This is a genomic window from Streptomyces sp. NPDC006925, assembly GCF_042869575.1.
Taxonomy (GTDB): Bacteria; Actinomycetota; Actinomycetes; order Streptomycetales; family Streptomycetaceae; genus Streptomyces.
Genome location: NZ_JBIAGB010000001.1, coordinates 223,584 through 335,977 on the forward strand (window position 1 = coordinate 223,584; position 112,394 = coordinate 335,977).

At 72.8% G+C, this 112,394-nt stretch carries 100 protein-coding genes and 2 pseudogenes (1 of these 102 only partly in view); 44 read left to right on the forward strand and 58 right to left on the reverse strand.

All coding sequences use genetic code 11. The features are described from left to right. On the reverse strand, positions 1-49 hold the start of the coding sequence (locus ACFYNS_RS01040) for a TetR/AcrR family transcriptional regulator (protein WP_360303022.1). The gene continues 569 nt to the left of window position 1, outside the view; 49 of the gene's 618 nt are visible here — the first part of the coding sequence; its start codon is at positions 47-49; its stop codon lies beyond the left edge, outside the window. A 75-nt stretch (positions 50-124) separates the two neighbouring features. On the opposite strand from ACFYNS_RS01040, the gene ACFYNS_RS01045 reads away from it, so the two are divergent. Next, a complete protein-coding gene (locus ACFYNS_RS01045) occupies positions 125-1,606 on the forward strand; it encodes an MFS transporter (protein ID WP_360303020.1) in 1,482 nt (493 codons plus the stop codon). Positions 1,607-1,677: 71 nt separating this feature from the next. On the opposite strand, the gene ACFYNS_RS01050 is transcribed toward ACFYNS_RS01045, so the two are convergent. After that, positions 1,678-2,160: a hypothetical protein gene (locus ACFYNS_RS01050; RefSeq protein ID WP_388599907.1), complete on the reverse strand. Its 483-nt coding sequence runs from the start codon at positions 2,158-2,160 to the stop codon at positions 1,678-1,680. A 709-nt stretch (positions 2,161-2,869) separates the two neighbouring features. Between ACFYNS_RS01050 and ACFYNS_RS01055 the strand changes: the two genes are divergently transcribed. After that, positions 2,870-3,592, forward strand: a complete 723-nt coding sequence (locus tag ACFYNS_RS01055) for a hypothetical protein (protein WP_388599909.1) — start codon at positions 2,870-2,872, stop codon at positions 3,590-3,592. A 102-nt stretch (positions 3,593-3,694) separates the two neighbouring features. Here the strand turns inward: ACFYNS_RS01055 and ACFYNS_RS01060 are convergent, their stop codons facing one another. The 7 genes from ACFYNS_RS01060 to ACFYNS_RS01090 form a co-directional block, all read right to left on the reverse strand. Then, complete coding sequence (locus ACFYNS_RS01060; protein WP_360298752.1) at positions 3,695-4,117, reverse strand: OsmC family protein; 423 nt, start codon at positions 4,115-4,117, stop codon at positions 3,695-3,697. Between the two features lie 351 nt (positions 4,118-4,468). Continuing rightward, the gene (locus ACFYNS_RS01065) at positions 4,469-6,847 is read right to left on the reverse strand and encodes a chitinase C-terminal domain-containing protein (RefSeq protein WP_388599911.1); all 2,379 of its coding nucleotides are present in this window, start codon (positions 6,845-6,847) and stop codon (positions 4,469-4,471) included. Between the two features lie 171 nt (positions 6,848-7,018). Beyond that, entirely contained in the window at positions 7,019-8,284 is a 1,266-nt protein-coding gene (locus ACFYNS_RS01070) for a cytochrome P450 (RefSeq protein ID WP_388599913.1), read from the reverse strand. Then, positions 8,281-8,901 carry an ATP/GTP-binding protein gene (locus ACFYNS_RS01075; protein WP_360298760.1) on the reverse strand — a complete coding sequence of 207 codons (621 nt, stop codon included), beginning with the start codon at positions 8,899-8,901 and terminating at the stop codon, positions 8,281-8,283. Before ACFYNS_RS01075 ends, ACFYNS_RS01070 begins: the two co-directional genes overlap by 4 nt. Next, positions 8,882-9,247, reverse strand: a complete 366-nt coding sequence (locus ACFYNS_RS01080; RefSeq protein ID WP_360298763.1) for a DUF742 domain-containing protein — start codon at positions 9,245-9,247, stop codon at positions 8,882-8,884. Before ACFYNS_RS01080 ends, ACFYNS_RS01075 begins: the two co-directional genes overlap by 20 nt. Continuing rightward, positions 9,244-9,648 carry a roadblock/LC7 domain-containing protein gene (locus tag ACFYNS_RS01085; RefSeq protein WP_074999516.1) on the reverse strand — a complete coding sequence of 135 codons (405 nt, stop codon included), beginning with the start codon at positions 9,646-9,648 and terminating at the stop codon, positions 9,244-9,246. Before ACFYNS_RS01085 ends, ACFYNS_RS01080 begins: the two co-directional genes overlap by 4 nt. A 4-nt stretch (positions 9,649-9,652) precedes the next feature. After that, the gene (locus tag ACFYNS_RS01090) at positions 9,653-11,203 is read right to left on the reverse strand and encodes an ATP-binding protein (RefSeq protein ID WP_360298766.1); all 1,551 of its coding nucleotides are present in this window, start codon (positions 11,201-11,203) and stop codon (positions 9,653-9,655) included. A 967-nt stretch (positions 11,204-12,170) separates the two neighbouring features. On the opposite strand from ACFYNS_RS01090, the gene ACFYNS_RS01095 reads away from it, so the two are divergent. Beyond that, complete coding sequence (locus ACFYNS_RS01095) at positions 12,171-13,670, forward strand: hypothetical protein (RefSeq protein ID WP_360298769.1); 1,500 nt, start codon at positions 12,171-12,173, stop codon at positions 13,668-13,670. Between the two features lie 100 nt (positions 13,671-13,770). Here the strand turns inward: ACFYNS_RS01095 and ACFYNS_RS01100 are convergent, their stop codons facing one another. After that, positions 13,771-14,004, reverse strand: coding sequence for a hypothetical protein (locus ACFYNS_RS01100; protein ID WP_360298772.1), 234 nt, complete (start codon positions 14,002-14,004; stop codon positions 13,771-13,773). A 486-nt stretch (positions 14,005-14,490) separates the two neighbouring features. On the opposite strand from ACFYNS_RS01100, the gene ACFYNS_RS01105 reads away from it, so the two are divergent. Further along, positions 14,491-15,801, forward strand: coding sequence for an MFS transporter (locus tag ACFYNS_RS01105; RefSeq protein ID WP_360298775.1), 1,311 nt, complete (start codon positions 14,491-14,493; stop codon positions 15,799-15,801). An 86-nt stretch (positions 15,802-15,887) separates the two neighbouring features. On the opposite strand, the pseudogene ACFYNS_RS01110 reads toward ACFYNS_RS01105, so the two are convergent. Both ACFYNS_RS01110 and ACFYNS_RS01115 read right to left on the reverse strand, forming a co-directional pair. Next, positions 15,888-16,607: pseudogene (locus ACFYNS_RS01110) on the reverse strand (SDR family NAD(P)-dependent oxidoreductase); the annotation flags it as partial. A gap of 186 nt (positions 16,608-16,793) precedes the next feature. Continuing rightward, positions 16,794-17,354, reverse strand: a complete 561-nt coding sequence (locus ACFYNS_RS01115) for a carboxymuconolactone decarboxylase family protein (protein WP_360298778.1) — start codon at positions 17,352-17,354, stop codon at positions 16,794-16,796. Between the two features lie 142 nt (positions 17,355-17,496). Between ACFYNS_RS01115 and ACFYNS_RS01120 the strand changes: the two genes are divergently transcribed. The 3 genes from ACFYNS_RS01120 (at position 17,497) to ACFYNS_RS01130 (ending at position 19,755) form a co-directional block, all read left to right on the forward strand. Then, a complete protein-coding gene (locus tag ACFYNS_RS01120) occupies positions 17,497-17,769 on the forward strand; it encodes a winged helix-turn-helix transcriptional regulator (RefSeq protein ID WP_388600277.1) in 273 nt (90 codons plus the stop codon). A 223-nt stretch (positions 17,770-17,992) separates the two neighbouring features. Further along, a complete protein-coding gene (locus ACFYNS_RS01125; protein ID WP_388599916.1) occupies positions 17,993-18,907 on the forward strand; it encodes a RimK family alpha-L-glutamate ligase in 915 nt (304 codons plus the stop codon). Continuing rightward, the gene (locus ACFYNS_RS01130; RefSeq protein WP_388599918.1) at positions 18,904-19,755 is read left to right on the forward strand and encodes a RimK family alpha-L-glutamate ligase; all 852 of its coding nucleotides are present in this window, start codon (positions 18,904-18,906) and stop codon (positions 19,753-19,755) included. The genes ACFYNS_RS01125 and ACFYNS_RS01130 overlap by 4 nt, the downstream gene beginning before the upstream one ends. 64 nt (positions 19,756-19,819) lie before the next feature. Here ACFYNS_RS01130 and ACFYNS_RS01135 read toward each other — a convergent pair whose 3' ends face one another. From ACFYNS_RS01135 to ACFYNS_RS01150, 4 genes are all read right to left on the reverse strand, one after another. Then, positions 19,820-20,428 (reverse strand): TIGR03086 family metal-binding protein, encoded by a 609-nt coding sequence (locus ACFYNS_RS01135; protein ID WP_360302713.1) that lies wholly within the window; start codon positions 20,426-20,428, stop codon positions 19,820-19,822. 60 nt (positions 20,429-20,488) lie between these two features. Then, positions 20,489-21,586, reverse strand: a complete 1,098-nt coding sequence (locus ACFYNS_RS01140) for an alpha/beta fold hydrolase (RefSeq protein ID WP_388599921.1) — start codon at positions 21,584-21,586, stop codon at positions 20,489-20,491. Positions 21,587-21,661: 75 nt separating this feature from the next. Further along, the gene (locus tag ACFYNS_RS01145; RefSeq protein ID WP_388599923.1) at positions 21,662-22,609 is read right to left on the reverse strand and encodes a LysR family transcriptional regulator; all 948 of its coding nucleotides are present in this window, start codon (positions 22,607-22,609) and stop codon (positions 21,662-21,664) included. A gap of 217 nt (positions 22,610-22,826) precedes the next feature. Continuing rightward, positions 22,827-23,324 (reverse strand): nucleoside deaminase, encoded by a 498-nt coding sequence (locus ACFYNS_RS01150; protein WP_360302705.1) that lies wholly within the window; start codon positions 23,322-23,324, stop codon positions 22,827-22,829. Between the two features lie 226 nt (positions 23,325-23,550). On the opposite strand from ACFYNS_RS01150, the gene ACFYNS_RS01155 reads away from it, so the two are divergent. Both ACFYNS_RS01155 and ACFYNS_RS01160 read left to right on the forward strand, forming a co-directional pair. Further along, on the forward strand, positions 23,551-24,993 hold the full coding sequence (locus tag ACFYNS_RS01155) for a cytosine permease (RefSeq protein ID WP_360302703.1): 1,443 nt from the start codon (positions 23,551-23,553) through the stop codon (positions 24,991-24,993). A gap of 254 nt (positions 24,994-25,247) precedes the next feature. After that, on the forward strand, positions 25,248-26,075 hold the full coding sequence (locus ACFYNS_RS01160; protein ID WP_360302700.1) for an alpha/beta hydrolase: 828 nt from the start codon (positions 25,248-25,250) through the stop codon (positions 26,073-26,075). A gap of 93 nt (positions 26,076-26,168) precedes the next feature. Here ACFYNS_RS01160 and ACFYNS_RS01165 read toward each other — a convergent pair whose 3' ends face one another. Beyond that, positions 26,169-26,903 (reverse strand): hypothetical protein, encoded by a 735-nt coding sequence (locus tag ACFYNS_RS01165; protein WP_388599928.1) that lies wholly within the window; start codon positions 26,901-26,903, stop codon positions 26,169-26,171. Positions 26,904-27,060: 157 nt separating this feature from the next. On the opposite strand from ACFYNS_RS01165, the gene ACFYNS_RS01170 reads away from it, so the two are divergent. Further along, positions 27,061-27,516 carry a BlaI/MecI/CopY family transcriptional regulator gene (locus tag ACFYNS_RS01170; RefSeq protein WP_360297664.1) on the forward strand — a complete coding sequence of 152 codons (456 nt, stop codon included), beginning with the start codon at positions 27,061-27,063 and terminating at the stop codon, positions 27,514-27,516. A gap of 3 nt (positions 27,517-27,519) precedes the next feature. Further along, positions 27,520-28,470 (forward strand): M56 family metallopeptidase, encoded by a 951-nt coding sequence (locus ACFYNS_RS01175; protein WP_360297666.1) that lies wholly within the window; start codon positions 27,520-27,522, stop codon positions 28,468-28,470. Positions 28,471-28,522: 52 nt separating this feature from the next. On the opposite strand, the gene ACFYNS_RS01180 is transcribed toward ACFYNS_RS01175, so the two are convergent. After that, positions 28,523-29,161 carry a TetR/AcrR family transcriptional regulator gene (locus ACFYNS_RS01180; protein ID WP_360297669.1) on the reverse strand — a complete coding sequence of 213 codons (639 nt, stop codon included), beginning with the start codon at positions 29,159-29,161 and terminating at the stop codon, positions 28,523-28,525. Positions 29,162-29,654: 493 nt separating this feature from the next. Here ACFYNS_RS01180 and ACFYNS_RS01185 point away from each other — a divergent pair, with 493 nt between their 5' ends. After that, positions 29,655-32,552, forward strand: coding sequence for a penicillin acylase family protein (locus tag ACFYNS_RS01185; RefSeq protein WP_388599933.1), 2,898 nt, complete (start codon positions 29,655-29,657; stop codon positions 32,550-32,552). Between the two features lie 78 nt (positions 32,553-32,630). On the opposite strand, the gene ACFYNS_RS01190 is transcribed toward ACFYNS_RS01185, so the two are convergent. Then, positions 32,631-33,044: an organic hydroperoxide resistance protein gene (locus ACFYNS_RS01190; protein ID WP_074999530.1), complete on the reverse strand. Its 414-nt coding sequence runs from the start codon at positions 33,042-33,044 to the stop codon at positions 32,631-32,633. Positions 33,045-33,165: 121 nt separating this feature from the next. On the opposite strand from ACFYNS_RS01190, the gene ACFYNS_RS01195 reads away from it, so the two are divergent. Both ACFYNS_RS01195 and ACFYNS_RS01200 read left to right on the forward strand, forming a co-directional pair. Continuing rightward, entirely contained in the window at positions 33,166-33,687 is a 522-nt protein-coding gene (locus ACFYNS_RS01195; protein WP_360297676.1) for a MarR family transcriptional regulator, read from the forward strand. A 49-nt stretch (positions 33,688-33,736) separates the two neighbouring features. After that, entirely contained in the window at positions 33,737-34,066 is a 330-nt protein-coding gene (locus ACFYNS_RS01200) for a putative quinol monooxygenase (protein WP_360297678.1), read from the forward strand. A 99-nt stretch (positions 34,067-34,165) separates the two neighbouring features. Here ACFYNS_RS01200 and ACFYNS_RS01205 read toward each other — a convergent pair whose 3' ends face one another. The 5 genes from ACFYNS_RS01205 to ACFYNS_RS01225 form a co-directional block, all read right to left on the reverse strand. Further along, on the reverse strand, positions 34,166-35,584 hold the full coding sequence (locus ACFYNS_RS01205) for a glutamate decarboxylase (protein ID WP_360297681.1): 1,419 nt from the start codon (positions 35,582-35,584) through the stop codon (positions 34,166-34,168). Between the two features lie 217 nt (positions 35,585-35,801). Continuing rightward, complete coding sequence (locus tag ACFYNS_RS01210; protein ID WP_360297684.1) at positions 35,802-37,316, reverse strand: cryptochrome/photolyase family protein; 1,515 nt, start codon at positions 37,314-37,316, stop codon at positions 35,802-35,804. 18 nt (positions 37,317-37,334) lie between these two features. Next, on the reverse strand, positions 37,335-38,705 hold the full coding sequence (locus ACFYNS_RS01215) for a cryptochrome/photolyase family protein (protein WP_388599940.1): 1,371 nt from the start codon (positions 38,703-38,705) through the stop codon (positions 37,335-37,337). A 236-nt stretch (positions 38,706-38,941) separates the two neighbouring features. After that, positions 38,942-41,311, reverse strand: a complete 2,370-nt coding sequence (gene secD, locus ACFYNS_RS01220) for a protein translocase subunit SecD (RefSeq protein ID WP_360297689.1) — start codon at positions 41,309-41,311, stop codon at positions 38,942-38,944. Positions 41,312-41,628: 317 nt separating this feature from the next. Then, positions 41,629-42,051 (reverse strand): hypothetical protein, encoded by a 423-nt coding sequence (locus tag ACFYNS_RS01225; RefSeq protein ID WP_360297692.1) that lies wholly within the window; start codon positions 42,049-42,051, stop codon positions 41,629-41,631. A 231-nt stretch (positions 42,052-42,282) separates the two neighbouring features. Here ACFYNS_RS01225 and ACFYNS_RS01230 point away from each other — a divergent pair, with 231 nt between their 5' ends. Then, the gene (locus ACFYNS_RS01230) at positions 42,283-42,933 is read left to right on the forward strand and encodes a DUF4232 domain-containing protein (RefSeq protein WP_388599943.1); all 651 of its coding nucleotides are present in this window, start codon (positions 42,283-42,285) and stop codon (positions 42,931-42,933) included. A 197-nt stretch (positions 42,934-43,130) separates the two neighbouring features. Continuing rightward, positions 43,131-44,042: a glutaminase gene (locus ACFYNS_RS01235; RefSeq protein WP_360297698.1), complete on the forward strand. Its 912-nt coding sequence runs from the start codon at positions 43,131-43,133 to the stop codon at positions 44,040-44,042. A 93-nt stretch (positions 44,043-44,135) separates the two neighbouring features. On the opposite strand, the gene ACFYNS_RS01240 is transcribed toward ACFYNS_RS01235, so the two are convergent. Then, a complete protein-coding gene (locus tag ACFYNS_RS01240) occupies positions 44,136-46,952 on the reverse strand; it encodes a SpoIIE family protein phosphatase (protein ID WP_360297701.1) in 2,817 nt (938 codons plus the stop codon). A gap of 575 nt (positions 46,953-47,527) precedes the next feature. Here ACFYNS_RS01240 and ACFYNS_RS01245 point away from each other — a divergent pair. Next, on the forward strand, positions 47,528-48,739 hold the full coding sequence (locus ACFYNS_RS01245) for a PP2C family protein-serine/threonine phosphatase (RefSeq protein WP_388600279.1): 1,212 nt from the start codon (positions 47,528-47,530) through the stop codon (positions 48,737-48,739). 229 nt (positions 48,740-48,968) lie between these two features. Further along, complete coding sequence (locus ACFYNS_RS01250) at positions 48,969-49,814, forward strand: alpha/beta hydrolase (RefSeq protein WP_360300250.1); 846 nt, start codon at positions 48,969-48,971, stop codon at positions 49,812-49,814. Positions 49,815-49,899: 85 nt separating this feature from the next. On the opposite strand, the gene ACFYNS_RS01255 is transcribed toward ACFYNS_RS01250, so the two are convergent. Further along, positions 49,900-50,328, reverse strand: coding sequence for a CBS domain-containing protein (locus ACFYNS_RS01255; protein ID WP_360300247.1), 429 nt, complete (start codon positions 50,326-50,328; stop codon positions 49,900-49,902). Between the two features lie 128 nt (positions 50,329-50,456). Next, positions 50,457-51,053, reverse strand: coding sequence for a TetR/AcrR family transcriptional regulator (locus ACFYNS_RS01260; RefSeq protein WP_360300244.1), 597 nt, complete (start codon positions 51,051-51,053; stop codon positions 50,457-50,459). 230 nt (positions 51,054-51,283) lie between these two features. Here ACFYNS_RS01260 and ACFYNS_RS01265 point away from each other — a divergent pair, with 230 nt between their 5' ends. The 3 genes from ACFYNS_RS01265 to ACFYNS_RS01275 are packed head-to-tail and all read left to right on the forward strand — an operon-like array spanning position 51,284 to position 54,962. Next, positions 51,284-51,856 (forward strand): 2Fe-2S iron-sulfur cluster-binding protein, encoded by a 573-nt coding sequence (locus ACFYNS_RS01265; protein WP_360300241.1) that lies wholly within the window; start codon positions 51,284-51,286, stop codon positions 51,854-51,856. Next, positions 51,853-52,845, forward strand: a complete 993-nt coding sequence (locus ACFYNS_RS01270) for a xanthine dehydrogenase family protein subunit M (protein WP_360300238.1) — start codon at positions 51,853-51,855, stop codon at positions 52,843-52,845. The genes ACFYNS_RS01265 and ACFYNS_RS01270 overlap by 4 nt, the downstream gene beginning before the upstream one ends. Further along, complete coding sequence (locus ACFYNS_RS01275; protein ID WP_388599948.1) at positions 52,842-54,962, forward strand: xanthine dehydrogenase family protein molybdopterin-binding subunit; 2,121 nt, start codon at positions 52,842-52,844, stop codon at positions 54,960-54,962. The genes ACFYNS_RS01270 and ACFYNS_RS01275 overlap by 4 nt, the downstream gene beginning before the upstream one ends. Before the next feature lie 276 nt (positions 54,963-55,238). On the opposite strand, the gene ACFYNS_RS01280 is transcribed toward ACFYNS_RS01275, so the two are convergent. Then, complete coding sequence (locus tag ACFYNS_RS01280) at positions 55,239-56,189, reverse strand: LysR family transcriptional regulator (protein ID WP_360300233.1); 951 nt, start codon at positions 56,187-56,189, stop codon at positions 55,239-55,241. A 170-nt stretch (positions 56,190-56,359) separates the two neighbouring features. Between ACFYNS_RS01280 and ACFYNS_RS01285 the strand changes: the two genes are divergently transcribed. The 4 genes from ACFYNS_RS01285 (at position 56,360) to ACFYNS_RS01300 (ending at position 61,594) form a co-directional block, all read left to right on the forward strand. Next, positions 56,360-57,532, forward strand: a complete 1,173-nt coding sequence (locus tag ACFYNS_RS01285) for an FAD-binding oxidoreductase (RefSeq protein ID WP_360300230.1) — start codon at positions 56,360-56,362, stop codon at positions 57,530-57,532. Then, positions 57,522-58,988 (forward strand): 2-oxoadipate dioxygenase/decarboxylase family protein, encoded by a 1,467-nt coding sequence (locus tag ACFYNS_RS01290; protein ID WP_388599952.1) that lies wholly within the window; start codon positions 57,522-57,524, stop codon positions 58,986-58,988. The genes ACFYNS_RS01285 and ACFYNS_RS01290 overlap by 11 nt, the downstream gene beginning before the upstream one ends. An 8-nt stretch (positions 58,989-58,996) precedes the next feature. Continuing rightward, positions 58,997-60,526 carry an aldehyde dehydrogenase family protein gene (locus ACFYNS_RS01295; protein WP_388599955.1) on the forward strand — a complete coding sequence of 510 codons (1,530 nt, stop codon included), beginning with the start codon at positions 58,997-58,999 and terminating at the stop codon, positions 60,524-60,526. A gap of 294 nt (positions 60,527-60,820) precedes the next feature. Then, positions 60,821-61,594 carry an SDR family NAD(P)-dependent oxidoreductase gene (locus tag ACFYNS_RS01300; protein WP_388599957.1) on the forward strand — a complete coding sequence of 258 codons (774 nt, stop codon included), beginning with the start codon at positions 60,821-60,823 and terminating at the stop codon, positions 61,592-61,594. Positions 61,595-61,687: 93 nt separating this feature from the next. On the opposite strand, the gene ACFYNS_RS01305 is transcribed toward ACFYNS_RS01300, so the two are convergent. Together ACFYNS_RS01305 and ACFYNS_RS01310 are read right to left on the reverse strand one after the other, a co-directional pair. Further along, on the reverse strand, positions 61,688-62,008 hold the full coding sequence (locus ACFYNS_RS01305; protein WP_360299942.1) for a hypothetical protein: 321 nt from the start codon (positions 62,006-62,008) through the stop codon (positions 61,688-61,690). Positions 62,009-62,179: 171 nt separating this feature from the next. Then, positions 62,180-62,980 (reverse strand): DUF1990 family protein, encoded by an 801-nt coding sequence (locus ACFYNS_RS01310; RefSeq protein ID WP_360299940.1) that lies wholly within the window; start codon positions 62,978-62,980, stop codon positions 62,180-62,182. Positions 62,981-63,059: 79 nt separating this feature from the next. On the opposite strand from ACFYNS_RS01310, the gene ACFYNS_RS01315 reads away from it, so the two are divergent. Both ACFYNS_RS01315 and ACFYNS_RS01320 read left to right on the forward strand, forming a co-directional pair. Then, the gene (locus ACFYNS_RS01315) at positions 63,060-63,311 is read left to right on the forward strand and encodes a hypothetical protein (protein WP_360299937.1); all 252 of its coding nucleotides are present in this window, start codon (positions 63,060-63,062) and stop codon (positions 63,309-63,311) included. Beyond that, positions 63,301-64,008: a DUF1990 family protein gene (locus ACFYNS_RS01320; RefSeq protein WP_360299935.1), complete on the forward strand. Its 708-nt coding sequence runs from the start codon at positions 63,301-63,303 to the stop codon at positions 64,006-64,008. The genes ACFYNS_RS01315 and ACFYNS_RS01320 overlap by 11 nt, the downstream gene beginning before the upstream one ends. Before the next feature lie 42 nt (positions 64,009-64,050). Here the strand turns inward: ACFYNS_RS01320 and ACFYNS_RS01325 are convergent, their stop codons facing one another. From ACFYNS_RS01325 to ACFYNS_RS01355, 7 genes and pseudogenes are all read right to left on the reverse strand, one after another. Beyond that, the gene (locus ACFYNS_RS01325) at positions 64,051-66,138 is read right to left on the reverse strand and encodes an MMPL family transporter (RefSeq protein ID WP_360299932.1); all 2,088 of its coding nucleotides are present in this window, start codon (positions 66,136-66,138) and stop codon (positions 64,051-64,053) included. A 120-nt stretch (positions 66,139-66,258) separates the two neighbouring features. Beyond that, complete coding sequence (locus ACFYNS_RS01330; protein WP_360299929.1) at positions 66,259-66,756, reverse strand: MarR family transcriptional regulator; 498 nt, start codon at positions 66,754-66,756, stop codon at positions 66,259-66,261. Positions 66,757-66,846: 90 nt separating this feature from the next. Beyond that, a complete protein-coding gene (locus ACFYNS_RS01335; RefSeq protein ID WP_360299948.1) occupies positions 66,847-67,983 on the reverse strand; it encodes a phospholipase D-like domain-containing protein in 1,137 nt (378 codons plus the stop codon). A 491-nt stretch (positions 67,984-68,474) separates the two neighbouring features. Then, positions 68,475-68,804: a DUF5133 domain-containing protein gene (locus ACFYNS_RS01340; RefSeq protein ID WP_388599964.1), complete on the reverse strand. Its 330-nt coding sequence runs from the start codon at positions 68,802-68,804 to the stop codon at positions 68,475-68,477. A gap of 912 nt (positions 68,805-69,716) precedes the next feature. Beyond that, positions 69,717-70,556, reverse strand: a pseudogene (locus ACFYNS_RS01345) (SigB/SigF/SigG family RNA polymerase sigma factor); the annotation flags it as partial. 220 nt (positions 70,557-70,776) lie between these two features. Beyond that, on the reverse strand, positions 70,777-71,151 hold the full coding sequence (locus ACFYNS_RS01350; protein ID WP_388599967.1) for an ATP-binding protein: 375 nt from the start codon (positions 71,149-71,151) through the stop codon (positions 70,777-70,779). A 177-nt stretch (positions 71,152-71,328) separates the two neighbouring features. Next, the gene (locus ACFYNS_RS01355; RefSeq protein ID WP_360299922.1) at positions 71,329-71,571 is read right to left on the reverse strand and encodes a DUF6411 family protein; all 243 of its coding nucleotides are present in this window, start codon (positions 71,569-71,571) and stop codon (positions 71,329-71,331) included. A 398-nt stretch (positions 71,572-71,969) separates the two neighbouring features. Between ACFYNS_RS01355 and ACFYNS_RS01360 the strand changes: the two genes are divergently transcribed. Next, entirely contained in the window at positions 71,970-72,884 is a 915-nt protein-coding gene (locus tag ACFYNS_RS01360; RefSeq protein WP_360299919.1) for a diiron oxygenase, read from the forward strand. 60 nt (positions 72,885-72,944) lie between these two features. After that, entirely contained in the window at positions 72,945-74,618 is a 1,674-nt protein-coding gene (locus ACFYNS_RS01365; protein ID WP_388599971.1) for an FAD-dependent oxidoreductase, read from the forward strand. Between the two features lie 158 nt (positions 74,619-74,776). Here ACFYNS_RS01365 and ACFYNS_RS01370 read toward each other — a convergent pair whose 3' ends face one another. Next, positions 74,777-75,232 carry a nuclear transport factor 2 family protein gene (locus tag ACFYNS_RS01370; RefSeq protein ID WP_388599974.1) on the reverse strand — a complete coding sequence of 152 codons (456 nt, stop codon included), beginning with the start codon at positions 75,230-75,232 and terminating at the stop codon, positions 74,777-74,779. A 101-nt stretch (positions 75,233-75,333) separates the two neighbouring features. Between ACFYNS_RS01370 and ACFYNS_RS01375 the strand changes: the two genes are divergently transcribed. Then, the gene (locus ACFYNS_RS01375; protein ID WP_388599977.1) at positions 75,334-75,903 is read left to right on the forward strand and encodes a PadR family transcriptional regulator; all 570 of its coding nucleotides are present in this window, start codon (positions 75,334-75,336) and stop codon (positions 75,901-75,903) included. 127 nt (positions 75,904-76,030) lie between these two features. On the opposite strand, the gene ACFYNS_RS01380 is transcribed toward ACFYNS_RS01375, so the two are convergent. Next, entirely contained in the window at positions 76,031-76,651 is a 621-nt protein-coding gene (locus tag ACFYNS_RS01380; RefSeq protein WP_360299777.1) for an L-threonylcarbamoyladenylate synthase, read from the reverse strand. Between the two features lie 130 nt (positions 76,652-76,781). Beyond that, positions 76,782-77,369 (reverse strand): TetR/AcrR family transcriptional regulator, encoded by a 588-nt coding sequence (locus ACFYNS_RS01385; protein WP_360299779.1) that lies wholly within the window; start codon positions 77,367-77,369, stop codon positions 76,782-76,784. Positions 77,370-77,602: 233 nt separating this feature from the next. On the opposite strand from ACFYNS_RS01385, the gene ACFYNS_RS01390 reads away from it, so the two are divergent. Further along, positions 77,603-77,824, forward strand: coding sequence for a hypothetical protein (locus tag ACFYNS_RS01390; RefSeq protein ID WP_360299782.1), 222 nt, complete (start codon positions 77,603-77,605; stop codon positions 77,822-77,824). Positions 77,825-77,939: 115 nt separating this feature from the next. Here ACFYNS_RS01390 and ACFYNS_RS01395 read toward each other — a convergent pair whose 3' ends face one another. The 3 genes from ACFYNS_RS01395 to ACFYNS_RS01405 all read right to left on the reverse strand — a co-directional run bounded on the left by ACFYNS_RS01395 (position 77,940) and on the right by ACFYNS_RS01405 (position 81,081). After that, positions 77,940-79,013: a hypothetical protein gene (locus ACFYNS_RS01395; protein WP_388599982.1), complete on the reverse strand. Its 1,074-nt coding sequence runs from the start codon at positions 79,011-79,013 to the stop codon at positions 77,940-77,942. A 242-nt stretch (positions 79,014-79,255) separates the two neighbouring features. Next, entirely contained in the window at positions 79,256-80,158 is a 903-nt protein-coding gene (locus ACFYNS_RS01400) for a serine hydrolase (protein WP_360299785.1), read from the reverse strand. Beyond that, complete coding sequence (locus ACFYNS_RS01405; RefSeq protein WP_360299787.1) at positions 80,155-81,081, reverse strand: LysR family transcriptional regulator; 927 nt, start codon at positions 81,079-81,081, stop codon at positions 80,155-80,157. The genes ACFYNS_RS01400 and ACFYNS_RS01405 overlap by 4 nt, the downstream gene beginning before the upstream one ends. Before the next feature lie 186 nt (positions 81,082-81,267). Here ACFYNS_RS01405 and bla point away from each other — a divergent pair, with 186 nt between their 5' ends. Continuing rightward, positions 81,268-82,185 carry a class A beta-lactamase gene (gene bla / locus ACFYNS_RS01410; RefSeq protein WP_360299790.1) on the forward strand — a complete coding sequence of 306 codons (918 nt, stop codon included), beginning with the start codon at positions 81,268-81,270 and terminating at the stop codon, positions 82,183-82,185. An 82-nt stretch (positions 82,186-82,267) separates the two neighbouring features. Here bla and ACFYNS_RS01415 read toward each other — a convergent pair whose 3' ends face one another. Then, positions 82,268-83,749, reverse strand: coding sequence for an alanine/glycine:cation symporter family protein (locus ACFYNS_RS01415; protein ID WP_360299793.1), 1,482 nt, complete (start codon positions 83,747-83,749; stop codon positions 82,268-82,270). A 512-nt stretch (positions 83,750-84,261) separates the two neighbouring features. On the opposite strand from ACFYNS_RS01415, the gene ACFYNS_RS01420 reads away from it, so the two are divergent. Beyond that, entirely contained in the window at positions 84,262-84,963 is a 702-nt protein-coding gene (locus ACFYNS_RS01420) for a 2-phosphosulfolactate phosphatase (protein ID WP_360299796.1), read from the forward strand. 154 nt (positions 84,964-85,117) lie between these two features. Here the strand turns inward: ACFYNS_RS01420 and ACFYNS_RS01425 are convergent, their stop codons facing one another. From ACFYNS_RS01425 to ACFYNS_RS01435, 3 genes are read right to left on the reverse strand one after another with little or no spacing between them, the layout of a single operon-like run. Beyond that, positions 85,118-85,912 (reverse strand): MerR family transcriptional regulator, encoded by a 795-nt coding sequence (locus ACFYNS_RS01425; protein WP_360299799.1) that lies wholly within the window; start codon positions 85,910-85,912, stop codon positions 85,118-85,120. Positions 85,913-85,927: 15 nt separating this feature from the next. Further along, positions 85,928-86,689: an ABC transporter permease gene (locus tag ACFYNS_RS01430; RefSeq protein ID WP_360299802.1), complete on the reverse strand. Its 762-nt coding sequence runs from the start codon at positions 86,687-86,689 to the stop codon at positions 85,928-85,930. Then, positions 86,686-87,495 carry an ATP-binding cassette domain-containing protein gene (locus ACFYNS_RS01435; protein WP_360299805.1) on the reverse strand — a complete coding sequence of 270 codons (810 nt, stop codon included), beginning with the start codon at positions 87,493-87,495 and terminating at the stop codon, positions 86,686-86,688. The genes ACFYNS_RS01430 and ACFYNS_RS01435 overlap by 4 nt, the downstream gene beginning before the upstream one ends. A 186-nt stretch (positions 87,496-87,681) precedes the next feature. On the opposite strand from ACFYNS_RS01435, the gene ACFYNS_RS01440 reads away from it, so the two are divergent. After that, positions 87,682-87,900 (forward strand): helix-turn-helix domain-containing protein, encoded by a 219-nt coding sequence (locus tag ACFYNS_RS01440; protein WP_360299808.1) that lies wholly within the window; start codon positions 87,682-87,684, stop codon positions 87,898-87,900. A gap of 85 nt (positions 87,901-87,985) precedes the next feature. On the opposite strand, the gene ACFYNS_RS01445 is transcribed toward ACFYNS_RS01440, so the two are convergent. Further along, positions 87,986-88,279 carry a YciI family protein gene (locus ACFYNS_RS01445; protein ID WP_360299810.1) on the reverse strand — a complete coding sequence of 98 codons (294 nt, stop codon included), beginning with the start codon at positions 88,277-88,279 and terminating at the stop codon, positions 87,986-87,988. A gap of 24 nt (positions 88,280-88,303) precedes the next feature. Here ACFYNS_RS01445 and ACFYNS_RS01450 point away from each other — a divergent pair, with 24 nt between their 5' ends. Then, positions 88,304-88,999 (forward strand): Crp/Fnr family transcriptional regulator, encoded by a 696-nt coding sequence (locus ACFYNS_RS01450; RefSeq protein ID WP_388599991.1) that lies wholly within the window; start codon positions 88,304-88,306, stop codon positions 88,997-88,999. 31 nt (positions 89,000-89,030) lie between these two features. Here ACFYNS_RS01450 and ACFYNS_RS01455 read toward each other — a convergent pair whose 3' ends face one another. Further along, positions 89,031-91,307 carry a HelD family protein gene (locus ACFYNS_RS01455; protein ID WP_388599994.1) on the reverse strand — a complete coding sequence of 759 codons (2,277 nt, stop codon included), beginning with the start codon at positions 91,305-91,307 and terminating at the stop codon, positions 89,031-89,033. Positions 91,308-91,741: 434 nt separating this feature from the next. On the opposite strand from ACFYNS_RS01455, the gene ACFYNS_RS01460 reads away from it, so the two are divergent. Further along, a complete protein-coding gene (locus tag ACFYNS_RS01460) occupies positions 91,742-93,094 on the forward strand; it encodes an MFS transporter (protein ID WP_388599997.1) in 1,353 nt (450 codons plus the stop codon). A gap of 59 nt (positions 93,095-93,153) precedes the next feature. Here ACFYNS_RS01460 and ACFYNS_RS01465 read toward each other — a convergent pair whose 3' ends face one another. From ACFYNS_RS01465 to ACFYNS_RS01485, 5 genes are all read right to left on the reverse strand, one after another. After that, the gene (locus tag ACFYNS_RS01465; RefSeq protein ID WP_360300864.1) at positions 93,154-93,636 is read right to left on the reverse strand and encodes a GNAT family N-acetyltransferase; all 483 of its coding nucleotides are present in this window, start codon (positions 93,634-93,636) and stop codon (positions 93,154-93,156) included. An 88-nt stretch (positions 93,637-93,724) separates the two neighbouring features. After that, positions 93,725-94,891: a cation diffusion facilitator family transporter gene (locus ACFYNS_RS01470; protein WP_360300855.1), complete on the reverse strand. Its 1,167-nt coding sequence runs from the start codon at positions 94,889-94,891 to the stop codon at positions 93,725-93,727. Between the two features lie 315 nt (positions 94,892-95,206). After that, positions 95,207-96,124 (reverse strand): NADP-dependent oxidoreductase, encoded by a 918-nt coding sequence (locus tag ACFYNS_RS01475; RefSeq protein WP_360300861.1) that lies wholly within the window; start codon positions 96,122-96,124, stop codon positions 95,207-95,209. 169 nt (positions 96,125-96,293) lie between these two features. Next, positions 96,294-97,100, reverse strand: a complete 807-nt coding sequence (locus tag ACFYNS_RS01480; RefSeq protein WP_388600001.1) for an SGNH/GDSL hydrolase family protein — start codon at positions 97,098-97,100, stop codon at positions 96,294-96,296. Positions 97,101-97,189: 89 nt separating this feature from the next. Continuing rightward, positions 97,190-98,689 (reverse strand): SulP family inorganic anion transporter, encoded by a 1,500-nt coding sequence (locus ACFYNS_RS01485; protein WP_388600282.1) that lies wholly within the window; start codon positions 98,687-98,689, stop codon positions 97,190-97,192. 453 nt (positions 98,690-99,142) lie between these two features. Here ACFYNS_RS01485 and ACFYNS_RS01490 point away from each other — a divergent pair, with 453 nt between their 5' ends. From ACFYNS_RS01490 to ACFYNS_RS01500, 3 genes are all read left to right on the forward strand, one after another. After that, positions 99,143-99,865: a spermidine synthase gene (locus ACFYNS_RS01490; RefSeq protein ID WP_388600004.1), complete on the forward strand. Its 723-nt coding sequence runs from the start codon at positions 99,143-99,145 to the stop codon at positions 99,863-99,865. 145 nt (positions 99,866-100,010) lie between these two features. Further along, positions 100,011-100,205, forward strand: a complete 195-nt coding sequence (locus ACFYNS_RS01495; protein WP_360300843.1) for a DUF1059 domain-containing protein — start codon at positions 100,011-100,013, stop codon at positions 100,203-100,205. A 273-nt stretch (positions 100,206-100,478) separates the two neighbouring features. Beyond that, positions 100,479-100,784: a hypothetical protein gene (locus ACFYNS_RS01500; RefSeq protein ID WP_388600006.1), complete on the forward strand. Its 306-nt coding sequence runs from the start codon at positions 100,479-100,481 to the stop codon at positions 100,782-100,784. Positions 100,785-101,098: 314 nt separating this feature from the next. Here ACFYNS_RS01500 and ACFYNS_RS01505 read toward each other — a convergent pair whose 3' ends face one another. The 3 genes from ACFYNS_RS01505 to ACFYNS_RS01515 all read right to left on the reverse strand — a co-directional run bounded on the left by ACFYNS_RS01505 (position 101,099) and on the right by ACFYNS_RS01515 (position 104,129). Then, a complete protein-coding gene (locus tag ACFYNS_RS01505; RefSeq protein ID WP_388600009.1) occupies positions 101,099-102,076 on the reverse strand; it encodes a DUF5996 family protein in 978 nt (325 codons plus the stop codon). 207 nt (positions 102,077-102,283) lie between these two features. Then, the gene (locus ACFYNS_RS01510; protein ID WP_388600012.1) at positions 102,284-102,898 is read right to left on the reverse strand and encodes a suppressor of fused domain protein; all 615 of its coding nucleotides are present in this window, start codon (positions 102,896-102,898) and stop codon (positions 102,284-102,286) included. A 115-nt stretch (positions 102,899-103,013) separates the two neighbouring features. Then, the gene (locus tag ACFYNS_RS01515) at positions 103,014-104,129 is read right to left on the reverse strand and encodes a LacI family DNA-binding transcriptional regulator (RefSeq protein ID WP_360298070.1); all 1,116 of its coding nucleotides are present in this window, start codon (positions 104,127-104,129) and stop codon (positions 103,014-103,016) included. 273 nt (positions 104,130-104,402) lie between these two features. Between ACFYNS_RS01515 and ACFYNS_RS01520 the strand changes: the two genes are divergently transcribed. From ACFYNS_RS01520 to ACFYNS_RS01535, 4 genes are all read left to right on the forward strand, one after another. After that, a complete protein-coding gene (locus tag ACFYNS_RS01520; protein ID WP_360298072.1) occupies positions 104,403-105,731 on the forward strand; it encodes an extracellular solute-binding protein in 1,329 nt (442 codons plus the stop codon). Further along, a complete protein-coding gene (locus ACFYNS_RS01525) occupies positions 105,712-106,707 on the forward strand; it encodes a sugar ABC transporter permease (RefSeq protein ID WP_360298075.1) in 996 nt (331 codons plus the stop codon). Before ACFYNS_RS01520 ends, ACFYNS_RS01525 begins: the two co-directional genes overlap by 20 nt. Positions 106,708-106,717: 10 nt before the next feature. After that, a complete protein-coding gene (locus ACFYNS_RS01530) occupies positions 106,718-107,614 on the forward strand; it encodes a carbohydrate ABC transporter permease (protein ID WP_388600015.1) in 897 nt (298 codons plus the stop codon). A gap of 201 nt (positions 107,615-107,815) precedes the next feature. Then, positions 107,816-109,258 carry a GH1 family beta-glucosidase gene (locus ACFYNS_RS01535; protein WP_388600017.1) on the forward strand — a complete coding sequence of 481 codons (1,443 nt, stop codon included), beginning with the start codon at positions 107,816-107,818 and terminating at the stop codon, positions 109,256-109,258. 72 nt (positions 109,259-109,330) lie between these two features. Here ACFYNS_RS01535 and ACFYNS_RS01540 read toward each other — a convergent pair whose 3' ends face one another. Beyond that, positions 109,331-110,236: a phosphatidylinositol-specific phospholipase C gene (locus ACFYNS_RS01540; protein ID WP_360298084.1), complete on the reverse strand. Its 906-nt coding sequence runs from the start codon at positions 110,234-110,236 to the stop codon at positions 109,331-109,333. A gap of 273 nt (positions 110,237-110,509) precedes the next feature. Between ACFYNS_RS01540 and ACFYNS_RS01545 the strand changes: the two genes are divergently transcribed. After that, positions 110,510-112,120 (forward strand): DHA2 family efflux MFS transporter permease subunit, encoded by a 1,611-nt coding sequence (locus tag ACFYNS_RS01545; protein WP_388600020.1) that lies wholly within the window; start codon positions 110,510-110,512, stop codon positions 112,118-112,120. Positions 112,121-112,394: the final 274 nt, after the last annotated feature.

Sequence of the window (112,394 nt, forward strand, 5' to 3'; positions counted from 1 at the left end):
CGTCGGCGATGTGCGCCCGGCGCTGGGTGTGGTCGACGCGTTTCGGCACGGTGACCCCTTTCCGATCGGCGCGTTTTCATAGTACCGCTGTACTATAAAGTCCGGGCGACGATGGGGAAAAGACATGGGACAACGCGAAGGCCGGGCCGCCGGCGGCCCGGTGGAGGACGCGGAGCGGACCGGAGTCCTGACGAGCCGCCAGACGGCGCTGCTGTGGCTGGCCTGCGCGGCGCAGTTCATGGTGGTTTTGGACGTATCGGTGGTCAACGTCGCACTGCCGTCCATCCGGGCCGCCCTCGGCTTCGACGCCGCGGGACTGCAGTGGGTCGTGGGGAGCTACGCGCTGGTCTTCGCCGGCTTCCTGCTCCTGGGCGGCCGCCTCGCCGACCTCTTCGGCCGTCGGCGGGTGTTCCTGTGGGGGCTCGTCCTGTTCTCCGCCGCCAGCCTGGTGGGCGGCCTCGCCGTGGCGCCGGGCCTGCTCATCGCGATGCGGGCCGTCCAGGGGCTGGGCGCCGCGGTGCTGGCCCCGGCCACGCTGACGGTGCTGACCACCACGTTCGCCGAAGGCGCACGCCGCACCAAGGCGTTGGCGATCTGGACGGCCGTCAGCTCAGCCGGTGGCGCGGCGGGCAACCTGATCGGCGGCGTGCTGACCGACACGCTGTCCTGGCGCTGGATCCTGCTCATCAACGTGCCCATCGGGGCCGCGGCCGTGCTGGTGGCCGTGCGCCTGCTGCCCGCCGACACCCAACGCAGCGACTCCGGACGGCTCGACATCCCGGGCGCGGTGCTGGCCACCCTGGGGGTCACCGCTCTCGTCTACGGCGTCAACCAGGCGGGGAAGCACAGTTGGGGAGACCCGACCACGCTGGTGGGACTGGTGCTGGGGGCCGCGGCACTGACCGCCTTCGTGTACGCGGAGGCCCGGTTCGCGGCGGCGCCGCTGATGCCGCCGCGACTGGTGCGGCTGCGGCCGATCTGGGCGGGCAACGTCACCATGCTGCTGGCCGGGGCCTGCTTCATCCCCATGTGGTACTTCCTCTCGCTCTACATGCAGGACGTCCTCGGCTACGGAGCCCTCGCCACCGGGGTCGGCTTCCTGCCGCACACCCTCGTCGGCATCGCGGCAGCCCGGCTGGCTCCCGTCGCCATGCGCCGTACCGGCGCCCGCGCGCTGATCGTGCTCAGCGCCCTGCTCGCCGCGGTCGGCTTCCTGTGGCAGAGCCGCATCGGCGAACACAGCGGCTACTGGGGCGGCCTGCTGGGACCCGCGATCGTGATGTCCGCCGGGATGGGCCTGCTGATCACCCCGATCACCACCACCGTCACTTCCGGGGTCGACGAGCAGGACGCGGGTGCGGCCTCCGGGCTGATGAACACCACCCGCCAGCTCGGCGGGGTCGTGGGACTCGCCGCCCTCGTCACCCTCGCCACCGCACACACCGGTGCGGACCTGGCGTATCGCTCGGTGTTCGCAGCGAGCGCGGCGGTGTGCGCGGCCGTGGCGCTGATGGCCTGCGCCCTGCCGGCGGCGCACGCGCCGGAGTCGGCACCGGTCGGACCGTCGGCCGCACCCGACGAGCCGGCGGACGAACCTGCCAGGTGAGGCGGGCGCCGGGCGTGCTCCGGGCCCCCGGCCGTTCCCCGCGCACTGCGGGGAACGGCCGGGCGAAGGCGTCAGTCGCCGGTGTTGGTCGCCCAGACCGGCCGCCGGGCGCTGTTGTAGATGACGACGTTGCCGTCGTCCTGGATGGCGAGGTAGGCGCCCTTGTGCCAGGTGCCGGCCGCCCAGACCGGCTTTCCGGCGCTGTCGTAGACGACGAAGTTGCCGTCCTCCTGGAAGACGGCGCAGTTGCCGCGGCTCCAGGTGTGCGGCGCCTGCCAGACGGCGCGTCCGTCCTTGTACAGGACGAAGTTGCCGTCCTGCTGCATCCGCAGAACGGCCCGGCCGTTCCCCGAGGTCCAGGCCTGGTTCTTGCAGATGGTCGCCCGCGGCCGGATGATGTGGTCGCTCATGACCCGCCCGACCGCGGCCCGTTCGGCCGCCCGGACCGGCGCGGCCGAGACTCCCGGACTCGACGGGGTGGCCGCGTGCGCGCTCCCCACGCCCACGAAGGCCAACGCCGCCACCACCGCGCACACCGCTCCGCGCATGTTCATCGCACACTGCTCCTTCACCGAATTGCGCCGGAATGCCGACGCAGGTGCAACTGGTGCGCAAATCATTGCTTTTGCGCGACAACGGCGTCGAGAGCCTGCCCCCGGGTGCCATCCCAATGAGCTACCGCGCCGTTCCGAAACCGGAAACCCCCAGCGCATCGCGGCACGCACCGGCCCGGCACCGCTCCCCTTCCGCACTGCCGCGGAGGACGACCCGCCCGCACGCGGCGTGCCGGATCGCGGATGCCGACTGTGCCCTCGCAGACCGCGCCGCACGGGCGCGCCGGCCGGGAAGGCGCATGCGCCACGCTCCGTGCGGGTCCCGGTGCACAGCGGAGCGAAGGCCGTGAGGTGTGACGCAGGGCGCACGGTGCGGGCCGGCTGTCATGGCATACTCCACCAAAAGTGCTCTTACCGCTCCGGCAGCCACCCGTGGCGGACCCGGAATCCGGCACATGGTGGAAGTCCGGTCCGGAGGGCCCGGCGCTCCGGCGCCCGGCCGGGCCGTGCCACAGGCGCCCCGGCGGGACCTCGGTCCGGAAGCCCGACGCCGACACCGACGACGCGGTCGGCCACCACCGCCATCCCCCACACGTAACCGCCGGGCACCCGCCCGGTGCGCACCGGTCGAGGTCCCGTCCCCGGGCCCGGGCGGTGCCCCGGCGCCACCGTCCCGGCGCCGTGTCCCAGACAGGGAGTACCACCCTCGATGAAGACCCGCCGTATCGTTCTCGTCACCGTCTCCGCGCTCGCTGCCGTCGTCGCCGCGGGCGGGGGTGCCAACGCGTTCGTCGAACACGAGGCGCAGCAGCGCGCCACCGAGGCCGTCCGGTCTGAGCTCGGCGACTCCGCCAGCGGCGTGCACGCCGAGCTCACGGACCCGCTGGCCGGGTTGAAGACCCTGACCGGCCGGGTGGGGACCGTGCACATCAGCGCGGACGAGGTCCGGCGCGAGGGCACGTCCTTCGCCGTGGACGCGGCCCTGCACGGCGTGTCCACCGACGGCAGTGCGCACTCGGGGTCGGCCACCGTCACGGTGGGTTATGACGAACTGGCCGAGCAGCTGCCCGAGCCGGTGCGGGACATGAAGCCCGGCACGGACGGCAGCCACCTCACGCTCTCGGGCCCCGTGGGCGGTCTCGGGATCCCGGTCACCGTGCTGAACACGGTCTCCGCCTCCCCGGACGGGGGCCTGACCATCACCCCGAAGAGCGTGCGCGTCATGGGTCAGCAGCTGCGGATCGACACCCTGACCTCGCTGCCCGGCATGGACGGGTTCGCCGACCAGCTCGGTCCGCGCACCGTCAGCCTGAAGGACGAGCTGCCCGAGGGCGTCCGGCTCACCGGCGCCGAGGCTGCCGAGAAGGGCCTCGCGCTCAGCTTCGACCTCTCCCCCGGCATGCTGCGGTCCTCCGGCGGCGCGAAGGCGTAGCCGAGCGGACACGTGACCGGGCCCGGGCGACGGAGCGCGCCGGAGCGGCCGGGTACGGCGGCCGAGACCGCGGGCCGTCGGCGCCCCGGCCGGGCGCGGATGTCAGGGGTCGACGAGTTCGACCTCCGCCGACACCGGGCAGGAACGCATCGCCTCCCGCACGATGCCGTTCCGTGCGCGCGGATCGACGTTCGGGAGCGCGACCGCGGCGCGGGTGGTGAAGGAGTAGCGCAGCGCACCCTCGTGGCTGAGGGCCACCTCGGCGCGCACCCGGCTGCCGCTCAGGTCGGCGCCCGTCTCGCTGCCGACCACACCCAGTGTCTGATGGAGGCACGACGCCACCGCGGCGGCGTAGAGCTGCTCCGGGCTCCATTCCGTCCCGTCGTGGGCCGCCTGCGGGCCGGGAGGGGCGGCCACCGGCAGTTCCCTTCCGCCCTCTTCCACGCCCACCCGGTCGCCGTCCGGCGAGGAAGAATCACCCTTCACCGAGTAGGCCGCGGTGGTGTGGAGCGTGTGGTGCGACATCGGGATCTCCTTCCGCGGCGGATCGGGCCTCCTCCGCGTCCGGCGGGCCGTTCCGGCGGCGGGCGGACGGCCCGCAGCCGGCGGCGGAGAGCGGGGTGCGGTCGTGCTGCTTCCCGCGGTCCTCCCGTGGCCGCCGGGCGAAAGTCACACGCCCGGTGTCCGGGCCGTGTGTCCGCCGCCTTCCGGGGTCACCAGGACGTGGCACGCGAAACCTCGGCGTGCCCGGCCCGGGCCCCCGCCACGCGGCGTCCGTACCGCCGGGCGGCGCCCCGGCACAGCGGCGGGCGCCGGGGCGCCGTCGGCGGCGGACGGAGGCCGTCCGCCGCCGACGGCCGGGGAGCGGCGTTCGGCTCAGCAGGAGCCGAGGTCCTCCCAGACGCCTCCTCCCCCGCCCGTGCCGGGCTCGTCGCCCTGCGTCCACCACTTGGCCTTCCAGGTGTGGCCGTCGTGCGCCACCACGTCACCGCCGTGGTAGACGGTGGAGGCCGCCCACGCGTCGCCGGAGCACTCGCCGGGCTCCCCGGGATCGCCCGGATCGCCGGAGCCGGGCTCCACCACGGTCGTACCGCGCCTCAGGTCCCCGGCGAGCCCGTACGTCGTGCCGTCGATGGTCACCGTCCAGTTGGACGGGGTCGAGACGGGCAGGTAGTAGACGAAGTCGAGCGAGATCGAGCCGCCGGGCGGCACGGACTGCCAGCCCGGCACCTTCAGTGAGACGCGCTGGAAGTCACCGTCGAGTCCGCCCTTGTTGGGCCCGCTGTGGCCGCTCCTGATCACCTTCGCGCCGAAGCCGGACTGGTCCTTCGCGTTGTCCGGGGCGGAGGTTCCGTAGTCGAACTGGAACTCGGTACCGCCCGGCAGCGTGGTCCCGGTGTTGTTGGTGATCTTCAGCTTCGGGCTGATGGGGTAGTTGGAGTCGCCCAGCGGGAAGTCCCCGAAGGAGACGTCGATGTCGACGGCGTCGGTGGGCAGGTCGGTGCCCGCCCGGCGTGCGCCGTACGGGGAGGCGGACTTGAAGGCGTCGTACATGACGGTCGTGAGCGTGTCGCCGCTCTCGTACTGGCCCTTGTCACCGTTCCAGCCGTAGTCGCCCGCCAGTTCCCAGACCATCGTGCCGCCCAGGCCGCGGTCCACCACGTAGTCGGCCTTCGCCGCGACCGACTGTTCGTCCTCGGTGGACAGGAAGACCTTCTTCTTCTCGTTCCACAGCCAGGGCGCCACGAGCGTCGAGTCGTAGTGCCGGGTGTAGGTGCCCTCCAGGGAGGTGTCGTTCGGGAAGCCGTAGTCGGTCATGTAGTCACCGACGACACCTTTCTCCAGGTTCTTGGCGTGCCACATCGGGTTCGACCCCGCGGGGGACTCCTCCCCGTTCGCGTCCTTGTCGTGCCACAGGTTGTCGATGCCGACGGCGCCGTCGCCGCACGTGCTGAGCCCGGACCCGGCGGGGCAGTCGGACGAGGGCGCGGTGCCCCAGAGTCCGGCGGTGCCGCCCTGCACGTTCTTGTGTCCGCGGGTGTAGTAGGGCAGTCCGATGTTGATGCGGCCGGCGGGCATCGATCCGCGGAAGTAGTGGTACGCCCAGTCGGTGTTCAGATAGCCGATGCCGCCGTACTGCGACGTGTCGTAGACCCCGGCGGCGGCCAGTTCGCCGTCCTTCCCGTCGTCGAAGAGCGAGGCGTTCGGACCGACGTACTTGTTCCAGGCGCCGTGCAGGTCGTAGGACATGATGTTGACGTAGTCCAGGTACTTCTGCATCTGGTACGTCTCCATGCCGCGCAGCAGCCATCCGGAGGCCGGTGCGGCGGCCGTGAGCAGGTAGTGCCGCCCGTCCTCGGCCCCGGCCCGGTCGAGCTTCTGGCGCAGCGCCTTCATCAGCGCGTCGTAGCCCTTCACCAGGCCCGCGCGCCGCGGGTTGGCCAGCGACCAGTCCAGCGGGTTGCCCGCGTCCTTCATGCTGGTGGCGTACTCGTAGTCGATGTCGACCCCGTTGAAGCCGTAGGTGCGCACGAAGTCCACCGCGGAGTCGGCGAACGTCTCGATGCCGGTGCGGTTCACGGACCCGTCGGAATTCGTGGCCATCGAGTAGAACCCGCCGGAGGCCACCCGCTCCCCGTCGTCGCCGAGGTAGCCGCCGCTCTCCGCCCAACCGCCGACGGAGATCATCGTCTTCACGTTCGGGTGCTGCTTCTTGAACTTGTTGAGCAGATTGAAGTGGCCCTTGTAGGCGTACGCGGGGTCCATTTCCGCGCCCTGGACACCGGGCCAGGTCATCCCGGTGGCCGGGTTGTCCGCGCTGTCGGCGCCGACCGAGATCCGGTCGTCGTCGCCGACGTGCGCGAAGGCGTAATTGAGGTGGGTGACCTTGTCCCAGGGGATGTCGTCGACGAGATACGCCGGGTTGCCGTCCTTGCCCGTGCGCCAGCTGCTGAAGTAGCCGATGACGCGGCGCTGATGGTCGCTGCCCATCTTCTCGCGCCCGTTGTCGTCGTAGACCGAGCAGTACGGGACGTCGACGCCCGGTGTGGAGTAGAGGCCGTCGGGACGGCAGGACTCGTCCGCGCCGGCCGGCGCGGACGCGGAGTCGGTACCGGAGGGGGGTGCGGCGTGCGGTGCGGCTGCCGCGGGGGCGGTGAGACCGCCGAGCAGCAGCGCCGCGGTCGCGGCCGCGACCGCGGAGAGCGCGGCTCTCCCGCGTCTGAGCGGGTTTCTCCCGCGTCTGGGGGACACCATCTGATTCCTCCTGGGGGGTCGGTGTCGCACCGGGCGGCGGCCCCGCGACGTGCCGCCTCCGCGAGGCCGCCACAGATGAAGGTGACGCAGACCTTAAATGGACTAGACCAGTAGGTCAATAGGTCTGTACCAAAGAACCGACCCGCCGAACCGGCACCCCCGGCTCCGGCGCTACACAGGAAAGGTGACCGGAAGGCGGTCCAGTCGGGTCTCCCAGGTGGAGGCCGTGTCGGTGAGCTCGGCGGGATCGACGGCGGGCCGCAGTCCGGGCAGCCGGTGCACCAGTACCTCCACCGCCGTCTCGATGATGGCCTGCCCGATGGCCTGCCCCGGGCACTCGTGCGGGCCGCTGCTGAACGCCAGGTGGGCCTGGTTTCCGCGGACGGCCGTGCCGGTGCGGGGCCGGATCTCCGGGTCCAGGTTCCCCGGACCCAGCCCGAGGATCAGCAGATCGCCCGCCTTGACCTGCTGGCCGCCCAGTTCGCAGTCGGCGGTGGCGAACCGGCCCGGCAGCACGGCCAACGGCGGGGCGTTCCACATCATCTCCTCGACGATGGCCGTGACGGTCAGCTGCCCGCTCACCAGGTCGGCGAGATGGGAACTGCTGCTGAGCACCGCCTGCAGCACTCGGGCCAGCAGATTGCTGGTGGTGGTGTGAGCCGCGATGAGGACGAGGCGGAGGTGATTCTGTACCTCCTCGTCGTCCAGGCAGGCGGGGTGCTCGATCAGCCCCGTGGCGAAGTCGGGACCGGGTTCGGCCCGCTTGTGCGCCGTCAGATCGGCCAGGACCCGCATGATCCGCTCGTTGTGCTCGACGGCACCCTCACCGCCCCGCATCATCTGAGCGCAGGACGCCACCAGTTGCTCCCCGTCCGACTCGGGCAGTCCGAAGAGCCGGGTGAGTACCAGCATGGGCAGGTACTCGGAGTACTGCGGGACCAGGTCGGCGCGCCCGGTGTGCGCGAAGGCGTCGATCTGCTTGTGTGCGAAGTGCACGACATGGCGGCGTATCCCGCGATTGGCGACCGTCGCCATGCTGTCGGTGACCGCACCGCGCAGCCGCAGGTGGGGCTCCCCGTCCTGGGAGAGGCAGTCGGGGCGCCAGCCCAGCATCGGGATGAGCGGGGACATCTCCTCGATCCGCCCCTCCTGCCAGTCCCGCCATCGTCGCGAGTCCCGGCTGAACTGGCCCGGGTTGTCCAGCGCCCGCCGGTTCTCCCGGTAGCCGAGCACCAGCCAGGCACGCACGTCCCCCTCCAGCAGGACCGGCGCCACCGCCCCGTACTGCTTGCGCAGCCGCGAGTAGGTCGCATACGGATCGGCTGTGGACTCCGCCGCGTACAGCCGGGTCGCCGCACCGGTGTGCCCCACCGGGCAGCCGGCGGGCGGGAGCGGCACCTCCAGGCGCGTACCGTCGTCGGAGGGCTGGGCGTTCATCGGGACTCCAATACGGCGGCGGAGCGTTCCTTGACGTGGCGGATGAGCGTGATCAGCACATCGCGGCTCGACACCCGGTCGCGTGCGTCGCAGTCGACGATCGGGGTGGCGGGCGAGACGGCCAGGGCCTCCCGCACCTCCTCGGCCGGGTGGCGGCGGGCGTCCGGGAAGACGTTGACGGCGATGACGAACGGGACCTCCAGGCGCTCCATCTCCTCGATGGCCCGGAAGCTGGACTGCAGTCGCCGGGTGTCCACCAGGACGACCGCGCCGAGCGCGCCCTTGAACAGTCCGTTCCACAGGAACCAGAACCGCTCCTGGCCCGGTGTGCCGAACAGGTACAGCACGAGCTGCTCGTTCAGGCTGATCCGGCCGAAGTCCAGGCTGACCGTGGTGCTCTTCTTGTCCGCCACGCCGACCAGGTCGTCGACTCCGGCGCTGGCCTGCGTGAGGGTCTCCTCCGTGGTGAGCGGCACGATGTCGCTCACCGATCCGACCATGGTCGTCTTCCCCGTGCCGAAGCCGCCGGCGACCATCACCTTGACCGACCGGCTCCCCTGGTGCAGCGCGTCCGCCCGCTGCGGGAACGCCGGCTGGTCAAAGCCGTTGAAGTCCACTGAGTACCTCCTCGAGAAGCGCGAGGTCGGGACCGGGGTCGCCCGTACCTGCGATCGGATCACGGGCTTCCACCCGGCCTGCCCCCAGCAGATCGGCCACCAGCACCGCGAGGATGTTGAAGGGCAGCCGCAGATGCGCGCCCAGTTCGGCCACCGACAGCGGGTCGCGGCACCAGCGGAGGATGGCGTCGTGCTCGGGCTGGACCCCGGGCTCCGGCGCGGAGCGGGTGACGAGCAGGGTGGCCACGTCGAGAGTCGCCGCTCCCCCGGGGGCACTGCGCCCACCGGTGAGTACGTAGTAGCGCTCCAGCCCGCCCGGGCCCGAGCCCTGCCGCGGCTGGGTCATCCAGGCTGCCCCTGCCGCGGCACCGTCCCGAGGAGGTCTCCCATCCTGCGGGCGCAGTCCCTCATCTGGTGACCGAGCAGACCCTGGTCGAGCCCGGACCTGGCGAGCACGCCCAGGTACGTCTCGGTTCCCGCGCGGACGACGAACAGGTGCCCGCCGTCCACCTCGATCCCGGCGAGCCGGAGCTGGCCGTTCTCCTTGGGGAACTGCTCGGCGACCGGCTGGGCCAGCGACTGCAGGCCCGCGACGATGGCGGCGAACCGGTCTGCGTCGTCCGGGTCCGCGCCGTAGGAGGTGATGGCCTTCCCGTCGGAGGAGGCCACCAGTGCGAAGCGGATCTCCTGGATGCTCTCCGCCAGCTCGCGGAGCGCCCAGCTGAGATCGGTCTGGTGCTGCGTCATGTGGCTAGTCACCCTCTTGTTGGTCATCGAGGCGGTCGTGCCTGTCGGTTGCGGAGCCCGGGCCGCTGCCGGAGACGAAGGCGGCCAGTCCGGCGAACGACTCCTCGGGCGGTACGCCCGGGTCCTCGCCGGCCGGAGCGCGCATGCCATGGCGGACGCCGGGCCCGTCAGCGGACTGCTTGCTCCGCTTGGGCAGACCGCCCGGCGTGGTGCCGCCCGGCAGCGGCTCCTCCTCCGGCGCCTCGTCCGCCGGCGGGCTCACCGGGACCGGATCGGGGCGACGCCGGGGGATGGCGGCCCGCACCGAGGACGGGTCGGGATAGCGGGGCTGGTCGAGGGGCTTGAAGTACTTGTGCGGCACCACCACGACGACGGCGGTGCCGAGCCAAGGCGAGTGGTCGAAGGTGACCGTGATGCCGTACTTGCGCGCGAGGTTGCCCACGACCCGCAGGCCGAGCTGGGCATCCTCGGCCAGTCCGCCCGGACCCGAGCCGACGGCCACCCCGTCCAGCAGCCGCAGCGCCTGGCGCCGCTTCTCCTCCTTGAGCCCGGTCCCGGCGTCCTGGATCTCGATGCCCAGCCCGTTGGGGACCTCCCGGCCGGACACGATCACCGTCTCGGCCGGCGGCGAGTACCGCGTCGCATTGTCCATCAGGTGGGCGAGGATCAGCGTGAGATGGTCGACCAGGCTGCCGTCCACGCCCAGCTCGGGGAGACTGCGCAGCTGCACGCGCTTGTACTCCTTGATGCGCGCCATGCCGCCGCGGGCCACGCTGATCAGCGGCTGGTGGGTCTGCCACTGCCTGCCCGGCCGGTCGGCTCCCCCCAGCACGACGATGCTGGCGGCCAGGCAGTCGGCCGGGCCGATCTCCTGGTCGAGCTGCATCAGGTCGCGCGCCACTGTCGGCAGGTTGCCGTGCACGCCCTGCATCTCGTGCAGCTGGGCCCGGATCTTGCTGGTGTAGACCTGCATCCGACTGCCGATGCTGACCACCGACTGGCGGGCCGAGGTGCTGCGGTCGAACTCCTCCTCGATGGCGATCATGGCGGACCGGAGGATCTTCCGGAAGGTGCCGCGGAACTCCTCGGGCACCTCGGGGTCCTCGGCCAGTGGCCGCAGCAGGTCGTCCATCGCCTCGCCCTGGCGCAGCGCGTCGATGGCGGCCGGCAGGAACTCCTGTGGCAGCCGCAGCAGTTGCACCCGGTGCCGCTCGGTGACGTCGGTCAGGCGCACCTGCAGGGCCGACAGCTCGGTGGTGTACTTCTCCTCCACCGAGGCCAGCCACCGCTCCCACTGCTCCTTGTCCCGCATCGCCTGGTCCCGGTGGCTGCCGACCGCGTGGCGGAACCGGCGTTCGCAGTTCAGCAGGCGCTCGACGCACACGGCCGTGGCCGCGGTGGCCACCGCTCCGGCGATGAGGACCGCCGGCTGCGCCCCGGCCGATCCCGCGACCATCGCGACGGCCGTGGCCACGCATATCGCTACGGGAAGTGCCCACCACACGTACCAGGCAGCGGGCAGCCGGGCTGCGGGTGGGGTCGTGGCAAGTTCCATCTGGGTCCTCAACCAATTGCTCGGACGGGGCGGGTCGGAATCGCTGTTCGGGCGGCCGGATCCGTGACCGGAGGCGGCTGTCGCCGAGTGGTCAGCCGACACTTCCGCCCCCTTTCGGTAAGTGCTCCTGAAGCGATGTGACGGCAGGCCACAGCTCCCGGGAGCGCGCCAACCCGCCGGGAGTCGGGGAGTTTAGCCAGGCATGGGGCCGCCTCGCAGGAGATGCCATGTTCCGCCATAGATCTCGGATTTCCGTTCGAACAGGGCTGCGTGAAATCCGGCTTCCTTCGGCCGCGGCAGCCCCGGCCCCGGAATGCCGCGGCAGCCGACGGGCGATCCGCTCCGACCTGCGGGCGGGCACAGGCGGGGCTCTTCACCCCGCGCGCTGCGGGTGTCATATGCCACCCGCAGTCACCAGCGGAACGGCCGGGATTGTTCGAACAGTTCTCCGCGGCAACGTGTTGATGATTCTTGAACATCTACTCACGTAGGAGTTCTTTTTCTGGTCTACTTTGACTGTCCTGGATCAGTCACATGAGCCAGGCACATACCGCGTACACACCCCGGATGCATCCGACGATTATGGGGAGACTCTCCTGGTACCGGCAGGACGTCCCGCCGGCTGCGCGGCCCACCCCACGAAGCCCGCGACCGGAGGGGCTCTTCTGCCTGCGGACCTGCTTCGGACAGGTCATCGGCGAACATCCGGATCGGCATCCCCACCCGAGGAGTGCGCTGAGCCACCGCAACCGCGCGCGCTTGTCATGCGCGCAGCACCACCGTGGGCGACCCCACGAGCAGGAGGGACTCACCGATGGAACGAAGCGCGACCAGTAGCGAACTGGCAAAAATGATCAAGAGTATGATCAAGAGTTCTACGAGCGACTTCAAACAACGCGAGAAAACCGGCATCACGCGTCGTGACACGGCAGTCCGCCGGGAAGAGCGTCCTCGCCGCACATTCTCCGTGGAAGGCGCGCTGAACCAACCGCCCCGGGAATTCACCGCACTCGACGAGCACGGGGCGGAACGCCTGCGACGACTGGAGGCGAACCTTGCCGTCGTCCAGGAGGACTTTCCCGGGATGGAGACCGGCGTCGACCTGTGCCGGCTCTCGTGCGCGTTACTGGAGGGCGCCTGGCACGAACGCGCCACGGGCCCGGACGCACCGGCGGACGACGGCGCGTGCACCTGTGCCCTCTGCGCCCACTTGCCCGAGCCGCTCCCCCGCGGGCTGGAGGACTACGACTGGCGCAGGAGCGACGGACGGCCACTGAGGGTCAAGACCTGGCCCGAGCGGAAGGAACTCGACAGCGTGCTGACGGGCGGCTGGGTATGGACCCGGAAGATGAACGACTCGGAACGGGACCTCGGCCTCCGCTTCCGGCACCAGGACGACATCCTGGTGCTCCACGAGTACAAGCGCGTCGAGGCGGCGATCGAGGTCTCCGAGAGCGTCCGGCGCGTGCGGCGGGGGCTCGCGCGGGACCGCACGAGCAACGGGGCACGCGCCCTGCTGTGCGGGCTCTACGCCGCCCACAAGCGGTCGGTCGACGAGTACTGGCTCGCACAGCATGTGGCGGGCACGGTCACACTCCCCCAGCGCACGCCGCTCGACAAGCCCTCCTACTCGCTGCTTCAGCTCATGGACTGCCTGTTCTGGCACGTCTCGCCGGACGAGGAACTGTGGCAGGAGGAGCACCTGGCGGCGCTGGTCCTGTGCCGCGTGCTCAACGACATGACCGACGTACGCGCCGACGCGGTCACCGGTGAGGCCAGCAACTTCTGGCTGAGCTCCATGTCCACCCACGACAAGGCGCTCTACGGCGCCTGCGTCGTCGCACTCCTCAAGTACGGGTGCCTGCCGGAGTCCCACGACCTGCGATGGAACTCCTGGCTGATGAACACCACCGTCGTCTGGGAAGGGCTGACAGGCCGGCACGCCCTGTGGTTCGACGGGATCACCGACGGTGTCCCCGCACACGAGGACTGCCTCCTGTGCGGCATCGAACCCAACGCCTGCACCGGTCTGCTGACCGAGGGGGTGGGGCTGGAGGTCGGCGACACCCCGCTGGTGGAGCACCTCGGCGCCGCCGCGGCTGCGCTCTCGGCGCGCTGCCGCCGGGAGCAGCCCGCGGTCTGGCGGCTCTTCGACCGTGAACTGGCCGCCTTCGAGGCGCTGCACGGGGAGTGGCGCGGCAACGTGGGTTCGGTATGGGAGATCCTGCGCCGCACCTACGTCGCCGGCGTCCGGGCCTGCCTGACGGGCGGCCGGGGCGCCCGCGCGGTCCAGACGGACTCCGGGGAGGTGGGTGCGGACCTGTTCCACACGCTGCACCGGCCGCCCGCCTGCAAGGAGGACACGGCTCTGCTCTCCTACATGTTCGGCTGCGCCCATCCGCACTTCCTGTGGAACGCCCAGGGCTACGCGCCGTCCGCGGTCGCCGGCGACTGGCTGGACGGCTGAGCGGCCGGCCTCCGGGCCTCGGAGAACGCGCAGACCGCGGTGCCGGTGGAGGCGGGTGCCGCACACGCCGCCGCCGGTCCGGCGCCGCGCCCGGCAGCCGCTACCCCGTGCCAGGCGCCGCTCCGCACGGTGCCGCGTCCTCCGCCTCCGGAGGGCGGGCGGGTCCGCACAGCACGGCGGGGAACGGAGCCGTGAGCCGGGAGTGGACGGTGCCGATGCTGCCGCCTCCCGTGCCTGGCCCGGCACCGGCGGAGACCAGCCGGGCGTAGCTGATCTCCTCGGTCTCGTCGCGGAGCGCGACGGCGTCCGGAGACCTGCCGGCAGCATCGAGCACCACGCTCCATGCGTTGCCGGGCGGTTGGCCCTGCGCGGGAACCGTTCCACACCTCCACGGCCGCGGGATGCGCGGGCTCGCTCCTTGTGGGATGTCCGCTCCGCCTCCGGGAAAAGCAGAGCGGAGAGGCGAGCGGAAAGGCGTGAAAACGGAGCAGGTTCGGAATCCCGAACCGCCCGGCGCTGATCCTCGGGAACACTCCGGATCGGAAGTGCATCGGGGAACCGCAGCCGCACGGGTCCGTCAACCGTCTGGGCCACTGACATGTGCGGCACGGGCCCGGTCGGAATCCGTGACCGGCCACCGCACCGGTCGGACAGGGAACGCGCTCCTCCGTTTCCGGGTGGAGCGCGTCCGCTCCAAGAAACCTCCGATGTTCACCGGGCGGGGGCAGCCGGGCGACCCAGTCGACCATCGCGGCGGCACCGAGCAGCGTGGTATAGGAATTTTCGATCCGGACCCAGCACCGAAGGAGCGACCAGACACATGGCGAGCCGCCCGCGGCACTCCCTGCGCCAGGCATTACGGCATCTGGCTGTCCTGCGGGAGCGGAATTTCCGCATCTTCTTCATTGGTTACACCACTTCGATGCTCGGCACCGCCATGGCGACGGTCGCGCTCGCGTTCGCCGTCCTGGAGGCCACCGGCTCGCTCTCCGACCTCAGCTTCGTGATGGCTGCGCGCATCGTGCCGCTCGTCGCCCTCCTGCTGGGCGGAGGAGTCCTCGGCGACCGGCTGCCCCGCCGCCTGATCATGCTGTGCTCCGACTGGCTGCGCGCATTGACCCAGGGTGCGTTGGCAGTCCTGCTCCTGACCGGATCGGTCCGGCTGTGGCAACTCCTCCTGCTGGCCGCGCTCGGCGGCGTCGGCGAAGCCTTCTTCAAGCCCTCCTTCGACGGACTGGTGCCGCACGTGGTCTCCCCCGCGCGGCTGCCGGACGCCAACACCATGATCGGCCTGGGCAACTCGGTGGCCGGCGTGGCGGGCCCCGCACTCGCGGGGGTACTGGTGACGCTGGCCTCCCCCGCCACGGTGCTGATGGTGGACGCCGGAACCTACGCCTTGTGCGCCCTGTTCCTGATGCGGCTGCACGTCCCTCCGTCGCGGGCGGCGGTCGTCGGCACCGGCGTGCTGCGCGAACTGCGCGACGGCTGGGGGGTGTTCACCGCGCACCGGTGGCTGTGGACGGTGACGCTGCAGTTCACCATGTTCAACTTCGTGGTCTGGGCGCCGTATCTGGTGCTCGGACCGGCCGCCGCGGACGAGAGTTACTCCGGAGCCGGCTCGTGGGGCGCGATCGTGGCGGTCTACGGCCTCGGCTCCGTCCTCGGCGGGCTGCTCCTGCTCGGCCGGCGGCCCTCGCGACCACTACTGGTCACCACCCTGGTCACAGTGCTGTGGGCGGCCCCCTCCGCCGCGCTGGCCGCCGGGGCGCCGCTCGGCGTGGTGTGCGCCGGTGCGCTTTGCGCGGGGGTGGCCAACTCGGTCTTCAACGCCTTGTGGATGACGACCATTCAGCAGTACGTGCCGCGTGAGGCGCTCTCCCGGGTGATGTCGTACGTGTCGTTCGGTGCCTACTCCATCGGCCCGCTCGGCCTTGCACTGGCCGGACCACTGGCGGAGCGTACGAGCATCTCGACAGTGCTGGCCGTCGGGGTCTGCTGGCAGGTGGCCGCCAATGCCTTCGTCCTCTCCCTGCCGTCCGTGCGCGGAGTGCGGCTGATCAGCGCGAAAGGTAGCGCACCGCCCGCAAAGCCCGCCCGGGAGCCCACACCCCAGGGCGGACCCCCGGCCTGACCGTGCGCTTCCGGGCGGCCGGACGAAGTCCGCCTCCCCTCCCGCGGGGGCCCGGTCGGAGGCCAGAGCAACTCCGTGCCGCCGTCGACGGCGAGCACCTGCCCGGTGATGTACGGCGCGTCGGCGAAGTGCAGGCAGACACCGGCGACATTCTCCGGGGTGCCGACGCGCCCCAGCGGGATGGCCCCGGACGCCTTCTCGAACCGCTCCTGCTTGTCGTCGAAGACGTCGAACCACGGGGTGTCCGTCATCCCCGGGGCCACAGCGTTGACCCGGATGTCGGGAGCCAGCGCTTTGGCGAGGATGCGGGTCAGGTGATTGACCGCCGCCTTGCTCACCGCATACGGGACGGAACTGCCGCCGGGGCGCAGTCCGGCGACCGACGACACGTTGACGACGCAGCCCCCGCCTCGCGTCCGTCGGAGGCTTTTCTCGGCGGCTGTGACCACGTTCCAGACGCCGAGCACGTTCACGTCGAGGATCCAGCGCCACACGGCACTGTCGGCGGCAGCCAGATCGTCCAGCGGAATATGGGCGGTGACTCCCGCGCAGTTCACCAGGACATCCAGTCCGCCGCATTCCTGCTCGGTGCGGGCCACCAGTCTCCGCGCCTCGTTCTCGTCGGCGACATCCGCGCCTATGTAGCGGGCGCCGGGAAGTTCTTCGGCCAGTTTCTCACCGGCCCCGGTCGAGCTGCTCGAATTGACGACGACACGCATCCCGCTTTCCGTCAGACGGCGGGCCACGGCAGCGCCGATCCCGGAGGAAGAGCCGGTGATCAATGCGATTCGACGTTCCTTCTCCATCTGCTGCCAGTCTCCTCCGCCGCGCGCCGCATGGAATGTGCGCAGGACCCTAACGGGGCTCCGGGGAAAGGAAGGGTGGAATTCCGGCCCCCCTCGGGAACGCGACCGGGGGCCGCTGCGGGCGCGGGAGCCGTCTCAGGAGGTGCGGCCAATGGTGCCCGGCCGCAGCCCCCGAGGTGCGGGGGCTCACCGGGAAGGGAACGGCTGCGCCCAGGGCTCGTCCTCCAGCAGCAGTCCGTTGGCCAGGCAGCTGATGGTCCGGTACCAGCCGATCAGCACGAGGAGCTCCAACAGTTGCACGTCCTCGAAGTGGGCCCGCAGCGCGGTCCAGGCGGGCTCGGTCAGCCGTGCCGTCTCGTGCAGTTCGTCGACGGCGTCCAACAGCGCCGCCTGCCGGGGTGTGAAGACCGGATCGGCCGCCGCGCCGGGGTCGACGGTGGCACGCAACTGCTCGGGGCCGAGTCCGGCCTGCCGGGCGAGGGTTGCGGCGTGCACACCCCACTCGTAGGCGCAGTCCGCACGTGCCGTCACCCGCGCGATGACGAGCTCCCGGTCGACGGCGGGCAGCGAGCCGTGGCCGAGCAGACCGGCGCCCAGCGCGAACATCCGGGAGGCGAGCGCGGGGTTGCGGTGCAGCACCCGGAAGAGCGCGAGGGGCTCGTGCGGCACTCCCGGGGGCATCCAGCGATCCAGTGCCCCGGCGATGTCGGCGGGGTACGGAGGAGTGAGCGGTTCGATGCGCGGCACAGCGCCTCCCTGCTTCGATTTTCGAACCACTATGCTGCTTCGACAGCCGAAGCACAAGAGAAGGGAGCCAGGAGTGGACACGGGAGCCGCAACCCCCCGGCCCGGCGCACCGGTCCGCGGATCCGCGTCGGGCCGCCCGATCATGGCCGCCCTCGATCTGCTCGGACGCCGCTGGACCATGCGCATCGTCTGGGAACTCAGCCAGGCCCCGGCCGGCTTCCGGGAGCTCCAGCGCCGGTGCGAGCGGATGTCCTCCAGCGTGCTGAGCACCCGGCTGGAGGAGCTGGCCCAAGCCCGGCTGCTCACCCTGCGGGACGACGGCTACCACCTGACGCCGCTCGGCGAGGAACTCGTCGACGCCCTCCGCCCGCTGGGCGACTGGAGCCGGCGGTGGGCGGACGCAGCGGACGCCTGAGGCCGTGCACACGACAGGCGGGCCCCGCACGACCGGGGAGGCCACGGCCGGTCACCCCGGTGTTCCCCGGCAGCCGTCACCGCCCCGGGAGCCGCCCGCGGCGCAGCTCCCGGGGCGGTGACGGGCCGCCAGAAGGCGGGGCGGATCATGCAGTTGGATGGTCAGCAGGATGCCGGACGGTTCTTCCGGCGTCCGGAGTTGCGCAGAGGGGCGGCGAAAGCTCATGAGGCTCTGTTTCCTGGTGGAGGAGCGGTACCGGGAGGACGGCATGCCGATGGCGGTCATCCGCCGGCTCAGGGCCTGGGGGCACTGTGTGGACGTGCTGCGGCCGGGCGTCTCACTGATCCGGGTCTCGGAGGACATCCGGGCCGGCAGCCACGACGCCTGGATCCTCAAGACCGTGCCGCACGGCCCCGGCCTGACGCTGCTGGAAGCCGCCGCCGCGGTGGGGCTCACCACGGTCAACGACGCGCGTTCGGTCCGCGGTGTGCGGGACAAGGCCCTCGCCGCGGCGGTGGGCCGCAGCCGCGGACTGCCGGTGCCGGTCACCTACACGGTGGCCCGGCCGGAGTCCCTGGGAGAGATCCCCTCTTCCGAGTTCCCCCTGGTGGTCAAACCCGCCGACGGAAGCGCGGGCCGGGCCGTCCGGCTGGTGGCCTCGCCCGAACTGCTGCCGCGGCTGTGCGGCGAGCTGGCCGGTGAAGGGCTGCTGATCGCCCAGCCGTACGTGCCCAACTCCGGTACGGACCTGAAGGTGTACTGCGTCGGCGGAGAGATGTTCGCCACCCAACGGTGTTCGCCGCTGCACCCCGAGCTGTCGGTGCCCGAGCAGCAAGTGCCGCTGAGCGCGGAGGTGGCCGCTCTCGCCGCCGAGACAGGAAGCGTGTACGGACTCGACCTGTACGGCGTGGACGTGCTGCTCGGCCCCGAGGGCCCGGTCGTCGTCGATGTGAACGACTTCCCGAGTTTCCGCCAGGTACCCGAGGCGACGGCACGGGTGGCGCACGCGATCCTCGCCCTGGCGCACGCGGGGAGCGCCAGGCGTCCCCAGGCAGTGCTGCCGACGCCACCCGGCGGGGCGTCGGGACCGACCCCGGCCGCGTCACAGGTCGCCGCCGGGGTCGGGGAACCCCGGTGAGGGTCGTTCTGATCACCCCGCGGCCCGATCATCCGCTGCTCGCCTCCGCGACGGCCCTGCTGCGTCCCGACCACCAGGTGGAGGTGATCGACCCGACGACCGCGGAGGCCGCTCAGCAGTCCGCCGAACCGGAACGCCCGCTCGCCGACGTCTACCTGCTCAAGGCCCGCACCCCGCGCGCACTCGCCCTGGCTCACGCCCTGGAGCGGCACGGTGCGGTGGTGGTGAACTCCGCCGCGGCGACCGCACGATGCCAGGACCGGACGCGGATGGCCGGGCTCGCCCACCGGGCCGGGTTGCCGTTCGTGCCGGGCCGGACGGTGGGCGCGCTGCGGGAACTGGCCGGACTGCAGCCGACGCGCCCGCTCGTCGTCAAGAGCCGGTACAGCAGGCGCGGCGACCTCGTCGCCCGCGTCGACGGTGCCCGGGAGATCCGGGCACTGTGCGGCATATGGGGCTCCGAACCGGTCGTGGTGCAGCCGTTCGCGGCGAACGACGGCTGGGACCGCAAGATCTGGGTGATCTCCGGGCAGCTCTTCGCGGGACTGCGCCGCTCGGAGCTGGCCGAGGACGGACCCGCGGGCCGCGAGCCGGCCGAGCCCCTCGCACCCGGCGACCTGCCGCACGACTGGTACGACCTCGCGCTGCGGACGGGTGCGGCCTTCGGCCTGGAGGTGTACGGACTCGACCTCGTCGACGGCGGCGTGGGCCCGCTGATCGTGGACATCAACGCGTTCCCCGGGATCCGCGGCCAGGTGGAGGCACCGCGCGCGCTCGCCGAACTCGTCCTGCGGAAGGGTGCCGCCGCACGGAGCGCCACCAGCGCCGAACGCAGCCCCGGACGGTGAACGGCGGCGCCGGGCGCGTACCGCGGTGCCCCCGCGGCCGGAGGCAGGGGCACCGGCCGCGCGCTCAGACCAGCGGCGACCAGTCGGGGCGGCGCCCCAGGTAGCGGAGCAGTTCGCCGCTCGGCCCTTCCGCGGCCGGAGCCCCCGCCGGATCGGCTGCGGGCTCCAACTCGGGTGCGTAGGCGCCGAAGTTCCGCAGCGGTTCGACGATCTGCCGGGCGGCCGGCAGCAGGTGCCCGGCCAGGTCCGCGGTCAGCGGCGAGGGCCGCCCGAGCGCGACCGCGATGTCCCAGGCGTGCACGGCCGCGTCGAGTGCACAGGCTCCCAGACCGAGAGCGGGGGACATCGTGTTGGGCGGTACCGGCACCCGCACCTCCTCCGCGTCGGCGGGCACGTCCGCCCAGGCGGCGGCCGCCGTGGTGAGGGCCGACTCCAGCAGCGCCCCGGGCTCGTCGCCGAGCTCGCCGGAGGGTGCGAAGGGGTCCTCGGTCGGACCGGGACCTCCGGTCAGGAAGGCGGCGAAGGCGAGCTGGTCGCCCACCGCGTGCTGCAGGACCTGGGCCACGTCCCACTTCTCGCAGGGTGTCGGCAGCCGCAGGCCCGCCGCGTCGACCCCGCGCACCGCCGCGCGCAGCGCCTGGTGTGCCTGCTCCAGCACGAGTCTTCCGGTCACGGTCTTCTCCATCCGTTCGTAGTTCACAGGCTCTTCGAGTTCACAGACCGTTCGGGGGGTTCACAGTTTTCCGAAGAACGCCGCGAGGTCCTCGGCCAGCGCCTCGGGGGCGACGTGGTGCAGGTAGTGGGTGGGTTCCGGGTGGACCGTCCAGGACCGGATGTCGCCGTGGTCGCGCTCGGCGAACCGGCGGATTCCGTAGAAGTCGCCCACGGAGCCGGACAGCGCGAGCGGCACCGTCGTCCGGCCCTCCGGCCGGGGCGCCTTGGCATTCTCGTAGTACAGCCGGAGCGCGGATCCCGCAGTCCCGGTGAACCAGTGGATCGCGGCGTTGGCCAGCACGAAGTCGTCGTCGAGCTCCTCGCCCAGCAACTGGTCCAGCCAGCCCAGCAGTCCCGCGGGCGAGTCCAGCAGCGCATGCGCGAGCGTCTGCGGCTGCTGCGCGTGCACCTGGTTGAAGGCCGACTTGTGCTCCATGAACCAGTTCAGGTTCTCGAGTGCCTGCCGCTCCTCGTCGGTCAGTCCGGTCAGTTCGTCAGGATCACCCGAGGGGAAGGAGAAGACCTGGGTGACGTGGGTGCCCACGACGCGCTCCGGGGCGGCCCTGCCCACCTCGACGGAGATCATCGACCCCGCGTCGTTGCCCGCCGCGCCGTACCGTCCGTAGCCGAGCCGCCGCATCAGGGTGTCCCAGGCGCGGGCGATCCGCCGGTTGTCCCAGCCCTCCTCGGTGGTCGGACCCGAGAAGCCGAAGCCGGGGATGGACGGGATCACCAGGTGGAAGCCGCCCGCGGTGAGGGGGGCGACGATGTTCTCGAACTCCACGACCGAGCCCGGCCACCCGTGGGTCAGCAGCAGCGGCAGCGCGTCGGCGTGTTCGGAGCGGATGTGCAGGAAGTGCACCCGCTGCCCGTCGATCCGGGTGGTGAACTGCGGGTGGCGGTTGAGCCGCTCCTCCTGGGCCCGCCAGTCGTAGCCGTGGCGCCAGTACTCCACCAGGTGCCGGACCCGGTCGGTCGTCACACCGTGGTCCGGGCCGGGGGCCGGGTCGGCGAACCTGGTCGCCGCGAGCCGTGCGGCGAGAGCGTCCGTCTCGCTCTTGGGGATCTCGATCCGGAAGCGCCGTATCGCAGTGTCCTCGCGCGTGTCCTCGCTCATGGGTTCCATCATTCCGCCTGCTCCGACCTGGAACAACGCCCGATCGCAGCACGACCGTGATGCCGGACGAAACGATCACCGGGGCGCGGCTGCGGGCCCGTCGGCCAGCCAGCCGGCCGCCCACGCGAACGCGGCGGCCTCGTCCACGAACGACCGCCCGAGCGCGTTCCGCGTCGCGGCGGCCCACACCGGACGGATCGGCATCGACGGCAGCCCCAGCAGCGGCAGCACGACGACACCGGGGCGGTGGTAGGCGTCGAGCAGTGAGCTGAACGTCAGGTGCACGAGACGCTGTTCGGCGACCAGCGGCAGCACGTCCTCGATGTAGCGCGAGTCGGGTCGCCGGAACGAGAGCTTCCGCCCCGCGGGTGTGACGGCCGGGGCCCAGGCGTCCCCGTACCACTTCGGCAGGCTGGGGTAGATCAGTTCGTACTCGGCCAGATCCTCCACGTGCACCGCCGCGCCCCCGGCGAGCGGGTGGTCGACGGCCATCATCACCGCACGGGGCGTGCGCTGCAGCACCGGTTCGACCACCAGTTCGGGGAGCGGTGCCGACTCCACCGGCATCCAGGTCACGAACACGTCGACGGGCCAGCGCCCCTCCTCGCCGATCCAGTCGAACAGGTCCACTGTCGGATGGGCCGACTGCACGATCCGGGCGGCCGGAAACCTGTCCTCGAACGCTTCGACGAGCGCCGGAGGCACCTTCTCGGGAAGGGTGGTGGAGAAGCCCACCCGCAGCACCTTGCCGCCCTGCCCGGCGGCCTCCCGCACCTCGGCGACCGCCTGCTCGATCCGGATGTACGCCGCCCGCAGCTCGGCGAACAGGTGCTCGCCCGAGGGGGTCAGCCGCACCCGCCTGCTCGTCCGTTCGAAGAGCGGGGTCCCCGCCCGGCGCTCCACGGTACGGACGAGGTTGCTCACCCGCGACGTCGAGAGTGTCAGCCGCTCCGCCGCCCGGCCGAAGTGCAGCTCCTCGGCCACTGCCAGGAATGCCTCGATCTCCCGCATCTCCAGACCCATTCAGCCAACGCCCCCCGAATCGCCGCACGTCCGAACCGGCATGCTAATCCGGTCTCCCGGGAAAGCGGATGCGATTGCGGCGTTCGCCCACGACCGGGCGTGTACGGCCTCCTGGTGCGCGCGGCTCCGCAGCTCCTCGAAGCGCGGCCCGCCGGCCCGCGCCGGTGGGGTGCGGCGTCGTCCCGTTGCCGCGCGGACGGCGCACCGGGACCGCCCGTCAGCCGACGGCGTGCGGGCCGGACCCCGTGTGCAGACGGTGGTGCAGGGCTCGTACCTCGTCGAGGAGTTCGGGCACCGGCCCCTCCACCACGGCGTCCGGCACCACCTGGGTGACCGGCAGGGCGGCGACCGGTGCGGCGGGGATGCCCCATGCGGCGAGCCAGTCGGCCAGTTGCGCACCGGAGGCCACGTAGACGATCCGCCCGAGGCCCACCCAACCGTGGGCGGCGGCACACATGGCGCAGTGCTCGCCCGAGGTGTAGACGGTGGCCGCGGCCCGCTCCGCGGGGGTCAGATGCTCCGCGGCCCAGCGGGCGAGGGCGAACTCGGGGTGCTGGGTGCGGTCACCGGAGGCCACCTGGTTGCGGCCCTCCCCCAGCACGGTGCCGTCTCCTCCGACCAGCACGGAGCCGAAGGGCTCGTCGCCCGCTTCCAGTGACTCCGCCGCGAGGTCCACGCAGCGCCGCAGGTGTCGAAGGTCTATGTCGTTCGTCACGCGGCCACCTTAGCGATCGTCCTGCTTGGTGATCGTCCCGTCCCGCCGGGCCGCCGGGCCCGGCAGGGGCATGTCCGGGTGCGGCCGCAGGCGCCGGTCGCCCGCAGGATTCCCGCCGATGCATTGACGGCCATTCACTCGACCCCCAGCATGAATACAACCATGCAGAACCGGTCGGGCGGCTGCGGGAAGAGCCGTCCGGACCGGTGGAGGAAAGGTGCGGCGGATGGCGGGAGTGGTGGAGCGGCGTTCGATCGACGTCGTCCCGGACGCGGAGCGACACGGCAGGGCATTCAGCCAGTTCACCCTCTGGCTGGGTGCCAACCTCCAGATCACCGCGGTGGTGACCGGCGCCCTCGCCGTCGTCTTCGGGGCCCCGGCCTTCTGGGCGGTGGCCGGTCTGCTGCTCGGCAACCTGCTCGGCGGAGCGGTCATGGCGCTGCACTCCGCGCAGGGGCCCCGGCTGGGACTGCCGCAGATGATCTCCAGCCGGGCCCAGTTCGGGGTGCGGGGCGCGGTGGTCCCGCTGGCCCTGGTCGTCGTGATGTACATCGGCTTCTTCGCCAGCGGCAGCGTGCTGGCGGGCCAGGCGGTCGGCGAGCTGACGCACCTCGGCGACACCCCGGGCATCGTGCTGTTCGCCACCGTCACCGCCGTGGCCGCGGCCGTCGGATACCGGATCATCCACGCGCTGGGCAGGGTGGCGAGCCTGGTGTGCGCTCTGGCCTTCGTCTTCCTCGGCGTCCGCCTGCTGGAGCGCGCGGACCTGTCCGGACTGCTGGCCGAACGGGCCTTCTCCTTCCCCCTCTTCCTGCTGGCGGTCTCGCTCTCCGCCTCCTGGCAACTGGCCTTCGGCCCGTACGTCGCCGACTACTCGCGCTACCTGCCGCGTTCGACCTCGGCCCGCGCCACGTTCTGGTGGACGCTGGGTGGTTCGGTGCTCGGCTCCCAGTGGTCCATGACCTTCGGCGCCCTGGCCGCAGCGGCTGCCGGTCCGGCGTTCGTCGGGCACGAGGTGAGCTACGTCGTGGGCCTGGGCGGCGCCGGCCTCACGGCCTCGCTGCTCTACTTCGTCATCGCACTGGGGAAGCTGACCATCAACGTCCTCAACACCTACGGCGGATTCATGTCGATGGTGACCGGCGTCAGCGGCTTCCGGGGGCAGCGCGAGCTGGGGCCGCGAGCCCGGGCCGGGTACATCGCCGTCATCATGGCCGCCGGCACGGCGGTGGCACTGGCCGGGAAGGACGGCTTCCTGACCTCCTTCAAGGACTTCCTGCTCTTCCTGCTCACCGCGTTCACACCGTGGTCGGCCATCAACCTGGTGGACTACTACCTGATCGCCAGGGAGCGCTACGACCTGCCGGCGCTCAGCGACCCGCACGGGCGGTACGGCGCGTGGCGCTGGAGGGCCCTCACCGTCTACGGCGCCGGGCTCTGCGTGCAGTTCCCCTTCCTGGCCACGCACTTCTACACCGGACCGCTGGTGGATCCGCTCGGCGGCGCGGACATCTCCTGGCTGGTGGGACTCGCCGTGCCCGCTGCCCTGTACTGGCTGCTGTGCCGCAACGACACGGCGCACATCCCGGAGCGGACCGTCCTGGCCCCGCCCGGCGACCGCGGCCCCGCGCCGGAGGCCGCACCGGTGGCCGCACAGCCGCCCGGGTGAGGAGCGGCCCGCGCGCCCGCCGCGGACGCCGCCCGCGGCAGCCGGGCCGGTGCTTCGTACCGGGCTGCGCGGCGGTGCTCCGGACGTCTCCGCAGGGGACGAAGCAGCCGGTCAGCCGGGGGGCGGGGGATCCGGATTGCGGATTGCCCGCCGGAGCGGAGCATGGAGAGGAAGGGCGGGGCGGGTGGGGGCCGCGCCGCGTGGCCGCCGCCCGGCCCGCGGGGGATCCGGCCGCCCGGTGAAAGGACCACTCCATGCCCGTGATCACCACACGCGACGACGTCGAGATCTTCTACAAGGACTGGGGACGGGGACGGCCGGTGGTCTTCATCCACGGCTGGCCGCTGGCCGGGGATGCCTGGCAGGACCAGCTCAAGGCGGTGGCGGACGCGGGCTACCGCGGCATCGCGCACGACCGCCGCGGCCACGGGCACTCCACCCCGGTGTGGGACGGATACGACTTCGACACCTTCGCCGACGACCTCGACGACCTGGTCACCGGGCTGGACCTGCGCGAGGTCACCCTCGTCGCACACTCGATGGGCGGCGGCGAACTGGCCCGCTACATCGGCCGGCACGGCACCTCCAGGATCCGCTCGGCGGTCCTGCTCTCGGCCATCCCACCGGTGATGATCAAGTCGGCGGACAACCCGGAGGGAGTGCCGGACGAGGTCTTCCAGCAGATCAAGAACGGCATCCTCACCGAGCGCTCGCAGTTCTGGAAGGACACCTCCGAGCAGTTCTTCTCCGCCGACCGGCCGGGCACCAGGGCCACGCAGGGCAACCGGGACGCCTTCTGGTACATGGCGATGGCCGAGACCGTCGAGGGCGGCGTGCGGTGTGTGGACGCGTTCGCCTACACCGACTTCACCGAGGACCTGCAGCGGTTCGACGTGCCGACCCTCGTCGTCCACGGCGACGACGACCAGGTGGTCCCGATCGAGGCCACCGGGCGCAAGTCCGCGAAGATCGTGCCGAACGCGGAACTGAAGGTCTACGAAGGCGGCAGCCACGGCATGGCCCTGGTACCGGGCCACAAGGAGAAGTTCAACGCGGACCTGCTCGACTTCCTCCGACGCTGAGCAGCCGCGCCCCGTACGGGCCGCCGCCCCGGTCCCGCCGGGGCGGCGGCGGGTGTGTTCCGGCGCGCTGCCCGCGGCGGCCCGCGCACCGCCTCACTGTCCCGTGGCGGGCCCGCCGAATCCGGGGCTGTCGAAACCGGGGGACACGAAGCGGGGGCCGGCAGGGCCCCGGGATCCGGCCCCTTCCGATCCGGCGGGGGCGCCGGGCTCCGCGGCGTCGAGCAGGCGGTGGTGGAGGTAGGGCAGCACCGCGCGCTCCAGCAGCGCCGCGCGCCAGGCTGCGTGTGCCGCTTCCTCGGCGGCGGACCGGCGCGCCGGACCGGAGCGCCTGCGTGCGGTGACGGCGAGGCGGCCGAGGCCCAGCGAAGCCGTGACGGCCGCGACCCCCGCTCCGGCCCAGCCGGTCACCACCAGCGAGGCGCCTGCGGCCTGTTGCACGCCGACGAGCATCAGCAGATACCCGAGCACGAGGAAGATCACCGCTGCCGCTCCCGCGGTCAGGGGGACGAGGACGGCGAGCGCGGCCACCAGGTCGCCGCCCGGTCCCGCGGCAGCGCGGGGAGCCGCGTCGGGCGCTCCTTCCTGCGAGTTGCCCGCCGCCCTGGCCCGGCACCACTCGCGGTACTCGGCCGCTGCCTGCGCCCAGAGGTCGTCCACCGCCTCGTGCGCCCAGCCACGCAGCCGTTCCGCAGCCGCCGGGGGCGCGCCCCGCAGCGCCTCGCCGAGCGCACCGGACCGCAGGGCCTCTTCGACCACCCGCGTGTACTCGGCCCGTTCCTCGGGTCCGATGGGGGAACCCGTCCTCCCCGCGATCGGCGGCGCTCCCATTACTCTTCCTCTCGAAGTACCGACGGAGACCACGAAAATCTACAGACATGTAGAAGATACTGGGTGGGCGGCACCACGGCCACACCGCCGCCCGGAGGGCGATCCGTGCGGCAACTCCCCGGCAGGACCCACAGGGAGCAGCGGAAGGAGCGACACGTTGGTCGGCACAGACGGCACAGAGGAGACCGGCAGCACCGACGGCCCGGCGCGGGAGCCGGGGCGCCGACGCGGGCAGGGCGAACTGGAGGCCGTCGTCCTGGAGGCCCTGCACGGCGCCGGCGAACCGGTCACCGCCGCCTGGGTGCGGGAGCGGCTGGGCGGCGGCCTGGCGTACACCACGGTGGTCACCATCCTCACCCGGCTGCTGGCCAAAGAGGCGGTGACCCGGCGGAAATCCGGCCGCTCGTTCCTGTGGTCCCCCGCGGCCGACCCGGCGGGGCTGGCGGCCAACCGCATGCGGCAGGTGCTCGACGGGCAGAGCGACCGCGGAACCGTGCTGACCCGGTTCGTCTCCGGACTGTCCGACGACGACGAGCGGCTGCTGCGCCGCCTGCTGCGCCTGACCACCCGCGAGGGCACCCGTGCCCGCGGCGCGGAACCCGAGGGCGACTGAGCCGTGGGGTTCTTCGTCCTGCTCCCCCTGGTACTGCCGGTGACGTCCTGGCCCGCCGCCCGGCTCGCCGAGCGGCATCTCCACCCGCGCGCGGCGACCCGGCTGCTGACCGGACTCGGCGTGCTGCTGGCCCTGTGCAGCACCGTCTGTCTGGGGCTGCTGGTCGTGGTGGGAACGGCCCAGCTTCCGGGGAACCCGCTGCCCGACGCCTGGTCCGACCCCGAGGTGCGGGCTGCGGTCCCCTACGACGAGGCCCTGGGGCAGGTGTCGATCCCCGCGCTCGCGCTGCTGCTCGCGGCCGGCACAGCCACCCTGGTACGGCACGGACACACCAGGCGGCGGGCAAGGCAGGCGCTGCGGGGACTGCGCAGCTCGCCCGTCGCGATCCTCCCGGACAGTGCCCCCTACGCCTTCGCGCTGCCGGGCGGCCGCCGCACCCGGGCGCGCATCGTCGTCTCCACCGGGATGCTGGAGGCGCTGGAGCCGGCCGAGCGGCGCGCCCTCTTCGCCCACGAGCGCGCCCATCTGACGGCCCGCCATTCCCGCACCCTGCTGCTGGCCGAACTCGCGGCAGCCGCCCACCCCTTTCTCCGCCCGCTGCGCACCGCCGTCGCCTTCGGCGTAGAGCGCTGGGCGGACGAGGAAGCCGCGCGTGAGGTCGGTGACCGGGTGCTGACCGCCCGCGCCGTCGGCAAGGCCGGGCTCCTCACGCGGCGCAGCCCCGCGCCGACGGTGCCCGCCGCCGCGGGTGGCGGACCGGTGCCCCGGCGGGTACGGGCACTGCTGGCTCCTGCCCCGGCCACCGGGCTGCTGCCCGCGCGCGGGACGGGCGCCGGACTCGTCGCCGGGCTGGCCGCCTGGTTCGCCGCCGTGGGAGCCGCCACCTCCGCCCTCTCCTCGGCGAACGCCGCCATCGCGCTCGCCGTCATCCTGCACGCGGCCACTCCGCTGTGAGTGCCGGCCGGCACGCGCCGTCGGCCCGCGCCGCGGGAGCGTCCGACCCGGATCAGCCCGCTACCGCGCTCCCGTCGGCGGCGCGCTCCTCGGCGGCCCTGGGCCGCACCTGTGCGACCACGTGCTCGGCGAGGGTGTCCAGGACGGCGGCGGCCTCCTGCCCGCCGCCCAGCACCAGGTAGTTGAGCGTGAGCCCGTCGATCACCGAGGTCAGATAGCGCACCAGGGTCTCGGCCGGAACCAGGAGCACGAGGTCGAGCTCCCTGCACAGGTGGTCGATGAGCTGCCGGTTGGCGGCGGCGTACTGCCCGTACTGGCGCTCGGCCAGGTATTCGAAACCGGGTCGGCGCAGCGCGTACTGGGTCAACTCGTAGGTGAGCATGTGCTCGGCGGGATGGGCGCGCACGTGGTCCCAGTACGTGCGCAGCGCGGCGCCGACGCTCTCGCGCACGTCGCGGCCCGGCCTGAGGTGCTCGGCGACCGGGGTCACCGAGTGCGCGGTGATGGTGTGCATGACGGCCTCGACCAGTGCCTGCTTGGAGTCGAAGCAGTAGTGGAAGACGCTGAGCGAGACCCCGGCCTCCGCACAGATGGAACGCGTGGTCGTCTGCGCGACGCCGTCCCGGGTCATCACGCGGATCGCCGCCTCGACCAATTGCCTACGCCGCTGAGCCGACGGCAACCGTCCCATGGTCCCCTCCTCCTGAGGCCGGGTCCGGGCCCGTGGTGCCTCTCGTTCGGTTCGTGCCGGGCTCGCGTTCGCGGCGAGCCCGTGCACGGCCACCCTCGCCCCGGTACTGCTCCGCGACGCCGGCCGAGCCCCACGGGCCCGCGCACCGTACCCCGCACCTCGGCCGATCCGGTCCGGTCCGGTCCGGCGAAGGTCGCGGCCGCGACCGAATGCGGTGAAGACTCCGTGGACCCGGCGCGGAGGAACGGAGACGGATGGGCGCGGCAGGCGCCGAAGCGGCGCAGCCGTGTCGGGTTTTGACGTGTTCGCGCCGGAATTGCGCCGAGCGGGGGCGGACAGAGCACGACGTGAGGATCCGTCAGGCGCCGCTCCTGTTCAAGCGTCCGGGACGATTGACCTGATATTCCGGCGGCTGCATCCTTCCGGTCACGGGACGCGGGCGGCCCGGCCGCGGCCGACCCCGTCGAGCAGCGATCGCCTGAGGGGGCGTCAGATGCGAAAACGGTGGACCGGTCTGGTCACGGCAGCGTGTCTGGTGGTGACCGCGGCACCCTCGCTCGCGGTCGCCGCTCCGGCTGCCCCTGCATCGCACGAGCGGAGGGCCGCGGCGGCCGGGGAGGTGGCCGACTACTGCCGGGGGCAGTGCCACGACATCCTGCCGCCGGGCGAGAACGGCTCGGCCACCGCGGCCCAGATCATCCTGAACAAGATCACCGGTGCCAAACCGAAGCACACCGACGACCAGTTGGGCCCGTACGCAGATCTGGTGGACGAGTACGCCGGACTGACCAACGGAAAGCTCAGCACCTTCTTCAACGACGCCTCCTTCGGCGTCCCCGACGACCAGGTCGAGAGCCGGAAGCGGCCGGGCGGCCGCGACGACGTCACCATCACCCGCGACAAGTCCGGGATCCCCCACATCAAGGGGACGACCAGGTTCGGCACCGAGTACGGCGCCGGGTACGCGGCGGGCCAGGACCGGCTGTGGATGATGGACGTCTTCCGGCACATCGGCCGCGGCGAGCTGAGCTCCTTCGCCGGCGGAGCCGAGGGCAACCGGCAGCTGGAGCAGCAGTTCTACCTGGGCGGCGCCTACCGGGAGAGCGAACTGGCGGCGCAGGTGGACCGGGTGCGCGACTCGGGACCCCGTGGCGAACAGGCGTACAAGGACGTCACCGCCTACCTCGAGGGGCTCAACCGGTACATCAGCGACGCGAAGAAGGGGCTGTACTTCCCCGGCGAGTACGACCTGACCGGCAACGCCGACATCTTCACCGGCGACGGGATCGAGCCGTTCGAGACGACCGACCTGGTCGCCATCGGCACCGTCATCAGCGCGCTGTTCGGCTCGGGGGGCGGCAACCAGGTCGCCGCCGCGCTGGTCAAACAGGCGGCCGAGCGCAAGTACGGGAAGGAGGAGGGGGAGAAGGTCTACCGGGCCTTCCGCATGCAGAACGACCCCGAGGCCGACCTCACCCTCCACGACGGCCAGCGGTTCGACTACGCGGCCTCTCCGGAGAACCCCCGCGCGGTGGCCATGCCCGACCCGGGTTCGGTGAGCAGGCAGCAGGTGGTCTACGACCCCACCGGCTCGGCCGCCGACGGGCAGGCGGCGAAGCGGAAGTCCGGCACGGACGCGGTGGGCACCGGCGCGGCGGCCGAGTCGGCGCGGGAGCAATCGGCCACCTCCAACGCCAACCTCCGGCACAAGCCGGAGCTCGCCCAGGCCGAGGGCGCGATGTCGGACGGCGTGCTGCCGAAGGACCTCTTCGCCCGCAAGCACGGCATGTCGAACGCCCTGGTGGTGTCCGGCAAGCACACCGACACCGGCAACCCGGTGGCCGTCTTCGGCCCGCAGACCGGCTACTTCGCGCCCCAACTGCTGATGCTCCAGGAGATCCAGGGCCCCGGACTCAGCGCCCGCGGCGCGGCCTTCGCCGGGCTCAACCTGTATGTGCAGCTCGGCCGGGGGCAGGACTACGCCTGGAGTGCCACCTCGGCGAACCAGAACATGACCGACACCTACGCCGTTGACCTGTGCAACACCGACGGCAGCCCGGCGACGAAGGACTCCAGCGGGTACCTGTTCCACGGCACCTGCACTCCGATGGAGAAACTCGTCCGCAAGAACGCCTGGAGCCCGACCGTCGCCGACGGCACCAAGGCCGGCTCCTACAAGCTGGTGGCGCACCGGACGGCGTACGGGGTGGTCCGCTACCGCGCCACGATCGACGGCGACCCCGTCGCGTACACCACACTGCGCTCCACCTACCGGCACGAGGTGGACACGCTGATCGGCTTCCAGATGTTCAACGACCCGGAGGCGGTGACCGGCCCCGAGAGTTTCCAGGAGGCCGCCTCCAGGATCAGCTACACGTTCAACTGGTTCTACGCCGACGCCCGGCACACCGCCTACTACAACTCCGGCCTCAACCCGACGCGCAGCCCGGACGTGGACCCCAACCTGCCCATCAGGGCCGGTGAGAGCACCGAGTGGCGGGACTGGGACCCGGCGACCAACACCGTGCCCAACACGCCGGACGCGGAGCATCCGCAGGACATCGACCAGGACTACTACGAGTCCTGGAACAACAAGATCGCCAAGGGGTACACGGTGGCGGGATTCGGCGACGGCCCCGTCTACCGCAGCGATCTGCTCGACCGCCGGATCACGTCCCTGATCAGCGACGGCGGGAAGGTCTCGCGGGCCTCGCTGACCCGCGCCATGGAGGACGCGGCGGTCACCGACCTGCGCGGCGAGGCGGTGCTCCCCGAACTGCTGAAGGTCATCGACACCGAGAAGGTCACCGATCCGGAGCTGAAGGAGGCCGTCGACGGCCTGCGCGGCTGGCTGGAGGACGGGGCGCAGCGCAAGGAGACCGGGCCTGGCACCCGGACCTACGCGCACGCCGACGCGATCCGGACGATGGACGCCTGGTGGCCGCTGCTGGTCGAGGGCGAGTTCCGCCCGGGCCTGGGGGCGGGCCTCTACGGCGCGCTGACGGACGCCCTGCAGATCGACGAGACGCCCTCCACCCCGGGCGACGGTGTGGCGCACAAGGGCTCGTCCTTCCAGCACGGCTGGTGGTCCTACGTGCACAAGGACCTGCGCAAGGTGCTCGGCGAGCAGGTGCCGGGGGCCGCGCCGAAGACGTTCTGCGGCGCGGGCGACACGGCGCAGTGCCGGCACGTCCTGCTGAGCACGCTGGAGGAGGCCGCGGGCACCCCGGCGAAGAGCACGTACCCGGGTGACAACGTGTGCGAGGCAGGCGATCAGTGGTGCGCCGACGCCATCCAGCAGCGCCCCCTGGGGGGCATCACCGACGACCTGAGCAACTGGCAGAACCGCCCGACCTACCAGCAGGTGGTGCAGTTCCCGGCCCACCGGTGAGGTGACCGGAGAGGGGAAAGCGAGGGGGTACCGGCCCGGCCGGCGCCCCCTCGCCGGTGTGCGCGCCCGGCGGCACGGTCACTCGATGACGAGTTCCACCGGGATGTTGCCTCGGGTGGCGTTGGAGTAGGGGCAGACCTGGTGCGCCTGCTCGACCAGCGCGCGGCCCGTCTCGCGGTCGAGGCCGTCGGGCAGCTCGACCCGGAGGGTGACGGCGAGCGCGAAGCCTTCTCCCTGCTTCCCGATGGTGACCTCGCCGGTGACGGCGGCCTCGGAGACGTCGGCCTTCGCCTGGCGGCCGACGACGCCGAGGGCGCCGGCGAAGCACGCGGCGTATCCGGCGGCGAAGAGCTGTTCGGGGTTGGTGCCCTGGCCGTCGCCGCCCATCTCCCGCGGCGGGGCGAGCTGGAGGTCCAGCCGGCCGTCCGAGGCGACGGCGCGTCCCTCCCGGCCGTGCGTGGCGGTGGCGACTGCGGTGTAGAGCGCGTCCATGGAAAGACCATCCCTCTCGACGATGTGCGGCGGTGCGGCCGCTTCGGCCACCCGCGAGCACAATCGAAGCACACAATTAAATTGTGCACAACCAAACTCTTCGGGCCGGTAGGCTGGGGCCATGAACCAGGTGCCGACACCCCCGGACGCGGTGGAGGAGGACTTCCTCCGGCTGGACCGCCAGCTCTGCTTCTCCCTCAACGCAGCGTCCCGCGCGTTCGGCAGCGTCTACCGGGTCCTGCTCAAGGAGCTCGGCCTCACCTATCCGCAGTACCTGGCGATGCTCGTGCTCTGGGAGCACGGCGAGATCTCGGTGCGGGACCTGGGCGCACGCCTGCGGCTCGACTCCGGCACCCTCTCCCCCCTTCTCAAGCGGCTGGAGGCGGCCGGACTCGTCCGGCGCGAGCGCTCCGCACAGGACGAGCGCTCGGTCCGGGTGTACCTCACCGAGGACGGCGGACAGCTGCGCGAGCGCGCCCTGCGCATCCCGCGCCGGATCGCCGCGGCAGCGGGCTTCGACGCGGCGGAGGCAGCCGAGCTGCGCACCCGCCTCGACCGGCTCACCCGGGCCCTGGACGCGGCCGCCGAGGACGAGGCGGCCCTGCTGGACGACGCGTCCGGCGCCCGCCCGGCCGCGGGCTGAGGCCGCGGCCCGGCTGGCCGGAGCCGTCCGCGCTCGGCATCATGAGTACATGATCTTCATCGCCGTACGTTTCACCGTCCGCCCCGAGTACACCGAGGAGTGGCTCTCACTGGTGGGCCCCTTCACGGAGGCCACCCGCGCCGAGCCGGGCAACCTCTTCTTCGACTGGTCCCACGACGTCGAGGAGCCGCACCGGTTCACGCTGCTGGAGGCCTTCACCGACGACGCGGCCGCAGCCGCACACGTCGGGTCCGACCACTTCGCGGCAGGGCTGGAGACGATGTCCGCGGCGATCTCCCGGACGCCCGAGATCATCAACGTGACCGTTCCCGACCAGCAGGGCTGGGGCGCCATGGCGGAGCTGGCACCCAGGCCGTGACGCGCCGTGTCCCGGCCCCCGCGGGGGCCGGGACGGTGGGCACGCCGGGAGCAGCGCGCGGATCCGCCTCCGGCGGAGCAGGGCGTGAGGCCCGCCGGATCAGTGGTGGAAGCCGGTCGCCTTCTGCTCGTCACGCTCCAAGGGCCCCGGCTGCCGTCGCAGCTCGGGCAGGGACCGCTCCAGCGAGTCGAGCAGCAGGTCCGCCAGGTCGGCGGTGAAGCCGTTGCGGCAGACCACGCGCAGCACCGAGAGGTCCTGCCGGTTCGCCGGGAAGGTGTAGGCGGGCACCAGCCAGCCGTGCTCGCGCAGCCGCCGGGAGACGTCGAAGACGTTGTAGGCGGTGACATCGGACGTCGTGGTGAAGGCGAACACCGGCAGTTGGTCGCCCCACGTGAGCATCCGGAAGTCGCCGAGCGCGGCGATCCGCTCGGCCAGGCTGCGGGCCACGTCCCGGGCGGCCTGCTGCACCGCGCGGAAGCCGGTCCGGCCCAGCCGGAGGAAGGTGTAGTACTGCGCCGCGACCTGCGCGCCGGGCCGCGAGAAGTTCAGCGCGAACGTGGGCATCTCGCCCCCGAGGTAGTTGACCCGGAAGACCAGTTCCTCGGGGAGGCTCTCCGCGTCGCGCCACAGGGCCCAGCCCACCCCGGGGTACACCAGCCCGTACTTGTGCCCGGAAGTGTTGATGGAGGCCACCCGCTCCAGCCGGAAGTCCCACACCAGCCCGGGGTCGAGGAACGGCGCGACCATGGCGCCGGACGCCCCGTCGACGTGGACGGGCACGTCGAGCCCGGTCCGCTCCTGGAGCGCGTCCAGCGCCGCGCACAGCTCCTCGACGGGTTCGTAGGAGCCGTCGAAGGTGGAGCCCAGGATGCCCACGACCCCGATGGTGTTCTCGTCGCAGAGTTCGGCGGCGCGCTGCGGGTCGAGGTGGAAGCGCTCCCCCTCCATGGGCACCACGCGCGGCTCCACCTCCCAGAAGTTGCAGAACTTCTCCCAGCACACCTGCACGTTCACGCCCATGACGAGGTTGGGCCGGGCGCCGGTGCGGAACCGGTCGGCGTTGCGCCGGGTCCAGCGGCGTTTGAGGGCCAGTCCCGCCAGCATGCAGGCTTCGCTGGACCCGGTCGTGGAGCAGCCCACCGCACGCTGCGGGTCCGGGGCGTGCCACAGGTCGGCGAGCATCGCCACGCAGCGGCGCTCCAGTTCGGCCGTGCGCGGGTACTCGTCCTTGTCGATCATGTTCTTGGCGCTGCACTCCGCCATCAGCGCCTCGGCCCGCGGCTCCATCCACGTAGTGACGAAGGTCGCCAGGTTCAGCCGGGCGTTGCCGTCCAGCATCAGCTCGTCCCGCACCAGTTCGTAGGTGGTCTCGGACGGCATCGGCCCGTCGGGCAGCCGGTTCACCGGGGGCACCGTCTCCATCGTCTCGGCGGGGTCGGCCACCGCGTGGAAGGGGTTGACCGACAGCGTCTCGCGCCGCGGGTCGGCACGGCGATCCGCACCATGATGGACAGCCACAGGACTCCCTTCGCCGGACGCCACTGGAGGGGAAGACGGACCGGCCGGGTTCGCCTGCCGGTCCGTATTCGAGCGCATGCGGAGGCCCGATTTCCAGCACGCCGGGCGTGTCAGCGCCGGAAAGCTCCGAGTGGTCGAGGAGGTGCGACCGGCACGGCCCAACCCGCACCCCGCCGGGGCATACCGCTCGTCCGGGGGCTGGGGACGGCCGCCGTCCTCAGGGGGCCCGGTCCCCGCGCTCCTGCTCCTGCTCCAGCAGCGCGTCCAGATCCCCGAGCCGCTCCAGTCCGCGGACCGGCTGCGCCATCCGCGCGTTGTGCGCGAACGCGTCCCGGTGCCGGTGCAGGAAGGACCAGTACCCGGCGGTATAGGGGCAGGCGCGGTCGCCCACCCGCACGTCGGGCCGGTAGGCGCAGCCCCCGCACAGATCGCTCATCCGGTTCACGTAGGCGCCGCCCGAGGTGTAGGGCTTGGTGGTCATCCGGCCGCCGTCCGCGTACTGCGACATTCCCACGACGTTGGGCAGCATGACCCAGTCGTAGCCGTCGACGAAGCTGCGGTGGAACCAGTCGGTGACCGCGGCCGGGTTCCAGCCGCGCTGGAGCGCGTAGGAGCCCAGCACCATCAGCCGGGGGATGTGGTGGGTCCAGCCGGTGTCGCGGACCTGGGCCAGCACCGTGTGCAGGCAGCGGGCCTCGACGGCGTCCGCGTCCAGCGCGCTGAACCACTCGGGCAGCGGGGCCCGGTGCCGCAGCCGGTTGGCACGCCGGTAGCCCTCGCCGAAGTACCAGTACAGCTGCCAGACGTACTCGCGCCACCCGCAGATCTGCCGGACGAACCCCTCGACACTGTTGAGCGGGGCCTTCCCGGCACGGTAGGCCCGCTCGGCCCTCTCCAGCACCTCCCAGGGGTCCAGCAGCCCGAGGTTGAGCGAGGAGGACAGCAGGCTGTGGCTGAGCACCGGATCGGCCGCGAGCATGGCGTCCTCGTACGGCCCGAAGGTGGGCAGCCGGTCCGCGAGGAAGCGGCGCAGCGCGGCGAGCGCCTCGCGGCGGGTGGCGGGGAAGCGGCGCGGCCCGTCGCGGCCGACGAAGCGGACCTCCCCCGCGCGCTCCCAGGTGTCGAGGTCGTGGCGCACCTCGTCGTCGATCTCGTCCTCGCGGGGTCGGTAGGGCGCCGGCACCGGAAGCGTCGCACGGTCCCCGGGCGGGGGTTCGCGATTGTCGCTGTCCAGGTTCCACCGGCCGCCCACCGGCTGGTCGCCGTCCATCAGCAGGTCGTGGTCGCGGCGGACCCACCGGTAGAAGCCCTCCTGGCGGAGCCGGGCGCCCGCGTGCCCGTCCGCCCAGGCGCGGAAGGAATCCTGGTCGACCAGGAAGCCGCGGGCGGGCAGGACGGTGACCTGCGGCAGGCTCTGTACGAGCCGGAGCGCGGCGCGCGAGGTGGGGTGGTGGACCGTGGCGCTCCGGTCGTCCAGTGCGGTGCGCAGCCCCTCGCGGTAGGTTTCGGCGCGCACATAGGTGACCCGGTCACCGAGTTCGGCGGCGCGGTGGCGCATCGCGGACAGCAGCAGGTGCGCCTTGGCCCGGTGGAAGGGCCGGCGCCGGAACACCGCCCGGGACTCGATCATGACCAGCGGCGCGTTCCCGGCGGGTCCGTCCGGGCCGGGAGTCAGGAAGTGCGGGCCGAGCTGGTCGCCGAAGAGCCAGTGGGCGCGGGGAGAGGTGCGCACGGGGGAATCAGCTCCGGTTCACTTGCCGCGCGCCCGCAGGAAGCGGCCGGAGGCCGCGGCGAGGTCGGCGATCCGCTCGGGATAGTCCAGAGCCGCGCGCTGCTGATCGTCCAGTTTCCACGGTTCGTGGATCGTACGGCCGGGGAGCTGCGCCAGTTCCGGTACCCAGCGGCGTACGTAGTCGCCGTGCGGGTCGTACTTCCTCGCCTGGGTGATCGGGTTGAGTACGCGGTTGGGGCGGGTGTCGGTGCCGGTGCCGGCCACCCACTGCCAGTTCATCTGGTTGTTGGCCATGTCCCCGTCGACCAGCAGGTCGAGGAAGTGGCGGGCACCGACGCGCCAGTCGATGTACAGGGTCTTGGTGAGGAAGCTGCCGACCAGCAACCGGCCCCGGTTGTGCATCCAGCCCTCGTGGCGCAGTTGGCGCAGGGCGGCGTCGATCACCGGGAACCCGGTGGCGCCCTGCTTCCAGGCGGCGACCTCCTCCGGTGCCTCCTCCTCGGTGCGCCAGCGGTCCCGGTGCGAGCGGTACTCGGCGTGCCCGGACCGCGGCCGGGCGCAGAGCACCTGGTGGTGGAAGTCCCGCCAGGCGAGCTGCCGCACGAACGCGTCGGCGCCGGGGCCGCCCTTCTCCCGGGCTCTGGCGACGAGTTCGACGGGTGAGAGGGTGCCGAAGTGCAGGTGCGGGGACAGCCGCGAGGTGGCGTCTCCGGCCAGGTCGTCGTGCTGTTCCTCGTAGGAGTCCATGCCGGAGCGGCGCCAGTCGGTGAACCGCTTGCGGCCCGCGGTCTCGCCGCCCGCCGGGACACCGGGCGAGACCTCCCGCACCACTGCTCTGGCCGGGATCTCCTCCCCGTGGATGTCCTCGAGCCCGGGGACGCGCCGGGGCGCGCCCAGGACAGCGCGCTGATGGTCCCTCTCCCAGCGCCGGAAGTACGGGGTGAAGACCGCCATGTGGTCCTTCCCGGCGGGTGTGATCTCCCCCGGGGCCACGGCCGTGATCGCCCGGTCGTGCACCCGCAGCCTCCGGCCCGCCGACTCCAGGGCCGCCGCCAGCCGCTCCTCCCGCCGGCCGGCGTAGGCGCTGACGTCGGCGGCCATGTGGACCTCGGCGGCACCGGCCTCGTGCGCGACCCGGCACACCTGCTCGACGACGTCCCCGCTGCGCACCACGAGCCGGGAGCCCCGCTCCCGCAACTGCCGGTCGAGGTCGGCCAGGCAGTCCGCGAGGAACGCGCGCCGGTTGGGCACGGCGAACCCGGCCGCGCTGATGGCGTCGTCCCGGACGAAGAGCGGGACCACCGCATCACCGGCGACGAGGGCTTCCCGCAGCGGCGGGTTGTCGCGCAGACGGAGGTCGCGGGTGAAGAGCACGACGGAGACGGCCATGTACTGCTCCTGCATCGATGATGGGGCCGGATGTCCCCGCAGGGTGTCGACCGCCTCCCGGTCGACACCCTGCGGAGATCCGGCGGCCCAGCATCTCGTGCCACGGGCCGCACTGTTGACAGGCGGCTCGCGTGTCGGCTCTTTGTCCCCCGGGACCCGGCACCCGGTACCCTCCCCCGGCCGCCGGGCGGGGCCGACGGCGCGCACGCCGCCGGGTGCCCCGCCCGGTGGGGCGGCTACACGACGGCGCCCGAGTCGTTCCCGGAGCGCCGGCGCTCCGGCACCACCCGCCACCGTTGGGGCCGCCACCGCTCCAGCACCGCGGCCAGCGGCGCGGCCGTCAGCGCCGTGGACACCATGCCGAGCACCACCCCGGCCAGCAGCGCCACCGAGAAGTCGGTCAGCGAGTCACCGCCCAGCAGCGCCAGCGCGAAGAGGATGAACAGCGCCCCCATGCCGGTGTTCACGGTGCGCGGCAAGGTGCGCAGCACGGCGGCGTCGGCCAGCTCGGGCAGCGGCCGGGAGCGGTCGGCGCGGTGCAGGGAGCGGAGCCGGTCGAGGACGACCACGGTGTCGTTGACCGAGTATCCGACGACGGTCAGCAGCGCGGCGAGGAAGACGCTGTCGACCGGTTTGCCGAGCCAGGCGAACAGGCCGACGACCAGCAGCACGTCCTGCACCATCGCGGCGACCGCGGCGGTGGCCAGCGTCCAGCGGAACCTGACGCTCAGATACAGCAGTTGGGCGCCGACGGCGAGGGCCAGCGCCAGCAGGGCCTTGTCCCGCAGTTCACCGCCGAGGCTGGGGCCGACCGTCTCGTCCCGCTCGACCGTGATCCGGCCGCCGACTTCGCGCAGTTCCTGCCGGATGCGCTCGCTTCCGCCGTCGCCGAGCGCTTCGGTGCGCACCGAGACACCGCCGTCGCCGGCCGCCTGCACCACGGCGCGCGGGAAGCCGGCGTCCGCCACGGCCTGCCGTGCGGTGCCGGCGTCGACGGGCCGGCCGGTGCTGTACTCGATCAGGCGGCCGCCGGTGAACTCCACGCCGAACTCGAGTCCGCGCAGTCCGATCCCGGCGAGGGCCGCCAGGACCAGTCCGCCCATCACGCTCAGCCACAGCCCGGGGCGGCGCGCCAGCCGCGGCCTGCGCGAGGCCAGCCAGGCGCGCAGCCGCGAGTGGCCCGCCAGGCCGGTGATCCCGGGGCGTCGCCGCACACCGCGGCGCCGCACGGCCCACTCGGCGAGCACCCGTGTGACGACCATCGCGGAGACCATCGAGGCCAGCACGCCGAGCGAGAGCGTCACACCGAAGCCCTTGACCGGCCCGGTCGCGAAGACGAACAGCAGCCCGGCAGCCAGCAGCGTGGTGACATTGGAGTCGATGACGGCGCTGTAGGCCTGCCGGAAGCCGATCCGCAGTGCCCGCGGCAGATCCCGCTCGGAGCGGCCCTTGTCCGGCCGCGGGACGGGGCGGCCGTAGTCCTCCCGGGCGCGTTCGAAGACCAGGACGTTGGCGTCGACCGCCATGCCGATGGCGAGGACGAATCCGGCCAGTCCCGGCAGCGTCAGCGTGGCTCCGAGCGCGACGAGTGCCGCGTACGAGAACAGGCCGTACACCCCGAGCGCGAGGGTGGCCAGTCCGCCCAGCAGGCGGTAGACGACGGTGAGGAACAGCCCCGTGCACACCAGCCCGACGACTGCGGCCTGAGCGCTGGCCCGGATGGCGTCAGCGCCCAGGGTGGGACCCACCGTCCGCTGCTCGACCACCTCGACGGGGACGGGCAGCGCGCCGCCCTTGACGAGGGCCGCCAGGTCCTTGGCCTCCTCGTCGTCGAAGCCGCCGGTGATCTGCGTGGAGCCGCCGGTGATTCCGGTACGGCAGGGGACGCTGTGCTGGATGTGCGGTGCGGAGACCACGCGGTCGTCCAGCACGATGGCCACCCGACGCTGCGGGGCGTCCGGGGCCCGGCAGGCGGCCCGACCGGTCAGCTCCGCCCACCGGCCGGAGGCACCGTCGCGGAAGTCGACGGTCACGTTCCAGCCGCTGCCCTGCGCGGTGTCGAACCGCGCCTCGGCGTCCCGCACGCCCTCTCCGGTCAGCGCCGCCGGCCCCAGCCGGAGGAAGGCGCCCGCGGCGTCCGGGTCGGGCAGGGTCCTGGCGCCGCCGGGATCCTGCCCGCTGCGTTCCTCGGCGGCCGCGCGCCGGTCGGTGACCTGCTCGACCGGGTGGAAGGTCAGCTGGGCGGTACGGCCGATCACCTCGGCGGCCTCCCGCGGGTCCTGCACCCCGGGCAGTTCCACGACGATCCGGTTCTCCCCCGCCCGGGACAGCGAGGGCTCGGCGACGCCCAGAGCGTCGACGCGCTTGCGTAGGACCTCCAGCGCACGGTCGGTGGCGGCCCCGTCGGCGCGCACGCCGGGGCCGTCCCGCGTCTGGAGGACGAGATGGGTGCCGCCCTTGAGGTCCAGCCCCAGCCGGGGCGGGGTGCTCAGGGCGAAGAAGAGCGAGACTCCTACGGCGACACAGGCCAGCAGCGCGCGCCACAGCGGCGCGCGGGACCGGCGCTGAGCACCGGCGGCAGAGGTACGGCGAGGCGTACGGGACACGACCACTCCAGGCTGAAGGGGTACCGCGCGAGGCGCGGTACGCGGGGCAGTCGGCCGCCCGCTCGCACCCCGCAACCGCCTCGGGGGCGGCGCCGGTGGAACGCACCGCAGGGCGCCCGGGGGCCCGGCATCCGCGGCGCGTCCGGGCGCGCGGAGTGCCGGCCGGGCAGGCGCGGCGGTACGGGGACGCCGCATCGGCCCGCCGGGGCCGGCAGCGCGGGGTCCTCACTCGGTGCGGTGGCGCGCAGCCCGGCACTCCCGTCGCGGGGAGCACCGGTGGCGCTGTCCGGGGCGCGGAGGGGAACCGGCCGACTCGGTCAGACGTCGAGCGGCTCGGCGGGCGGGCCCCGGCTGGTGCGCGGGTGGTACCAGGAGGGTGGCGGCGCGCGCTCCTGTACGGGACGGCCGGCGAGCCGGCCGGGCAGCGGGACGGCCGCCGCGGCCGGAACGGCGGTCGGCAGCGCGGGCGGATGGGCGGGATGGCCGGACGTCCGCGCCTCGTGCGGAGCGTCGGCCGTGGCGTCGTGCACCACGGGCCCGGGGTGGGAATCGGGGCGGAAGGCGGGTGTGTGCGCGCCGTGGTGCGCCCCCCGGTCCGCTGTCACGGCGGTGGCGGCCGGTGCACCGCCCGGTCCGGGCACAGCCGTCGCGGCACCCGGCACCAGCAGCAGAGCGCCCCATACGAGAGCGAGGAGGACGGATGCCGTACGACGGGACCGCGCCCGCGCGCTGCGCTGCATCGTCCCTCCCCGTCTACGCCCGGCCGGTCCGGCTCAGTCTACGCGGGGGCGCATCGCGCCCGGCCGCCCGCACGGACGGCGCCTCGCGGCGTCGGCGCCGCTCGGGCCGCCGCACCGTCCGGGTCGTCGGCACCCGTGCGGACGGCGGACCCGGCGCGGGACACCACGCATCCGGTGGGGCCGGACGGTTGAGGCCCGAAGTCGGGTACTGATACGTATAGAGCAATGATCATGACTTTCGGTGTTCCGGGTACGGCGCACACGGCGTACCGGGCCCGCCGCGCCCCGGGCCGGTCCTGGCGGCGGGTGCGGGCTGCCGCGGGGACGGTGCTGCTGCTCGCCGCGGTCGCCGCGTGCGGCGGCGGGGACGACGCGGACGGGAAGGATCCGGGCGCGGGCGACTCCCCGCCCGCTTCCGCGGCCGCCGGCGCCCCCGGCTCGTCCGCCCCGGCCACCGGCGGCCACGAGGCGGCCGGAGGCGGAACCCGGCGCTGTGCCGCCTCGGACCTGACGATGTCCCTGGATCCGGCCGAGAGCCCGGCCGGCAGCCGGTACTTCGACGTGGCCCTGAAGAACACCACGGACGCCGCCTGCCTCCTCAAGGGCTACCCCCGGGTGTCGCTGACCGGCGAGGACGGCGCTGCGATCGGCAGCCCGGCCGCCCACGCGGGCGGCGCCGGCCGGACGGTGACCGTGCAGCCCTCCACCCGCGCCCATGCGAAGCTGCGCACCAAGAGCGAGGACGCCGCCGACGGCTCCTGCTGGGCGAAGCCGCGGTCCGTCGAGGTGCGTCCGCCCGGCTCCGACCGGGCCCTGACCGCCGAAGTGGACGGACTGCGGGTGTGCGGCGGCCTGTTCACGGTGACCGCCCTGGAGTGGTGAGGCGCCCCGGCGGGCCGCCGCCGCACACGGTCGGATCCGGGGTTGCGCGACAGGGCCGCGCCGCAGGTCCCGCCGCAGGTCCGGCCGCCTGCGCAGGCTAGAGTCTGCGCCGGACCCGGCGTGCGCACCGGTGCCGCCCCAGGCGGCGCGTGCCCGGCATCGGAGACGGCACTCGACGCTCGGGAGAAGCGCGGACGATGGACTACCAGGCGGTGCTCGAGGAGGTCGCGGCCACCGCGGCGCCCCAGGTCGGCCGCGGGCAGCCGGCCGGGTACATCCCGGCCCTGGCCGAGGTGGATCTGGGCGGGTTCGGCATGGCGGTCGCCGACGTGGACGGGTCGGTCACCGGGATCGGCGACTGGCAGGTGCCCTTCTCCATACAGAGCGTCTCCAAGGCGTTCGGCCTGGCGCTGGTACTGGCCCGGGACGGCGAGAGCCTGTGGAGCCGGGTGGGCCGCGAGCCCTCCGGCACGGCCTTCAACTCCCTGGTGCAGCTGGAGTACGAGAACGGCATCCCGCGCAACCCCTTCATCAACGCGGGTGCGCTGGTGGTCACCGACCGGCTGCAGTCGCTCACCGGCGACGCCAGCACCTCGATGCTGGACTTCCTGTGCACCCAGAGCGGCAATCCGGCCGTCTCCTTCGACCCGCAGGTGGCCTCCTCCGAGTCCGAGCACGGGGACCGCAACGCCGCCCTGGCGTACCTCATGGCCAGCTACGGCAATCTGGAGAATCCCGTACCGACGGTGCTGGACCACTACTTCTGGCAGTGCTCGATCAGCATGAGCTGCCGCGATCTGGCACTGGCCGGCTCCTTCCTGGCCCGGCAGGGGGTGGGGACCGACGGCTCCCGGCTGCTGCCGGCCCGCGACGTGAAGCGGGTCAACGCGGTCATGCTCACCTGCGGGACCTACGACGCGGCGGGCGACTTCGCCTATCGGGTGGGGCTGCCCGGCAAGAGCGGGGTCGGTGGCGGCATCCTGGCGGTGGTACCCGGCCGCTGCACGCTCTGCGTCTGGAGTCCCGGCCTGGACCTGCGCGGCAATTCGGTGGCCGGCGTCGCGGCACTGGACGCCTTCACCTCGCTCACCGGCTGGTCGGTTTTCTGACCCGACCCGGTTGGTCGGTGTTCCGACCCGACCCGGCCGCGCTGGGCAGGTCGGTGTTCCGACCGCCGCTGCCCGGCACCGGCGGGCCGGGCGTCACAGCTCCGCGTCGCCCCACTGGTCCAGCAGACTCTCGCCGGACTCCTCGCCGGTCTCGTCCCCGCCGTCGTGCAGTGGCTGCTCGGTCCAGATGATCTTGCCGCGGCCGGTGTAGCGGGTGCCCCAGCGCCGCGCGAACCGGGCGATGAGGTAGAGCCCGCGGCCCCCCTCGTCCGTGATCGCCGCCCGGCGCAGATGCGGCGACGTGCTGCTCCCGTCGGCGACCTCGCAGATCACGCTGTTGCGGTCCTGCAGCAGCCGGAGCCGGATGGGCGGGGTTCCGTAGCGGATGGCGTTGGTGACCAGTTCGCTGACGATCAACTCGGTGGTGAAGGCCAGGTCCTCCAGCCCCCACCCGGCCAGTCGCCGGGCGCACGCGGCGCGGACAGGCGCGACGGCGGTCGGGTCGTCGGGCACCTCCCAGGTCGCGACCTGGTCCGCGGCCAGGGTGTGGGTGCGGGCCACCAGCAGCGCGATGTCGTCGCTGGGGTGCTCGGGCAGCAGCGCGCCGATCACGGCCCGGCAGGTCTCCTCGGGAGTCCGGTCGGCCTGGGCGAGGGCGTCACGCAGGACCGCGAGACCGGTGTCGGCGTGGCGCTCCCGGTTCTCGACGAGGCCGTCGGTGAACAGCACCAGCCGGCTGCCGGCGGGCAGGTCCAGTTCCGTGGTCTCGACCGGCATCCCGGCTCCGAGGCCCAGCGGCGGCGCGAGGGGGAGGTCGGGGAAGGCGACGGTGCCGTCCGGGTGCACGAGGGCGGGCCCGGGGTGACCGGCGCGTGCGGCGGTGGCCCGGCCGGAGACCGGGTCGTAGACGGCGTAGAGGCACGTGGCGCCCGTGATGGCGGTGTCGTCGCCCTCCACCGCGCGCTCCTGGTCGATGCGGGCGACGAGTTCGTCCAGGTGCGAGAGGAGTTCGTCGGGTGCCAGGTCGAGTGCGGAGAAGTTGTGCACCGCGGTGCGCAGCCGCCCCATGGTGGCGGCCGCGTGCAGCCCGTGGCCCACCACGTCCCCCACCACCAGCGCCACCCGGGCACCGGGCAGCGGAATGACGTCGAACCAGTCCCCACCCACCCCGGCCCGCGCCGGCAGGTAGCGGAACGCCACGTCCACGGCGGACAGTTCCGGCAGCTCGCGGGGGAGCAGGCTGCGCTGCAGGGTGACGGTCATCGCGTGCTCGCGGGTGTAGCGCCGGGCGTTGTCGATGCTCACGGCCGCCCGGGCGGTCAGCTCCTTGGCGAAGGACAGGTCGCTCTCGCCGAACGGCTCGCCCTCGGAGCGCCAGAAATCGGCCACCCCCAGCACCACACCGCGCGCCTGGAGCGGTACCGAGAGCAGGGAGTGGATGCCGTATGCAAGGACGTGCCGGGCGCGCTCGGGGTCCTGGGCGCGCCAGCCGCGGGAGGCGGCCAGGTCGGGCTCCAGCACCGGCCGGCCGCTGGTCGCGACGACGGCGACGGGGTTGGTGGGCGCGAACCGGATCAGCTCACCCTCCGGGTAGAGGGGAGGGTCGTCGCGGATGCCGCGGACGGCGGTGCGGCGCATCTCGGTGCCGGCCTCGCCCGGCTCCTCTCCGCGCAGCACCGGGTCCAGCAGTTCGACGGTGACGAAGTCGGCGAACCGGGGCACGGTGACCTCGGCCAGCTCCTCGGCCGTACGCGCCACATCCAGGGTGGTCCCGATCCGGACCCCGGCGTCGTACAGCAGCTGCAGCCGCTCCCTGGCCACCTCGGCGCGGCCCGCCAGCGCCTGCAACTCCGTGGTGTCGCGCAGCGTGGCCACGCTGTGGGACGCTCCCCCGCTCTGGTCGACGGACCGCACGTTGACGGCCAGCAGCCGGTCCCCGACCAGGTGCACCTCATCGGTGGTCGGTTCACCGGAGGCCAGCAGTCCTGCCGTGCCGGGAGCCAGACCGAGGTCGCCGATCGCTCGTTGCTCCGCGTCCTCGGGCAGGTCCAGCAGCCGCCGCGCCTCGTCGTTGGCCAGCAGCAGCCGTCCTCTGTCGTCGACGATGAGCACGCCTTCGCGTACCGCGTGCAGCACCGCGTCGTGGTGCTCGTACATCCGCGTCATCTCGATCGGCCCGAGTCCCCGGGTCTGGCGGCGCAGCCGTCGGCTCACCAGCGCGGAGCCGCCCATGGCCAGGAGGAGCACTCCGGCAGCCGTACCGAAGAGCAGCGGCAGTTGCTCCTGGGCCTCCTGGCTGACGTTGTCGATGGTGATCTCCGGGGCGACCACGCCGGCGACGGTGCCGTCCGCACGGAAGACGGGCACGGCGGCGTACACCGACAGCCCCAGCGGGTCGGTGACGGTATGGGTGAAGGACTCGCCTCTGAGCGCCTTCCTGTAGGGCCCGACGAAGCGCTGTCCGATCCGGTCCGGGTCCCGGTGGGTGAGGCGGATGCCGTCCGTGGTGGCCACGACGATGTTGTCGACGCCGGTCCGCTTCCGGGCGGCCTCGGCGCGGGGCTGGAGAACCGCGGTCGGGTCGGAGCTGTCCAGGGCTTCCGCCGTCCCCGGGGCGTTCGCGAACCCCTCGCCGGCGGCGAGTACCTCGTCGCGGGTCCCTTCGATGCTCTGGCGGCGGGACTGCAGCAGGAGGCCCGCTACCGTCACGGCGACGAGGACGACCACCAGCACCAGTTGCAGCAGCAGGACCTGGCCCGCGACGGTGTGCACGCTCAGCAGCGAGCGCGCCTGCCGCCCCCACGACAGGGAAGGTTTCCGGGGCGCGACACCGGCGCGCTCGGCACGCTCGGGCCCGGTACGCGGCGCGCTGCGGCTCCTCGCGCGCCGGAGACGGTCCCGTTTGGCCATATTATGAGTATTGTCGCCCGATGGAGGATGCTCAATCCGCAGCTCGGCGCCTCCACCCGGCGGCTTCGCGCGGGGCGGAGGAAGCGGAAGCGGGGGCGCGGGCGGGCCACCGGCCGGGAGTGCGGCAGCGAGTACGCGTCAGCCGGCGAGGGCAGCCCCTCGCCGATGCCCTGATCGGGTGATGCGAGGCCGGACTCTGCCGCGCACCGGACCGCTCCGCCGTCCGGTCCGGCTCGCCACATCAACGCCGGAGAACCGGACCGTCCGGCATGGAGCGGACAGACGGGCGGACTCCGCCGGTCGCCACGCCGGCCGCCGAACGGCCCAGGAAGCGGCCGAACGGCCCAGGAAGCGGCCGAACGGCCCGGGAAGCGGCCGGACAGGCCGGGAAGCGGCCGGACGGGCCGGGACCGTCACCCGACCGGCCACACCGAGTCCCAGGGGCGCGCTGCCCGCGGGTGTTGCTCGCCCCCGCGGTCACCCTCCAGGCCGAGAGTGGGGGCATGACTACTCGCCAGGGACGTTCCCCCGACCCCGAGGGAGCGGCGCCGGAACCGGCGGCGGCACGTGCGGCCATGTTCGGGGCACTGCTCACCGCGAGTCACACCGCCACGCTGGAGCACCTGCCGCAGCTCGTGGCGGAGCAGGCCCGGTGGGTGGGGCTCAGCGAAGTGCTGATCTACCTGGCGGACCTGCAGCAGGAAGTGCTCTCCCCGCTGTCCGGCAGGCCGGCACCCGCGGGCGCCGGGGAGAGCGAGGAGATCGGCATCGAGGGCACGGTGGCCGGACGGGCCTTCCAGCACGGGGAGATCCTCCCGGTGACGGTGGCCGATCGCTGCCAGTGGTGGGTACCGCTGGTGGACGGCACGGACCGGCTCGGCGTCCTGCGGATCACCGCCGAGGACGCGGACGCGGCGATGCATCAGGACATGGAGCGCCTGGCCGCGCTCGTGGCACTGCTCGTGGTCTCCAAACGCGGACTGAGCGACTCCTACGCGCGCCTGGTCCGCCGCAGGCGGATGAGTCTGGCGGCGGAGATGGAGTGGCGGATCATGCCGCAGCGCACGTTCGCGACGGACCGGGTGGTGATCAGCGCGGTCATGGAGCCCGCCTACGACGTCAGCGGCGACGTCTACGACTACGCGGTCGACGGCCGCACCGCGCACCTCGCGGTGCTGGACGCGATGGGCCACGACACCGCGGCGGGGCTGACGGCCAGCCTCGCGTTGACCACCATGCGCAACAGCCGCCGGGAAGGCGCCTCTCTGGTGCGTACCGCGGCCGCGATCGACGAGGCGCTGCTCGGGCAGTTCCGCGGGGACCGGTTCGCCACCGGCATCCTGGCCGCGCTGGACGTGCCCAGCGGCGAGCTGACCTGGCTCAGCCGCGGCCACCATCTGCCGGTCATCGTCCGGGACCGCTCCACCATCGAGCCGGCGCACCCGCCCGGACCGCCGATGGGCACCGGGTTCCGGACGCACACCGAGGTGTGCCGCACCCACCTGCAGCCCGGCGACCGGCTCCTGCTCTACACCGACGGGATCACCGAGGCACGGAACAGCCGGGGCGAGGAGTTCGGCATGGAGCGGTTCACCGACTTCCTCATCCGGCACCAGGCCGACGAACTTCCCGTGCCCGAGACCCTGCGCCGGCTGATCCGGCACCACCTCGAGCACCACCAGGGCCGGCTGCGCGACGACGCCACGGTGCTGCTCGTCGAGTGGCCCGGCTCCCCCTACCCGCCGGGCGAGGCCGAGGAGCTGTCCGGTGTCCCCGCCGAGCGCTGACCCGCGGTCCGGTGCGGCCACGGGCGCGGTCGGTCCGGAGCCGGACGGCTCGGCGGGGCCGGTCCGCCGCACCGGAGCATCGCAGGGACCCGCGACATCGCGGCCTTCCGGGAGCGAGCCCGGGTCCCCCGTCCCGCGCGGAGGCCGAACCGGCCAGGCACGAGCGATGATTTCACTCCGGCCGGACGGTCCATCCCACCAACAGCCGCGCACTCCCTTCGGAGGAACCATGGACTCCCGCTCGGACGACACCCCGGACGACACCGCAGCCGCACGCACCCTGGAGGTACCCGGCGCGCGTCTGCACTACGAGGTGCGCGGCGACGGCCCGCTCCTCGTCCTGGTCGGCGCCCCGATGGACGCCGCCGCCTTCGCCCCGCTGGCCGGTCTGCTGGCCGCCGACCACACCGTGCTGACCACCGATCCGCGCGGAATCAACCGCAGCGGGCTCGACGACCCCGCCCAGGACTCCACTCCGGAACTGCGCGCCGACGACCTCGCCCGGCTCGTCGAGGCGCTCGGCCGCGGCCCGGCCGCGGTGCTGGGCTCCAGCGGCGGCGCCGTCAGCGCACTGGCCCTGGCCCAGCATCACCCCGGAGCCGTGCACACGGTCGTCGCCCACGAGCCCCCGCTGATCGAACTGCTGGAGGACCGTGACGAGCTGAGGAAGGGCACCGAGGAGACCGTCCGCACCTATCTCGACGGGGACGTGACCGGTGCGTGGCGGAAGTTCTTGGCCGACGCCGGAATCACCCTCCCCGAACCGGTGATCGAGGAGATGTTCGGTGGCGAGCGCGATCCGCAGCAGGTGGCGGACGAACGCCGCTGGTTCGCGCACGAGATGCGGGCCTCCAGCTTCTGGCAGCCCGACCTCGCGGCGCTGCGCTCCGCTGCCACCCGGATCGTGGTGGGGGTCGGCGAGGACTCCGCCGGGCAGTTGTGCGACCGGACCTCGCTGGCGCTGGCCGAGGCGCTCGGCCAGGAGCGGGCCGCCTTCCCGGGCGACCACACCGGGTTCATCGAGGACCCCGGCGCCTTCGCCGCGCGGCTGCGGCCGGTCGTCTCCGCGCGCTGACCACCCGGACCCGCCTCGGCGCGCCCGGGCAGACCGACGGCCCGCCCGGCGCGTGCGGGGGCGGGTCCGCCGTGGGGTGCGCGGCTCAGGCGTAGACCTGTTCCACGAACCCCGCGAGCTGCTTGTCGTTCAGGTGGTGCCGGCCCAGATCGGTCTCGCTGATCACTCCGACCACGCGCTTGTTCCCGTCGATGACGGGCAGGCGCCGGATCTGGTGGGTCTCCATCTCGCGGAGGACCTCGCTCAGGTCCGCCTCGGCGCTGATCCAGCGCGGAGTGCCCTCGCACAGTTCTCCCGCCGTCACCCGCGAGGGGTCGCGCCCGGCCGCGATGCAGCGGACGACGATGTCGCGGTCGGTGATGATGCCGCACATGCGCTCGTTGGGGTCGTTGGGGTCGCTCACGGGCAAGGCGCCCACGTCCATCTCGCGCATCAACTGAGCGGCCCGGTCCAGGGTCTCGGTGGCGGGCACCCACCGGACGCCGGGGTGCATGATGTCGGCTGCCGTGGTCATGGCATCCTCCTGTCGCCGCGGTCCAGCATTCTGTTCCGCCCCCCGGTCCATCGTGGTCGCCCTGCCGGGTTTCCGCCATTCGGGGCCCGCGAGCCCGGCACGCCCCGGCGCGGACGGCCTCGCGGGACTCACTCGGCGGACGACTGGCGTCCCGGGGCGCCGGCCCGCAGCCCGTCCATCACCAGGTCGAGGAGCCGGTCGGCGCGCGCCTGCCAGTCGTGCTGCGGATCGATCTGCCACAGCCCCGCGATGGCCAGGAGGAAGTCCTCGGGAGTCATCCCGGGGCGTATCGTTCCGGCGCGTTCGTTGGCCTCCAGCAGGGTGCCCACGGCCTGCGTCAGCGGACCGCGCCCGAGCCCGGCGAGGGTGCCGCAGGCGCTGGTGGCCGCCCGCAGTGCGTCCGCGAGACCCGCCTTGGCCAGCGAGTACCGGGCGAGCCGGTCCATCCACTCGCGCAGCGCCTGCTCCGGCGGCCGGGTGCGCAGCAACTGCTCGGCGGCCTCGGTCACCTGCTGCACCTCGTACCGGTAGACCTCCAGGACCAGGGCCTCGCGGCTGGGGAAGTTGCGGTAGAGGGTGCCCTGACCGACCCCCGCCTTCTTCGCGATGGTGCTCAGCGGCGCGTCGGCGGCGCGGGTCAGCTCCACGAGCGCCACCTCCAGGATGCGTTCGCGGTTGCGCTGCGCGTCCGAGCGCAGCGCGGTGCCGGGCTTGTGGTGCCGCACTCGTCCTCCTCTCCGCCCCGGCGCGGTGCTGCGGTGCGCAGTGGCGATACGCGGAACTCTTGCGAACCGGACAACTGTCCGCTACGTTCATGACGCATGGAGTGGACTGCTGTCCGCTTTCTCCAACCCACCATAGCGTCGGATCCCCGGGCGGCGGACGCTCCGTCCGCCCCAGCCTCTCCGCCCGCGCGCCGATCCTCCTCGTACCGCACTCGCGAAGGAAGCTGTTCATGGCTCCAGCCACCGCCAGCGCAATCACCTTGAAGATCAACGGAGAGCACCACACCCTGACCGTCGACAACCGCACCACCCTGCTCGACGCGCTGCGCGAGCGCCTCGGCCTGACCGGTTCGAAGAAGGGCTGTGACCAGGGGCAGTGCGGCGCCTGCACCGTCCTGGTCGACGGCCGCCGGACCGTGGCCTGCCTGCAACTGGCCGTCGCGGCCGAGGGGCGTGCCGTCACCACCATCGAAGGCGTCGCGGACGGCGAGCAGCTTCACCCGGTGCAGCAGGCGTTCCTCGACCTCGACGGGTACCAGTGCGGCTACTGCACCCCGGGACAGATCTGCTCCGCCCTCGGCGTGCTGGACGAACACGCGGCAGGCTGGCCCAGCGCCGCCACCGGCGACGTCCGGCCCGAGGCGGGACCGCCGCCGCTGACCCCCGAGGAGATACGGGAGCGGATGAGCGGCAACCTGTGCCGCTGCGGCGCGTACGTGTCGATCGTCCAGGCCGTCTCGCAGGCCGCCACCGACCCGGCCGGCCCCGCCGCGGACACGGACCCGAAGGAGCCCGCCGCATGAGGGAGTTCAGCTACCAGCGCGCCACCGATGTCGAGGGGGCCGTCGCGCTGCTCGACGCCGACCCGGACGCGCGCTACCTGGGCGGGGGCACCAACCTGGTCGACCTGATGAAGACCGGGGTCGAACGCCCAGGGCGGCTCGTCGACGTCCGGGAGCTGCCCCTGGACCGCATCGAGCCGACCGCGGAGGGCGGACTGCGGATCGGCGCCACGGTCACCAACAGCGACCTGGCCGCCCACCCCGAGGTCCGGAGCCGCTATCCGGCGCTGGCGGAGGCCGTACTGGCCGGGGCCTCGGGCCAACTGCGCAACATGGCCACCGTCGGCGGCAACCTCCTGCAGCGCACCCGCTGCCCCTACTTCACCGACACCTCCCGCCCCTGCAACAAGCGCACCCCGGGCAGCGGATGCTCGGCGGCCACCGGGGAGCACCGCAACCACGCCGTCCTCGGCGCCTCGGCGCACTGCGTGGCCGTCCATCCGTCCGACATGGGCGTCGCGCTGGCCGCGTTCGACGCCGTCGTCTCCTTCGAGACCGCCGGGGGAAGCGGCGAACTGCCGCTGGCCGACTTCTACCTGCCGGTCGGCGACACTCCGCACCGGGAGACCGCGCTGCCGCAGGGGGCGCTCATCACGGCCGTCACGCTGCCGCCCGCGCCGGTCGCCGCACGCTCCCGCTACCGCAAGGTGCGGGAACGGGCCTCGTACGCCTTCGCCATCGGCTCGGTCGCCGGTGCGCTCGAGGTGGCCGACGGGGCGGTGCGCGATGTGCGGCTGGCCTTCGGCGCCGTCGCCTCCCACCCATGGCGGGCCAGGGCCGCCGAGCGTGCACTGCTGGGGCAGCCGGCCGAGGAGACAGCGTTCGCGGCGGCGGCCGACGCCGAACTGGCCGCGGCGCGGGTGCTGGAGCAGAACGCCTACAAACTGCCGCTGCTGCGCAACCTCGTCGTCTCCCTGCTCACCGAACTGGCCGAGGAGGCCGCCCGATGACCACCACGGCGAAGCCCCGGACCGTCGGTGTCGCCCGCACCCGCGTCGAGGGCCGGGAGAAGGTGACCGGCGCGGCCCGCTACGCGAGCGAGCAGCCCTTCGAGGAGCTGGCGCACGGGTGGCTGGTCCTCTCCACCGTCGCGCGCGGCCGCGTCCGTGCGGTCGGCGAGGAGGCGGTGCGGGCTCTGCCCGGCGTGCTGACCGTGCTGCACTCCGGCAACGCACCGCGCCTGACCACGGATTTCGTCTCCCTGCTCGGCCCACCCGACCCCGTCCTGGCACTCTTCCAGCACGACCGGGTGCCGCACCTGGGATGGCCGGTGGCGCTGGTCGTCGCCGAGACGCCGGAGCAGGCGCGGGAGGCGGCCGAGGCGCTGGTCGTCGAGTACGACGAGGAACCGCACGACGTCGCCTTCCACGCCGGCCGGCCCGGCAGCTACACGCCCGAGGACGGCAGCGCCGTGGCGGCGAAGGGCGACCTGGAAGCCGAACTGGCAGCCTCCAGTGTGCTGGTGGACGCCTCGTACACCACCCCCGAGCAGCACCACAGCGCCATGGAACCGCATGCCGCGACCGCCCGCTGGGACGAGGGGCGGCTGGAGGTGCTCGACACCAACCAGGGCACCGGGTGGGTGGCGGGCGATCTGGCCCAGCTGTTCTCACTCGACGCCTCCTCGGTACGCGTGCGCTCGGAGCACATCGGCGGCGCCTTCGGCTCCAAGGGGGTCCGGCCGCACCAGGTGGGCGCTGTGATGGCGGCGACCGTCCTGCACCGGCCGGTCCGCCTGGCGCTGACCCGCCGCCAGGTGTTCGCGGTCACCGGCTACCGCAGCCCCACCGCACAGCGGGTGCGGCTGGGCGCGGATCCGGACGGGCGGCTGCGCGCGTTCGGGCACGAGGCGCTCAACCTCACCTCGACGCTGCGTCCGTTCGTGGAGACCAGCGCCGTCTTCGGGCGGGTCATGTACGACGCGCGGGCGCACCACACCGCGCACCGCCTCGTCGGCCTCGACATGCCGACGCCGACCTGGATGCGGGCACCCGGCGAGGCCCCGGGCTCCTTCGCGGTGGAGTCGGCGCTCGACGAGCTGGCCGAGCGGCTGGGCATGGACCCGATCGCGCTGCGGGCCCGCAACGAGCCGGACACCGGACCGCTCTCCGGCCTCCCCTTCAGCAGCCGCAACCTGCTCGGCTGCTTCGAGGAGGGCGCCCGCCGGTTCGGCTGGGCCGAGCGCGACCCGCGGCCGCGGCTGCGCCGCGAGGGCCGGTGGCTGCTGGGCACCGGCATGGCCGCGGCCACCTACCCGTCCGGGGCCGCGCCCTCGACCGCCTCCGTGACGGCCGAGCCGGACGGTGGCTTCACCGTGCGGATCTCCGCGGCGGACGTGGGCACCGGCGCCCGTACGGCCCTCACCCTCGTCGCCGCGGAAGCACTCGACGTGGAGACCGAGCGGGTGACGGTACGGATCGGGGACAGCGACTTCGGTCAGGCATGGGTCGCCGGCGGCTCCATGGGCACGCGTTCGTGGTCGCTGGCCGTCGTCTCGGCAGCCGAGGAGCTGCGGGGCCGGCTGGCGCTGTCCGACGGTGACATCCCGCCGGAGGGCATCACCGCGCGCACGGACACCGCGGGGCTGCTCGCCGAGCTCGCCAAGAAGGAACGGCACTCCTTCGGGGCGCAGTTCGCCGAGGTGGCCGTCGACGTGACCACCGGCGAGGTCCGCGTGCGGCGCATGCTGGGGGTGTTCGCGGCGGGCCGGATCATCAACCCGCTCACCGCCCGCAGCCAGCTCGTCGGCGGGATGACCTGGGGCCTGTCCATGGCGCTCCACGAGGAGGCCGTGCGGGACGCGGCGTCCGGCGGCCAGGTCGGGGCGGATTTCGCCGGGTACCACATCGCCGCCAACGCGGATGTCCCGGTCATCGAGGCGGACTGGGTCGACGACCCCGTCCCCGACGACCCGGTGGGGGTCAAGGGCATCGGCGAGATCGGCATCGTGGGCGCGGCCGCGGCGATCTCCAACGCGGTCTGGCACGCGACCGGGGTCCGCCACCGGGACCTTCCGCTGCGTCCGGACCGCATCCTGCGGGCGGAGGAGGCCGGACCCGACGCCTGAGGCCGGGGCACCGCGCAACCGGTGCGGGGCGGTCCGCGGCGCACACCGGGCCGCCCCGCACCGGCCTCGCATCCCTGAGCCGCAGCCGTAGGCGGGGGCGGGTCGCCGGCCCCGGGGGCCGGACGCGCCGTACGGAGTACCGGAGCCGGAGTACCGGCGCCGGAGTTGGCGGAACCCCGGGGGGGCGGGGGCGATTTGCGGACGCAAAGGGGCGAACTCGGCCGTGGTCGCTCCCGCATCGGCCGCGCGCCCCCGCGCCCGCGGTGTCCCAGAGGGTCAGCGGGGCCTCCCGCCCCCCTCCCCCGCGGGCTGCCGCCGCTGCTCGCCCGCCGGGGCGCAGGCCGCCGAGCGCAGCACGTCGACCAGCGCCGCCACCGTGGGCCGGTGCCGCGCGACGGTCCGGCAGACCACCACGATGTGCCGCTCCACGGTGTCGCTCAGCCCGAGGACGTCGAGGTGCGAGGGGCGCAGCCGCAGCATCAGGTCCGTCACCAGGCTGACCCCCACCCCGGTCTCGACCAGGGCCAGCGTCGCGGCCGTGTCGGTCACCTCGTGCAGCACCCGCGGTTCGAAGCCGGCCCGGCGGCAGGCGGTGAGCGCCGCGCGGCCGTAGTAGCTCCCGGCCGGCGGCAGGATCCAGCCCCGCTCCCGCAGCTCGTGAAGCGCAACCGTCTCCCGGCCGGGCAGGTCGCCCGTGGGTGCGGCGAGGGCGAACCGCTCGCGGGAGAGCGGGAGGACGCACAGCGACGCGTCGCGCGGGAGGGGCACGTCCGGGTAGTCCAGGCCCAGGGCCAGCTCCACGGAGCCGCCCGCCACCGCGTCGTACACGTCGTCCACGTCCATGTCGCGGCTGCGCACGGTGATGCCCGGGCAGGTCTCCCGGGCGTGCCGGAGCGCGAGCGGCAGGATCTCGGCGGCGGCGGTGGCGAAGAGGCCGACCCGCAGCGTCCCGGAGACCTCGTGGCGGGTGCGCTCCAGCGCCTCCACGGCTTCGGCCTCGGTGGCCAGGATCCGTTCGGCGTGGGCCGCCAACGTCACGCCCGCGTCGGTCAGTTCGACCCGGCGCCCCACTCGCCGCAGCAGCTCCATGCCGGTGGACCGCTCCAGCGCGGCGATCTGCTGGGAGACCCCGCCCGGGGTGTAGCCGAGGGAACGCGCGACCGCGGTGACCGTGCCCCGCCGGGTCAGCTCCACCAGCGACCGCAGTTGCGGACTCGTCCATTCCATGCAGGAACGGTAAACGAATCTGAGCAGAAACTGTTCATGGACGTCAACGGTCGTGCTGCGCCACGATGTGGGACAGCACGCTGATCAGCACCGCCGCACTGACAGCAGCGCCGCGTCCGGGCTCGGGCCACCCCGCTCGATCCCGCCGTCGGCCCTCGGAAGGACCGCCTATGCCCTCCTCCGCATTCCGTACCGTTCCGGACTCCGCCGACGTCGTGATCATCGGCGGCGGGGTACTGGGCACCAGCGCCGCGTTCCACCTCGCCGAGGCCGGAGTGCGCGACATCGTCCTGCTGGAGCGCGGCGAACTGGGCTGCGGCAGCTCGGGGAAACCGATCGGCGGCGTACGCGCCCAGTTCTCCGACCCGCTCAACATCGAACTGGGCCGGCGCAGCCTGGACGCCTACCGCGCCTTCGGCGACCGCCCCGGTGCGGACATCCGGTTCGATCCCGTCGGCTACCTGTTCCTGCTCGACAGCGCCGAGCAGGAGGCGGACTTCGCGGCCGGTGTCGGCGTCCAGAACAGTCTCGGCGTACCCAGCCGCATGATCGGACCGGAGGAGGCGCGGCGGCTGTGCCCCTGGCTGAGCACCGACGGCCTGGTGGCCGCCGCCTACTGCCCCACGGCGGGCCACGCACGCCCGGGAGCGGTGGTGCGGGGCTACGCTCGCGCCGCGGGCGCCTGCGGCGTGCGGGTCGCCGAGCACACCGAGGTGACCGGCCTCGGGACGGCCGGCGGCCGGGTGACCCACGTGCACACCAGCCATGGCCGGATCTCCTGCGGCAGCGTCATCTGCGCGGCGGGAGCGTGGTCCGGGCAGATCGCCGGCATGGCCGGCGTCAGCCTCCCGGTACGCCCGGTGCGGCGGCAACTGGCGTTCACCGCGCCACTGGCCCCGGCCGCGCCCCGCCTCCCCTTCACCATCGACTTCTCCTCCAGCGCCTACTTCCACAACAGCGACGACGGGCTGCTGTTCGGGCTGGCCGACCCGGACGAGGCCGAGGGCTTCGACACCACCTGGACACCGGGCTGGCTGGAGCGCTTCCGCGCCGTGGCGCGCCGCCGCGCCCCCGGCCTGGCCGACATGGAGACCGTCGGTGGCTGGGCCGGGCTCTACGAGAACACCCCGGACCACAACGCGCTCATCGGCCGCTCCGGCGAGCTGGAGAACTTCCTGTACGCCACCGGGTTCTCCGGGCACGGCTTCCTCCAGGCGCCCGCGGTCGGCGAGATCGTCCGCGACCTGCACCTGGGACGCCGCCCGTTCGCCGACCCCGCACCGCTCAGTGCCGACCGGTTCCGCGCCGGTTCCGGGATCCGTCCCGAGGCCCATGTCGTGTGAGCCCGCACTCCCCAGGAAGGAAGGGCGAACCGTGAAGAGAGTCGAACAGTGGCGGCTGCGGGCCGCGTTCGCCGCGCGGCTGTCGCGGATGTACGGGCTGGAGGTGCCCGCCTACACCACGCTGGTGGAGGTCTCCCACGAGGTCAACGAGGACGTCCTGCGCGCCCGGGGCAGCGCGGCCGAACGACTGGGCACCCTCAGCCGGGTGACCGCGGAGCGGCACGGCGCCATCCGCGTCGGCACACCCGCGGAACTGCGGCAGGTCGCCCGGGTCTTCGCCGCCGTGGGGATGCGCCCGGTCGGCTTCTACGACCTCCGCGAGGCCGCGGCCAGCGCCGTCCCCGTCGTCTCCACCGCCTTCCGGCCCGTCGACGCCGAGGAGCTGGCACGCAATCCCTTCCGCGTCTTCACCTCCCTGCTCACTCCGGCCGACCCCCGGTTCTTCGACCCCGGACTCCGGGCACAGCTGGAGACCTTCCTCGCGGGCCGCGAGCTCTTTCCACCGGAGCTGCTCGCGCTGGCCGACCGGGCCGCCGCCGAACGGGAGCTGCCGCCCGAGCAGGCCGAGCGCTTCCTCCAGCTCGCCGTCGGCGCCTTCGAGCTGTCCTCCGAACCGGTGGACCGGGCCTGGTACCGGACCCTGGAGCGGGTCTCGGCCGTGGCGGCGGACATCGGCGGGGTCCGCAGCACGCACATCAACCACCTCACCCCGCGGGTGCTCGACATCGACGAGCTGTACCGGCGGATGACCGCGCGGGGCATCGAGATGATCGACACCATTCAGGGCCCGCCTGCCTGGCCAGGGCCCGACGTGCTGCTGCGGCAGACGTCCTTCCGGGCGCTGGCCGAACCACGGGCGATGCGCACCCCGGAAGGCTGCGTGGTCGACGGTGCGCTGCGGGTGCGCTTCGGCGAGGTGGAGGCGCGCGGTATCGCCCTCACCCGGGAGGGCCGCGCCCGCTACGACGGCCTGGTCGATCTGGTCGACCGGCGCAGCGCGCAGGCGCCCGGCCGGCGGCGCGAGGAGATCGCCCGGGAGGTGTGGGAGCAGCAGCTGCCCCGCACCGAGTGGGAACTGGCCGCGCGCGGACTGGCGCATTTCACCTTCCGCACGGCCGCCGACCCGCCCCGCGACGGCACCCGGCCCCCGGCGGACATCGGCGCACTGCTGCGGCGCGGGTGGGTCGAGGCCGAACCCCTCGTCTACGAGGACTTCCTGCCCCGCTCCGCGGCGGGCATCTTCCAGTCCAACCTCACCTCGCAGGGCACCCGCGACAACTCCCGGGAGGCCGCCGCCTACGACGCCGCATGGCTCGCCGGTGCGCTGGAGCGCGAGGTGCTCGACCCCTACGCACTCTACGAGCAGCAACAGCACCACTCCCTGTCCCGGGTCGCGCACGAGCTGGGTCTGGAGCACACCGCCCTCGTCCGCCCCGTCCACCGCGAACACCTCTGAGGATGGCCATGACCAGCACCGCCCTGCCCAGTACGGACGACCTGCGAGCCCGCGCCCGCTCCCGCCTCGACGCGATCGGCGTGCGCGTACCCGAAGGCGGCGACTTCCCGGCCCGGACCCCGCTCACCGGGGAGCGCCTCTTCGAACTCCGCGCCGCCACCGCCGCCGACACCGAGACGGCCGTCGCCGAAGCGAGCGCGGCGTTCCGCACCTGGCGCAGCACGCCCGCGCCGCGCCGCGGGGAACTCGTGCGCAGGCTCGGAGAGCTGCTGCGCGAGCACAAGAGCGACCTCGCCGACCTCGTGACCATGGAGGCGGGCAAGATCAGGTCCGAGTCTCTGGGCGAGGTCCAGGAGATGATCGACATCTGCGACTTCGCCGTCGGTCTGTCCCGGCAGTTGTACGGCCGCACCATCGCCTCCGAGCGCCCCGGGCACCGGCTCGCCGAGACCTGGCACCCGCTCGGGGTGGTCGGTGTCATCTCCGCCTTCAACTTCCCCGCGGCCGTGTGGTCGTGGAACACCGCTGTCGCGCTGGTGTGCGGGGACACGGTCGTGTGGAAACCCTCGGAGCTGACCCCGCTCACCTCCCTGGCCTGCGACCGTCTGCTGGCCCGCGCCGCTGACGACGTCGGGGCGCCCCGCGCGGTGCACCGACTGCTGCTCGGCGACCGGTCCATCGGCCGGCAACTCGTGGACGACCCGCGGATCGCTCTGCTCAGCGCCACCGGCTCGACCCGCATGGGCCGCGAGACGGCGCCTCGGGTCGCGGCCCGGCTCGGTCGCAGTCTGCTGGAACTCGGCGGCAACAACGCCGCGATCGTCGCCCCGTCCGCCGATCTCGACCTCGCCGTGCAGGGCATCGTCTTCGCCGCCGCGGGCACCGCGGGGCAGCGCTGCACCACGCTGCGCCGCCTCCTCGTCCACCGGGACGTCGCCGAGACGCTGACCGCGCGGCTGGTCTCGGCCTACCGCACGCTGCCGGTCGGCGACCCGTTCGACGACCGGACACTGGTCGGTCCGCTGATCTCCCTCCCGGCCCTGGAGGCGATGGACGGCGCGCTGACACGGGCCCGGGCGGCGGGGGGCGAGCTCCTGGCCGGCGGCCGCCGCAGGCTGGCCGACGCCGCCCCGCGGGCCGCCTACTGCGAACCGGCCCTGGTCCACGTCGAGGAACAGTACGACGTCGTGCGGGAGGAGACCTTCGCACCGATCCTCCACGTCCTCGCCTACGACACGCTCGAGGAAGCGCTGGCCCTGCACAACGACGTCCCCCAGGGCCTCTCCTCCAGCATCTTCACCCGGGATCAGCGGGAGGCCGAGGTCTTCCTCTCGGCCGCGGGCTCCGACTGCGGGATAGCCAACGTCAACATCGGCACCTCGGGGGCGGAGATCGGCGGCGCGTTCGGCGGGGAGAAGGACACCGGTGGCGGGCGCGAGTCGGGCTCCGACGCCTGGAAGTCCTACATGCGCCGGGCGACCAACACCGTCAACTACTCCGACGAACTCTCGCTGGCGCAGAACGTCAGCTTCCTGTGAGCGGCAGCCGCCCCTGAGCGGCTGCTTCCCGCGCGCGGCAGGTCTCCCGTGTGCGCGGAACGGTGCGGTCCGCGCGCCGCACCCGGACGCCGCCGCGGCGGGCACAGCGGGGGCGGGCGGGCTGCGGCACGGGGGGGGCGCGCCCAGCCGGAGGCACGGCGGAGGGAGCGCCTCCCGTGCCGGAGCGGCTGCCCGCAGGCGGCCGCGCTCGTCCGGGGCGGCTGCCCGCAGGCGCCGGGGCCCGCATACGCTGACCGGAGCCCACCGCAGGTCCCAGAACCTCCAGGAGCGTCGATGAGCACCGCCTCGCCCGCCACCCCGTCCCGCACCGCTGTCGTCACCGGAGCGAGCAGCGGCATCGGTGCCGCCACCGCACGCCGCCTGGCGGCGGCCGGCTACCGGGTCGTGCTGGCCGCGCGCCGTGCGGAGCGCATCGCCGCCCTCGCCGCCGACATCGCGGAGGCGGGGCAGCAGGCCGAGGCCCACGCCCTGGATGTGACGGACCGTGCGGCGGTCGACGCGTTCGCAGCACGGTTCGAGACGCTGGAGGTGCTGGTCAACAACGCGGGCGGAGCGCTGGGGGCGGACCCGGTCGCCACCGGCGACCCCGAGGACTGGCGGCGGATGTACGAGACCAACGTCCTCGGCACCCTGCACACCACACAGGCGCTGCTGCCCGCGCTGACCGCCGGCGAGGGCACCGTCGTGGTGCTTTCCTCCACCGCGGGCCTCGCCACGTACGAGGGCGGGGCCGGATACGTCGCGGCGAAGCACGCCCAGCACGTGCTGGCCGAGACCCTGCGTCTGGAGATCGTCGGCAGCCCCGTCCGGGTGATCGAGATCGCGCCCGGGATGGTCCGGACCGACGAGTTCGCGCTCACCCGCTTCCGCGGGGACGAGGAGAAGGCCGCCCGGGTGTACGAAGGTGTGGCCGAGCCGCTGACCGCGGACGACGTGGCGGACACCATCGCCTGGTGCGTCTCGCGGCCGAGCCGGGTCAACGTCGACCTGCTGGTGGTCCGCCCGCGGGCGCAGGCGTCCAACACCAAGGTGCACCGCGAACCGTGACCCGGCACGGGCCTGCCGCGGCTGTCCGGTCCGGCAGATGCCCGGGCCCGTGCGCGTCGGGCGCGGCGGTGCGGGGTGCTGTGACCGGGGCGGTCACTCCATCGGCACGCCCACCGTCACCTCGACCTCGTCCCCGAGGGCGCGGAAGCCCCGCAGGAGCCAGGTCCGCTCGGGCAGCCGGGTGCCGGCACGGGTGGTGTGGCCGGAGACGACGAGAACGGCCTCACCGTTGGAGGAGACCAGGATCTCGGCGTCGGTGGCAGCCCCGTCGGCGAACCGCAGCACGAGTCCGGTGGCGAGCGGGTTCTCGGCATAGGCCGCGGGCCTGCTCAGCCCCTGGATGCGCACGGACGCGCCGCGGAAGAGATGCGTGTAGGAGCAGACAGCGGGGTGCGGGGCGGCGTCAGGGGGCACCGGATCCTCCGGCTCGGTCAGGGCGGGCGGGGCTCGGACGGACGGCTCCGGCCACCACCCTCCCGCACCCGGACCCGGTTCGCACGCACATCCGGCCCGCACGCGTGGCGCCGCTCCGGACCAGCGCCGTGTCCGGGGGGTGGTGCGGCAGCTGCCGCGAGGCCTCGGAGGTCAGCACTGGACGGCCGCCTCGCAGAAGGCCGCCGGGATGCCGCGGGTCTCGATGGTGACGCCCCCCTGTGCGCGGCCGCCCGCGATCGCGGCGGCGCCCAGCGCGAAGTGCACCCACATGTTGAACTGGATCTCCTTGGCCACCCGCAGCCGGCTGTAGAGCAGGTCGGCCCACCAGTCACCGGCGCGCGACCACGCCTCGACACGGAAGCGGAGTCCGTCTCCCGGGTCGTCGGCGGTGAACTGGATCTGCCCGGCCTCCAGATGCCCGTGCAGCGTGCCGAGCCGGATCGTGACCGGGTCGCGGTGGAGCACACGCACCGGGCCGTCCCAGGGGCCCGGCATCTGCACCCGGTACTCGTCGCCGGGGCGCGCAGGTCCGGGCCCGCCACGCGTCTTGTGGAAGACGGCCGCGGTCGAGGGTGCCGGGCGGTTGAGGTCGGCCGCGACCGCGCCGATCAGCTCCTCGGGGCTCATCCGGGCGCCCTGGATCCGGACGCCGAAGCGGCGGTGGAACATCGGCCCGACGCCGTCGGCGAGCCGTTTGGTGAACTCGTCGACGCGCTCGGGGGGCAGCGGGGGCGGCAGATCGCCGGAGTCTCCCGCCACTTCGCTGCGGTGCAGCGCGGTCACCCGCCACATGTACTCCCAGGACACCAGCAGGACGCCGGCCGGGAAGCGCAGCAGGGTGCCGATCCGCCGCCGGGCGGACGGTCTGCCCGGCCGCCGGGCCGGCGGTCGGCCGGAGTCGTGCCGGGCCCGTGCCCCGATTCCCGACCGCATCCATCCCTGTACTGACATAGCGCCTATGACACCATGAAAGCGATATGAGTGGGTATCAGTGGCACCCATCTCCCCCACCCGGACCCAGGAGGTCGGCGTGCTGTTCGAAAAGCTGGTGCACCGGATCGGACTGCGCAGGACACATCTGCAACTGGCGTCGATGGGGTCCGTCGGACTCTGCATCGTCTTCTGGATGCGGGCGGCGAGCTTCGACCAGGACGAGCGGGGCAACGCCGAGCGCCGCGCCCTGTTCGTCGGCCTGTGGGCCCCCACGCTGTGGGGTATCAGCCAGTCGCTGGAGGACGCCCCCGCCGGACGCCCCCGGCCGGACGGCTCGCATGCTGCGTGAGGGGCGCCTCTACCGTGCACCGGCGGTCGCCGCGCTGCACTCCCTGGCCGACCGCACGGTCAACTACGCGCCCTTGACCGGCGGCCGGGTGCCCACCTGGAACGCACGCTGGCACGTCGACTATCTCCGCCAGCCGCTCGCCCGGGAACCGGTGGGCGACCCCGTGCGGGGCGGCGCGTGGGACATCGCCTGCCGTCTGGTGCGCGACTACCAGTTCGCGGAGCCGACGATCCTGCGGGCGCTCTACCGGAGCGACACGCCGCTGCTGGGCCGGGACATGCTGTTGGAGGGCCGGTTCGCCGGCCTGCGGTTCGACATGGGGGTGCGGGTGACGTCCGTGACCGACGAGACGCACGGCAGCGGCGCTTCGGAGTCACGCGTGTGGGGCTGGGCCTACCGGACCCTGGAGGGCCATCTGGAGCAGGGTGAACTCGCCTACCAGGTCGTCAAGCGGCTGCGGACCGGTGCGGTGGAGTTCCGTATCACCGGCCACTCGCGGCGGGCACCGCTGCCCGATCCCGTCGTGCGGACGGGTTTCGCGGTCTTCGGGCGCTGGACGCAGCACCGCTTCTACCACGCGAGCGCCCGCAGGCTGCGGCGGCTGCTGCGCGCGGAACTCGGGGGCGCACCCCCGTTGGCGGCGGCGGCCCTGCCGGGGTACGACAACGTCGTGCTCGCTCCCACCCCGCGCCGCTGAGCGCCGTCGGCGGCCCGCCGCCCGGGTGGCCGGCGGAGGGGGTCATCTGCGACTGAGGAGACCCGGCCACCAGGAGACCGGGCCGATGTCCCGGACCAGCGCCGGCACCAGGAGGGACCGCACCACCAGGGTGTCCAGAAGAACTCCGAAGGCGACGATGAAGGCGATCTGGGCGAGGAAGGCCAGCGGGATGACGGCGAGCGCCGCGAAGGTGGCGGCGAGTACGACACCCGCGGAGGTGATGACTCCGCCGGTGGCCGTCAGGCCGCGCAGCACGCCTTCCCGCACGTCGTGCCGCAGCGACTCCTCGCGGACCCGGGACATCAGGAAGATGTTGTAGTCCACGCCCAGTGCCACCAGGAAGACGAAGCCGTAGAGCGGTACCGAGGCGTCCGCTCCGCTGAAGCCGAGCAGTTCCCGGAAGACCAGCGCGGAGACGCCCAGGGTGGCGAGGAAGCTGAGCGCGACGGTCGCCACCAGCAGAAGCGGCATCAGCAGCGAGCGCAGCAGCGCGATCAGAATGATCAGAATGATGACCAGGACCACCGGCACGATCAGCGCGCGGTCGCGTTCGGCCGTCCGCTGGGTGTCGTACTGCCGGGCCGTGTAGCCGCCGACCAGCGCGTCGGAGCCCGGGACGGCCCGCACCTCCTCGCGCAGCCGCTCGACCGTGCGCTTGGCGGCATCGCTGTCCGCGGCGTCCTCCAGGGTGACCTGGAGGCGGACCCTGCCGTCCACGGCCTGCGGCGCCTCGGCGTCCGGGCGGCCCTTCGCGCCCAGCGGCACGGCCGAGGCCACTCCTTCGGTGCCGAGCACCGCCCGCCGCACCTTCGTGAGGGCCTGCTCGTCGGTGAGCACCGTGGCCGGATTGCCGGAGCCGCCGGGGAAGTGCTCACTGAGGGTCCGCTGGGCGGCGACGGACGGCGCGTCGTTGATGAAGATCTCGTCCAGCGGCACGCCCCGGGCGTTCAGCAGCGGCACGAAGGCGCTCGCCGCGAGCAGCAGCGCGACCGTGCAGGCCCAGATCCTCCGGGGCGCCCGGTCCACGACGCGCGCCACCCGCGGCCAGACCCCGCCCCGCGCGGACGCCTCCCGCTGCTCAGCCGAGCGCGGCAGCTTGGCCGGCCAGTAGGCGAAGCGGCCGAGGAGTGCCAGTGCCGCGGGGAGGAACGTCAGCGCGCTGAGGAGCGCGCAGACGATCCCGATGGAGCCCACCGGCCCCAGGGCGCGGTTGTTGGTCAGGTCGCTGAGCAGGAGGGCCAGCAGGCCGGCGACGACCGTACCGGCGCTGGCCAGCACCGGTCCGACGGACCGGCGCAGGGCGGCCCGGACGGCAACCTCACGGCGGTGTCCCGCACTCAGCTCCTCCCGGAACCGCGCGGTCAGCAGCAGCGAGTAGTCCGTCGCCGCGCCGATCACCAGGATGGACAGGATGCCCTGCACCTGCCCGTCGACGCGGACCATGTCGTGCCGGGCGAGCGCGTAGACGGCCGCGCAGGCCAGTCCGAGGGCGAACACGGCACCGAGAATGATCATCAGAGGCAGCAGCACACTGCGGTAGACCAGGACGAGGATCAGCAGCACGGCGGCGAGGGCCACCCCCAGCAGCAGCCCGTCGATCCCGGCGAACGCGTCCGACAGGTCGGCCTGGGTGGCAGCCGGGCCGGCGAGGCGCACCGTCGTCCCGGGCACCTCCCCGGCGGCCGAGCGCAGCTTCTCCAGCGCCGCGGGGAGTTCCTCACCGAGGTCGGGGCGGAGCTGGACGACGCCCTGCAGTGCCGCCCCGTCCCGGGAGGGGACGGCGGGGGTGGGCGGACCGACCGCGCCGATGCGGTCGGCGGCCCGGTCGAGCGCGCGCGATGCGGCCCCGCGCTGCGCGCGGGTGACGGGCTGTTCGTCGCCGGACGTCCACACCACGATGGCGGGCAGGGTCTCCTGCTGGTCGAACGCCTTCTGCTGGTCCAGGACCTTGGTGGATTCGGCGCTGCGCGGCAGGAAGGCGGCCTCGTCGTTGGTGGCGACCTCGCCGAGCTTCCCGGCGAACGGTCCCAGCGCGCCGCCGACGGCGATCCAGACGACGAGCAGCAGAATCGGAACCGAGAGGCGGGCGAGACGCGGCGCGGACGGCATGCATCCTCCGGGGGGTGGGCGCGGGCAAACCAGTTCAACGATTGGCTATCTTAATCATTGAATTAATCTGCTCCACATGCCGCCGCCACCGCGACTGCGCACACCGCCGCCGCGAAGCCGTCAGCTCCCGCCCTCGCGGAGGGCGGAGAGCTCCTGGTTCAGCAGGGTGAGGAAGCGCAGCACCACACGCTGTTCCTCGTCGTCGAGTTGCGAGCGGGCGCGGTCGGTCGCCTGAGCGAGCGGCCGGAAGTACCCGCGCGCAGCCGCCCGCGCGTCACGGGGGTAGTGCAGGCGGACCACCCGCCGGTCGGCCGGGTCCCTGGAGCGCCGCACGTGCCCCGCCCGCTCCAGCCGGTCCAGGCAGGCCGTCACCGCACCCGAGGTGAGCCCCAGATGCTCCCGCAGCAACCCCGGGGTGAGCGGTTCCTCCGCGTCGAGGATCGCGGCGAGCGCGGCGGCGTCGGTGGCGTGCAGCCCCTGGGCGGCGGCGAACCCGTGGACCAGCCGGCCGAACTCCCCGTTCATCCTGCGCAGCGCCACGGCGAACTGCTGGAGATCCGCGGGACCGCTCCCGGCTGTGCCGCCGCCCACCTGCCGGCCCCCGTCTGCACTGGTCATCCGGCCACTCTATAGAAGAGCCCGGCCACCCGGCCGCCCGCGGCAAGGCCCCCGGAAGGGACGCCGAGCCGCGAAGCGGCACACCGGGCCCTACAGGAACCGGCGGATGGGGAGCACCGCCGCCTCCTTGAGGCGCTCGGCTGTCGGGCGCCGCCGCCACCGGCCGGAGGTGATGCGCTCCGCGGCGGCCCAGTCCGCGGCGAAGTGGTCGTCGAGCGTCGCCGTGAACCGCTCGTCGATGACGGCCAGCATCACCTCCTCGTCGTGTTCGAGGGAACGGCGGTTGAGGTTCGTGGAGCCGGTGAGGGCGACGATGCCGTCGACGGTGACGACCTTCGCGTGCATCATCGTGGGCCGGTACTCGGCGATCCGCACACCGGCGCCGAGCAGCTGGTCGTAGACGCGCCTGCCGCCCAGCCGGGAGACGCGCTTGTCGGTGTGCGGGCCCGGGAGCAGGATCTCGACCCGGACACCGCGCCGCGCCGTCCGGCTCATCAGGTCGACGAAGTAGTCGTCCGGGGTGAAGTACGCCGTGCACAGCCGCACCCGCTCGCGTGCCGACTCCAGCATGACGCGCAGCAGGGTCTGCATGTCCTGCCACCCGAAGCTCGCCGAGCCGCGGACGACCTGGACGACGGACGTACCGGGGGCGTCGTGTTCGACGAACCGGTCGGCCTCGTCGAAGAGTTCGTCGTGGCATTCGGCCCAGTTCTGGGCGAAGGCGGCCGAGACGCCGTCGACCGCGGGGCCGCGCACCTCGACATGGGTGTCGCGCCACTCCCCCGGGTGCCGCGCGTCCCCGCACCACTCCTGGGCGATGCCGACGCCGCCGGTGAAGGCGGTGCGCTCGTCGACGACGAGGGCCTTGCGGTGGCAGCGGTGGTTCTGTTTGAAGGGCGAGACCCACATCGGCTTGCGGAACCACTGCACGGCGACGCCCGCCCGTTCCATGTCCGCCAGCAGGGACTTCTCGATGGGCCTGCTGCCGAAGCCGTCCAGGAGCAGCCGCACCCGCACGCCGTTCCGCGCCCGCTCGCCGAGTGCGTGGGCGAATTCGTGCGCGATCTCGCCCTGCCAGTACACGAACGTCATCATGTCGATGGTGTGCCGGGCTTCCCGGATCGCCCGCAGCATGGCGGGGAAGATCTCGTCACCGTTGCGGAGGACCCGCAGTGCGTTGCCCTCGGTGGCGGCGATGCCGATCAGCCGCTCCAGCCGTCTGCGTATGTACTGTTCGCGCTCGCGTACCGACTCCGCCGACCGGCCCTCGGCGCTGTCGCCGCCCGGCGAGCGGCCCGGCCGCTCGCCGGCGGGCGCGGTGGCGGCCTGCGCGATCGGGGCGTGTCCCGGCACTGGCGGGTCCTGCGCCGTCACCGTCTCACCGATCCGGACAGCGGATGGCCGGGGCGCCCGGCCGCGGAACCGACCGGGCGCGCGCAGATCCCCGTTGCGGAGTGTGCCGCCGCTTCGGGAGCCGTGCGCTCGTGCGCGGCGGGGGGCGCCGGGGGGCCCGGCGCGGTCAGGGCTGTCATGGGTACGCCTGTCCTTTCACTGAGGAGCGGTGCAACGGGACCGGTCACCGGGGAGCGGAGCGAACGGAGCCGGTCGCGGGGAGCGGTGCGAACGGAACCGGCTCTCCGGCAAGACCGTGGGACGGTGGGACTGTCAGCCGGTCCGCGGGCAGCGACCAGCGCTGCCCGCGGGCGTCGGCACGCGCCTCACACCGCGGCGGCGGGCCGGGGCGCCTGTTGCGGCGCCTCCGGAGCCGGGACGACCGTCACTGCGAGCTCAGGCGGTTCGGGGCGGTCCGCGGGGACGTCCGCGGCGGACAGCAGGGAGTCGTCGCCGACGCGGGCGCCGGGCAGCCGGTGCCGGGCGGCGACGAGCGCCGTGGCGACGTCCCGGGTACCGGTAGAGACGCACAGCGTGTAGGCGATGTCGTTCATGCGCTGCTGCACCTCGGGAGAACCGTCCTCGGCCCGCAGGACGCTCAGTGCCGCGTACTGCTCGACGAGGTCGTGGAGGACGGCGGGGTGGGCGAGCAGCATGGGAAGGGTCCCTTCAGGAGATGTGGAGGCGAAGCGGCCCCGATCAACGGATGCGGGGCGGCACGCGGTGGCGGGTACGGACCGGCGGCGCGGGGAGTTCCGTACGGGCGGCCCGGCAGGGGCTCGTACCCGCCTCGGCTGCGCCGGGCGGCGGCCGCGCCGGGCAGGGTCCCGCGCCGGGGAGCGGAGGCGCCCGGGATACGCGACGGCCTTCCGGTGGGCACGGCGGTGTCGCCGGACCCGGTACCGAGCGGCACTCATGGGCTCTCCTCCCGCTGTCGTCGACGGTGCACAGCGCGGGGAGAGGCGGCTCGGGAGCACACGCGGGCCACGAGTGGGCATCTCCTCCGCGTATGTGCCTGTTCTCCCAAGCACGTGACCGCACTTCTCACCGGCTTCGGCGGCGGTAAACCTCACGCCTCGCAAGGCTGCGGGACCGTGCCGGACACGGAGGCCACACCCCGCAGGGCGGACCACTGGGCCGGTGCCACCGCGGTGCCGTACCGGTCAGGCGGTGACACCGTCCGGCACGGAGTCCGCTGCCGCGGTGGTGCGCGGCAAGGGGGCATGAGGCCGGGACTCCGCCCAGCGCGTCAGCTCGGCCGCGCGGTAGAGAAGTTCGGCGCCCCGCTTGCCTGCGGCCGCGGGAAACCTCTCGTCGTTGGCGCGCGCCCAACGCAGCGCGGCCAGGGAAATGCCGGACAGCAGCCGCTCATGGGCCTGCCGCAGCCCCAGCAGTTCCTGCTCCTCCGGAGCCGTGTCCGCCCGGCCGGCAGCGCCGGAGGAGTGTCCGCCGTTGTCCGCGGAGGCCGGCTCGGGGTCCGGCGCGGGGCGCGGAACCGGCTGGGAGGGCGAGCTGCGGGCCGCTGCCGTGGCACCGGATGGGGCACGGGGCCGGTCGGGCTGCTGGGTCATGGCGGCGCGCAACCGGGCCAACAGGCGGCTGAGGAGCCGGGAGACGTGCATCTGCGAGACGCCCAGCCGTTCGCCGATCTCGGCCTGGGTGAGTTCGTCCACGAAGCGGTGGTGCAGCAGGATCCGGTCGCGTTCGTCCAGTTCCGCGATCAGCGGTGCCAGCGTCTGGAAGTCCTCCACCAGTTCGAACGCCGGGTCGGGCCCTCCGATGCAGTCCGCGAGGGCCCGGCCGCCCTCGGCGCCGCCCGCGACCGCCGCGTCCAGCGAGGTGGTGGTGTAGCCGTTGGCGGCCTTGCGCGCCTCGATGACCTCGCTCTCGGGCAGCGACATGAGCGCCGCGAGTTCCGCCACGGTCGGCTCCCGGTCGAGCCGGGAGCGCAGTTCCTCATCGGCGCGGGCGAGCTGCTCCCTGGCCTCCTGGAGCCGCCGGGGGACGTGCACCGCCCAGGTGGTGTCGCGGAAGAACCGCCGGATCTCCCCCACGATGCACGGGACTGCGAACGTGGTGAAGGCGACCTCCCGGGAGACCTGGAACCGCTCGATGGCCTTGATCAGCCCGATCGTGCCGACCTGGACGACGTCCTCCAGGTCCTCGGGACGGGTGGAGAACCTGGATGCCGCGTAGCGGACGAGGGACAGGTTCATCTCGATGAGGGTGTTGCGGACGTACTGGTACGCGTCCGTGCCCTCCTCCAGTTCGTCCAGCCGGGCGAGGAACTGCTTGGTCAGCGCCCGTGCGTCCCTGGCCGGGATCCGGGAGGGCGACTCGATCACGGGGAGACCGGTACCCCCGGGACAACCGATGTGCCCGTGTGCCGTCGAATCGGTCACCGTCATGAGCGCCTCATCTCCTCGGACTGCGCGCCGGCCTCCGTGCGCGGCGGCCGCTTCCCGGCCGCACTCTCCACCTGCCCGCGAAACGCGAGGGCATGGCACCCGAATCGGCGATCCATCTCACTCATCCGTCGCGGCTCTGCGCCCGGCGGAGCCGGAAGTCGCCGCCCCACCCGCGCGAAAGGCGATTCCGGGCCCGTCGGCGGGCACATCGGGAGCGCATTCAGGCGGCCTGCGCGGGCAGGTCGGGCCAGCGCGCGCTCACCGTCTTACCGGGGCCGTCGACGGTGACTTCCACCGAAGGGGCGAGCGCGTGCACCAGGTGCATGCCCCACCCGCCGGACCCGTCCAGTGCACCGCTGCACACACCGGGCAGTTCCCGGCTCGCGTCCCGCACCTCGGCGCTCAGGACGCCGCCGGCCCGGTCGATCACCAGCAGCCAGGGGCCCGATGTGTGGCGCACGGCGTTGACGACGAGTTCGGTGACCACGGTCCCCACCGTGGCGGCGTCGACGGTCGGGCAGTGTTCCGCCACGTAGGCGGCGGCCAGGGCGCGGGCGTCGGAGACGGACGCTTCGCCGGAATGAAGTGACAACACGATGTTCCTCCTCTTCCGTTCGCCTCCCGTATGCCCGACCGCACCGCTCGACACACGCCCCGACGGGCCGACCTGTGAGATGTGCACGCGACGGAATGTCACCTTTTCCTACCGTCATACACGCACAGTTCGCCCACCCACCGGTATCACCCGGCGCACGGACGAGGCACGCCGCACTCAGAGCGGAAAGCGCCCGCGCGCCCTGCGCCCCGCAGAACCGCTCCGCCCGACGGCCTTCTGACTGCTGCGGAAGGGCTTGCTGAACAACCGGCCCAGCAGCCCCGGGGCCTTGCCCGCGGTGCGGCTTCCGGCCCCCAGCGTCCGCTGGGTCCCCCGCTCCGGGCGGCGGGACAACCGCGGCGCGAGGAACGCCAGAACGAGCAGGACCACGCACACCGCGACGATGCCTAGGACGGCCATGATGCAGCACTCTCCCTGGATTCGGCGGTCGTCGCGCCGGGTGCGCGCCACCGCGTCGGGGGCTGCCGGGTGTCCGTCGTCCCGCGGAGCAAACCGGCGGGCGTGCGCGGACGGCCGCACCCGGGGCGCCTCGCACTCCCCCATCGGCGTCGGTACAGGTGGGAGCGGCCGCTCGACGCCGCTTTCTTACTGGAGGGTAGGCACGATCCACCCCTTGTTATACAGTCCGTCTAACAAGAGGATCCGGGGTGCCCCGGCGTCCGCTCCGCCGAGCCCGCCGGCGGCCCGGTGCCCGCAGGACCCGCGTCCGGGCACCTCCCTCCACCGGCACACCAGCACCCGTACCGCACCGACGGGGGCCGGGAACGGCCCGCTGTCCGAACCCGAGGAGTCGCAGCATGGCAAGCAGCATCACCCGGCCGGACCTTCCGCAGCTCCCCGAGGAGGACGGTGTCGCCCGGCGGCTGCTGGACTCCTCGGCGAAGCTGTCCTACGACCCGCTCACCGAAGTCGACTGGGACACCCCGCTGGACGAGGACTTCCACGGCACGAGCCCGGAGTGGAGCACCCTGTTCGGCACCGCCTACTGGGCCGAGCTGACCGACGCGCAGCGCAAGGAACTCACCCGCCAGGAAGCCGCCTCGGTGGCCGGTACCGGCATCTGGTTCGAGATGATCCTGCAGCAGATGATCCTGCGCGACGTCTACGCCAAGGATCCGTCTCAGGAGACCGTCCAGTGGGCGCTGACCGAGATCGCCGACGAGTGCCGGCACTCGATCATGTTCGCGCGCGGGGCCAAGAAGCTCCGGGCACCCGCCTATCAGCCCCGCCGCGTGGCCCGCGAACTCGGCCGGGCCTTCAAGACCCTCGCCTTCGGAGAGGCCGCCTACGCGGCGATCCTGGTGGCCGAGGAGGTCCTCGATGTGATGCAGCGGGACTGGATGCGCGACGAACGGGTCGTGCCGTTCGTCCGCACCATCAACAACATCCACGTCGTCGAGGAGTCGCGGCACATGAAGTTCGCGCGCGACGAGACACGCAAGCGGCTGGCCAAGGCCGGTTGGCTGCGCCGCCAGCTCAACGCGTTCGTCATCGCCGTCGCCTCCTACGTGATCGTCACCAGCATGGTGAACCGGAAGGTGTACGCCACCGCCGGTCTGGACGAGAGCCGCGCGCTCCGCGAGGCGGCGGCCAACGAACACCACAAGTCGATGCTGCGGTCGAGCTGCGCGGGACTGATGGAGTTCCTGGCCTCGGCCCGACTGCTGACCAGGCCGGCGCTGGTCTTCTACAAGCGCGCCCACCTGATCTGACCCCGCCCGCCCGCGCCGCGGCGCCTCCCACCGCCGCACGCCGCACACGGAACCGGCCCCATGACCTACGCCATCAGCCAGAACTGCTGCAACGACGCCACATGCATCTCCGTCTGCCCGGTCAACTGCATCCACCCCACCCCCGACGAGCGCGACTTCGGCCGCACCGAGATGCTCTACATCGACCCCGCCGCGTGCATCGACTGCGGAGCCTGCGCGGACGCCTGCCCGGTGGACGCGGTCTTCCCGGTGGAGGACCTCACCGGGCCGCAGCGGGCGTACGCCGAGATCAACGCCGCCTACTACGCGGACGCGCCCGCGCCCCGGCCCGCGGAGGACAGCCCCAACTTCCACTCCTGGAGCGAGCCGTCCTTCCCGCGGACCCTGCCCTCCGACTTCACCGCACCCCGGGTGGCGGTCGTCGGCACCGGTCCGGCCGGCATGTACGCCGCGGAGGACCTGCTGCTGCACACGGCGGCCGAGGTGACGCTGCTGGACCGGCTCCCCGTGGCCGGAGGGCTGGTGCGGTACGGGGTCGCGCCCGACCATCCGGCGACCAAGGGCATCGGCGACGCCTTCGCCCGGTTCCACAGCCACCCGCGGGTGCGGATGCTGTTGGGTGTCGAGGTGGGCCAAGAGGTCACGGCGGAGGAGGTGAGCGCCCACCACGACGCCGTCGTCTACGCCGTGGGCGCCCCCGGTGACCGGCGGCTGGGGATCCCGGGCGAGGAGACGGCCGGCTCTCTCGCCGCCACCACCTTCGTCGCCTGGTACAACGCCCATCCGGACGTCCCCGCGGACGCGATCGACCTGTCCGCGCCGCGCGTCGTCGTCGTCGGCACCGGCAACGTCGCCCTCGATGTGGCTCGCATCCTGCTGACCGACCCGGAGGAGCTGGCCGGTACGGACATCGCCGACCACGCCCTGGCGGCCCTGCGCGCGAGCGCCGTGCGGGAGGTCGTGCTGCTGGGCCGCCGCGGCCCTCAGGACGCCGCCTGCACCCGGCCCGAACTCCGCGCGCTGACCCGAATGCCCGGGGTACGGCCGACCGTCGACGACCACGACCCGCGTACCGGCGCGGCGATCGACGCCGCGGGGCCGCAGGAGAAGGCCGCCCTGCTCCGCGGCATCCCCCGTGAACGGGTGGACTACTCCTCTCCGGCGGCCGCCGGCCCCCGACGCCTGGTCTTCCGGTTCCACTCGGCGCCCGTCGAGGTGCGCGAGGCCGTCGGCGACGGCCGGGCGGCACGCGGCGACCTGGCGGTCCGGGTCACCGGGGAGGCGGGCGGTACCGGCATCGAGGCGGGGATGCTGCTGCGGGCCGTCGGCTACCGGGGCACGCCCGTCCCCGGGCTGCCCTTCGACGAGGACAGCGGGACCGTCCCGCACGAGAGCGGGCGGGTGACCGGTCTGACCGGCAGCTACGTGGTGGGCTGGATCAAGCGGGGCCCGACCGGGGGCATCGGCGCGAACCGCTCCTGCGCGGCCGAGACCGTCGCGACCCTGCTGGGCGACGCGGCCGACGGCTCCCTTCCGCAGCCAACCGGCTCCGCGAAGGCGTTCCGGCGCCTGGCCAAGCGCCGCAGCAGCCAGGTGGTCGACGCACGGGGGCTGGCGGCCATCGACCGCGCCGAGCAGGCGCGCGGCCGCCGCGCCGGCAGACCACGCAGCAAGCTGGCCACCGTGCCCGAGCTCGTGGCCGCCTCCAAGTCCCGGCTCCCGCTGCCCCGCTGACCGGCGACGCCGCGGGTCGGTGCGCCGTCCGGGACGGAGTCGTCCGGGAACGCCTCCCTCGTGGCCGTCCCCGTCCGACCGTCCGGGTTCCCGTGCCGGCCCCACCGGTCCGGGCCGTCCCGCCCCGGGTCCACCGCGGCGGGACGGCCCGGCAGCCGCTACCGGCCGGCCGGTGCCTGGCCCTCCTGCTCGCCCCCGGCCGGGACCAGGCCGTCTGCCACCAGACCGGCCAGGACCGCCTCGCCCAGCGCGTGCACCGCGGACTGCGGGCGGACCATCACCGTCAACTCCGCGATCGCGCCTTCCGGATCGAGGTGCAGCAGGTCGATGCCGTGGATCTGCCTGCCGTTGACGACGGCCCGGAAGACCAGCCCCGCGGCAGGTGCCTGACCTCCGTCCTGGCCCGCCTGTGCGGTGCCGTCGAGGTGTCCGACATAGCGGAAGTCCTCGAAGGTGCGGAGCAGGACCCCGAACAGGCCCAGGACAGCCTCCCGGCCTTCGAACGGGGTGAACTTCACCGGGCTGTGGAGCCGGATCCCCGGGGTGAACAGCCCCTCCAGGGCGCTGAGATCGCGGCTGTCGACGGCGGCGCGGAAGCGGTCCACTGTGGTCATGGCTCACCCTTGATAGTCATGAGTAGGATTACTCAGATTCATGACTATCACGCCCTCGGGGTCCTGGACAGGGGCGTGCACTGCGGAGAGGGGACGGCCCGGTGGCTTTGCGGCACGCCGTACTGGCGGCGCTCCTGGACGAGGAGTTGAGCGGGTACCAACTGGCCAAGCAGTTCGACGCGGGTGTGGCGAACTTCTGGCACGCGCTGCCGCAGCAGGTGTACGCGGAGTTGGCGAAGCTGGAGGAGGACGGGCTGGTCGCGGGGCGTGAGGTGGTCCAGGAATCCCGCCCCAACAAGCGCCTCTTCCAGGTCACCGACGCCGGGCTGGGCGCGCTGCGGCGCTTCGCGGCGACCCCCGCGAAGCCGACCTTCGTCCGCGACGACCTCCTGGTCGCGGTGCAGGCCGCCGACCACGTGGACACGGCGGACCTGATCGCCCGGCTCGAGCAGCGGGCCACCTTCGCGCAGACCAGGGCCGAGCTGTTCGAGGCACTGCTGCAGACGATGCGCGGGAACCGCGCGGAGGAGGATCTCCTGCGGCACGGCAGGCGGATCGGCCCCTATCTGACCTGCCTGCGCGGCCTGGACTTCGAGCGGAGCAACCAGGAGTGGTGCCGGCGCACGGCGGCGGTCCTGCGGGACAGGAACGGCACATCCGAGGCCGGGTGAGGCGCCGGTGCCCGGGAGCGGCACCGACCGGCCCCCGCCGCGAGCGGCCGGGGACGGCCCGGGACGCATCGGGCGCTCGTGGGAAGCCGCCTCCCGGCCACGCGCGGATCCGCCCCGGGAGGCGCCTCTAGGAGAACAGCGCGGGGTCGCCCGCCCCGGTCCGTACGATCTCGACCGTGTCCCCGGAGAAATCCACCACCGTGGTGGGCTCGGTGCCGCAGTCGCCGGAGTCGACCACGGCGTCCACGACGTGGTCGAGCCGTTCCTTGATTTCCCAGCCCTGGGTCATCGGTTCGTCCTCGTCCGGGAGGAGGAGGGTGCTGGAGAGCAGCGGCTCGCCGAGCTCGGCCAGCAGCGCCTGGGTGACGACGTGGTCGGGGATGCGGACGCCGACGGTCTTCTTCTTCGGGTGCAGGAGCTTGCGCGGCACCTCCTTGGTGGCCGGGAGGATGAAGGTGTAGCGGCCCGGCGTGGCCGCCTTGACCGCGCGGAACACGTCGTTGTCCACGTGCACGTACTGGCCGAGCTGCGCGAAGTTCTGGCAGACGAGCGTGAAGTGGTGGCGTTCGTCGAGGTTGCGGATGGAGCGGATGCGGGACAGGCCGTCGCGGCTGCCCGGCCGGCACCCCAGAGCGAAGCAGGAGTCCGTCGGATACGCGATGAGCGCGTCCGCGCGGACACTCTCGACCACGGTGTTGATGGTCCGCCGCTGCGGGTTCTCGGGGTGCACGTCGAAGTACTTCGCCATCCACCGAGCCTAAGGCGTCCCGGCTGGGCCGTGCCCGCCGGACGGGGGTGCGGCGGCGGCTGCCTCGTCCGGAAGGGCACGTGCGACGGCCGGCACCCGCGGTGCGGTCAGGCCGGCACCCGCGGTGCGGTCACGGTCCGCCGCCCTCCCCGGGGCGGTCCCCCCGGGGGCGGTCGAGCACCAGGTCGGCGGCGTGCGCCCGCACCTCGGCCCGCGTCCTGCCCTGGTAGTCGGCGGCGATGAAGTGCTCGCCGATGGCCACGCAGAAGGCGAGCATGCTGCGCGCCTCGACCTCGTCGGGGTCGGGGCAGAAAGTGCCGATCATCTCGCGCAGCAGCGCCATCCGCCGGTTGTCCACCCTGCGCAGGCGCTCGGCGACCGCGGCGTCTCGGCGAGCCCAGTCGCGGATCGCGAGATCGATGGGGAGCAGCCGGTCGCTGGAGAAGGTCAGCGCCCCGGCCCGCTGGATCTTGGTCCTCGGGTCGCCGCCCTCGCGCTCGACGCGGTCGATGACCCCGTCGACGCTCTCCCGCTCCCAGGTGTCCAGCATCGCCTCCAGCAGGGCCTCGCGGTCGGCGAAGTATCCGTAGAAGCCCCCTTTGGTGACGCCGAGGTGCTTGGCCAGCGCTTCGACGCGGACCGCTTCCGGGCCGCCGAGTGCCAGCGCCCGCAGCCCCTCCTCGACCCAGCGGCTCCGGGGGGTGCGCGCAGCGCCCACGATGCCTTCCACCTCGCCTCTCACCCGCGTACCAGGCCTCGCACACGGGCGCGACCGATGTTGTTGTACGCCATCGTATGACCGAACGGCACCAGTGGCCGGACGGGAGGCCGCGGGACCGGACCTGCGGGAGGGAGCCCGGCCGGGCCGTGCGGGTGGGCGTGTCCGCGGCGGACCGGGGCTCGTTGTCCTGGTGATCCGTCGTGCGGTACCGACAGCCGGGAGGAAACCGGATGCACAAGCGAGCGCTGGCGCTGGGAATGCTGGCCGCCGGAGCGGCCCTGCTGGGAACGGCCACCGCGGCACAGGCCGCGGCGGCCGACAGCGGGCCGCGGCCCTCGGCCGCCCCGGCCGGTGGCGGTGCGGGCAAACTCGGTCTCGGCACCCTCATCGCCCAGCCCGAGCAGCAACTGCGCACCCTGGGGGAAGAGGCCCAGCGGTACGGGCGGCGCTGATCGGGGCGGCCACCCGTGCCGCCGGGAGACACCCGCACGCGCCGGAAGGTGCCGGAGCGGGCGTGAACCGGGAGCCCCTGCCCGGGTGGACGATGCCGGTCCGCCGTGACGGCGGTCAGCTCCCCAGCAGCTTCCGCAGCCCCGGCTGGAGGCGGTCGCCGTGCGCTTCCACCATGGCGTCGCACAGCTCCCAGATCCGCTCCGGCGGCAGCGCCGCGGCCGTGGCCGGGTCGGTCATGGCAGCCTGGCGGACTCGGACCGGCGCGTCCTCCAGCGCAGCGTGCACCACCAGGTCGGTGGTGCTCAGGTAGGTGCGGTTGAGAGCGGCCAACTGGGCGGGCAGCGGACCGTTCCGGGTGGGGGGGACGCCGGATCCGTCCACCAGGCAGGGCACTTCCACCACGCCCTCGGACGGCAGATTGTCGATCAGCCCGCGGTTGGGGACGTTTCCGTAGACGGTGCGGGGCGTGCCGGTGACGATGCTGTGGATGATCTGCCGCGCGTACTCCATCGTCCCCTCGGCCTCCAGGGCACGCCCGGCCGCCAGCGCGTCCCGGGTGCTCTCGTACTCGGCGACGTTCTCCGCGACGATGTCCAGATAGGCGTCGACCGGCAGTCGCAGGCGGGCGATCTCGCCGTCGTGGTGCAGGTACCAGGGCACGTACTCGGCCGAGTGCTCGCTGGTCTCGGTCGGGTAGTAGCCCAGCCTGCGGTACATGTCGACGCGGGTGCGGCGACGCAACTGCGGGTCCCGCTCGATCAGCGCGTCGAGCCGGGGGTAGAGATCCGTGCCGCCGTGCCGGAACTCCAGCACCCACGCCTGATGGTTGACACCGGCCGCGCGGTAGGTGACGTCCTCGTAGGGTACGCCGACGAGTTCGGCCAGTCCGTGCATGGTCCAGTGGACCGAGTGGCACAGCCCCACCACCCGCGTGAGTCCGGTGGCCTGGGCGTCCCGGCTGACCACCCCGACGCCTTCGGGCGGCGCGTAGGGGCCGCCGATCTGGTAGTCGAATCCGGCGTGTGCCGGGGGAAGCGTGATGTCCCCGGCCGCGGGGGCCGGGGAGGCGGGTCCGGTACCGGCGGCGGCCGGGGTGCTGTTCGCCTGCGCTGCCGCCAGCAGCAGGGCCGCCGCGGCCGCGGCGGCGGCGGCGAGGGCCCGGTACGGACGTCGACGGTCGTGCTGCATCGTCGAACTCCAGGAGGTGGAGGGCACGTCCCCGCCTCGGACACACCGGGTCCTGGCGACTCAGTCCGGGCTCGCGGCGCACCGCATACCGGCTGGGCGTACCTGTGACGTCGGGTTCTCTCCTCCGACGTGCAACGGAGCAAACCGACCCCCGCCACCCGGTTGCGTGAAACAGCGCCCATACACGCATCCTCACGCAGTGCACTGCCGACGCGGCCCGCCCGCGCGCGGCTGCGGGGCGCTCAGCCGTGCCGCAGATGGTCCCGCAGTTCGCGGGCGACCTGGGCCATCAGGGCCTCGGCGCCGGGCTGGGCCGCCGCGGGTACCCGGGACTCGGTCAGGGCCGCGACGGCGAAGACGTCGCCGTCGTCGTGCTCGACCACCCCCACCTCGTGCCGGAGGTTGAGGAGGGTGCCCGTCTTGGACGCCCAGGCGGCCGCGTCGGAGCTGAAGTCCGGGGCGAGCCGCTGGCGCAGCACGTTGTCGGCCATCAGGGAACGGATCCGCGCCGCGACGTGCGGGTCGACGGCCGAGGGGGTCCAGAAGGCCTCCAGCAGGTCGACGAAGGCCCGGGCCGTCCCGGAGTTGGCCCGGGTCACATCGAGCTGCGGGAGCCGGTGGCCGTGCCCGCCGGTACCGGCGCCGACGGCGAGGGAGTGCGCCAGGTGCGCGTTCCGCGCCGGAAGGTGCTCCACGGGCGTGTCGGTCAGCTCGCCGAGGGCGTGCCGGATCGCGAGGCCCCGCACCCCCAGCGCGCGCACCCGGGCGTCCACGTCGCCGGGCGGGGTGAGGCCGAACAGTGCGTTGGCGGCGGCGTTGTCGCTCAGGGAGGTGCTGAGGTAGAGCAGGTCGTCGAGGGCGACGCGGGCCGGGTGCCGGAACCGGGTGAGCCCGGTGGGGCCGGGCCGGGTGGCGCGGCCCGGCTGCACGTCGAGCTGCTGGCCGCCGTCGAGTTCACCGCACCGGATGCGCTCCAGGGTCGCGAGGGCGAGGGGCAGCTTGACGAGGGAGGCTACGGGCAGCTCGATGTCCGGGTCGATGCCCGCCTCCCGCCCCGTCCGCAGGTCGCGCACGAGGAACGAGCCGGTCAGTCCGCCGTCGCGCAGGGCCTGGCGCAGCTCCCGCAGCAGATGGCCGTCCGTCATGCTCCGCTCTCCTCGTCGTCCCCGTCGTCCCCGTCGTCGTCCCCGTCCGTCCGCGCGTCCGCGCCCAGGCAGTGTGCGATCTGCGCGTCCAAGCGGGCGCCGAGCCGTTCGGCGTCGCTCTCCTCGGCGGCGAGGAGGCCGAAGGTCCGCTCCAGCGCGAGTTCGCCGAGCGGCCGCCAGTGCAGTCCGAACTCCCGGGCCTGCGGCGGCGAGCACAGCAGCAGGTCCTGCGAGGCGAACACCTCGGCCGCCGCCTGGGTGAGCGTGGCGGCCACGGAGAGCTGCGCGGGGCGGAGTCCGACCGCGTCGCGCAGCCGGACGAGCAGGTCCCGGATGTGCGGTACGTCGTCCTCGGGCTGGAGCCAGACGCGGCGGGGCGGCGCCGAGTCGGTGCGCCGGGGCCGCAGCGTCTCCAGGTAGCGGCGCCGGGCGCGGGGCCGGTCGAGGCCGGCGAGCCCGAGCGGCACGCGCCAGCGCGCCTGGTCCGGCGGCACCGCGACGAGCGCGGCCCGCACCTGCTGGGAGCGGACGAGGTGCGGGCGTGCCTCCGGGTCGGCGGTGCGCAGCTCCAGGGCGATGCGGTGGCCGCGGGCTGCCGCCGCGAGACGGGCGAGGGCGGGTGCCGGGCAGGTGTCGGGGACGGCGAGGCGGACGGGCCGGCGCCGCGCTGTCGCCGCCTCGTGCTGGAGCTCCTCGGCCGCGAGCACCAGCCGCCGGGCCGCGGGGAGCAGTTCCCGTCCGAAGGGGGTCAGGCGTGTCCGGCGCGCGCCGCGTTCGAAGAGCAGCTCGTCGAAGTGCCGCTCCAGCGCGGCGACGCGGCGGCTGGCGACCGACTGCGACATGCGCGCCGCCGCCGCGCCCACCGTAAAACTGCCCCGCTCGCTGACGTGCACGAACGCACGGCAGGCGCCTACAAGATCCACGCATGCCACTCTATGCGGCTGCCGGAGCTATGCGGATCCTGCATCAAACGGCGCGATCCGGTCTTGGACCGCATGACGGGCGAGGCGGCAGGCTGCCTGTCGCGGCGGCGCACACGTGGCCCGCCGTACCGGGCCCTCACCGGCCCGGGGAATCAGGTTCCGGACAGTCGGAGGTATCGACCACCCATGCGCACGACCTCAGCCCGGCGCAGCACTCTCAGCGCCCTCGGTCCGCTCGCGCTCGTCCTGCCGCTGCTGGCCTGCGGCACCGACGACCGCGCGGAGTCCTCCGCCGAGCCCTCGGCGTCCCGGTCCGCGCGGCACGAGACCGCCGCCGCGTTCCGGAAGCTGGAGCGCAAATACGACGCCCGGCTCGGCGTGCACGCGGTGGACACCGGCACCGGCCGGGAGATCTCCTTCCACGCGGGCGAGCGGTTCGCCTACGCCTCGACGCACAAGGCGTTCACCGCCGCCGCCATCCTGGACAAGCGCTCGCTGAGCGGCCTCGACAAGGTGATCACCTACCGGAAGGAGGACCTGCTCCCCCACTCCCCCGTCACCCGCGAGCACGTCGAGGAGGGGATGACGCTGCGGGCGCTGTGCGCGGCGGCCCTGAGGCACAGCGACAACGCCGCGGACAACCTGCTGCTGCGCGAACTGGGCGGACCCAAGGCGCTGGACGCCTTCCTCGAGAAGCTCGGCGACGACGTGACCAACGTGAACCGCTACGAACCGGACCTGAACGAGGCGGCCCCCGGTGACGACCGGGACACCACCACACCGCGCGCCTGGACCGCGGACCTGCGCGCCGTCGCACTCGGTGACGGCCTGAGCGGGAAGGAGCGGGCCCAGCTCGACACCTGGATGCGGAACAGCCCCACCGGGAAGACCCTGATCCGGGCCGGGGTCCCCGAGAAGTGGAGCGTCTCCGACAAGAGCGGGGGCGGGCGCTACGCCACCCGCTCCGACATCGCCGTCGTCCGCCCGCCCGGCAGGGCGCCGCTCGTGGTCACCGTGATGTCCAGGCGTACGGAGCGGGACGCCGAGTACGACGACAGGCTGGTGGCCGACGCGGCCTCGGTCGTCGCGGACGAGCTGACCTGAAGGCGGCGGGGCCCCACCTGAACACGGCGGGGCCCCGCGGAGGGTCGTCCCTCCGCGGGGCCCCGGACGACGCCGGTGCGGCTCAGCGCTCCTCGGCGGAGGCCTTGGCAGTCTCCGCCGCGGCCCGCTCGCCTTCCCAGCACTCGATCTCGCCGGGGAGTTCCGGCAGCCGGTCCCGGACGAACGTCGGGTCCAGGCCCTGGCGGCGCTGGGCGCGGTAGTCGTCCAGCAGCTTCCACGCGATGGCCGACAGCGGAAGGATCGCCACCAGGTTGACCAGCGCCATACTGCCCATGAAGACGTCCGCGAGGTTCCAGACCACGTCCACCGAGCCGAGGGCGCCCGCGAACACGGCGCCCAGCACCAGCACGCGGAAGCCGGGCAGCACCCAGCGGCGGCCCTTGGCGCCCGTCATGAACTGGAGGTTGGACTCGCCGTAGTAGTAGTTGCCGATCAGGGTGGAGAAGGCGAGCAGGAAGACGACCAGCGTCAGCACGTGCCCGGCCCAGCCGCCGAGGGAGTCCTCCAGAGCGGACTGCGTCAGGTCCGCACCGCCGCGCTCGGACAGCGAGGGGTTGGTGGTGAGGATGACGAAGGCGGTCATCGAGCAGATCAGCAGCGTGTCGAAGAAGACCCCGAGGGTCTGCACCAGACCCTGCTTGACGGGGTGCGAGACCTCGGCCGTCGCGGCGGCGTTCGGCGCCGAGCCCAGGCCGGCCTCGTTGGAGAACATGCCGCGCCGGATGCCCTGCTGGATCGCGGCACCGATCGCGCCGCCGGCGACCTCGCGGAAGCCGAAGGCACCGCCCACGATGTCCGCGAAGACCCGCGGCACGTCGGAGATGTTGAGGATCACCACCGCGAGACCCAGCAGCAGGTAGATCACGGCCATCACGGGCACGACGAGCTGGGTCACCGTCACGATGCGCCGGACGCCGCCGAAGATCACCAGACCCAGCAGCACCATGACGGCGATGCCGGCGCCGGCCGCGGGGAAGTCGTCACCGAAGGAGCCCTTGGTCACCGAGGCGATGGTGTTGGACTGCACCGCGTTGAAGACGAAACTGAAGGTCAGCGTGATGACGACCGCGAAGACCACACCCAGCCAGCGCTTGTTGAGGCCGCGCTGCATGTAGTAGGCGGGACCGCCCCGGTAGGTGCCGGACTCGTTGCCGTCCTTGTCCCGGTTGCGCACCTTGTACAGCTGCGCGAGGGACGCCTCCACGAACGCGGACGAGGCGCCCAGCAGCGCCATCACCCACATCCAGAAGACCGCGCCTGCCCCGCCTGCGGTGATGGCCGCGGCCACACCCGCGACGTTGCCGGTGCCCACCCGGGCCGCGGCGGAGATGGTGAAGGCCCCGAAGGACGACACCTGCTTGCGGCCGTCCGGCCCCGGCTGCGCCTTGTCGCCGAGCACCCGCACCATCTCGGGCAGCAGCCGCAGCTGCACCCCTCGGGAACGGAGCGTGAAGTACAGCGCGGCACCTACGACCAGGGGAATGAGGAGATAGGTCCAGAAGACGTCGTTGACGTCGAGGATGAGGGTATTGAGCGAATCCACGCGGCGTCCTCGGGAAGATCACGATCGGTGCACGGGGCTCCGACCGGGGGGACAAGTTCCGTAAAAATCTTCCGTAGCGTACTTGTCACCCCGGACGGCCCGCAGCGCTCTTCGGTGTGCCCTGCCTCACACCCCGTGCCGGAGGTCTTGCGCACCCTCCGGCACAGCGGTATTCGAGCATCCGCGAGAGCCGGGTCACGCGGCGGGGTGCACGTCCGGGGTGCACGTCCGGGGCGCCCGGCGGGTGCGAGGTGCCGCGCCGCGTGCACGCACCGTCAGGGCGTGGGCCTCACTCCACGGGCCCGCCCCCCGCTCCCGGCGCGGCCGGCCCGACGACCGGCGCCCCTGCGCGGACGCTCAGCACCCGGATCGATGCAACGGAAGGCACTGCCGAGCCTCGGAGACCCACCTGACGGGTCCGATCGAGCGGAGGTGTTGCGTTCCGAGGCCGCCCATGTGATGCGGAACACCTTCTGGATGTTTCGGGTCTGGCGTGCGCAATCATGATCGGAATGGACGCTCGTTTCCTCAGCATCGATGAGCTGATCGAAGCCCCGTCGGTAGCGGTCGTAGTCGATGTCATGCGGGCTTTCACCGTGGCTGCCTGGGCCTTCGCCCAGGGGGCGGAAAAGATCGTTCTTGCTGAGTCGCCGGACGAAGCCCTGGCGCTCAAGACTCGCCCCCCGGACTGGGTGGCGCTCAAAGACGGTCCACCGGCGCCCGGGTTCGACACCGTCAACTCACCGGGCCTGCTGCAGTCCATTGATCTTGGCGGACGGATCGTTGTGCAGAAGACCACGGCGGGGACGGTCGGCGCCCTTGCGGTCAAGGAGGCGTCGCTGGTCCTGTGCGCCGGCTTCGTGGTGGCGGAAGCAACGGCTCGGCACTTGCGGACACGCAAGAGTGACAGTGTCACGTTCGTGGTCACCGGCGAGGACGGGCGGGCCGATGAAGACCTGGCATGCGCTCAATACATCGCTCGGAGGGCCACCGAGGCCGCGACGGACGCAGCTGAGTTCCTCCGTCGCGCTGGAGCGTCGCGCGCCGCCGCCGAGTTGGCGCAGGGTGTGCGTCAGGGAGTCCATCCTGATGACGTCGCACTCTGTCTTGAGCTCGACCGGTTCCCCTTTGCCATGGTGGCGGCCTTGGAAGGCTCGCTCATGGTCCTGCGTCCGTGCGCGGTGCCTTCGCCGACCGACGAAGCTTCGAGCTGATCGCCGGTGCGGTCCGGCTCTCGCCCTGCAAGAACCGGCATCCGGCCGGGTATGCGGCATCAGCTGCACGTCCCGATGACGGTGGTTCGCGGTGTGGGGAGGCGACTCACCCGGCTCGTTCCGGCGGCGGATTCGCCGGGACCCCGACCCGCCTTCACCATGGCGGCAGCTCAGTGTTGAGTTGCTCGGCAGGCACTCGCTCGATGCGGGTCCAGCCCCTCCAGCCCCGCTCCTCGAGAATCGCCAACAGCCGCGCGGCGTGCGGTGAGGACTCGACCATGGCTGAGTCCAGCAGGTCGACGAACTGATCGTCGAGGCCGTCGTCGGCACCCACTTCGCCGGCTTCCACAGCGCGCACCATCAAGCGTTCCATGATGTCGGCGACCTCGACGATCCGCGGATCGTCGGCCGGCCAGTCGAGTGCCCCGCTGAGAAGGCTGTAGAGCTTCACCATGTCGGGGTCGTCCAGCTCCTCGTGCTTCTTGGCGATCACGGAGTCGATCGCATGCGGCACCTGGGCGGCGATCATGATCCAGGCGTCCCGCTCCATCTCGATGTACCGTTTCTCGACGCCGAGACCGCGCAGCCGGTCGAGGTAGTCCACAACGCTCTGCGGAAGCGCCAGGTGCTCTCCGGCGGCGAGCCTGGCGAGGCGGCTGCGAGTGTCCTGCAGCCGCCGGATCTTGGCGCGCAGGTCCTTGTCGATCTCCTGGACGCTGTCGGCGAACTCCTCCGGGCCGGCCGCGAGGAGTTCCTGCACCCGGCCCAGCGGCACGCCGGCGTCTGCGAGGGTGCGGATCCGGATGAGTCGCACGACCGCGACGGCGTCGTAGATCCGGTATCCGGACCGGTCGCGCTCGGGCTCCGGCAGCAACCCGATCCGGTGGTAGTGACGTACCGCCCGCACCGTCACCCCGGCGTGCGCCGCAAGCTGGCTGATGGTGAGCATGGGTCTCAGGCTGCCTCAAGCGATCTTCCGGCGATAGGCGGCCATCGCGAAGACGTACGCCACGAGGAGGATGCCGACGCACCACGCGAGGGCGGTCCAGATGTCGTCACCGACCGGCTGCTGCGCGAACAGGTTGCGGATCGTGTTGACGATCGAGGTCACCGGCTGATGTTCGGCGAACCAGCGCACCGGGCCGGGCATCGTCTTTGTGGGCACGAACGCCGAACTGACGAACGGCAGGAAGATCAGCGGGTAGGCGAAGGCGCCGGCGCCCTCGACCGACGACGCGGATAGCCCGGGGATCACGGCCAGCCAGGTCAGCGCCAGGGTGAACAGGAGCAGGATGCCGACCACCGCGAGCCATGCCGCCACTCCTGCTCCTGAGCGGAAGCCCATGAGCACAGCGACGCCCACGACGAGCACGAGCGCGATCAGGTTGGCGACCAAAGAGGTGACGACGTGGGCCCACAGCACACCCGACCGCGCGATCGGCATGGACTGGAATCGCTCGAAGATCCCGCTCTTCACATCGGTGAACAGCCGGTACGCGGTGTAGGAGATACCTGAGGCGATGGTCATGAGCAGGATGCCGGGCAGCATGTAGCTCACATACGAAACCGACCCCGTATCGATGGCGCCGCCGAACACGTAGACGAACATCAGCATCATGGCGACCGGCGTGATGGCGGTCGTGATGATGGTGTCCATGCTGCGTGTGACATGGCGTAGGGTCCGCCCCGTGAGCGCGGCGGTGTCGTCGAAGAAATGCGCGGTCATCGCTGCCCCCCAGTCGTCGACCCAGTCACGTCGCTCTCGTCGCTGCCGCCGATGACTGCGAGGAAGATCTCCTCGAGAGTCGGCTGCTTCTCGACATACTCGACCTCGGCGGGCGGGAAGAGCTGCTTGAGCTCGGCGAGGGTACCGTTCACGATGATCCGGCCCTGATGAAGGATCGCGATCCGATCCGCCAGTTGCTCGGCCTCTTCCAGATACTGCGTGGTGAGCAGCACCGTCGTTCCGTGGCCGGCGAGCTCCTTCACCGCATCCCACACCTCGATGCGCGCCTCGGGGTCAAGACCGGCCGTCGGCTCGTCCAGGAATATCACCGGCGCATTCCCTATGAGGCTCATCGCGATGTCCAGCCGGCGGCGCATCCCACCTGAATACGTCGACACTCTCCGCGCACCCGCTTCGCTCAGCGAAAGACGCCTGAGCAGGTCATCCGCGATGGCGCCGGGGTCCTTGACGTGACGCAGCCTGGCGACGAGACAGAGGTTCTCCCGACCGCTGAGGATTTCGTCGACGGCGGCGAACTGCCCGGTGAGGCTGATGGACTCCCGCACGTCCGCCGGTTGCGCGGCAACGTCGAAGCCGTTGACGTTCGCTGCCCCCGCGTCGGCTTCGAGCAGCGTGGCGAGGATCCGTACAGTCGTGGTCTTACCCGCTCCGTTGGAACCGAGCAGGGCGAAGATGCTGCCCGGCGCCACGTCGAAGTCCACACTGCGCAGCACTTCGAGTTTCCCGTACGACTTGTTGAGACCTTTTACGCGAATCGCCGGTCCGGCGATCGATGGGACTGTCATGGTCGCCTTTCTCCCTCGTGGAGCTGTTCCGGGCGACTGCGCGGAAGCTCCACCGGAAGAATGGGGGGTTGACCCAGCGTCAAGGTCAAGCCAGTTCCGACCAATACATCCAGATCACCGGTCGATCGGACACATCACAGCAACGACGGACTGCTTGCCCCGAGCTCGGTAGCCCGCGAAACCGTCATGCTCATAGCTGTCGGACATCAGCGAACCCGCCTGCTTCGCCGGGCGGAAGCGTCGAGGCCGACGAGTCCGCCCGGAAACCGGCTCCTGCACGCCTCCAAAGCCCCCGTCCACACGATCGCCCAGCAGGTCGGCTACAGCTCGCAGTACACCTTCACCCATGCTTGCAAACGCCAGTACGGGTCACCGCCCAGCAACTACCGGCACCACTGCGGCTGAAGCACGACATCCGCGTAGGGATCTTCGAGGTCCGGCGGCCCATGTCTCTGCCGCGCCGCGTGCACGCACCGTCACGGCGAGGGCCTCACTCCACGGGCCCGCCCCCCGCTCCCGGCGCGGCCGGCCCGACGACCGGCGCCCATTCGCGGACGCTCACCACCCGAACTCCCGGTGTGCGGTAGTACGGATCGGCGGACAGGAGGGCGTCCAGCTCGCGGCGGGACACATCGAAGATCAGCGCCGCGCCGCTGTCGTCCGTCCAGGGGCCGGCGGCCACGAGCTTGCCCCGTTCGTGCAGGCAGGCGAGCTGCTTCCGGTGCGCCGGACGGGCCGCGAGGCGCTCGGGGCCATCGGTGAAGGCGAGTTCGAGAATCAACATGCCGCGGAGGGTAAGGTCGCAGGCGTGACCGGGTCTGTATCAACTGCTACAGCCGAGCAGTACCGCTCGTTGGCACATGTGCCCCTGCTGGCATCCCTCCCGGACGACGCCCTGCGGCGGGTGTGGCGCGAATCCCTTCCGCAGACGGCAGCCGCCGGAACGGCTCTGGGCCGGGCCGGCGACCCCGCCGCCCACCTTCTGCTGCTGCTCCGGGGACGGGTGGCCGCCGACACGACGACACGGACGGGCCGCGTGGTCCGCCTCGGGGAGTGGACGGCGCCCTGCGCGCTGGACAAGGTGGCCGTCATCGACGGCGCGGGGCACACCGCCACCTTCACCGCGCTCACCTCCTGTGCCGTACGGCGCCTGCCGCGGGCGCGGTTCCTCGAACTGGTCGACGGCACGGCGCAGGTACGCACCCATGTGCTGCGCGTGCTCGCCGACGACGCCAGGCGGCAGCAGCAGCGGCTGATCGCGGCGGCCACGCTGCCCGCGGAGGCCCGGGTGGCGGCCTGGCTGTTGGAGCAGGCCGCCGCCGCGCCGGGCACGCGCGTAACGTTGCCCGGCGGCCAGCAGGCACTGGCCGACCTGCTGGGCGTGACCCGCGTCACGGTGAACCGTGCGCTGGCCCGCCTCCGGCGGGACGGGCTGCTCGAGATCCGGGGCAGCACCCTCGTCCTTCTCGCACCGGAGCTCCTCGCGCTCCGCGCCCGGGGGTGAGGGACTCACCCCCGGGTGACCGGGTTCGAGGTCAGGCCGGGCCCGCCGCTTCGTCGCCGTCCAGCACCTCGGCCAGCGGCGCGGGCAGGGGTGCCGCGTGCAGCAGGCCGAGGCTCTGCGTCGCCCGGGTCAGCGCGACGTACAGGTCGCTGGTGCCGAACTCGCCGGGCTCGACCACCAGCACCCGGTCGAACTCCAGGCCCTTGGCCTGCCGGGGAGCCAGGAGCACCAGATGCCGGGTGAGGTCGGGCTCGCCGCCCGCGACGACCCCGGGCAACCGGGGAGCCAGCGCCTCGTGCAGACGGCGGGGGGCGATCACCGCGAGGCGCCCCTCCTCGGGGATCCGCGCTGCCGCCGACTCGGCGACCGCCGCGGGCAGGTCCTCGTCCCGGACCTGTCGGGCCCAGGGACGGGTGCCCGTGGAGCGGACGGAGGAAGGCGGCGCGAAACCGGGGTGCCGCTCGCGTACGACGGCGGCCGCGAGCTCCATGATCTCGGCCGGGGTGCGGTAGTTGACTCCGAGCCGGGTGTGCTCCCAGCGGTCCCCGAGATAGGGGCGGAGGATCCCGTCCCAGGAGCCGACACCGGCCTCCTCCCCGGTCTGCACCGGGTCGCCGACCAGGGTCATGGACCGGGTCGGGCAGCGGCGCATCAGCAGCCGCCAGGCCATCGGCGAGAGCTCCTGCGCCTCGTCCACGACGATGTGCCCGAAGGCCCAGGTGCGGTCGGCGGCGGCGCGCTCGGCGGCCGTGCGGTGGTCGGCCTCCTCGTGGCGCTCGGCCATCCGCTCGGCGTCGACGACGTCGTGCGCGCCGAGGATCTCCGACTCGGCGTCCTCGAACTCATACGACTCCGAGCCGCGGGCGACCTCCAGCACCCCCTCCGCGTAGGCGATGCGCTCCTGGCGTTCGGCCTCGGCCGCCGCCCGCTGCGCGCTGTCGTCCACACCCAGCAGCTCGGCGGCCTCGTCCAGCAACGGCACATCCGCTTCGGTCCAGTCCCCGGGCTCGGTGACCGGGCGGCGGATCGCCTCGGCCTCGTGCTCGTCCAGGTGCACGGGGTCGGCCAGGTAGTCGGCGACGAACTCCTCGGGGGTGAGCTCGGGCCACAGGTCGGCGATCGCCGCGTGCACGTCCGGGTTGGCGGCGACCGCCTTGCCGAGCTGCGCGACGTCGTCGGCGCCCAGCAGGTTGGGGCCGCCGTAGGGGTCGGTGCCGATGCGTTCGACGAGTTGCGCGGTGAGCGCGTCCAGCACCCGGAAGGCGAAGTGCGGGCGGGCCAGGTTGTGCTGGAGCCGGGTGGCACGGGCGGCCTCCCGTGCCTCGTCGGCCAGGTGCCAGTCGATGACCAGGTCGCCGTCGTCGTGCGGCACGACCAGCGGCTCGCCCGGTTCGGGCACCTGCTGCCGGTCGCGGACGGCGAGCCGCAGGGCCTCCGCCATCTCCTCGCGGCCCTTGACCACGGCGGCGCGGGGGGTGTCGGTGCCGTGCGCGGTCAGGCCCGGGTAGAGCTCACCGAGGGTGGACAGCAGCACGCCGGTCTCGCCGAGCGAGGGCAGCACCTCGCCGATGTAGGCCAGGAACGCCGGGTTGGGGCCGACGATCAGCACGGCCCGCCTGGCGAGCGACTCGCGGTGCTCGTAGAGCAGGAACGCGGCCCGGTGCAGCGCGACGGCGGTCTTGCCGGTGCCGGGGCCGCCCTCGACGACGAGCACACCGCGGTGCGGTGCCCGGATGATGCGGTCCTGCTCGGCCTGGATGGTGCGCACGATGTCGTTCATCCGGCCGGTGCGGGCCGCGTCGAGCGAGGCGAGCAGGACGGCGTCGCCGGTCGGGTCCTCGTGGCCGGTGCGCTCCTCGTCCCCGAGGTCGAGCAGTTCGTCGTGGATCTCGGTGACGGTGCGGCCCCGGGTGGTGAGGTGCCGCCGTCTGCGCAGGCCCATGGTGGTGTGGCCGGTGGCGAGGTAGAAGGGGCGGGCCACCGGGGCACGCCAGTCGATGAGGACCGGTGTGCGTTCGGTGTCGTCCTCGCGGATGCCGATGCGGCCGATGTGGTGGGACGCTCCGTCGGTGCGGTCGATCCGGCCGAAGCACAGGGAGCCGTCCACGGCGTTCAGCGCGGCCAGCAGTCCGGAGCGCTCCGCGACCCGCACATCCCGCTCGACGCGCGCTTGCTGGGTGCTGCCCTCCGGCTGCTGCGCCTCCCGGACGGCCGAGGCGGTCCGCCCGCGCAGTGCGTCGACCCGCGTGTAGAGGCGGTCGAGGTATTGCTGCTCGTGCTGCAGTTCCGCACTTCCCCGGTTTGACAAAACGGCTCCCTGCCCGGTAATCTCATGCTTGGTCGACAGCCCTCCACGGAGGGCTTTTTCTGTGCGTGCACACAGAAATCCGGAGCTTAGCCAAGAAGATCCCCGGCCCGCAACGCGGTACCGGGGATGTGCGGTCACCGCGCACCCGGTGGAGTGGCGCCCAGGAGTCGGTCCCCGCCCCGGCGCCGCCATCGGACATCCGCCTCGCTCGATCGCCCCGTCACGCCGATCGCCGGTCACCCCGGTTGACCTCGGCACGAGGTGCCGCATAGCGTGCTCGACGCATGCGGCCCGGCCCACCCCGCACGGGTGTCCGAGCCGCACCGTAAGCGTTAACGTCAACCAACGCGTCTCTTCTGCCTGCTCGAACGGCCGAGGTGGCGCGACGGCGTACGCCGGACGGGGCCCCACCGGCCGAGAACGGAGAACGGCCGGTGACCACCGAACCACCGCGTCAGGACGACCCGCGTACCGGGCCCGCGGCCACGGGCCGGCCACCCGCGCCGGAGCCCGTTCCCGAAGCGGCGCCGGAGCGCCGCAGCGGACTGCGGCGGCTGCGCCGGTTCGCGGTCGACACGACGCCGCTGCGCACGGCCCCCTTCCGGCGTCTCTGGTCCTCGACGGTGGTCACCGCGATCGGCAGCCAGCTCACAGCGGTCGCCGTGCCCTTGCAGATCTACGACGACACCGGCTCCTCGGCGCTCGTCGGACTGGCGGGCGGTGCCGCGCTCGTGCCGCTGGTCGTCTTCGCCCTGTGGGGCGGTGCGGTGGCCGATCTGATGGACCGCCGCAGGCTGTTGCTGCTGAGCAACGCCGGTATCGCCGGGACCTCACTGCTGTTCTGGGTCCAGGCCGCCGCCGGGATACGGTCGGTCACCGTGCTGCTGGTGCTGCTGGCCGTGCAGCAGGCGCTGTTCGGGATCAACCAGCCGGCCCGGACCGCCTCGGTGGCCCGCCTGGTGCCCGCGGGACAGCTCCCCGCCGCGACCGCCCTCACCTCAACCGTGGCCCAGTTCGGGCAGATCGTGGGTCCGCTGCTGGCCGGTGCGCTGGTGCCGGTGCTGGGCCTGCCGACGCTGTACCTGTGCGACTCGCTCGCCCTCCTGGTGGCGCTGTGGGCGGTCTGGCGGCTCCCCCCGCTGCCGCCGCTCCAGGCCGCGGCCCGGCGGGCCGGGCTCGCCGACATCGTCGACGGCTTCCGGTACCTGGTGCGGATGCGGCTGCTGCTCGTCTCGTTCCTGGCGGACGTCATCGCCATGGTGCTGGGCATGCCCCGCGCGCTCTTCCCGCAGATGGCGCAACTCGACTTCGGCGGCGCGGAGGGAGGCGGCACCGCGCTCGGCGTGCTGTACGCGGCCATCCCGGTGGGAGCGCTGCTGTGCGGACTGCTGTCGGGGCTCTACTCGCGGGTGAACCGGCACGGTGTGATGGTCGTCCTCGCGGTCGCGGTGTGGGGGCTGTCGATCACCGGGTTCGGACTGTCCGGCCCGCTGTGGCTGGCCGGAGCGGCACTCGCCGTCGCGGGCGCGGCCGACATGGTCTCCATGGTCTTCCGGGGCGCCATCCTGCAGTCCGCGGCGACCGACGAGATGCGGGGACGGATGCAGGGCATCTTCACGGTGGTGGTCGCCGGCGGGCCGCGCCTCGCCGATCTGCTGCACGGCACCGCGGGGGCGGGGGCCGGGACCCGCCCCACCGTCGTCGCCGGAGGCCTGTCGGTGGTGGCCGCCACCGTGGTCCTGGCCGTCGCCGTCCCCGCGTTCTGGCGGTACACGGCTGACCGGTAGCGGCCCGGGATGCTGCAGCGGGGGTACGGCCGGGGCCTTCGGCCCGGCCGCAGCGGGGCCTACAGCGGCGAGAGGTGCATCAGGATCTCGTCCCGGTCGTCCCCGGGGGCGAGCCGGAGGGCGCCGGGCCAGCGGCCGATCTCCCGCCACCCGAGGCGTGCGTAGAAGTCCTCCAGCCCGACCCCGGCGCGGGCGGCGAGCCGGAGCTGCTCCAGCCCCATCTCCTCGCGGGCGACCCGGCGCGCCTCCTGTACCAGCGCCGTGCCGTAGCCCTGCCCCTGCACCTTCGGATGGGTCTGCACATGGTGCAGCGTCCCCCAGTGCGCGATCAGTTCGAACTGGTCACGCCGCAGATTGAGCCACCCCACCAGCTCTCCGTCCCGGACGGCGGCCAGCAGCCGGCAACTGCCCGGGGCCAGCGCGTCGATGATCCGCTCCAGTGCCGGCGCGGTCTCGGAGCGGTCTATCGGCGGGAAGGGGAACCCCGCGGCTCCCCCGGCGTTGCTGACGTCCGTCCAGCATCCGGCAAGCGCTTCGCGCATCGCGGGGCCGACCTGCTCCCGGGCGGTGAACTGCTCGAAAGCCGGGACGCCGCGGGTGGAGTTCCACGGCGTCGGGTGCGTGGGTCCCTCAGGCACGTGCCGATCCCTTCCCCGCCGGGGCCCGGCGGTGGGTGTGGTGGGCGAGTTCGGCGTGCGGATCGTCGCCGAGCGGGGTGTGGTCGATGTGCACCGTGGCGGCGGTGAGCCGGGGTACCGCGTGGATCAGGGCATGCTCGGCCCGCACCGCCAGGCGGTGTGCGCACACGATCGTCAGATGCGCGTCGACGACGATATCGGCCTCGGCGCGGAGCACATGACCGATCCAGCGCATCCGCACCTGCCCCACGCTGCGGACCCCGGGCACCGTGCGCAGCGCCGCCTCGGCCGCGGCGACATGCGCGGGATCGACGGAGTCCATCAGCCGCCGGTAGACCTCGCGGGCGGCGTCCCGCAGCACGACCAGGATGCCGACCGTGATCAGCAGGCCGACCAGGGGATCGGCCGACTGCCATCCGACGGCGGCGCCCCCCGCGCCCAGCAGTACGGCCAGCGAGGTCAGGCCGTCGGCGCGGGCGTGCAGGCCGTCCGCGACCAGTGCGGCCGAGCCGATCCGGCGTCCGGTGCGGATGCGGTAGCGGGCGACCCACTCGTTTCCGACGCATCCCACCAGGGCCGCCGCGGCGACCGCCCACAGGTGGCTGACCCCACGGGGGTCGAGCAGCCGGTCCACCGCCGTCCACGCCGCCAGCACGGCCGACGCCGCGATCGTGAGGACGATGGCGATGCCCGCGAGGTCCTCGGCCCGTCCGTAGCCGTAGGTGTAGCGCCGGTTTGCTGCCCGCCGCCCCAGGACGAAGGCGACCCCGAGCGGCACCGCGGTCAGCGCGTCGGCGGCGTTGTGGAGTGTGTCGCCGAGCAGCGCCACCGAACCGGACAGGGCAACGATCACCGCCTGGGCGACGGCGGTCGCCCCGAGGACGGCGAGCGAGATCCACAGGGCGCGCATCCCTTCCCGGGAGGTCTCCAGCGCGGCGTCGACCTTGTCCGCCGCTTCGTGGCTGTGCGGGGTCAGCAGGTGGGCCCAGCGGCGGCGCAGCCGGACCGCACGGGAGGCGGCCGGTGGGTGCCGGGCCCCGGCGCCGGGTCCGGCGTGGTCTCCGTGGCCGTGCCCGCGGGAGCCGTGCCGGTGGTGGTGTCCGCCGGGTCCGTGTCCGTGGTGGTGGTCGTGCGCGCGGTCGTGCTCTCGCCCCTCCATGAGGGCCACCGTGGCACACGGAATCGATTGCGGCTATTGCCGTCCTACCGTCCCCGACCAGGTGCGACCGGCGCGCAATTGACTACGTGGAGCAGGTGCGGGAGACGGGTCCCGGCGGTGCGCGTGGACCTCGAACGGGGGTGGTGGTGGACGTCGCCGAGCGGGTCGGAGGTGCGGACGCGGCCGGGCGCCGCTGTCCCTGCCGCAGTCGGGCCCGGCCGGGCCCGCCGGGAACACCGGCGGCCCCGGGTGACAGGCAGCCCGGGAGGAGGCACCTGCCCACCGGCGGCGCCGCCGGAAGGAGATGTCACGACGTCACGGCGTCACGATGATTTTCCCGTGCACATGGCCCGAGCGGCTGAGCTCGAACGCGTCGGCCAGCCGGGCGAGCGGGAACACGTCGGCCACCCGCACCGACAGCCGGCCCTCGTCGGCCCATCCGGCCAGGACCGTCAGGTCGTCGCCGCTGGGGCGTACCCACATCCACTGGCCGCCCTTCTCCAGCACCGTGTTGTCCGCGATGGAGGCGTGCCTGCCGCCGTCGGCCAGGACTTCCAGCGTGGTGTCCAGGACCCCGCCGACGAAGTCGGCGACCACGTCGGCGCCTTCCGGCGCGACGGCCCTGATCCGCTCGGTGAGTCCGTCGCCGTAGGCGACCGGCTCGGCGCCGAGCGCACGCAGCCGGTCGTGGTTGGCGGGAGAGGCCGTGCCGATGACGCGGGCGCCGAGCGCGAGGGCGATCTGCACCCCGAGCGAACCCACTCCCCCGGCCGCGTTGTGGATCAGCACCGTCTCGCCCTCGCGGGTGCCGAGCCGGGTGAGTGCCTGGTACGCCGTGAGCCCGGCCAGCGGCAGGCCCGCCGCCTGCTGCCAGGACAGCGTGCTCGGGCGGCGGGCCAGGCACCGCACCGGCACGGAGACGAACTCGGCGAACGTGCCGCCGTGCACGTAGTCCTTGCGGGCGTAGGCCATCACCTCGTCGCCGACGGAGAACTCGGGCGCGTCGATGCCGACCCGCTCGACGACGCCCGCCACGTCCCAGCCCGGTACGACGGGGAAGACGGTGTCCATCATGCCCTGGAGGCCGCCCGCCATGATCTTCCAGTCCACGGGGTTGACCGCCGCGCAGCGCACCCGGACCAGCACCTCCCCCGGTCCGACCTTGGGCAGCGGCTGCCGGGTCGCGGACAGCACCTCCGGGCCGCCGAACCGGTCGTAGGTCATCGCGTGCATCGTCTCGGCGTCGGAGTCGCCGTTGGTCATGGTCACCGCTCCCTTTCGCTCGTTCCCGGTGGGTACGGGGAGTACCGGAACACAGGAGTACCCCGGTGTCCCGTACTCCACTTCTGACCCGGCGCGCTGCTCCGCACACCCGTCGCTCCCCCGCCGCACCGGACGCGGGCTAGCGGTCCGAGGTGTGCAGTGGGAGCAGGTCGGGCCGCTTGGCCTGGACATGATCGCCGGAGGACTCGCCGCGCAGCCGGCGCCCGATCCACGGCAACAGGTACTGCCGGGCCCAGTAGAGGTCGTCCCGCCGCGAGCCGGGCGCCGCCCCGGTCTCCGGCCAGGGCGCGTCGGAGCCGGTGGACGGAGGGAGGCCCAGCACTTCGGCACACCGCGCGGCGACCCGCCGGTGCCCCTCGGGGGAGAGGTGCAGGCGGTCCTCGTCCCAGGCCCTGCGGTCCTGGACGGCCCGCAGCGACCACAGGTCGAGCACCGGGCAGCCGTGCCGGTCCGCGACCGCACGCAGATGGCCGTTGTACGTCGCGATCCTGCCGCGCAGATGGCGCAGCAGGGGGAACTCGCGGGTGTCGAAGCCCGTGCAGACCACCACGGTGCCGACGCGCGGGAGGAGGTCGGCCAGCGCGGACTCGTACCGGGCGGCGAGGGCGTCCGGGTCGGAGCCGGGACGCAGGACGTCGTTCCCTCCCGCGCAGAACGTCACCAGATCAGGGGCGAGTTCCGCGGCTCGGGGCACCTGCTCGGCGACGATCTGGTCGAGCAGCCGGCCGCGTACGGCCAGGTTGGCGTAGCGGAAGGCGCTCGGGTCCCGTTCGGCCAGGAGCACCGCCAGCCGGTCGGCCCAGCCGACGAAGACCCCGTCGCTCCCCGGGTCGCCGACCCCTTCGGTGAAACTGTCCCCGATCGCCGTGTAGGAGGTGATAGGGGGTGCCGTATCCGATGACCACTTTCCTGCCGCACCTGTCACGATATGCATTTCATCAGGACGGATGGGTGCGTGCACAAGCGGGGTCCGGTCGCCGGGCGCCCGCCGCGGGGCGGGGCGCCCGGCGCCGCTCAGTGGGCCTCGGTGAGCTGCCCGGCGAGGCGCTCGTGCATGTCGGCGCTGTGCTCGTTCAGCCCGGTGATGGTGACCTTCTTGCCGTAGCCGGCGTACTTGGTCTGTATCCCGTCCAGTGCGGCGACCGAGGAGGCGTCCCAGATGTGCGCCCCGGAGAGGTCGATGACGATGTCGTCGGGGTCGTTCTTGTAGTCGAACTGGTAGACGAGGTCGTTGGAGGAGGCGAAGAAGAGCTCTCCGGTGACCGAGTACACCGCCTGCGTCCCGTCGGGGTCCGTCACACCGGAGACGTTGACCAGGTGGGCGACGCGCCGCGCGAAGGCGATCATGGCCACGACCGAGCCGACCACCACGCCGATGGCCAGATTGTGGGTGGCGATCACCACGATCACGGTCACCACCATGACCACGGTCTCCGCGACCGGCATCCGCTTGAGCGTCCCCGGCAGCACGGAGTGCCAGTCGAAGGTGCCGACCGCGACCAGGACCATCACCGCCACCAGTGCGGCCATCGGGATGTCCGAGACGATCGGCCCGAAGACCAGGCACAGCACGAGCAGGAAGGCTCCGGCAAGGAAGGTGGACAGCCGGGTCCGGGCCCCCGACGCCTTCACGTTGATCATCGTCTGGCCGATCATGGCGCAGCCGCCCATCCCGCCGAAGAACCCCGTGACGATGTTGGCGACGCCCTGGCCCACCGACTCGCGGGACTTGTTGGAGTGGGTGTCGGTGATGTCGTCCACCAGCTTGGCCGTCATCAGCGACTCCATCAGCCCCACCAGCGCCAGGGCCAGCGCGTACGGCGCGATGACGGTCAGCGTGTGCAGGGTGAAGGGCACGTCGGGCAGACCGGGCACGGGCAGCGCGGAGGGCAGCTCTCCCTTGTCCCCGACCGTGGGCACGGCGATCCCGGCGGCGAGGGTCACGACCGTGAGGATGACGATCGCGACCAGCGGGGCCGGGACCACCTTGGTGATCTTCGGGAAGAGCACCATCATGGCCAGACCGGCGGCGATCAGCGGGTAGACCCCCCAGGGCACCCCGGTCATCTCCGGCACCTGCGCCATGAAGATCATGATCGCCAGCGCGTTGACGAACCCGACCATGACACTCCGCGGCACGAAGCGCATCAGCTTCGCGACCCCGAGTGAGCCCAGGATCACCTGGAAGACCCCGCCGAGGATGACGGCGGCGACGAGATAACCCAGCCCGTACTGGTGGTTGAGCGGGGCGACCACGAGCGCGACCGCGCCGGTGGCCGCGGAGATCATCGCCTTGCGGCCGCCGACGAAACTGATGACGACGGCCATCGTGCAGGCCGCGTAGAGGCCGACACTGGGATCGACCCCGGCGATGATCGAGAAGGAGATCGCCTCCGGGATCAGCGCCAGCGCGACGACCAGTCCGGCCAGCACCTCGGTACGCAGCACCTTCGGCGATTCGAGGAAGTCGGGTCGGCGGATCCGCGGCAGGGACGGGCGCGGCCCGGTGGCCATGGGAGTTTCAGCGGACATGCATCCGTTTCCGTTCAGGCGCACGGCCGGGCCGTACGCGTCGTACGTGCGTGGTCGACTCCGATGCGGGAAGGGCGCACGGCGGGAGGCCCCGTGCCCCGTCGAGTCGGTCTCTCCGCGCGGTCCCGCGCGGCCTGCTGCACCGCGCGCGTTCCGCACAGCACAGCGCCCCCGGGAGGGCTGAGGGCCGAAGCTCGGGCCTGCTGCACCGGAGGCGATTCGGGAGGTACTTCGATGATGACGGAGACGGCTTCCCGTACCGTCACCGGTCGATCGGGCCGCCGGTCGGCGGCCCGGAAGTCTGCGGTGTCCTCACCGCCCACGGCCTTTGTGGTCGGTCTCGGGCTCTGCGGCGGCGCTCCGCGCGCCCGTACATCCTATCCCAGTGCGCCGGATGATCTCGATCCGCCCTCCGTAGGGGGATAGGTTGGCCCGATGAGCGCGCGATTCGAAGAGCTCGACTGGCAGCCGACGGACCTGGGGGAGATCAGCCTGCGGCGCCGCCGTGACCCGTCCTCCGGAGCGGACGTGTACGAGGTCAAGCTCGATGACGACTTCCTCATGTCCAGTCTCTTCACCGAAGGAGAGGTCGCACTCGCCCGGCTCGGCCTGGCCGCGGTGCCCGGGCACGAGCTGGACGTCGTCGTGGGCGGACTCGGCCTGGGCTGGACGGCCGAAGCCGCGTCCCAGGATCCGCGGGTGCGCTCACTCCTGGTGGTCGAGGCACTCGAAGCAGTGATCGGATGGCATGAGCGGGGACTGGTACCGGCCGGCGCCCGGCTGGTACAGGACACCCGGTGCCGCCTGGTGCACGGCGACTTCTTCGCCCTCGCGGAGAACCCGCAGAGTTTCGACCCCGACTCCGCGCACCGGCGCTTCCACGCCGTCCTGCTGGACATCGACCACTCCCCGCGGCATGTGCTGCGGCCCGGCAACGCGGCACTGTACGAGCCCGCCGGACTGCGTCGGCTGGCCCGCCACCTGCACCCCGGCGGGGTGTTCGCGCTGTGGTCCGACGACCCGCCGGACGAGCGGTTCCTCTCCGCCCTAGACGAGGTCTTCGAAGGCGCCGAGGCACACACCGTGCGGTTCGACAACCCGGTGGTGGGCGGCACGTCGGCCAACACCGTCTACACGGCACGTACTCCGCAGCCATGACGCACCGCCCCGGTCGCCTCCGCGGGGCGGGCGGTTGCCCGCGGCCACTCGGTACCGAGGGGGTTTGCCTGCCGCGGCCCGCCGCGCGAGGCTGGAGACGAGAGGTATCCGGCACCCGGATCGAAGGAAAAGGAAGGTGCCTGTGATGCGCAAGGTTGCGGACTGCAGGGATTACCCGAGCGAGTCGAACTGCACCCTCACCATCGCCGGGGAGGAGGACGAGGTGGTCCGGGCAGCGGCCGAGCACGCGGCTTCCGTCCACGACCACACCGACACCCCGGAGCTGCGCGAAGAGGTGCGCAAGATGCTCAAGGACGAGAGGACGCCGCAAGCGGCCTGATCGCCCGCTCCCGCACAACCCTTCGGCGGGGCCCATTCGCCGGGCCCCGGGGAGGAAGCGCTTGCGTGCACCGCCCGCCGGGGCACCCGGCAGAGCCAGGCGGTCACGGAAGATGTCACGCCCTCCGTCCCGAAGCCGGCCGGCTGCAGCGAGTTCCGCCCAGCGGGACACCTCGCACCGGCACGGCGGCGCGATCGGGCGAAGTGCGGCGGTGCGGACGGCGTCAGCCGTGGCCGCGCGTCGGCCCCGAACGACGGCGCGTACGCTGGACATATGTCTGACCCGAAACAATCCGAGCTCGACACCCTGTACGCGGACGCCGACGCGGGTGTGCAGGAGGCTCGGCAGCGCGTTCGCGACGCGTCGGCCGGCAAGGACAGCGCCAGGCTGGACACCGCGCTGGACGAGCTGGAGGCCGCGCTGGCGCACCGAGAGGCGGCACGGCTCCGGACGCGGGAAGACGCCTGGATCCTCACCGCACTCGGCGCGGCCAACGCCATCGACCCGGAGTTCCACGGAGCCGACGCACCGCAGTCGTCCGACGCGGACCCCGGCGGGGAGCCTCCGCGCGTCGGCTGATCCCCCGCGGCCGTCGTACGTGGCAGCCGTCGTACGTGCTGCCCGAACCCCAACCCCTGCCGCACCGGCCCGACGCACTTCGATCGGCTGCGGTTGCGGGCGCGGATGCCCGCGGCGACCAGAACCGCGCCGACAGTCAGCGCCCGAACGGGGTCCCACGGAAGGCGAGCCGGTCGCCCGAGTCTGTCGCCGCTGACCCGGGGCGAAGCACGCAGCGCCGTGGGACCGCGTCCGGTGGAACCCGTCCGGCGCGGGGGCACCTGGCGGTTCCTCCGCGCCGGACGGGAGCGGCGGGGCCGTACCGGGACGGCAGGTCAGCCGGACCGTCCTTCCATGGACAACGACCGCTCCTGCGCGTCCCAGCGGTGCGGATCGTCCTCGAGTTCGGCGCGGTTCCAGGCTCCGTGCACGGCCGCCGCCTCGTAGGTGGTCTGCAGGAAGTCGGTCAGCACCCGGTCGGGCTCGGGGTCGGTGCGGACCACCTCGTACGGGAGCAGGAACTGGCCGTTCTGCTCACTGTAGAAGGCACCGCCGGGAAGCACGGGATGGTCCCGGAAGCCGTCCGGCTCCGGATAGGCGTAGGCGTAGAACGCCCCTTCCTCTCCGCCGCCCGGCCAGAAGCCGCAGCTGCTCAACTCCCGTGAGTAGCCCTCCAGCATCACCCAGTCCCCGCAGTGCGGCGCGCCGCCCGGATGGGGCGGGGCCGGGCGGCCCGAGAACCGGGTGCAGGCCAGGTCCATGGCGCCCCAGAAGAAGTGCACGGGGCTGACCTTGCCAACGAAGCGCGAGCGGAACTGCCCCAGGACGCGCTGCGCCTGGAGGAGCTGGCGCCAGAAGAGCTGGGCGGCCTCGGGGTCGTAGGAGGCGTGCACAGTGTCCTCGGGGAACGGGATCGCCTGCTCCACCTCGTTGGGCCAGGGCTGGATCGGCGTGCGGACTCCCACCTCGTGCAGGGCCCGCATCGTCTCCTCGTAGAACTGCGCGACGGGTTTGGCCTCCAGGCGCACCCGGCGGACGGCTCCGTCGCTGGTGCGGATCCGCAGCGAGTGGTCGGGAAAGTCGAATTCGATGTCGAACGCTCCGGTGCCGTGCGGGATCGTCGAGGTCGTGAGCCCGCTCGGGGTGACATAGAGCGTCACCTGCCACCAGTGGTTGACCAGGGGGGCGTGGGCGAGCCGGATCTTGCCGATGATCTGGGTCCACATATGGAGGGTGTCCCGCGTCCCGGTCCAGTCCGCCACCCGGAGCCGGGGCCACGCCCCACGGCTGTGCGGCGTCGTCAGCTCTGTCATCGCCACCTCCTCGCCGGATTCGGCGTTCTCCACCGATGGTGGGTCCGGTCCGGCGGGCCCACAACTCGGGGACCGGACGCCGCCGCGCGGGCCGTCGGCACGCCACAACACCGTGTGACGCCTCGGTGACGGGGCGGGACGGGCCGCCCGCCGGGCCCGTCCCGCGAGCGTGCGCGAACCTCGCGGGCCGCCGAACTCCCCGGGGGGTCAGCCCTGTCCGGCGCCGGGGGCCGGAGACGGATGGCCGGCTCCCGGCGGTGCGAAGATGTCGCGGCTGTCGAGCAGGCCGCTGAAGAACGTCTCGGGGCGGGTGGTGCGCGCCTGTGCGTGTTCGGCCGGGCTGATCGGCACGGCGTTGATGAGGCGCACCGGCTCCACGCGGGTCTCCAAGGCGGCACGCTGTTCCCGCGCCCAGGGGCCGGCCAGGAAGACACTGCGGCAGCCGGGGAAGGCGGGGATCTCGTCCTCGAAGCCGATCAGCTCGCCCCAGCCGAGCGGTTGGCCGCGCGTCCACGGGTAGGCGGCCAGGTTCGCGAGCCGCATGGCCAGGCGCTGTTCGGCATCCCGCTCCAGCGGCCCGCGCCGGAAGAGCCGCAGTTCGGCGCGGCCGCCCGGCCCTTTGCCCCGCGGCGGCATGGGGTGGGCCGACATACCGACCGTGGCCAGGGCCGTCGTCGCGGCCGGGTCTCCCGCACGGTAGAGCAGGACGTCGAGGCGCTGCAGGGGCTGCGGGCCGTCGTCGAAGGTGACGCCGTCGTCCTCCACGCCCAACTCGTCGCGCAGAGCGTGGAAGACGTCGCGAAGTATCGGTGGCGCCGGCACGACCGCGAGCCTACCGGTCCGCTCCGGACACCGGTACGCGTCACGCCGCTCGGTGAACGGCTCGCCCGGGCCGGCCGTGCCGTGGTGGCCGGACACCGGCCACCACGGCGGAAGTTCAGGAGGAGCGGCGCCGGACCAGCTCGGTGGGGAGCACCAGGCGGGGCTGCTGCTCGGCACCGGCAGCTCCGGGCGCGGTGCGCGGCGGGTCCTGCTGGGCGCGCGCCATCAGGTCCAGCAGCATCCGGACCATGGCGCGCCCCATCTCCTCGATGGGCTGCCGCACGGTGGTCAGCGGCGGATCCATGTGCCGTGCCACGGCCGAGTCGTCGAACCCGACCAGGGCCACGTCCCCGGGAACCTCCCGGCCGGCTTCGCGCAGCGCCAGCCGGGCTCCGGCAGCCATCACGTCCGAGGCGCAGAAGACCGCGTCCACCTCCGGGTCCCGGGCGAGCAGTTCCCGCATGGCGCGGTGCCCGCCCTCCTCCGTGAAGTCGCCCTGCACGACCAGGGGGCCGTCCGCGCGGAGGCCGCCGTCCTCCGCGTCCGGCGGCGGGGCGCTCTCCCGTCCGGCCGCGCGGAGCGCCGCGTGGTAGCCGGCCAGGCGGCAGCGGGCCCCGTAGATGTCCGGCGGCCCGGTGACGGTGGCGACCTTCCGCCGCCCGCGGCCGATCAGGTGCTCGACGGCGAGCTGGGCGCCGAGGAGGTTGTCGGAGTCCACGTAGGGCAGCTGCTCGGCATGGGAGCGGCGGCCGCTGAGCACCGCGGGCATGCCGACCTCCCGCAGCAGGTCGGGCAGCGGATCGTCGCCGTGCACGGACACCAGCAGGACGCCGTCCACCCGGTGCGCCGCGGCGTACTGGGCGAAGCGCTCGCGTCCGCGCTGGTCGCGGATGAGGGTCAGCAGAAGCTGCATGTCCGTGTCGCCGAGCTCGGCGCTGACCCCGCGCAGGATCTCGGAGAAGTAGGGCTCGGCGAACAGGCGGTTCTCCTGCTCCGGGACGACGAGGGCGATGGCGTCCATGCTCCCGGCCGCCAGTGCCCGCGCGGCGCGGTTGGGGACGTAGCCCAGTTCCGCCACGGCGGCATTGACCGCGTTGCGGGTGCGTTCGCTGACCCGGGGGGAGCCGTTGATGACCCGGGAGGCGGTTCCCCGCCCCACGCCCGCACGCGCGGCGACCTGTTCCAGGGTCGGCCCGGATTTCCCGGTGCCGTCCGCGCGGGCTGCTGGCATGGACGCGTCCTCCTTGTTCCCGGGCCCTGCGGGTGCCCGGTCCACCACCTGGTGGGCGACCGCCGTGCCGCCGTGCGACGGGCCGCCACCCGTGGGGCCGACCCCACGTGTCGGGCCCATTCAACTACATCCGCCCGCTCCCGGCTCCGGGAGCGCTCCCTTGTCCGATCCCTTGACGCGGCTCTGTTCCTCCCACATGCTGCAACGCACTGATGGGAGCGCTCCCATTCCAGCGCTTCCCGCTTTCGCAGGTCCGGGAGGGACGGCACAGCCATGCGTACGACCAGGAAGAGAACCACGGGGCGACCGCTGCGCAGCGGGCCCCTCGCCTGCGGCCTGGCGGCCGTACTGGGGGCGGGCGCGCTGACCGGGTGTGCCCAGGACAGCGGCGGCTCCGGCGGCGAGGACGGCAGGACCACCCTGTCGGTCGGGGTGTTCGGAGTCTTCGGCTACAAGCAGGCCGGCCTCTACGACGAGTACGAGAAGCTCCACCCGGACATCCGGATCAAGGAGAACTCCACCGAGCGGAACGAGGACTACTACCCGGCCCTGCTCAACCACCTGTCGGCCAACAGCGGACTGAGCGACATCCAGGCCGTCGAGGTCGACAACATCAACGAGGTCGCCGGGCTGCACGCGGACAAGCTCGTCGACATGGCGAAGGTCGAGGGGGTACGCAAGTCCGACTGGCTCGACTGGAAGTGGAACCAGGCCAAGGCCGACAGCGGCCAGGTCGTGGGCCTGGGCACGGACATCGGCCCGATGGGCGTCTGCTACCGCAAGGACCTGTTCGGGAAGGCCGGACTGCCCACCGACCGTGAGGAGGTGGGCAAGCTGTGGCAGGGCGACTGGTCGAAGTACGTCGACGCCGGTGAGAAGTACATGAAGTCCGCGCCGAAGGGCACCGCCTTCATGGACGGCGCAGCCGGCCTCTACAACGGCGCGGTCTCCAGCTATCCGGTCAAGTACTACAGCGCCGACGGCAAGCTGGTCTACAAGAAGAGCGAGGGCGTCCGGGAGTCCTGGGACCTGGCCATGCGCGCGATCAAGGGCGACATGACCGGCAAGCTCAAGCAGTTCGACAAGGAGTGGGACCAGGGCTACGCCAACGGGGACTTCGCCAGTGTGGTCTGCCCGCCCTGGATGCTCGGCTACATCAAGGAGAAGGCCGGGGACAAGGGTGCGGGCAAGTGGGACGTGGCCGCGGCGCCCAGGCCCGCGAACTGGGGCGGCTCGTTCCTGACCGTCCCCAAGGGCGGCAAGCACCGCAAGGAGGCCGTCGAGCTGGCCACGTGGCTGACCGCACCCGAGCAGCAGGCCAAGCTGTTCGAGAAGCAAGCCAGCTTCCCCAGCTCGCAGGCGGCCTACGCGCTGCCCGAGGTCAAGGACGCCGAGCACCCGTACTTCGACGACGCGCCCATCGGGAGCATCTTCTCCGAGGCCGCCGAGGGCATCCCCACCACTCCGCTCGGGCCGAAGGACCAGGTGATCAAGACGACGATCTCCGACATCGGCATCCTCCAGGTGGAGCAGCAGGGCAAGAAGCCCCAAGAGGGCTGGGACGCCGCGGTGAAGAAGATCGATGACGTCGTCGAGGACTGAGCCGCTCCCCCGCGTGCGGGAGGCCGGGCGCCCCGTCCCGGCGGACGGCGGCCGCGAGCGCTCCCAGGAGCGCCGCGGCCGGCGGCGCCACCGGTGGGACGCCCGGTTCAGCCCCTACGCGTTCGTCGCGCCGTTCTTCGTGTTCTTCGCAGCGTTCGGCCTCTTCCCGCTGCTGTACACGGGCTGGGCCTCGCTGCACAAGGTCTCGCTGCACGACCCGACCCGGATGGAGTGGGTCGGGCTGCACAACTTCTCCAGGCTGCTGGAGGACGACTTCTTCTGGAACGCGCTGCGCAACACCCTGACCATCGGCGTCCTGTCCACCGTGCCGCAGCTGCTGATGGCCCTGGGCCTGGCCCACCTGCTCAACTACCGGCTGCGCGGGTCCACCTTCTTCCGCGTCGCGATGCTCACGCCCTACGCCACCTCGGTGGCCGCCGCGACGCTGGTGTTCACGATGCTCTTCGGCCGCGACTACGGGATGATCAACTGGGGTCTCGGACTGCTCGGCATCGAGCACATCGACTGGGAGAACGGCACCTGGACCTCCCAACTGGCCGTCTCCTCCATCGTCGTGTGGCGGTGGACGGGCTACAACGCGCTGATCTACCTGGCCGCCATGCAGGCCGTCCCGGACGACCTGTACGAGTCCGCGGCGCTGGACGGAGCCAACCGCTGGCAGCAGTTCCTGCACGTCACGATCCCCGCGCTGCGACCGACGATCCTGTTCACGGTGGTCGTCTCCACCATCGGCGCCACCCAGCTGTTCGGGGAACCGCTGCTGTTCGGCGGCTCGCAGACCGGCGGCGGTTCGCACCAGTACCAGACGCTGGGGCTCTACCTCTACGAGCAGGGCTGGTTCGACTTCCAGCTGGGCCGGGCCTCCGCCATCGCCTGGACGATGTTCCTGCTCCTCATCGTGATCGGCCTGGTCAACTGGCTGATCGCGCGACGCCTCAACAGCACCGGCAAGTGAAGGGATGGACATGCTGCCGACGACGGCCCGGCGCCGCGCCCGCGGAGCGGGCACCGGGGCGGCCCCCCGCAAGGCAGGCAGTGCCGGACGGCACCTGCACGCGGGACGGCTGACCTACGGCATCCTGCTGCTCTTCACCGCCGGTTCGCTCTTCCCGCTGATCTGGACGGCGATCGCCGCCTCCCGGAACAACCAGCGGCTGGCCGAGACGCCGCCGCCGTTCTGGTTCGGCGGCAACCTGTTCAGCAACATGGCCACGGCGTGGCAGGACGCGAACATGGGCAAGGCGCTGCTGAACACCACCTTCGTGGCCGGCAGCATCGCCCTGAGCACGGTCGTGTTCGCCACGCTGGCCGGATACGCCTTCGCCAAGCTCCGCTTCCGCGCGAAGAACGCGCTGCTGATGACGGTGATCGGCACGATGATGGTGCCGCCGCAGCTCAGCGTGGTGCCGCTGTTCATGGCGATCGCCGAACTGGAGTGGACCAACCAGCTCCAGGCGGTGATCCTGCCGATGATGGTCAACGCCTTCGGCGTCTTCTTCATGCGCCAGTACCTCGTCAACGCGCTGCCGACGGAGCTGATCGAGGCCGCACGCGTGGACGGTGCGCACAGCCTGCGCGTCGTGTGGCACGTGGTCTTCCCCGTGGCCCGGCCGGCGATGGCCGTACTGGGGATGCTGACCTTCGTACTGGCCTGGAACGAGTTCTTCTGGCCGATCATCGCGCTGACCCAGGACAACCCCACCGTGCAGGTCGCCCTGACCGGCCTGGGGCGCGGATACATCCCCGACGAGTCGGTCATCATGGCCGGCGCCCTGCTGGGGACCCTGCCGCTGCTGCTCGCCTTCACCGTGTTCGGCAAGCAGATCGTCGGCGGCGTCATGCAGGGGGCCGTCAAAGGCTGACCCGAGACCGTGCGCGACGGGCCGTGGGACCCGACCGCACGGACCGGAGCCGTGGGGGGGGGGGGGGGGGGGGGGGGGCCCCCCCGCCCCCCCCCCCCCCCCCCCCCCCCCCCCCCCCCCCCCCCCCCGCCCACCACCCCGAACCACCCCGCACCACCACGAGTCAGGGCACAGTCGTGCCCGCAACCCCGGGAGCGCTCCATGACATCCGTGCAGGCCGATTCCGCGGCGGAGACCACCGCCCCGCTCCGCTTCCCGAGCGGCTTCCTGTGGGGCGCCGCCACCTCCGCGTACCAGATCGAAGGCGCCGTGCGGGAGGGCGGACGGACCCCGTCCATCTGGGACACCTACTCCCACACCCCCGGCAGGGTGGCCGGCGGCGACACCGGGGACGTGGCCTGCGACCACTACCACCGCTACCCGGAGGACGTGGCACTGATGGCCGAACTGGGCCTGGGCGCCTACCGGTTCTCCGTTTCCTGGCCGCGGGTCCAGCCCACCGGGCGCGGCCCCGCGGCGCAGCGCGGGCTCGACTTCTACCGGGCGCTGGCCGACGAACTCCTCGGCGCGGGCATCACCCCGCTGCTCACCCTCTACCACTGGGATCTGCCGCAGGAGGTGGAGGACGAGGGCGGCTGGCCGGCCCGGGAGACCGCCTACCGCTTCGCGGAGTACGCGGGCCTGGTCGCCGAGGCGCTCGGCGACCGGGTGGAGATGTGGACCACGCTCAACGAGCCGTGGTGCAGCGCGTTCCTCGGCTACGGTTCCGGGGTGCACGCGCCCGGCCGTACCGACCCGGTCGACGCGCTGCGGGCGGCGCACCACCTCAACCTCGGGCACGGGCTGGCCGTCCAGGCGCTGCGCGCGGCCCTCCCCGACCGCGCGCAGGTCAGTGTGAGCCTGAACCCGGCGGCCGTGCGCCCGCGTACCGGCACCCCGGCCGACCGCGACGCGGCCCGCCGCATCGACGCGCTGGCCACCCGCGTCTTCACCGGGCCGATGCTGCACGGCAGGTACGACACGGACCTGCTGGAGGACACGGCGCAGCTCACCGACTGGTCCTTCGTCCGGGACGGCGACCCGGCCCTCGCCCACCAGCCGCTCGACGGGATCTGCGTGAACTACTACACGCCGACCGTCGTCTCCGCCGCCCCGGTCGGCACCGAACCCGAGCGCGACGACGGGCACGGCGGCAGCGCGCACTCCCCCTGGCCGGGCGCCGACCGGGTCGCCTTCCACCAGCCGCCGGGCAGCCGGACGGCGATGGGCTGGAGCATCGACCCCGGCGGTCTGACCGAGTTGCTGCTCCGCTTCCACCGGGAGGCGCCCGGGACACCGCTGTACGTGACCGAGAACGGGGCCTGCTACCCCGACGCGCCGGACGCCGAGGGCCGGTTCCACGACCCGGAGCGGCTCAGCTATCTCCGGCGCCATCTGCGGGCCGTGCACCGGGCCGTCGAGGAGGGCGCCGATGTGCGGGGCTACTTCACCTGGTCGCTGCTGGACAACTTCGAGTGGGCCTGGGGCTACGACAAGCGCTTCGGACTCGTACACGTCGACTACCCGACGCAGCGCCGCACCCCCAGGTCCAGCGCCGCCTGGTACGCGCGGGTGGCCCGCTCGGGGGAGCTGCCGCCGGAGTGACCCGCACCCGTGCGGCGGCCCCCGTCCGCGGGGAGCGCCGGCCTGCGGCCGCCGCTCCCGGCGGGGCCGGGCTCAGCTCGTCGGGTTGTGTGCGAGGACGGCTTCGAGGAGCCCCGGCTCGGACTGCGGAAAGTCCATCGGAATGATGCCGAGACCGGTACGCCCGGCCATTCCGGAGCCGTCGAGGAACGTCCGCACCTGCGGGTTGAGCCGGTCCGCGTTCCAGGCGGGCGGCAGCCCGGCGGCGGTGCTCGTGAAGTTGACGTACCAGGGGCCGGGTTCGTCCGCCGCCTGGCGGAACTGGTCGGTGATCCTGTCCCACTTGGCGAACGGCTCGGCCTGGTAGTCGTCCTGGACGTCGAAGAGCTCCGGGTCGGCCCAGCGGAGGCCGGGCAGACCTCCGTTGTCGGCGAGGACCACGACCTTGCCGCGCGCCTCGCCCAGGGTGGGCGGCGTGCTGTCGAGCCGCAGGAGGGAGCGCCATCCCTTCTCGTCCAGGTACACGTCGAAGATCCGGCGGAACTCCTCGTCGCCGACCGACGAGTACTCCTGCTTCACCCGCATCAGGACCGTCTCGCCGGGGTGCGCGGCGAGGAAGTCGCGGCAGGCGATGAGCACGTCACCGAACATCAGATGCTGGTAGAAGGCGCCGTGGTGGACGGCGAACACCCCGTCGACGGCCCGGCAGCGCACGTCCAGGAAGCGGATGCCGGCTGCCAACTGCCGCCCGATCGGCGTGTCCTGGCACTCCACCCAGGCGCCGCCGTACCGCGCTCCCGAGTCGTGGCTGCCGGGGATGGTCAGCGAGCGCAACGGAGTGGTGTCCGCCAGTGGCGCCATCCAGTCCTGCGGGGCGGGCCGCCGCCGGGAGCGCGCCCGCGCCCCGCTGCGCGCCACGGCGACGCCGCCGGCCGCGGAGGCCAGCACCCCGGCCGCCGGCAGTACGGCCGCGCCCCTGAGAAATCCCCGCCTGTCCATGTCCGAACTCCCCCGTCGGTCCGCGTCGATGTCCGCGCACATCATGGTCGAGCGCGCGGGATGGCGGAAGGGCGTTGGGGAGTGGTGACCGTTCACCGGCGCCTCTGTGACGGGTCCAGGACATCACGACAGGCAGTCGGGGTGCACGCGGCCACCGGCCCGCCGGACGCGCCGCGCGATCGGCCACCGCCGGGGCGCCTGACCGGGAACCGCCACCACCCGCCGTACGATCACCGGGACGGCAGGCGGGGACAGCGAGTCGGGAGAGGGACCATGGAGGCGCACCAGGACACCGCACCCGGCACCGTCCCCTTCCGGTCGGCAACCGGCCGGTGGGTGCTCGTGGCGACCGTCCTGGGCTCGGCCATGGGCTTCCTCGACGCCACCGTCGTCAACGTGGCGCTGCCCGTGATCGGGCGGGACCTCGGTGCCGGTGTGTCGGATCTCCAGTGGGTACTCGACAGTTATCTGCTCACGCTCGCCGCGCTCATCCTGCTCGGGGGGTCCCTCGCGGACCGCTACGGGCGCAGGCGCGTCTTCACCCTCGGCGTGGTCTGCTTCGTCGTCCCCTCCGTGCTGTGCGCGGTGGCGTCCACCGCCGGGGTCCTCATCGTCGCCAGGGCGCTGCAGGGTGTCGGCGCGGCACTGCTCACGCCCGGCAGCCTGGCCATCATCCAGTCGACCTACCGCACCGCCGACCGCCCCGTGGCAATCGGCGCCTGGTCCGCGCTCACCGGGGTTGCCTCGGCGCTCGGGCCGATCGTCGGGGGCTATCTGATCGACGCCTTCTCCTGGCGGTGGATCTTCCTGATCAACGTGCCGATCGGGCTGTTCGTCCTGGCGGCCACCGTCCACCGGGTCCCCGAGAGCCGCGATCCCGGTGCGACCGGACGGCTGGACCTGCGCGGCGCCGCGCTGGCCACGGTCGGGCTGGCCGGGGTCACCTATGCGCTGATCGAGGGACCGCGCGGCCAGGCGGCCGGCTGGCTGACGGCGACCGCCCTCGTCCTCGGCGTCGCCGCGCTCGGCGGCTTCGCCAGGACCGAACGCCGCGCGCCGAGCCCGATGCTCCCTCCGGGGGTCTTCACCGCACGCCAGTTCCTCAGCGCGAACGCCGTGACGTTCGTGGTGTACGCGGCGCTGGGCGGGGTCTTCTTCCTCCTCGTCGTGTTCCTGCAGACCTCGCTGGGCTACACCCCGCTGTACGCCGGAGCGGCCTCCCTCCCGGTGACGCTGCTGATGCTGGCGCTCTCCTCGCGGGCCGGAGCGCTGGCCCAGCGCATCGGCCCGCGGGTGCCGCTGACCGTGGGCCCGCTGCTGCTGGCCGCGGGAATGCTGCTGATGCTGCGCATCCCGGTGGGCGAGGGCGGGGTGGGCAGCTATGCGGCCTACGTGCTGCCGGCCGTGCTGGTCTTCGGCTTCGGACTGGCCACCACGGTCGCGCCGGTCACCGCGACGGCGCTGGCCGCGGCCCCTTCCGAGCAATCCGGGGTGGCCTCGGGCGTGAACAACGCCGTCTCCCGGGTCGCCCAGCTCACGGCCGTCGCCGCCCTTCCCGTCGTCGCCGGTATCGGCGGCAGCGACTTCCAGGACCCGCGCGCCTTCGCGGACGGCTTCCGCACGGCCATGCTGATCACCGCGGCGCTCGCGGCTGCCGGAGGACTCCTGGCCTTCCTCACGATCCGCAGCGACGTGCTGGCGCCCCCGGCGGCGCCTGAGGCTGCCGCCGGGGAGCCGCACCCCGCACCTGCGGCGGAGCCCTGCCCGTACGAGTGCCCGCTGGCGGGCACGCCGCTCCGGCCGGCCCCCTCCCCGTCCCCGTCTTCGACAGAGCGGAGCGGCCCCCCTCCCGGACCGGGGCCGTCGGGCTCGGCACCGTCCTAGGCCAGGGCCGGCCGACGCCACCGCGGCGTCCGTCTCGTCGGCTCCCGCAGCCGACTCCACCGGGGACTGCCCGGCCGTCGGGACAAGCCTGGGCGGCCTCGTGAACCGCCGTCGGCTCACCGCGACTTCTCCGCCCCGGGGTCTGCACGCAGGCGGGCGCCGGCGATCCCGTACCCGGCCACGGACAGATGGCCGCTCGCGACGAGCGCGACCCCTACAGCCGGGGGCCACTCCGCTGCTCACCAACCGGGTACACCCTCGCGACGAGACCCTG

Coding starts and splice junctions, on each gene's coding strand:
- ACFYNS_RS01045 (WP_360303020.1), top strand. CDS start 125: ATGGGACAACGCGAAGGCCGGGCCGCCGGCGGCCCGGTGGAGGACGCG.
- ACFYNS_RS01050 (WP_388599907.1), bottom strand. CDS start 2,160: ATGAACATGCGCGGAGCGGTGTGCGCGGTGGTGGCGGCGTTGGCCTTC.
- ACFYNS_RS01055 (WP_388599909.1), top strand. CDS start 2,870: ATGAAGACCCGCCGTATCGTTCTCGTCACCGTCTCCGCGCTCGCTGCC.
- ACFYNS_RS01060 (WP_360298752.1), bottom strand. CDS start 4,117: ATGTCGCACCACACGCTCCACACCACCGCGGCCTACTCGGTGAAGGGT.
- ACFYNS_RS01065 (WP_388599911.1), bottom strand. CDS start 6,847: ATGGTGTCCCCCAGACGCGGGAGAAACCCGCTCAGACGCGGGAGAGCC.
- ACFYNS_RS01070 (WP_388599913.1), bottom strand. CDS start 8,284: ATGAACGCCCAGCCCTCCGACGACGGTACGCGCCTGGAGGTGCCGCTC.
- ACFYNS_RS01080 (WP_360298763.1), bottom strand. CDS start 9,247: ATGACCCAGCCGCGGCAGGGCTCGGGCCCGGGCGGGCTGGAGCGCTAC.
- ACFYNS_RS01085 (WP_074999516.1), bottom strand. CDS start 9,648: ATGACGCAGCACCAGACCGATCTCAGCTGGGCGCTCCGCGAGCTGGCG.
- ACFYNS_RS01090 (WP_360298766.1), bottom strand. CDS start 11,203: ATGGAACTTGCCACGACCCCACCCGCAGCCCGGCTGCCCGCTGCCTGG.
- ACFYNS_RS01105 (WP_360298775.1), top strand. CDS start 14,491: ATGGCGAGCCGCCCGCGGCACTCCCTGCGCCAGGCATTACGGCATCTG.
- ACFYNS_RS01120 (WP_388600277.1), top strand. CDS start 17,497: ATGGCCGCCCTCGATCTGCTCGGACGCCGCTGGACCATGCGCATCGTC.
- ACFYNS_RS01125 (WP_388599916.1), top strand. CDS start 17,993: ATGAGGCTCTGTTTCCTGGTGGAGGAGCGGTACCGGGAGGACGGCATG.
- ACFYNS_RS01140 (WP_388599921.1), bottom strand. CDS start 21,586: ATGAGCGAGGACACGCGCGAGGACACTGCGATACGGCGCTTCCGGATC.
- ACFYNS_RS01145 (WP_388599923.1), bottom strand. CDS start 22,609: ATGGGTCTGGAGATGCGGGAGATCGAGGCATTCCTGGCAGTGGCCGAG.
- ACFYNS_RS01155 (WP_360302703.1), top strand. CDS start 23,551: ATGGCGGGAGTGGTGGAGCGGCGTTCGATCGACGTCGTCCCGGACGCG.
- ACFYNS_RS01160 (WP_360302700.1), top strand. CDS start 25,248: ATGCCCGTGATCACCACACGCGACGACGTCGAGATCTTCTACAAGGAC.
- ACFYNS_RS01165 (WP_388599928.1), bottom strand. CDS start 26,903: ATGGGAGCGCCGCCGATCGCGGGGAGGACGGGTTCCCCCATCGGACCC.
- ACFYNS_RS01180 (WP_360297669.1), bottom strand. CDS start 29,161: ATGGGACGGTTGCCGTCGGCTCAGCGGCGTAGGCAATTGGTCGAGGCG.
- ACFYNS_RS01185 (WP_388599933.1), top strand. CDS start 29,655: ATGCGAAAACGGTGGACCGGTCTGGTCACGGCAGCGTGTCTGGTGGTG.
- ACFYNS_RS01190 (WP_074999530.1), bottom strand. CDS start 33,044: ATGGACGCGCTCTACACCGCAGTCGCCACCGCCACGCACGGCCGGGAG.
- ACFYNS_RS01195 (WP_360297676.1), top strand. CDS start 33,166: ATGAACCAGGTGCCGACACCCCCGGACGCGGTGGAGGAGGACTTCCTC.
- ACFYNS_RS01200 (WP_360297678.1), top strand. CDS start 33,737: ATGATCTTCATCGCCGTACGTTTCACCGTCCGCCCCGAGTACACCGAG.
- ACFYNS_RS01215 (WP_388599940.1), bottom strand. CDS start 38,705: ATGGCCGTCTCCGTCGTGCTCTTCACCCGCGACCTCCGTCTGCGCGAC.
- ACFYNS_RS01225 (WP_360297692.1), bottom strand. CDS start 42,051: ATGCAGCGCAGCGCGCGGGCGCGGTCCCGTCGTACGGCATCCGTCCTC.
- ACFYNS_RS01230 (WP_388599943.1), top strand. CDS start 42,283: ATGACTTTCGGTGTTCCGGGTACGGCGCACACGGCGTACCGGGCCCGC.
- ACFYNS_RS01235 (WP_360297698.1), top strand. CDS start 43,131: ATGGACTACCAGGCGGTGCTCGAGGAGGTCGCGGCCACCGCGGCGCCC.
- ACFYNS_RS01240 (WP_360297701.1), bottom strand. CDS start 46,952: ATGGCCAAACGGGACCGTCTCCGGCGCGCGAGGAGCCGCAGCGCGCCG.
- ACFYNS_RS01245 (WP_388600279.1), top strand. CDS start 47,528: ATGTTCGGGGCACTGCTCACCGCGAGTCACACCGCCACGCTGGAGCAC.
- ACFYNS_RS01250 (WP_360300250.1), top strand. CDS start 48,969: ATGGACTCCCGCTCGGACGACACCCCGGACGACACCGCAGCCGCACGC.
- ACFYNS_RS01255 (WP_360300247.1), bottom strand. CDS start 50,328: ATGACCACGGCAGCCGACATCATGCACCCCGGCGTCCGGTGGGTGCCC.
- ACFYNS_RS01265 (WP_360300241.1), top strand. CDS start 51,284: ATGGCTCCAGCCACCGCCAGCGCAATCACCTTGAAGATCAACGGAGAG.
- ACFYNS_RS01270 (WP_360300238.1), top strand. CDS start 51,853: ATGAGGGAGTTCAGCTACCAGCGCGCCACCGATGTCGAGGGGGCCGTC.
- ACFYNS_RS01275 (WP_388599948.1), top strand. CDS start 52,842: ATGACCACCACGGCGAAGCCCCGGACCGTCGGTGTCGCCCGCACCCGC.
- ACFYNS_RS01280 (WP_360300233.1), bottom strand. CDS start 56,189: ATGGAATGGACGAGTCCGCAACTGCGGTCGCTGGTGGAGCTGACCCGG.
- ACFYNS_RS01285 (WP_360300230.1), top strand. CDS start 56,360: ATGCCCTCCTCCGCATTCCGTACCGTTCCGGACTCCGCCGACGTCGTG.
- ACFYNS_RS01290 (WP_388599952.1), top strand. CDS start 57,522: ATGTCGTGTGAGCCCGCACTCCCCAGGAAGGAAGGGCGAACCGTGAAG.
- ACFYNS_RS01295 (WP_388599955.1), top strand. CDS start 58,997: ATGACCAGCACCGCCCTGCCCAGTACGGACGACCTGCGAGCCCGCGCC.
- ACFYNS_RS01300 (WP_388599957.1), top strand. CDS start 60,821: ATGAGCACCGCCTCGCCCGCCACCCCGTCCCGCACCGCTGTCGTCACC.
- ACFYNS_RS01310 (WP_360299940.1), bottom strand. CDS start 62,980: ATGTCAGTACAGGGATGGATGCGGTCGGGAATCGGGGCACGGGCCCGG.
- ACFYNS_RS01320 (WP_360299935.1), top strand. CDS start 63,301: ATGCTGCGTGAGGGGCGCCTCTACCGTGCACCGGCGGTCGCCGCGCTG.
- ACFYNS_RS01325 (WP_360299932.1), bottom strand. CDS start 66,138: ATGCCGTCCGCGCCGCGTCTCGCCCGCCTCTCGGTTCCGATTCTGCTG.
- ACFYNS_RS01330 (WP_360299929.1), bottom strand. CDS start 66,756: ATGACCAGTGCAGACGGGGGCCGGCAGGTGGGCGGCGGCACAGCCGGG.
- ACFYNS_RS01340 (WP_388599964.1), bottom strand. CDS start 68,804: ATGCTGCTCGCCCACCCCGCCGTCCTCCACGACCTCGTCGAGCAGTAC.
- ACFYNS_RS01355 (WP_360299922.1), bottom strand. CDS start 71,571: ATGGCCGTCCTAGGCATCGTCGCGGTGTGCGTGGTCCTGCTCGTTCTG.
- ACFYNS_RS01360 (WP_360299919.1), top strand. CDS start 71,970: ATGGCAAGCAGCATCACCCGGCCGGACCTTCCGCAGCTCCCCGAGGAG.
- ACFYNS_RS01365 (WP_388599971.1), top strand. CDS start 72,945: ATGACCTACGCCATCAGCCAGAACTGCTGCAACGACGCCACATGCATC.
- ACFYNS_RS01370 (WP_388599974.1), bottom strand. CDS start 75,232: ATGACCACAGTGGACCGCTTCCGCGCCGCCGTCGACAGCCGCGATCTC.
- ACFYNS_RS01380 (WP_360299777.1), bottom strand. CDS start 76,651: ATGGCGAAGTACTTCGACGTGCACCCCGAGAACCCGCAGCGGCGGACC.
- ACFYNS_RS01390 (WP_360299782.1), top strand. CDS start 77,603: ATGCACAAGCGAGCGCTGGCGCTGGGAATGCTGGCCGCCGGAGCGGCC.
- ACFYNS_RS01395 (WP_388599982.1), bottom strand. CDS start 79,013: ATGCAGCACGACCGTCGACGTCCGTACCGGGCCCTCGCCGCCGCCGCC.
- ACFYNS_RS01400 (WP_360299785.1), bottom strand. CDS start 80,158: ATGACGGACGGCCATCTGCTGCGGGAGCTGCGCCAGGCCCTGCGCGAC.
- bla (WP_360299790.1), top strand. CDS start 81,268: ATGCGCACGACCTCAGCCCGGCGCAGCACTCTCAGCGCCCTCGGTCCG.
- ACFYNS_RS01420 (WP_360299796.1), top strand. CDS start 84,262: ATGGACGCTCGTTTCCTCAGCATCGATGAGCTGATCGAAGCCCCGTCG.
- ACFYNS_RS01425 (WP_360299799.1), bottom strand. CDS start 85,912: ATGCTCACCATCAGCCAGCTTGCGGCGCACGCCGGGGTGACGGTGCGG.
- ACFYNS_RS01430 (WP_360299802.1), bottom strand. CDS start 86,689: ATGACCGCGCATTTCTTCGACGACACCGCCGCGCTCACGGGGCGGACC.
- ACFYNS_RS01435 (WP_360299805.1), bottom strand. CDS start 87,495: ATGACAGTCCCATCGATCGCCGGACCGGCGATTCGCGTAAAAGGTCTC.
- ACFYNS_RS01440 (WP_360299808.1), top strand. CDS start 87,682: ATGCTCATAGCTGTCGGACATCAGCGAACCCGCCTGCTTCGCCGGGCG.
- ACFYNS_RS01445 (WP_360299810.1), bottom strand. CDS start 88,279: ATGTTGATTCTCGAACTCGCCTTCACCGATGGCCCCGAGCGCCTCGCG.
- ACFYNS_RS01465 (WP_360300864.1), bottom strand. CDS start 93,636: ATGCGCGAAGCGCTTGCCGGATGCTGGACGGACGTCAGCAACGCCGGG.
- ACFYNS_RS01470 (WP_360300855.1), bottom strand. CDS start 94,891: ATGGAGGGGCGAGAGCACGACCGCGCGCACGACCACCACCACGGACAC.
- ACFYNS_RS01475 (WP_360300861.1), bottom strand. CDS start 96,124: ATGCACGCGATGACCTACGACCGGTTCGGCGGCCCGGAGGTGCTGTCC.
- ACFYNS_RS01485 (WP_388600282.1), bottom strand. CDS start 98,689: ATGGCCACCGGGCCGCGCCCGTCCCTGCCGCGGATCCGCCGACCCGAC.
- ACFYNS_RS01490 (WP_388600004.1), top strand. CDS start 99,143: ATGAGCGCGCGATTCGAAGAGCTCGACTGGCAGCCGACGGACCTGGGG.
- ACFYNS_RS01495 (WP_360300843.1), top strand. CDS start 100,011: ATGCGCAAGGTTGCGGACTGCAGGGATTACCCGAGCGAGTCGAACTGC.
- ACFYNS_RS01500 (WP_388600006.1), top strand. CDS start 100,479: ATGTCTGACCCGAAACAATCCGAGCTCGACACCCTGTACGCGGACGCC.
- ACFYNS_RS01505 (WP_388600009.1), bottom strand. CDS start 102,076: ATGACAGAGCTGACGACGCCGCACAGCCGTGGGGCGTGGCCCCGGCTC.
- ACFYNS_RS01515 (WP_360298070.1), bottom strand. CDS start 104,129: ATGCCAGCAGCCCGCGCGGACGGCACCGGGAAATCCGGGCCGACCCTG.
- ACFYNS_RS01520 (WP_360298072.1), top strand. CDS start 104,403: ATGCGTACGACCAGGAAGAGAACCACGGGGCGACCGCTGCGCAGCGGG.
- ACFYNS_RS01525 (WP_360298075.1), top strand. CDS start 105,712: ATGACGTCGTCGAGGACTGAGCCGCTCCCCCGCGTGCGGGAGGCCGGG.
- ACFYNS_RS01530 (WP_388600015.1), top strand. CDS start 106,718: ATGCTGCCGACGACGGCCCGGCGCCGCGCCCGCGGAGCGGGCACCGGG.
- ACFYNS_RS01535 (WP_388600017.1), top strand. CDS start 107,816: ATGACATCCGTGCAGGCCGATTCCGCGGCGGAGACCACCGCCCCGCTC.
- ACFYNS_RS01540 (WP_360298084.1), bottom strand. CDS start 110,236: ATGGACAGGCGGGGATTTCTCAGGGGCGCGGCCGTACTGCCGGCGGCC.
- ACFYNS_RS01545 (WP_388600020.1), top strand. CDS start 110,510: ATGGAGGCGCACCAGGACACCGCACCCGGCACCGTCCCCTTCCGGTCG.